This is a genomic window from Citrobacter sp. Cf072, assembly GCF_030334485.1.
Taxonomy (GTDB): domain Bacteria; phylum Pseudomonadota; class Gammaproteobacteria; order Enterobacterales; family Enterobacteriaceae; genus Citrobacter; species Citrobacter freundii.
On the sequence record NZ_JAOWDX010000013.1, the window covers coordinates 1 to 113,909 of the forward strand.

A 113,909-nucleotide genomic window follows, 5' to 3' on the forward strand; every position below is an offset into this window, starting at 1 on the left:
CTGTCGCGAGGTCCCGTATATTACGTTTTCCTCATTCAGAGTCAAGCATTTATTTTTGCTTTTCTCTACGAGATTCTCAGTGGAACCCCGCTGACCCGGCGGCTTGTAATCCGTTATTCCGTGTCAGTGGAGGCGCATTATAGGGAGTTATTTCGGGCTGACAAGGGGAAATTTAAAATAATCTTCCGAGTGCGTATTTTTTCATCAAAACAACTTAAACTGACAGTTTTTCGAGCGTTTTAAAGCCATAGCGCTGTAGCACGGGCAATAGTTGTTCGGCTTCTGTCGTCATTGCCATACAAAATGCAACGTTCTCATCTGTTGATTTCGCATCTGGCGCTTCATGTTCTAATAACCAGGCCGTGCGGCGCGCAATCGCGGCACCAGAATCCACCAGCCGCGTCCCCTCGGGCAGGACCTGTAAAAGCTCTTCCTGTAATAGAGGGAAATGAGTGCACCCGAGCACTACCGTGTCGGGTGGTTCCGACATCCGCAGCCACGGACGCAGAATACGCCGCAGCTCTTCCAGAGAAACTGTTTCACCGTGCAGCTTCGCTTCCGCCAGTTCCACCAGCTCAGCAGAACCCAACATTGCAATTTGGCATTCGTTAGCAAACCGCGCAATCAGCTCATGGGTATACGAGCGCTTCACCGTTGCACGCGTAGCCAGCAGCCCCACTACGCCATTCGCCGTGAGTCGCGCCGCCGGTTTAATCGCAGGCACCACGCCCACAACCGGGAAGGCAAACTTCTCACGTAACGCAGGAAGCGACACCGTGCTTGCTGTATTACATGCGATGACCGCAAGAGAGAGGGGATAACGCTGCTGGACAGCAGTCACAATCTCAACAACACGCTCGACGATAAACTCCTCGCTCTTCTCTCCATAAGGAAAGGCGACGTTGTCGAAAGCGTAGATATAGTGGAGATCCGGCAGAAGACGCCGGATCTCGTCATAGACCGACAACCCACCGACACCGGAATCAAACACCAGCACGGTGGGACGGGGATCAGAAGGTGTAGCTGCCAGACAAGGTGTATTCCCGTCCTGCAGTTGCGTAGCCATAAACTGTCTCGTAATCTTTATCGAACAGGTTGGCGATTTTACCACGAACTGTCAGCTGTGAGGTGATTGGATATGATAATCCGATATCCCATAAGCTGACGCCGCCCAATTTAACATCACGATTATTGTCGTAATCATTATCGTAACGTTCACCTATATATTGATACGCAACGTTCCAGCCCAGATCCTGGACCTGTCCGGTTAACTCATACTTAACCTGCTGTTTTGCACGGCGATAGAGCACCTTGTTTGTGTCATCATCGCGCGGATCAACGTATTGTAGCGTTAGATGATGTTCTACAGGGCCAGTCGTAATGTTTCCGGTCCATTCCAGCCCCTTAATCGTGGCTGATTTAACGTTGACGTACTGGTTATTCTTGTAGTCGATCAGGTTTTGAATTTCATAGTGGTATGCGGAAAGACGCCAATCAAGCGGCCCTGTCAATCCATCAATTCCTGCTTCCCACTGTTTGGATTCTTCCGGTTTCAGGTTCGGGTTGGCGGCAATACCCGGCCCATAGGATGAGGCAAAGCGCGTCGCCCCGTACTGCTGACCCAGCGAGGGTGCCAGGAAACCAGTACCGTAAGAGAGCGTTGCGCGATAACCATCAACAAACTCCCAGCCGGCTGCGGTCTGCCAGGTGCCATGCCAGCCGAATTGTTCGTCATGATCTTCACGCCCCGAAGCTTCCAGCGTGACGCTGTCAATTTGTTGCTGTCCGGTCAGATAAAGCCCGGTCGTATCACGTTTATAGCTGTCGGATAACGTCGTGCTACTGGAGGTCAGTTTTTCCTGTTTCCAGTCAACACCGCCGTTGATCGCCCCATGTCCAACCTCAATGCTATTCCCCCACTGGATATAACGCTGTTCCATATCATCCAGCGTGGCATCTCCTGCGTAGCGGCCAAGCTCGTTACTGTAGTTGTAATCCTTCAGGCGCTGGTAGTTAGCAATTAACTGAGAAGAGTAAATGCCAGAGTTGTACCGTAAACCCGTATCCCAGGACTGGTTGTAATTCTGGGCTTCGTCATTACCGCCCGGATAACCCCACGCCCCTTGGTCATAATCGCTATTCGCGGTGTAGCCGTAGCCACGGAAAAAACCGGAGAAATTATTGTCGAACTTATGCTGTACCGCGCCCCAGAACAACTTGTTACGGTAACCATCCCGGTCGCTGTCACCGCTGTAGGGTGAATCGGGCTGAATGTTAAAGCCTTTCGTCGTCTGATATGCGCCGGCAGCGGTCACCACCGTGTCGCCGAAACGCTTGTTGATAGCGCCATCGTAAGTCTGATAACCGTTACTACCCATGCCTGCGTTGATCTGCGATTTCTCTTCATCACTCATCGTAATGATGTTAACCACACCACCGATCGCACCAGATCCATACACCGCTGAACGCGGTCCGCGAATGTATTCAACCCGCTGCACCAGCGATACCGGAATCTGGCCAATATCAACACCATTGGAAATGCCTGGCCGTGCCATTGGAACACCGTCAATCAGTACCAGCACATGACGCGCTTCAGTCCCACGCACATATAGAGAAGAGCTGCTCCCCATCCCACCGGTCTGCGAGATATCTACCCCCGGCAATCGACGCATGACATCATTCAGATCTTTTGACTGCCAGCGCTGAATATCTTCACGCGTGACCACATCGGTGGGGGCAAGAACAGTATTAACAGGCTGCTGAAAACGGTTGGCAGTGACGACGAGAGTATCCGGGCGAGTGTCCTGTGCCCAACCAGAAAATGCCGTGACGGACAGCGCCGTGCACAGCAATGATTTTTTGATCATTGTAAAGCATCCACAATTTAAGAAGGATGCCGCAGGTCCCACCGATAGTACGCGATGATGAAAACCAGATGCGACGTTAGCCGGCAGGTCTTCGGGCTTGGAGGCGACTTAAAGAGACGATGACTTCCCGCGGCAATCCGCAGTGTCTGCACCAGGTGCGCTCATCTCTTACCTTCCTTACCGCTGCGCGTCAGCTCCAGATTTACACTGGATTCCCTTTTAACTCACAGGACCGGAAAACGGATGCTACAGTTTGTTACAACCTGGTGTCCAGACCGCGTATCACATTATCGGAAATCATCAATGACTGGACATCTGTTGAGCAATCCCTACAATCCCCGCGTACTTTTATTTTTCAGGACGCATCATGACCCCCGAACACCTTCCGACAGAACAGTACGACGCCCAGTTAGCTGAGAAAGTAGTGCGTCTGCAGAGCTTAATGACGCCATTTTATGCACAGGCTCCGGAAGTGTTTCGCTCACCGGTCAGCCATTACCGTATGCGCGCCGAATTCCGCCTGTGGCATGACGGTGATGACCTGTACCACATCATGTTCGACAGCCAGACCAAAAACCGTATTCGCGTCGACAGCTTCCCGGCTGCCAGCGAGCTCATCAACACGCTAATGACGGCAATGATCGACGGCGTTCGCAACAACCACGTCCTGCGCCACAAACTGTTTCAGATTGATTACCTCACAACCCTGAGCGATCAGGCGGTGGTTTCGATGCTGTACCATAAAAAGCTGGATGATGAATGGCGTAAGGAAGCCGAAGCGCTGCGAGATGCGCTGCGGGCGCAAAACCTGAACGTGCATTTGATTGGTCGGGCTACCAAAACCAAAATTGAGCTGGACCAGGACTACATTGACGAACGCTTGCCGGTTGCAGGTAAAGAGATTATCTACCGCCAGGTTGAGAACAGCTTCACCCAGCCAAACGCCGCCATGAATATTCAGATGTTAGAGTGGGCGATTGATGTCACCAGGGGCTCAAAAGGCGACCTGCTGGAGCTGTATTGCGGCAATGGCAATTTCTCGTTAGCCCTGGCGCAAAACTTCAACCGCGTACTGGCCACTGAAATCGCCAAACCGTCCGTGGCTGCTGCACAGTACAACATCGCGGCTAACCATATTGATAACGTACAAATTATCCGCATGGCGGCCGAAGAGTTTACACAGGCGATGAACGGCATTCGCGAGTTCAACCGTTTGCAGGGAATCGATCTGAAGAGTTACCAGTGTGAAACTATCTTCGTTGACCCACCGCGCAGCGGTCTGGACAGCGAAACGGAGAAAATGGTGCAGGCGTATCCGCGCATTCTGTACATCTCCTGCAATCCGGAGACGCTGTGTAAGAACCTGGAAACGTTAAGCCAGACGCACAATGTTTCACGTCTGGCGCTATTCGATCAGTTCCCATATACGCACCATATGGAGTGCGGAGTACTGTTAACGAAGAAGTAAGACTGAACGGAGGCCGGATAAGCACTACCGGTTCAGATTGCCGGATAGCGGCTTTGCCTTATCCGGCCTACAGCGACAACTATTACTCCACAATTTCCTGTTTACGGTTACGCACTTTAAAGCCGATCCAGAACACCAGAATCACCGACAGCACCGCCGGGAAGAAGTTAGAGCCAATATCCGGATATTCAGCGCGTACCACGGTGCTGTACAGCAGAACACCGAGAATAAAACAGGCGGCGGCCAGGCCCGGCAATCCCACAGGCATGGTGCGGTTCTGATAGCGTTGATGCAGACAATAAACCGTCAGCACCAGCGAAATAATCGGGAATACGGAGAATGGCACAATGGAGCTAAACAGCGCCGCAAATGTACCATTGATCGATAAGCCAGCAACCAGCGCCAGCAGCAGCGTACCTTTATCTTGACCTGACTGTTTCATTGCTTGTCCTTCTCGTTACTCGGAGTGGTGCGTCATCTTCTCTTGTTCACGGCGGTACCAATAAAATGCGCCTTTCGCGATCATGCGCAGTTGCAATACCAGCCGCTCTTCTAGCTGTCGACGCTGTTCAGCGCCAACATCCAGTGCTTCTGCCCCGGCGCTGAAAACAATGGTTACCATGGCTTCGGCTTGCGCTTCAGTAAACGCACGAGGCATATGGTTTTCGAGTTCCAGATAGTCCGCAAGTTCCGCAATGAAGTGCTGAATTTCACGTGCGACCGCTGCACGAAACGCTGCGGATGTCCCCGAACGCTCGCGCAATAATAAACGGAAGGCGTTGGGATTGTTGCCGATGAACTCCATAAATGTTGAGACCGAGGTGCGGATCACACTCCCGCCCTTCGCGATACGCTGGCGCGCCTGGCGCATCAATTGACGCAGCATCAGACCGCTTTCGTCCACCATCGTCAGGCCGAGTTCATCCACATCGCGGAAATGGCGATAAAACGAGGTTGGCGCAATGCCCGCTTCACGAGCAACTTCGCGTAAACTGAGGCTGGCAAAACTACGCTCAGCGCTCAGTTGACTAAATGCGGCTTCTACCAGCGAACGCCGGGTTTTTTCTTTTTGTTGCGCTCTAACGCCCATCACGATGTCTGAATCCTTCCACATACCTTGCTGGCACTATACCAGAGATTAGGCGGTTGGCATGGCTTTGTGAATGATTGTTTACGCGCAGTTTGTGCTTCGACTTCGCAAAAAAGCACAACGATAATTGGGTTATCCTGACAACGATGTTACTATTCTGTTGCTTTTATGTATAAGAACAGGTAAGCCTGACCATGTCACATTCCTACGATTACGATGCAATAGTAATAGGTTCCGGTCCCGGCGGCGAAGGCGCTGCAATGGGTCTGGTTAAGCAAGGAGCGCGCGTCGCGGTGATTGAGCGCTATCATAACGTCGGCGGAGGCTGTACCCACTGGGGCACCATCCCGTCGAAAGCCCTCCGCCACGCCGTCAGCCGCATTATTGAATTCAATCAGAACCCACTGTACAGCGACCACTCCCGACTCCTTCGTTCTTCTTTTGCCGATATTCTCAACCACGCTGATAACGTTATTAATCAGCAAACGCGTATGCGGCAAGGATTTTACGAGCGCAATCACTGCGAAATTTTGCAGGGGAATGCCCGTTTTGTTGATGAACACACGATCGCCCTGGAATGTCACGACGGTACGGTGGAAACGCTGACTGCGGATAAGTTTGTTATTGCCTGCGGTTCGCGTCCTTATCGCCCTGTTGATGTCGACTTTTCGCATCCCCGGGTTTACGACAGCGACTCTATCCTGAGCCTGCACCACGAACCCCGCCATGTACTGATTTATGGCGCGGGGGTCATTGGCTGTGAATATGCGTCGATCTTCCGTGGAATGGACGTCAAAGTTGATTTAATCAACACCCGCGATCGTCTGCTGGCATTCCTCGATCAAGAGATGTCCGACTCGCTCTCTTACCACTTCTGGAACAGCGGTGTGGTCATTCGCCACAACGAAGAGTATGAGAAGATTGAAGGCTGCGATGACGGCGTCATCATGCACCTGAAATCCGGTAAGAAACTGAAGGCAGACTGCCTGTTGTACGCCAATGGCCGTACCGGTAATACCGATTCGCTGGCGCTGGAAAACATTGGTCTGAAAACCGACAGCCGTGGGCAGCTCAAAGTGAATAGCATGTACCAGACGGCGCTGCCGCATGTGTATGCCGTAGGGGATGTGATCGGTTATCCGAGCCTGGCATCGGCGGCCTACGACCAGGGACGCATTGCCGCCCAGGCGTTGGTAAAAGGCGAAGCGACCGCGCATCTGATTGAAGATATTCCGACCGGAATTTATACCATTCCAGAAATCAGCTCCGTTGGTAAAACCGAACAGCAACTCACGGCAATGAAAGTTCCATACGAGGTTGGCCGCGCCCAGTTTAAGCATCTGGCACGTGCGCAAATCGTGGGTATGAGTGTCGGAACGCTGAAGATCCTGTTCCATCGCGAAACCAAAGAGATTCTGGGGATCCACTGCTTTGGGGAGCGCGCGGCCGAAATTATTCACATCGGACAAGCGATAATGGAGCAAAAAGGTGGTGGTAACACTATCGAGTACTTCGTTAACACCACCTTTAACTACCCAACCATGGCAGAAGCCTATCGGGTAGCAGCGCTAAATGGCTTAAACCGCCTGTTTTAACGCACTGTCGAAATGGCCATCCATTGATCCACGGATGGCCTCTGCCAACTGTTCATAACGGCTGCGCAGCGGCGAACCAGGACGGTACACCAGACCAATCGTACGACGCGGTTCGGGTTTAATGCATGGCAGATAAACGACACCATCACGCTTACGCTCCGGCGGAACAGCCAGCGCAGGCAGTAAGGTAATACCGCTTCCTGCCGCCACCATGTTACGCAGCGTTTCCAGACTGGTTGCCCGAAAATGGGTATCTTCATCAGCACCCGCTTCAAAGCAGAAGCCCATTGCCTGATCGCGCAGGCAGTGGCCATCTTCCAGCATCAGCAGTTTTTCACCCGCCAGATCGGACATCGGTACACAGTCACGGTTTGCCCACGGATGATCTTCATAGATCGCCAGCAGCATAGGCTCATCAAATAGCGGTACTTCGATGAACGCCTCACTCTCTTTCACCAGCGCCAGAATGACGCAGTCGAGCTTGCCGCTATCCAGTTGCGCTAACAGCTGATGTGTCTGCGCTTCATGGAGATACATTTCCAGTTTTGGGAAGGTCTGGTGCAACATCGGAATAATATGCGGCAGCAGGTATGGCCCCACCGTTGGGATCAAACCAATATGCAGCGGGCCAGACATTGTCTCGCCTTGTTGGCTTGCCATCTCCTTGAGCACTTTGACCTCGCGCAGCACGGTGCGCGCCTGATCCACCAGCAGCAAACCAGCCTGGGTGAACAGCACCTTGCGACTCGTACGCTCCAACAACATGACGCCAAGCTCATCTTCCAGCTTGCGGATCTGCCCGCTCAGCGTTGGTTGGCTAACGTGACAGGAGTCTGCCGCTCGTCGGAAGTGACGATGTTCGGCTAGCGCTACCAGGTATTCAAGATCACGAATATTCATTATTCATCCTCCATCGCCACGATAGTTCGTAGCGATAGGTAGCATAGCAACGAACGATTATCCCTATCAAGCTTTCTGTTTAATAATGCACCACAGAAACGGAACGGTACCCCTTTAACCCTTGAAGCTACTGTCCGTTTTGAGAGTTTCTCTCATACTCGAAATAACTAAAGCCAACGTGAACTTTTGCGGACCTTGTGTCCGCATTTTTTTTGCATAAAAAAGCCCGGCGTGACGCCAGGCTCGAATGATTACCCATCAATTTATGCCAGACGCGCCTTCGCGTAGTCGATCGCCTGCGCAACCTGCTGGGGTGACACGCCACCTTTCGCCGCACGCTTGTCCAGGCACGATTGCAACGAGAGGATCGGGTAAACATCATCGCCAATCACCTGGCTAAACTTTTGTAAGTCAGCAAGCGACAGCGCCTCCAGCGGTTTGCCCTGTCGAATCGCCTCGACCACCGTTTCACCTACGATATGGTGCGCTTCGCGGAACGGGACACCTTTCGCCACCAGATAATCCGCCAGTTCAGTGGCGTTAGCATAGCCCTGCTGCGCCGCTTCCTGACAACGCGGACGTTTCACCTGGATACCATCCAGCACCAGCGCGGCCATATGCAGACAGTCCAGCCAGGTGTCGAGCGCGTCGAACAGCCCTTCTTTGTCTTCCTGCATATCTTTGTTGTATGCCAGCGGGAGGCCTTTTAACGTCATCATCATGCCGGTCAACGCACCCTGCACGCGACCGCATTTGCCACGGATCAGCTCCAGCGCATCCGGATTTTTCTTCTGCGGCATCAGAGATGAACCCGAAGTCACACGATCAGACAGCTCGACAAAGCCCGCTTCGCCGGTGTTAAAGAAAATCAGGTCTTCAGCAAAACGCGACAGGTGTACCATGCCGATAGAGGCGTCTGAGAGTAACTCCAGCACGTGGTCACGGTCAGAAACGCTGTCCAGACTGTTGCGCGTAGCCGAGGCAAAGCCCAACCAACCCGCCAGCTGCTCGCGATCGATTTCATACGCCGTACCCGCCAGCGCGCCGCAGCCTAACGGACTGACGTCCAGGCGTTTGAGCGCATCCTGCAGGCGGCTCTCGTCACGCGCCAACATTTCAACATAGGCCAGACACCAGTGAGCAAACGTCACCGGCTGCGCACGTTGCAGGTGGGTGTAACCCGGCATGACGGCGTCCTGGTTATTCTCCGCCGTCACCACCAGCGCAGTTTGCAACTGACGATTGGCCGATAGTAATTCGATAACCGTGTCTTTGCACCACAGCTTGAGATCGGTCGCGACCTGGTCGTTACGGCTACGTCCGGTATGCAGTTTTTTACCAAGCTGGCCGACTTTATCAATCAGCTTACCTTCCACCCAACTGTGAATATCTTCGGCATCGCTTTGCAGAATCTGCTGAGGATTCGCGCGAACCTCTTCCAGCAGATTATTCAGCGCTTCTTCCAACCGCAGCTGTTCATCAGCAGTCAGTACACCGACCGTTACCAACGCTTTGGACCAGGCCACAGAGCCAACAATATCCTGTTCTGCCAGGCGGTAGTCAAAACGCAACGAGTCGTTGAACTGTTTGAACCGCTGATCTGCTGCCTGTGTAAAACGCCCACCCCAAAGTGCCATAACGAATTTCCTTAATATGATATTTTTGCCCGGTGGCGCTGCGCTTACCGGGCCTACAAAACCCACGTAGGCCGGATAAGGCGAAGCCGCCATCCGGCACATTAGTAGTTAAGCCAGAATACGCGTACCAATTGGCGTGCCGTTAAACAGCGCCGGGAGTTGCTCTGCATGACGCCAGGAGGCGATATCCACCGGACGACCCAGCGTACGCGCGGCATCCAGCGCCGCATTCACCTTCACGATCATGCCATCGGTAATAATGCCCTGTTCAATCAGCTGTTCCGCTTTCGCTGCTGTCATTTCGGCAATACGCTGGCCTTTGCCATCCAGAATACCGCTCACATCAGAGAGCAGGATCAGATCCGCACCCAGCGTTGCCGCCAGCGCCGTTGCCGCCTGATCGGCATTCACGTTCATCAGCAGCCCATCATCAGTGACGCCAATAGAGCTCACTACCGGCAGAAAACCGCTTTCCAGCAGCGTGTTAATCAGCTTAGGCGAACCCGGCTGCGCCAGTCCAACATGACCCAGTTCTTTATCGAGCGGCGTCACTTTTACGCTGTCGCCATCGCCAAGATACAGACCCACAGACGCGATGTGATGCTTTTTCGCCCAAGCCAGCAAGGTTTTATTCGCCGTTCCCGCCAGGGCACCGGTAATAATGTCAATTTGATCGGCAGGCGTGACGCGTAGACCATTTTTCTTTTTCACCGGCAGATTCAGCTGCTTCATCAGCTCGTCGACCACGCAGCCGCCACCGTGCACAATGACCAGCGGACGCTGGTGCGACTCACGATAATTCACCAGTGCGGTAAACAAGCGCTCCAGCGCCTCTTCGCTATCCAGTAAAACGCCGCCCAACTTGATAATTAATGGATTCATTGTTGCACCCTAAATAAGAGACTGCGTTTGGGCAAAGCCAAAACGAATATTTGCGCACTGCATCGCCTGTGCCGCCGCGCCTTTCAATAAGTTGTCTTCCGTCGCCACGACGATCAGGTGTTCACCCTGTACGGCAAACCCGATATCGCAGAACGGTAATCCAACCACATTCTTCAGTGCCGGAACCCCTTTGTCATACAGACGCACCAGCGGTTTATCGCCATACGCCTGTTGCAGCGTCTGAGCCACCTGTGCATGGGTTACGCCCGCCTTAAGGCGGCAAGTGATAGTTTCCAGAATTCCGCGCGGGAAGTTACCCAGATGCGGGGTGAAAATCACTTCTGTCCCCAGATGAGTGGCGATTTCCGGCTGATGACGATGGGTAAACACGCCATACGGCTGCAGGCTCACCTCACAAAAGCTGTTGGAGATAGCCGCTTTACGCCCCGCACCGCTCACGCCGCTGGTCGCATTAATTACCGGCCACTGGCTGAGATCCAGCAGCCCGGCATCAATCAACGGTTTCAGCGAAAGCTGCGCCGCCGTCGGGTAACAACCTGGCACAGCAATCAGATTCGCTTCTTTCAGTTTGTCCGCGTTCCACTCCGCCAGCCCATAAACGGCCTGCTCCAGCAGCTCAGGATGCTGATGCGTAAAGCCATAATATTTTTCATAGAACGTGCCGTCGTTTACGCGAAACGCGCCCGAAAGGTCAAACACCACGCAACCGGCCTGCAAAAACTGCGGAGCCAGGTCATGACTCACCTCATGAGCCGTTGCGAGGAACACAACATCCACCCCTGCGCTAAACTCGCTGATATCTGACATTGGCTGCAACGGTAAATCGACAATGCCTTTCAACTGCGGATGCAAATCGGAGATTAATTTTCCTGCATCATTGCTTTGCGCTGAGACGGTCAAAGCGGTTATGGTCATCTCAGGATGGCGATTTACATAGGTCACAAGCTCTGCGCCGGCATAGCCACTGGCGCCCACAATCAGCGTATTCAACATCGGGGCAGCTCACCTTCTTAGATTCTGTTGCCAGGTATAAGCCTTTATCACCTCACCTTACACTTGGTGGGTTTTATTACGCTCAACGTTAATGTATTTTTATTCACAAATACTGCATGAATATTGATACTATCATGACCCGAGGTGTGTCAACAATGAAAAACAATTTACCGCCATTTATCGAGATTTACCGCGCTCTGATTGCCACGCCATCGATCAGCGCCACCGAAGAAGCGCTCGATCAAAGCAATGCAGGTTTAATCACTCTGCTGGCGGGCTGGTTTAAAGATTTAGGCTTCAATGTGGAGGTCCAACCGGTTCCCGATACGCGAAATAAATTCAATATGCTGGCGAGCATTGGACAGGGCGCTGGCGGCCTGTTGTTGGCGGGCCATACCGATACCGTACCCTTTGACGACGGACGCTGGACCCGCGATCCGTTCACTCTAACCGAGCATGACAATAAGCTGTATGGTTTGGGTACGGCGGATATGAAAGGCTTCTTCGCCTTTATCCTCGACGCGTTGCGTGATGTCGACGTCACGAAACTGAAAAAACCCCTGTACATTCTGGCCACTGCTGACGAAGAGACCAGCATGGCGGGAGCTCGCTACTTCTCTGAAACTACCGCTCTGCGCCCGGACTGCGCGATCATTGGCGAACCCACATCCCTGCAACCGGTGCGCGCGCACAAAGGCCATATCTCTAATGCGATACGCATTCTGGGACAGTCGGGTCATTCAAGCGATCCGGCGCGTGGCGTTAATGCGATTGAACTGATGCATGATGCCATCGGCCATATCATGCATCTGCGCGATGACCTGAAAGCGCGCTATCACCATGATGCCTTTACCGTCCCGTATCCAACGTTAAATTTGGGCCACATCCACGGCGGTGACGCCGCCAACCGAATCTGCGCCTGCTGCGAACTGCATATGGATATTCGCCCGCTACCGGGTATGACGCTAAACGATCTCAATGGGTTACTTAACGAAGCGCTGGCCCCTGTCAGCGAACGTTGGCCGGGTCGCCTGACCGTATCGGAACTGCATCCGCCGATTCCCGGCTATGAGTGCCCACCTGACCATCAACTGGTAGAGGTGGTTGAGAAACTGCTGGGCGCACAGACTGAAGTGGTGAACTATTGCACCGAAGCGCCGTTTATCCAGACGCTTTGCCCAACGCTGGTGTTGGGTCCAGGCTCCATTAATCAGGCGCATCAGCCGGATGAGTATCTGGAAACGCGCTTTATTAAGCCAACCCGCGAATTAATCACTCAGGTTGTGCACCATTTCTGCTGGCATTAACTGCTTGTCACCCCGCTAATCCCTTAGTGGTAAGCGGGGCGATTTTTTAACATTTCCATAAGCAACGCTTATTTGATTGGATGTGAATTAAATAACGTAAATTCACGGCATTTATTCGTTTGCTGAACCGATTTCGCAGCAATTGACGTCACGTGTTTTACGTGGCTTTATAAAAGACGGCTAAAAAGTTAAGTCCGCAAGATTTTGCGTGATAGTCAGGCGCGAAAGATACAGGACATATTCAAAATAGATGGGGTGTCTGGGTTAATATGAACGAACAATATTCCGCGTTGCGTAGTAATGTCAGTATGCTCGGCAAAGTGCTGGGAGAGACCATCAAGGATGCGTTGGGAGAGAACATTCTTGATCGCGTAGAAACAATTCGAAAGCTGTCCAAATCATCTCGCGCTGGCAATGAAATTAATCGCCAGGAATTGCTCACCACACTGCAAAATCTGTCTAACGACGAGCTGCTGCCGGTTGCCCGCGCATTTAGCCAGTTCCTGAACCTGGCCAACACCGCCGAGCAGCACCACAGCATTTCGCCAAAAGGCGAAGCAGCCAGCAACCCGGAAGTGATTGCTCGCACTCTGCGTAAACTGAAAGAGCAGCCCAACCTCAATGACGCCACCATCAAGAAAGCCGTAGAATCACTCTCTCTGGAGCTGGTACTCACCGCCCACCCGACCGAGATCACTCGTCGTACGCTGATCCATAAAATGGGTGAAGTGAACGCCTGCCTCAAGCAGCTTGATAACAAAGACCTCGTCGATTATGAACGCAACCAACTGATGCGCCGTCTGCGTCAGCTCATTGCTCAGTCCTGGCATACGGATGAAATCCGCAAACTGCGCCCAAGCCCGGTTGATGAAGCCAAATGGGGATTCGCGGTTGTTGAAAACAGCCTGTGGGAAGGTGTGCCGAACTACCTGCGCGAGCTGAATGAACAACTGGAAGAGCATCTTGGATATAAGCTGCCAGTTGATTTTGTCCCGGTTCGATTTACCTCCTGGATGGGCGGCGACCGTGACGGCAACCCGAACGTAACGGCGGATATCACCCGTCACGTGCTATTGCTCAGCCGCTGGAAAGCGACAGACCTGTTCCTGAAAGACATCCAGTTTCTGATTTCTGAGCTGTCGATGGTGGATGCTACACCGGAGCTGATGGCACTGGTAGGTGAAGAAGGCGCAGCGGAACCATACCGCTATCTGATGAAAACCCTGCGTTCTCGTCTGATGGCGACCCAGGCCTGGCTTGAAGCCCGTCTGAAAGGCGAGAAATTGCCGAAACCTGCGGGACTTCTCACCCAAAACGAACAGCTCTGGGACCCGCTTTACGCGTGCTACCAGTCTCTACAGGCCTGTGGTATGGGCATCATCGCCAATGGCGAATTGCTCGACACCCTGCGCCGCGTGAAGTGTTTCGGCGTACCGCTGGTGCGTATTGATATTCGTCAGGAAAGCACCCGTCATACTGAAGCCTTGGGCGAACTGACTCGTTATCTGGGCATTGGCGACTACGAAAACTGGTCGGAAGCAGATAAACAGGCTTTCCTGATCCGCGAACTGAATTCCAAGCGTCCGCTCCTGCCGCGTAACTGGGAGCCGAGCAATGACACCCGTGAAGTGCTCGACACCTGTCAGGTCATTGCCGAAGCCCCGTATGGCTCCATTGCCGCCTATGTTATCTCGATGGCGAAAACGCCGTCGGATGTGCTGGCCGTGCATCTGCTGCTGAAAGAAGCCGGAATTGGTTTTGCTATGCCGGTCGCTCCGCTATTTGAAACGCTGGACGACCTCAACAATGCCGATGACGTCATGTCCCAGCTTCTGAATATCGACTGGTACCGCGGCTTTATCCAGGGCAAACAGATGGTCATGATTGGCTACTCTGATTCCGCAAAAGACGCGGGCGTGATGGCAGCGTCCTGGGCGCAATACCAGGCTCAGGACGCGCTGATCAAAACCTGCGAAAAAGCCGGTATCGAACTGACGCTGTTCCACGGTCGCGGCGGATCCATTGGTCGCGGCGGCGCGCCTGCGCATGCGGCGCTGCTCTCTCAACCACCAGGCAGCCTGAAAGGCGGTCTGCGCGTGACAGAACAAGGGGAGATGATCCGCTTTAAGTACGGCCTGCCGGAAGTGACCATCAGCAGCCTGTCGCTGTATACCGGAGCAATTCTGGAGGCCAACCTGTTACCACCGCCAGAACCGAAGGATAACTGGCGTCATATCATGGATGAGCTTTCCGATATTTCCTGCGAGCTATACCGTGGATATGTGCGTGAAAACAAAGACTTTGTCCCTTATTTCCGCTCAGCTACACCGGAGCAGGAACTGGGTAAATTGCCGCTCGGTTCACGTCCGGCAAAACGCCGTCCGACCGGCGGCGTTGAGTCTCTGCGTGCTATACCGTGGATCTTTGCCTGGACGCAGAACCGTCTGATGCTCCCGGCCTGGCTTGGTGCTGGTACCGCGCTGCAAAAAGTGGTTGAAGATGGTAAGCAAAGCGAACTCGAAGCGATGTGCCGCGACTGGCCATTCTTCTCCACACGCCTTGGCATGCTGGAAATGGTTTTCGCGAAAGCAGACCTGTGGCTGGCAGAGTATTACGATCAGCGCCTGGTCAAAAAAGAGCTGTGGCCGCTGGGTGAAGAGCTACGCCAACGCCTGGCAGCAGATATCGATGTCGTACTGGCGATTGCCAACGACTCACATTTGATGGCCGACCTGCCGTGGATTGCCGAGTCCATTCAGTTAAGGAATGTTTATACTGACCCGCTGAACGTCTTACAGGCAGAATTGTTACACCGCTCACGCCAGGCCGAAGAGCAAGGCCATGAACCGGATCCACGCGTTGAACAAGCGCTGATGGTGACTATCGCTGGTGTTGCAGCCGGTATGCGCAATACAGGCTAACGCCCCCTCCCGCTGTCGCCTTCGTGCTATTGTACGAAGGCGACAGTAAAAACAGCTGTTACAACCACTTCATTTTCAATATATTCCCGCCTGAACATATTCACTACGTGAATATTACAACAGCAAAACACGATCCTGAGATCGTGATGCTTCAGTTCCTCTTAATGTTTAGTCGCTACTCTTGGCGCTACGATTAAAGACAGGCTCACATTATGCAATCCTTACAACTCCAGTCTAAACCCGCCTTTAGCTGGAAAGCCCTGGGTTGGGCGCTCCTCTATTTTTGGTTTTTTTCCTCATTACTGCAGGCCGTTATCTATTTTAGCGGCTATAGCGGATCTACCGGCCTACGCGACTCCCTGCTGTTCAGCTCGCTGTGGTTGATCCCGGTATTCTTATTTCCAAACCGTATCCGCATTATTGCTGCCGTCATTGGCGTAATTCTATGGGCGGCCTCGCTGGCAGCTCTGAGCTATTACGTCATTTACGGGCAAGAGTTCTCGCAAAGCGTTCTGTACGTAATGTTTGAAACCAATGCGAACGAAGCCAGCGAGTACCTGAGTCAATACTTCAGCCTGAAGATCGTCTTAATTGCGCTGGCATATACAGCAATGGCAATTCTGCTATGGACACGTCTGCGTCCGGTACATATTCCATCACCCTGGCGCTATCTGGTGTCGTTTGCACTGTTATACGGATTGATTCTGCATCCGATGACAGTGAACACATTTATCAAACATAAGCCGTTTGAAAAAACGTTGGATGGGCTCGCTTCACGTATGGAGCCCGCCGCGCCGTGGCAATTCATCTCCGGGTATTATCAATATCGTCAGCAGTTGACCTCGCTCAATAGCCTGCTGAATGAGAACAATGCCCTGCCGCCGCTGGCTAACTTTAAAGACAGCTCAGGTGACGCACCGCGTACATTGGTGCTGGTGATTGGCGAATCAACGCAACGTGGCCGCATGAGCCTGTATGGCTACCCGCGTGAAACGACGCCAGAACTGGATGCGCTGCATAAATCCGATCCTAACTTCACCGTATTCAATAATGTCGTGACTTCCCGTCCGTACACCATTGAAATCCTGCAGCAGGCGCTGACCTTCGCTAACGAGAAGAACCCGGATCTGTATCTGACTCAGCCGTCCCTGATGAACATGATGAAACAGGCGGGTTATAAAACCTTCTGGATCACTAATCAGCAGACGATGACCGCCCGCAACACCATGCTAACGGTGTTCTCTAAGCAGACGGATAAACAGTTCTATATGAACCAGCAGCGTACGCAAAGTGCGCGCGAATATGACAGCAACGTGCTGGCGCCATTTAAAGAAGTCCTGGCCGACCCGGCACCGAAAAAGTTCATCATCGTGCATCTGCTGGGTACGCATATTAAGTACAAATTCCGCTATCCGGATGGCCAGGGTAAGTTCGACAATAATATCGACCATGTTCCCGCAGGTCTGAGTAACGATGAGTTGGAAGCCTACAACGATTACGACAGCGCGAATGTTTACAACGATCATATTATTGCCAGCCTGATCAAAGACTATAAAGCTACCGATCCGAACGGCTTCCTGCTGTACTTCTCCGATCATGGCGAAGAGGTTTACGATACGCCACCGCACAAAACGCAGGGTCGTAATGAAGACAACCCAACGCGCCATATGTACACGGTGCCGTTCCTGTTGTGGACTTCGGAAAAATGGCAGGCCGCGCACCCGCGCGACTTCTCACAGGATGTGAATCGTAAATACAGCAGCTCAGAGCTTATCCACACATGGTCTGACTTAGCGGGCTTCACCTACGATGGCTTCGATCCAACTCGCGCCATTACCAGTCCGCAGTTCAAAGAGACAACCCGCTGGATTGGCAATCCGTACAAGAAAAATGCCCTGATAGATTACGATTCCCTGCCTTACGGCGATCAAATCGGTAATCAATAACCGTCTGCCGGATGCGCTACGCTTATCCGGCCTACAGCTCGCAAAGACTTGTAGGCCGGATATGGCATTAGCCGCCATCCGGCAATAATCACTTGAGGGCGATTGTTTTCAACGTTACTGTTTCCCTGTCTGCTGCCTGCAAGGGATTAACATGTATCACGACGTCAGCCATCTTCTCTCCCGCCTGATTAACGGCCCCACGCCGCTGCGGCAGATTTATTTCGCCAGCACCAATAGCACAACGCCGGAACTGGCGTATCAGGTCGATTTTCCCCGGCTGGAAATTGTGCTGGAAGGTGAATTTGCGGATTCTGGCATCGATAAGGTGCTTACCCCCGGCGATGTCTTGTTTGTTCCGGCTGGCGGCTGGAATATTCCGCAGTGGGTCACACCGGTCACGACACTCAGCATTCTGTTCGGCAAACAGCAACTGGGTTTCAGCGTTGTCCAATGGGACGGCAAGCAATATCAAAACCTTACCCACCAGCACGTCGCCCGGCGCGGACCGCGTATCGGCTCTTTTCTGCTGCAAACGCTCCATGAGATGCAAATGCAGCCGCAGGAGCAGCAAACGGCCAGGCTAATCGTTGCGAGCTTGCTGAGCCACTGTCGCGATCTGCTCGGCAGCCAGATCCAAACCGCATCACGTAGTCAGGCGCTTTTCGACGCCATTCGCGGCTATATTGACGAACGCTACGCTTCACCACTCACCCGTGAATCCGTCGCACAGGCGTTTTACATTTCACCTAATTACCTCTCCCACCTGTTTCAAAAAACGGGCGCTATCGGTTTTAACGAATACCTGAACCACACGCGACTGGAACACGCAAAAACGCTGTTAAAGGGTTACGAGCTGAAGATCAAAGACGTGGCGCACACCTGTGGATTTATTGACAGCAACTACTTCTGCCGTCTGTTTCGCAAGAATACTGAACGTTCGCCGTCAGAGTATCGTCGGCAGTATCACAGCCAGTTGACGGAGAAAAAAACTGACCAGTAATAATCGCATACTGGGACAGAAAACGGAGACAAAGGTAACATTTACTGGATTTTTGTATTATCAAAAAACATATACCAGCTCATATCACTTACATGTGAAGTATCTCTCACTTTTATAGACATATTACATTTATCCAGCTTTTGACAGATTTGTCAGATAGCACCGCGTGACGAAACACTCTTATCCTGTGCATAGCAAAGCAACCCGGCAACGGGCAGCTAACGGAAAACGTAGAGGGTGTTTTTGTATGGAACTTTATCTTGATACCGCCAACGTCGCGGAAGTCGAACGTCTGGCCCGCATCTTCCCTATCGCGGGCGTCACCACCAACCCAAGCATTGTGGCAGCAAGCAAAGAATCCATCTGGGATGTGCTGCCACGCCTGCAGAACGCCATTGGCAAAGAGGGCATTCTGTTTGCCCAGACCATGAGTCGCGACGCACAGGGCATGGTGGAAGAAGCTAAACGCCTGAGCAATGCGGTGCCCGGTCTGGTAGTGAAAATCCCGGTGACATCCGAAGGTCTGGCCGCGATCAAGATGCTAAAAAAAGAGGGTATCACCACGCTGGGAACCGCCGTTTACAGTGCTTCTCAGGGGCTACTGGCTGCGCTGGCAGGAGCGAAATATATCGCGCCTTACGTTAACCGTATCGACGCGCAGGGCGGCGACGGGATTCGCGCAGTACGGGAACTGCAAACATTGCTGGAACTGCATGCACCGAACAGCATGGTACTGGCGGCCAGCTTTAAAACTCCACGTCAGGCGCTGGATTGCTTGCTGACAGGATGTGAAGCAATCACCCTACCATTAGACGTAGCGCAACAAATGCTCAATACCCCTGCGGTAGAGTCAGCAATAGAGAAGTTTGAGCAGGACTGGAACAACGCATTTGGTCACATCAACCTGTGAGGGAAATAAAGTATGGATCGCATTATTCAATCACCTGGTAAGTACATCCAGGGTGCCGATGTTATTACCCGTCTTGGCAGCTACCTCAAACCATTGGCAGAACGCTGGCTGATCGTTGGGGACAAGTTTGTCTTAGGCTTTGCCCAGGGTGCACTGGAAAAAAGCTTCCAGGATGCCGGACTGGCGCTGGAAATTGCACCGTTTGGCGGCGAATGTTCACAAAACGAAATCGACCGTCTGCGCGTCGTAGCGGAAAAAGCGCAGTGTGCCGCAGTACTTGGTATTGGCGGCGGTAAAACGCTGGATACCGCCAAAGCGCTCGCGCACTTTATGGGCGTGCCTGTCGCCATTGCGCCAACCATCGCTTCTACCGATGCGCCGTGCAGCGCGCTGTCCGTCATTTACACCGATGCCGGTGAATTCGATCGCTATCTGCTGCTGCCCAATAACCCGGACAGGGTCATTGTTGATACCAAAATTGTCGCGGGCGCACCGGCGCGTCTGTTAGCTGCGGGTATTGGCGATGCGCTGGCGACCTGGTTCGAAGCGCGTGCCTGTTCACGCAGCGGCGCAACCACCATGGCGGGCGGTCAGTGTACTCAGGCGGCGCTGGCGCTGGCAGAGCTGTGCTTTAATACGCTGATCGAAGAGGGTGAAAAAGCGATGCTGGCTGCAGAGCAGCACGTGGTTACACCAGCACTGGAGCGCATTATTGAAGCCAACACCTATCTGAGTGGCGTCGGTTTTGAAAGCGGTGGTCTGGCAGCGGCTCACGCTATTCATAACGGTCTGACCGCAATCCCGGATGCACATCATTATTACCACGGCGAGAAAGTGGCTTTCGGTACGCTGACACAGTTGGTGCTGGAAAACGCGCCGGTCGATGAAATTGAAACCGTTGCCGCGCTGTGCCATTCCGTTGGCTTGCCGATTACCCTGGCGCAACTGGATATCAAACAGGATATTCAGGCGAAAATGCGCATTGTGGCTGAGGCAGCCTGTGCCGAAGGCGAAACCATCCACAACATGCCTGGCGGCGCAACGCCGGACCAGGTGTATGCCGCCCTGCTTGTGGCTGACCAGTACGGTCAACGTTACCTGCAAGAGTGGGAATAACCTGCAAATAAAAAATCCCCGCAAATGCGGGGATTTTTTATTCCTACCATGCCGGACCCGCGCAAGCGGCATCCGGCATCGTCTGTTACAGCAGATCGAAACGATCCAGGTTCATCACTTTCACCCATGCGGCCACGAAATCTCTCACGAACTTCTCGTGGGCATCGCTGCAGGCATAAACTTCAGCCACTGCGCGCAGTACAGAGTTAGAACCAAATACCAGATCGGCGCGGGTTGCGGTGTATTTTACTTCGCCGCTCAGACGGTCACGACCTTCAAACAGCTCTTTTGACTCATCAACCGCCTTCCACTCATGGCGCATATCCAGCAGATTGACGAAGAAGTCAGTGCTGAGTACGCCTGGACGATCGGTAAAGACGCCGTGCTGGCTACCATCAAAGTTGGTGCCCAGTACGCGCATACCACCCACCAGCACGGTCATTTCCGGTGCGGTCAGCGTCAGCTGTTGCGCTTTATCGATCAGCAGCGACTCGGTGGTCGATACGTCAGGACGGGCGCGATAGTTACGGAAACCGTCAGCAATCGGCTCAAGCAGCTCAAACATCTCAATATCCGTTTGATCCTGGCGCGCATCCACGCGGCCCGGCGCAAAAGGTACCTTAATGCTGACACCCGCAGCACTTGCCGCCTGCTCGATGCCGACAACACCTGCCAGCACGATAATATCGGCCAACGAGGCGGTATGGGCAGACTTATAAATCCCTTCCAGCACAGGCAGAACGCGTGCTGCGGTGGCATTCACATCCCAGCCGCGCTGTGGATCCAGCGCCAGACGCGCACCGTTAGCGCCGCCACGTTTATCCCCACCGCGGAAAGTCGATGCCGACGCCCACGCTACCGATACCAGTTCGCCCACGGACAGCCCGGAAGCGGCAATGGTCGCTTTCAGTTTCAGGATATCTTCTTCGCTTGGGTTGAAGAACGCATGCGGCAGCGGGTCTTGCCAAATCAAATCTTCTTTTGGCACTTCCGGTCCGATGTAACGCGCTTTTGGCCCCATATCACGGTGCGTCAGTTTGAACCACGCACGAGCAAATGCTTCGTTGAACGCCTGCGGATCGTTCAGGAAACGGCGGGAGATTTTCTCGAACTCAGGATCGAAACGCAGTGTCAGGTCGGTAACCAGCATCGTCGGCTTACGTTTTTTCGATGGATCAAACGGATCAGGAATAATTTCTGGCGCGTCAACCGCTTCAAACTGAATAGCGCCTGCCGGACTGCGAGTTTGTACCCACTCGTATTTGAACAGGTTCTCGAAGAAATAGTTGCTCCATTGGGTTGGCGTCTGCGTCCAGACCACTTCCAGACCGGATGTAATGGCATCCGCGCCCGCGCCGCTGCCGTAGCTGCTCGCCCAGCCCAGGCCCTGTGCTTCAATCGGTGCGGATTCAGGATCGGCGCCTACGTGCGAAGCCGGTGCAGCGCCGTGGGTTTTGCCCAACGTATGACCACCGCCAATCAGCGCCACGGTTTCTTCGTCGTTCATACCCATATTACCGAAGGTCGCGCGAATAGCCGCTGCCGCTGAAAGCGGTTCGCCGCTATGGTCCGGTCCTTCCGGGTTCACATAGATAAGGCCCATTTCGGTTGCGCCCAACGGCGCTTTGGCCAGTTCTTCCGGGTGACGGTGAGTCAGCCAGGCTTTTTCATCACCCCAGTTTACGTCGAGATCCGGTTCCCAGACATCTTCACGACCAGCACCAAAGCCGAAGGTGCGGAAGCCGGAGTTTTCCAGCGCCACGTTACCCGCGAGGATAAACAGGTCGGCCCAGGAAATTTTCTGGCCATATTTCTGCTTGATTGGCCACAGCAGACGACGCGCTTTATCAAGGCTTACGTTGTCCGGCCAGGAGTTCAGTGGTGCAAAACGCTGCTGTCCGCGACCCGCGCCACCGCGTCCATCGATGGAGCGATAGGTCCCTGCACCGTGCCATGCCATGCGGATAAACAATCCAGCATAGGTTCCCCAGTCAGCGGGCCACCACGGTTGAGATTCGGACAGAAGGGCTCTGAGATCCCCTTTCAGGGCAGAGTAGTCGAGTTTGCTAAACTCTTTGCGGTAGTCGAAGTCCTCACCCAGCGGGTTAGAACGGTTGGAATGTTGGTTTAAAAGATCAACGCGCAGTTGATTTGGCCACCAGTCGCGGTTGTTCGTTCCTGCTCCCGCGCTCTGGTCGTGACCGCCCTGATGAAAAGGACACTTACCGGCAGTTGATGTGTTCTGGCTATCGTCGGACATGCTCATCTATATGCTCCCTTTACAGTGTTCTGACTACGATATACACCACCAGAGATAAGATATAGTCGAAAAAACCCACAGATTCGATAGCTAATTCCTTTTATATTTTACGTTACAGAGATGTAGATCAAAATGATCAACAAAAAGCCCTCCGTAGAGGGCTGGGGCATCTGTTTAGTTCGGTCTTACACCCAGTGTGTGACAAATAGCGTAGCTCATCTCGGCACGATTAAGGGTATAGAAGTGAAAATCTTTCACCCCTTCGCGGCTGAGAATCTTCACCATGTCCATGGCGATATTAGCGCCCACCAGCTTGCGGGTTTCCGCGTCATCATCCAGACCATCAAACATGGTCGACATCCACGCCGGAATGCGGACGTTGGTCATGTCGGCAAATTTTTTCGCCTGCTTAAAGTTGGAGACTGGCAGGATACCCGGAATAATTTCCACATCGATACCCGCAGACACGCAGCGATCGCGAAAACGCAGATAGCTTTCTACATCGAAGAAGAACTGGGTAATCGCACGGTTCGCACCGGCATCAACCTTACGCTTCAGGTTCAGCAAATCGGCCTGAGCGCTCTTCGCTTCCGGGTGCACTTCCGGGTAAGCCGCAACGGAGATATCAAAGTCTGCAACGTCTTTCAGTAGCGTCACCAGGTCAGAAGCATACATATCCGGTTTACCGCTTCCCGGCGGCAAGTCACCGCGCAGGGCAACAATATGACGAATACCGTTGTTCCAGTAGTCCTGAGCAATGGTACGCAGCTCATCACGGGTCGCATCAATACAGGTCAGGTGCGGCGCTGCTTCAAGGCCAGTGCGATCCTTAATGCCTTTAATAATGCTGTGCGTACGGTCGCGCTCACCAGAGTTTGCACCGTAAGTGACTGAAACAAACTTCGGCTTCAGGCTGCTCAGGCGATCGATGGAGTTCCACAGGGTTTGCTCCATTTCACTGGTGCGCGGCGGGAAAAACTCAAATGAAACATTAATCTGACCGGCAACTTCTGCCAGGCTCTGATTCAGGGCTTCCCGCTGGTTGGCGTGAAAAAAGCTCATACCTTACCTCATCAATCTTTTGTCGTTATATGTTGTGTTGTGAACTGCTATACGTTTAGACGTCTAGATGTAAAAATGACGGAAAAGCATGCTGGCGTCAACACAAAAATCATCGCTAAAGGTGAGGAATACTCAGCCAACGTGAAAAAAATTCACATCAGTCTGAATTGATGAGGGATTGCGCCATGACCGTCTGCAGCCATGCTAATTTTTTTACGTTTTCAGGCAGCATCAGCAACCCCGTGCTAATACGCAATTCGGTATCGGTAAGCGGCAGGAATATCACCCCTCGACGTTGGATAGCGGAAAAGGAGGCCGGAAGCAGGCTCAGACCTTCACCCTGCGCGATCCGCGCCAACAACACGTCATGTTCCAGCGGTTCTTCAATACAGGCAGGAGAGTAACCAGCATGACTAAAAATATGTCGGGTGTAATCAAAAAAGGCGGGGTTACGTTCACGTTTGAACCAGAACAGCGGTCGGTTGCTCAGCGACATTAACGAGAGCGAAGGCAGCGCTGCCTCTGGCCAGAGCGCGGGTAAGGCGACGATCAACGATTCTTGCCAGCCGAGCGGCGTGACGCTAAGCCCCGAAGTCTCAAGCGGTAACGCCACCAGCGCGGCATCCAGCTTTCCACGACGCACCAGACGCGCGAGTTCAGGCGAACCATGACGGACAATATGTCGCTTCTGCACATGCGTAGTCAGCTGTGACTCAAGCGCCGCAAAAACGCCCTGTTCAAACGCCGTGCTTAACCCTAAGCGCAGAGATGGCTCCCTGATTTGCGTTAATTGACTCAACGCAGCGTAGGTTTTGTCCTGGAGATCAAGCAGCGGGCGTACCATTTCAAGTACGCGCTGGCCGTCCTCCGTCAGCGTTAATCCACGGGTATGACGGACAAACAGCGTGACCCCCAGGCGATCTTCAAGCTGGCGAATGTGGCGACTCAACGGCGGTTGCGACATAAACAAGCGCTGCGCAGCCCGGCTCATATTGTTCTCTTCCGCTACTACGGAAAAGTAGCGCAGCAGATGAATATCCAGAGAGTGTAATGGCGATGTTGTCATACCGAAAAGGTATCACGGAAACGGTATTATCCAAATCATTCTACGCCCTCTATTCTCTCGGCATACGCCACACCTACGAGGGAAAAATCATGGAATCAGAACGTTTTATTACCGGCCAGAAAATGCTGCAACAGGTAGATGGCAAAGGGGGAGAGGCCGTCGTTGAGAGCCTGAAGGATATCGCGCCGGATTTTGCCCGCTACCTGCTGGAATTTCCGTTTGGCGACATCTATGCACGTCCAGGTCTGGACCTGCGCAGCCGAGAAATTGCCACTGTCGCCGCTTTAACGGCAATGGGCAATGCCGCCCCGCAGTTGAAAGTGCATATTGGCGCGGCATTACACGTTGGTTTAACGCAGGATGAGATCGTTGAAGTGATTATACAGATGGCCGTATATGCCGGCTTCCCTGCCGCACTCAATGGTTTGTTCGCCGCGAAAGAGGTGTTTGCCTCTCACAGAGGCTAAAACAACAGGCCAGCGGATTGTCTGCTGGCCTGAGCTCACTATGGTTTCACATCTGCCACACGCATGCCTTTAAGCTGCTCATCCGTCAGCGTATTTCCCGCCTTGAAATAGTCAACGACAGCATTAGAGACATAGTAACCTCCGGAGGTATTTCGCGCTTTTCCTTCGGTAAATGCCGTAAAACCATCACCGCCGTCTGCCAGGAAGCTATTGGTGGCAATGTGATAAACCGTGGCATCCTCAATCGGTTTACCGTTTAACGTTAGTACGGTGACGCGCTGACCGACTGGTTTACTGCTGTCATACTTCATCTCCAGTCCTTTGGACACCTGCAATACACCGTTGCTTAAACCCGCGCCGTGCTCCATCAGGCTACGCAACTGTTTACCGGTGAGATCCATTGTTGCCAGCTCGTTGGGGAACGGGAAGGTGCTAATGACTGCACCCATCGTGATAGCACCTGCTGGGATTTCATTACGGATACCGCCCGAATTAGTGAGCGCTAACTGAGTATCTTTACCTGCCGCCACCAGCAACGCATCCGCCGCCAGATTGCCCAACGAAGAAGATTCACCGTAAGCACGCGTCAGCTCAACCGGAGAGTTTGCAACCGTCTGTTGTACCACCTTATCAAGTTTTTTATTCCAGCCATCAATGACCTGTTTCGTCTGCGGGTCTGGCTGCCACTCATCAGCATAAATGGTCTTCAGCTCGAAGTTCTTCACGGTAAATTGATGCGGTTTCTGCTGATAATCCAGCACCAGTTTACCCACATCAATACCGCCGCTGTCGGTAGAAAGAATCAGAGTGTTACCGACTTTAATCGGCTCCGGCGTGCCCACATGCGCATGGCCGGTAATCAGGATATCCAGCCCCTTTACCTGACCTGCGGTCTGGATGTCTTTATCCAATGCACGGCGCACATCTGTACTTCCCTGACTAGACTGACGCGCTGGCGTACCTTCATGGATCAGCGCCACAGTGAGATCGACTTTACCTTTAAGCTCATCGATATAGCGTTGCAACCACTTCACTTCATCCCGCGCTTCAATACCGACACGTGTCGCAGCAGAAACCGTATCATCAAAAGCAAACACGCCGTGCAGGCCAATCACACCAATCTTCACGCCATCTTTTTCAATAATGGTGTAAGGCTTATCCCAGAACATTTTGCTGCTGTTCTGATAAAAGATATTACCCTGCACGATGGGGAATTTCGCCTGACTCAGTTGTAGTAGCGTGTTATCCCAACCGTGATCGAATTCATGATTACCCATGGTGACAGCATCAAAATTCATGGTGTTCATGATATCGATAATCGCCTTACCCTTGGTCAGGCTGCTGATATACGGCCCGGTAAAATAATCACCGGCATCAAAAAACCAGGTGGCGCTATTTTTCGTTTTTTCCTGCTTCACCATCGTCGTGATATTAGCCCAACCACCAATATCACGCGTGCCATTAGCAATCCATGGGACTTTATAAGGTTCAACGTGGGCGTGAAGATCGTTGGTATAGATAATCGTGACATCTTTGGCACTCGCCCAAAGCGGCAACGATACCAGAACACCAACAGCAAGCATTTTTAACTTCATAATCAATCCCTTTCAGTCATATAAAGAATCGCTACGTTACGTTCTGAAAGGTTTTTTTATGTGAGAAAACTCACATCCACTGGTGATAGTCGCGGGTCAAAATCAACGACCATTAAAAATCGTTGGTAATACGATGACGTCACTGTTCACCATCAATTGCTGTAAGTCCTTCGGCTGTAAAAATCTGGGGCTGGCGAGCTCACCAGATTACAGCTGGCCCGAGTATCGGTTGGGTTATGCTGCGCTGCATTGCCGGGCATGCGGCAGCTATCCCCCGCTGTTTAATGAGGAACAGTTTGGTGGGTGGTTGTCAGCATATTTAACGGATTTTGCCGCCCAAAGCGGTCATTTTTGCCCACGATGTTATCAGCGGGAAACCATCCTCTATGGGCATAATCCTCAGGGCAGCCAACGCGTTCAGTGCCGGAGCTGCAAACATGTCTGGACACCAAAGCAGCAGCCGCTCACCACCATTGTTCCACCAGAACAAATAGCGACGGTTCCCTTAATCGTCCCTTTTCAGGGAGCCTGCACCGACCAGAAACTTTATGTATTACTCAGTTTTGACGCTATTCGCGGCAATATTTTGCATATTTCCAGTAATTTCACGCCCCATCTCGTAGGGGATACATTACGATACCGCTGGCGTAACAACGTTGAACCCGCGGTCATTCATGACAATATCGTTGAACGAGTAAGACAGAGGGAAACCCTGTTTTTACGCCGCAGCCAGTTTGATGAAATCCAGTACGGCAGTGCCATGCTCAAACGAAATGCCAATGGCGCAGTTTTACGCCCGGTCATTACCGCGCACGGACATTTCCGCATACTGAGCCATCTCTGGCCTGAGGTAAAAACGCACATTATTGCCCACGAATGTTTTCTGCGCGGCGCGGCGATTACCGCATGGGCGCAGCAATATCGCGATCATCACGCTTCGCTTTGGTTTATTGATGAAGAGATCACTAGCGATAAGTGCACACTGCCCTGGCGATTGCTGGGTAAAACCTGGCAGGGGTGGTGGCAAAACCAGTGGCAAATTTGGCAACAAGGAGACACACGCAAAATGGTGTGTCTGTTAACGGAGGGTCAGGTTGAAAAAGGGGCGTCAATCACACTGGCGGCAGGCCACCATTTTCTCGCCTGGTTACAGCAGCAGGCGGAGTTTCGGGATAGCGCCCGTTACTCGGCTCATTCGGTGTTTCAGACGATAAGGACGCTGGCGGAGCAATACAACACCCTGATCACCCAGCGCGATTTGCCCGGTGGCGCTGCCGCTTACCCGGCCTACGGTTCATGCCATATGTAGGCCGGATAAGCGTAAGCGCCATCCGGCAACACAAACTACAGCAACTGCGCCAAACGGTTGATGTCAGACTGAATCGCCCCAGCGGTGACGTCACGGCCCGCGCCCGGTCCACGGATCACCAGCGGGTTATCGCGATACCAGCGGCTCTCTATGGCGAATACGTTATCGCACGGCAACAGCGCCGCCAGCGGGTGTTCAGGGCGAACCGCTTCAACCCCAACGCGTGCTTTACCGTTAGCGTCAAAACGCGCCACGTAGCGCAGCACCAGCCCCATTTCACGCGCCGCTTCCAGACGCTGCACCATCTGCTCGTTCAGTTCATCGCCATTCTCAAAGAAATGGTCAATAGAGCCTTCTTCACAATGCGCAGGCACCAGCGATTCCACGCGAACCTGGTCCGGTTCGATGTCGTAACCCGCTTCACGCGCCAGAATCACCAGCTTACGCATCACATCTTTGCCGGAAAGATCTACGCGCGGATCGGGTTCAGTCAGACCCTGTTGCCATGCCTGATCCACCAGATCGGTGAATGGGACCGTGCCATCAAATTGCAGGAACAACCACGACAACGTGCCGGAGAAGATCCCGCTGATCGACAAAATAGTATCCCCGCTATCAATCAGATCGCGCACGGTATGGTTGATCGGCAAACCTGCACCCACGGTGGCGTTATATAACCAGTGGCGACCCGTTTTTTCGAAAGCGTCATGAATCTGGCGGTAATTATTACTGCTGCTCGCCCCGGCCAGTTTGTTGGCGCTGATAACGTGGAAACCATGGCTGGCAAAATCCAGATACTGACCCGCCAGTTGCTCGCTCGCTGTCACATCCAGCACCACTAAATCATCATACGGGTGAGCACGCATCCACAGGAATAGAGACTCTTCATCCTGCTCTACCGCCTCGTCATCAAAGAAAGCTAACGCGCGGCTGGCATCCAGCCCTTCGTAATTCAGCAGGCTACGACGGCTATCAACCACACCCGCCAGCACAAACTCTAATCCGGTACGCGCCGAGAGCGTGCTCTGCTCGCGAGCGAACAGCTCCAGCCAGCGCGACCCAATGTTGCCTTTGCCGAACAACACCAGACCAATGCGTTTTTCAGCACGGAAGATTGACTGATGCAGACCCTGAATCAGGCTCTCCGTTGGCCCAGTACGCAGTACCGCGACCAGGCTGATGCCCTCTTCCGACTGCCAGGTGAATTCAACCGGCTGACCTTTCAACTGTTGCCAGAAACGGTGGCAGTGCAGCGGATTACGGGTGACGCCCGCCCCGACCATCGCCACCAGCGCCAGCCCCTGGCGCAGACGCAGCTCGCCTGGCAGGCCAGCTTCATCCAGAATTTTCAGCGCGCTGTCAGCGACTTCGGAGGTGTAGCAAAATTGCAATAGCTGGCGGTCAGGATGCACGCCCACTGCCAGCGGACGCACCTGGCTACGTTTTAAAACCTGGTCAATCTCTTTATAAGCCAGCTTAAAATCCTGGCCAGTCGGAACCAGAAACTCGATCAGGCAGACGTCATCATGACTGGTCACAATACGCGCCCCGGTACCGGAGGCCAGTACTCGCTCAATACGCGTTGAACCCTGCTCTGGGGTATAGCTACAACGCAACTGGAGATCGATATCGCTACCGGAAACCGGCTGTAAGGTACGGGCATGGAGAACCGGTGCCGCCAGACGCGCCAGCTCGCTGGCTTCATCCAGACGCAGCAGCGGCAGCAAACAGGCGTCTTTTACTTTACGCGGATCCGCACTGTAAACCCCAGCGACATCGCTCCAGATAGTTACTCGGGAAACGCCCGCCAGCGCACCAACCTGCGTCGCCGAGTAGTCAGAACCGTTACGCCCCAGTAGCACTGTTTCACCGGCATTGCTGCGGCTAATAAAGCCGGTAACCACCAGGCGTTTACCCGGATGCTGCGCCAACAGTTGCTGCAGTAATGGGTAAGAAAGACCTTCATCTACCTGCGGCTGGGCACCGCGTTCAGCACGTAAAAAATCGCGCGCATCCAGCCAGGCCGACTCCAGACCCTGTTGATTAAGGACGGCAGACATCAAACGCGCGGACCATACCTCGCCATGCCCAACAACCTCAGCATAGACGGCATCGTTCACGCCGCTGTCGAGTAACCCGGCCAGACGCTCCAGATCGTGAATAAACGCGCCAATCAGTCCATCCGCCACCTCGGGAGGTAACAAACCGCTGATAAGCTCACTTTGATAGCGACGTAACGCCTGTTGAACCTGATGCGCAGAAAGGCGATCGGTCTGGCTTAATTTCAGCCAGCTAATCAACTGGTTAGTGGTACTGCCTGCGGCTGAAACAACCATCATGTCATCAGGCTGCGAGTAATCCGCCATAATGCCTGCGACACGCAGATAACATTTCACGTCTGCCAGACTACTACCACCAAATTTGTGCAGTTGACGACCCTTCGCCCCTGCCTGCGCAATCACACTCATGTTTACCCCTTGTTTGCAGCCCGGAAGCCATTTTCCAGGTCGGCAATTAAATCTTCGCCATCTTCAATACCGGTGGAGATACGCAGCAGCGTTTCGGAAATTCCGGCAGCAGCACGCGCTTCTGGTGCCATGCCCGCGTGTGTCATGGTTGCGGCGTGGGAGATCAGACTTTCAACGCCCCCTAACGATTCCGCCAGCGTAAACAATGACAACCCGCCGAGGAAACGGCGCAGCGTTTGCTCATCGCCATCCAGTTCAAAACTTAACATCGCGCCAAAGCCTTTTTGCTGACGCGCAGCAATCTCATGGCCCTGATTATCCGGCAATGACGGGTGATACAATTTTTTCACCAGCGGCTGAGTTTGCAGATAATCGACTATCGCCTGAGCATTACGTTGCGCCACCTCCATACGAGGAGACAAAGTACGCAGGCCGCGCAACAGCAGATAACTATCAAACGCGCCGCCGGTCACACCAATATTATTCGCCCACCATGCCAGTTCAGTGACCGTTTCCGGATCTTTGGCTATAACCACACCAGCCACCACGTCTGAGTGACCGTTTAAATATTTCGTGCATGAATGCAACACCAGATCGGCGCCTAATGCCAGTGGATTTTGCAGTGCCGGGCTTAAAAAAGTGTTGTCCACCACGCTGACCGCGCCAGCGTCGCGCGCCAGCCGGCAGATTTTCGCAATATCCACCACGCGCAGCAGCGGGTTGCTTGGGCTTTCTACCAGCACCAGCTTCGGTTTTTCCGTCAATGCGGCCTGCAATGCCTGCTCATCTCCTTGATCAACAAACAGGACGCGGTAACAGCCACGCTTTGCCAGACTGTCAAACAGTCGATAGCTCCCGCCGTAGCAGTCGTGCGGTGCAACCAGCAGATCGCCAGGCTTAAGGAAGACAGTGGTCACCAAATGAATCGCCGACATGCCAGTATTGGTCAGTACAGCACCTGCACCACCTTCCAGTTCCGCCAGCGCACGTTGAACGACATCACGCGTTGGGTTGCCGCGACGCGAATAGTCATGAGCACGGGGTTCATTAAATCCGGTAAAGTTATAGGTGCTGGAGAGGTGAATCGGCGGGACAACGCAACCGTACTGTTCGTCGTCATTTAACCCGCTACGCACTGCGATGGTGGCCTGTTTACGCGTCATATTGAGAAGATCCTGGCTGAGTCGGTGAAAAGTCAGGCACCAGAGTAATCATTGTTACTATAGCCGTCAATACATCTGGACATCTAAACTTCTTTGCGTATAGATTGAGCAAACTGGAAATAGCCGTTAAAATTATATGCATTAGCGTACATCTGCGTCGGCTACTTCGTGTCAGGGCCGCGCCACTACGATAAACTACGCACAATTATGGTCCGGGCTCAGGTTCTGGCCTCAATATTAATGACAAAGAGGATTAGGTATCTCATGGCTGAATGGAGCGGCGAATATATCAGCCCATACGCTGAGCACGGTAAGAAGAGTGAGCAAGTCAAAAAAATTACGGTTTCCATTCCTCTGAAGGTGTTAAAAATCCTTACCGATGAACGCACGCGTCGTCAGGTGAACAACCTGCGCCACGCCACCAACAGCGAACTGCTGTGTGAAGCGTTTCTGCATGCTTTTACCGGGCAACCATTACCCAACGATGAAGACCTGCGTAAAGAGCGCAGTGATGAAATCCCGGAAGAAGCAAAGGTAATCATGCGTGAACTGGGTATCAACCCGGAAACGTGGGAATACTGATTGTTAGAACAGATGAGAAAAGGCGGGATTGCTCCCGCCGATTCTCGCTATGTTACTTACTGATACCATTAAGTTTATTCAATGTTTCTTCCATTTTGAGCGTTTCCGTACGGTTTAATGGATAGAAATAAATCAGAATGACCGCCGCCAAAAACAGGCATAGTGCCGGCAAGAGATTCGCCATCGTATAAATATTTTCCTGCACAATGCTGGTTTGCACAGCGCCACCTGTTGACGATGATTGATAACCAATGATGGCCAACATAAAGCCGCCAATGGCCCCTGCACACGCCTGACCAACCTTGCGGGCAAAGAAGTTCACACCATAGACGGTACCATCCTCGCGATCGCCGGTGACATACTGGTGATAATCACAAACATCGGTCATAAACGCCCAAATCATCAGGTTGAATAGTCCGGCCCCCAACGTCGCCAGGAACAGGAAAACCAAATAGACTTTCGCGTCGGTAATGTGGATGAAGTACATAATCAAATACATCGCTACTGCAAAGAGTAGCGCGCCGACGCTGGCCTCTTTTTTACCAAACCGCTTTGTGAGCCAGGATGCCGATGGTGCCAGCAAAACCAGGGAACCAAAGGTAAACAGCAACGCGACTGACATCGCCTCTTTATTGTGGAAATAGTCATTAAACAGGTAAGTCATATTGGTACCGGACAATCCCTGATTAATCACAATCAGCAAATCCACAACCACTAAAACAATCAGCGCCTTATTGCGTACCAGTCCCTTCAGCAACACCGAAACGGGCATGCTCTCTTTTCTCTCCACGCGCACGCGTTCGGTCGTTAACTGACAGGTCAAGGATAAAAAGATAAAGCCCAGCACTGCGCAACCAATGGAAATCCAGAAGAAGTGTTGCCCGGAAATCACCTGGCTTCCGTCCACCAGGGTGGTGTACATCAGGATCGGAATGAAAAAGCCGGTTGCCCCACCGCCGATAGCTGACCCAACGCTGCGCCAGGTTGACAGCGAGACACGATCATCCGGATTCGAGCTAATCGCCGCAGACATAGCACCGTACGGAATACTCACGGTCGATAACAGCGAACCGTAAATGAAATAGGAGCAACAGATGTAGATAATTTTCGCCGTATAAGAAAAATCATTCACAAACGGCAGGAACAGGACAACTGCAATGATGCAAAATGGATACTTCATGCGACGCACCCACGGGTTAAAACGTCCATGTACCGTCAATTTAGAGGTATCGCATAAGCGCCCTACACCAACATCAACGAACGCATCAAAGAGTTTGGTCACAAAATAGAGTGAGCCAACGATAACGCCGGAAATACCGAGGACGTTAGTGTAATAAATCATTAAAAAACTATTAACTAAGCCAAGAATAAAACAGGTTCCGAGGTCACCACATAAATAACCAATTTTATCTCGAATTCCGAAAGGTCTGACGGCAGTGGGTTCATTATTTCCGATAATAGTTCCATCATTAGACATGATGTCAACTCCTTAGACATATTATTCACACAAACTATGCTTATCGATGTAATCAGTCGATATGAAAGCTATTACCGGTTAGAAGTTATAACCAAGACCGACACGATAACGGGTCTGACGATCGTCAGTCGTTGTTGTGTTATAACCCGAGGAAACGTTACCAACCTCAACAAATGGAACCCAGGAGCCTAGTTTATACGCCACGCGGAAGTTATATTCATAATCATCTTTCCGGTTGTTATATAAATCTTCGCTATCGGCAATTTTATAAATACTATTTAGCTCAAACATCCAGTCATTGACGTTATAACCAAGCCAGGCTTCCGGACGATAGACCATGCGGTCATCTTTGCCGTCAGTGTTTCTGCGCATGTACTCCTGACGATAGCGGAACGCGGTCCACCAGCTGTCGTTAATGTTGTACTGCACGCGGATGTAAGGTTTATAAATCGTGATGTTATCGCCCGTTTCGATCGCAATACCTGGCTGCCAGATAAGCTCCCGCCAGGTAAACTGGTAGCTTGCAGTATACTCGTTGCCATTACTTTCCATATTATTCCACGCATCATTAGATTGCGTATCTTCGGAACGTGAAATGGCTTCGACTGCGACACCAAAACCAGTCGCAAAACGGTGAGACATATAAACACGATCGTAATTACGCCCATCGTCATAATATTCATGCCGGTAATCAACATAACCCGCTTGTGCGGCCGCAGAGAATAATGGAATCAGTAATAACGCAGATTTAAATTTCATGACAATCCCTCTTCACACTCAACAACGGAAATTACCCATCTCGTCCCGTCCATTAATGGGAAACGATGAAGGATTCAGAATAATTTTATATTTCCACGAAAGTGTATTTTAGAAAGAAAGCAGAAACCTTTGGTATTTTGCCAACAATTGGCATGAGTGGCAGAAATCAGAAGATAAAAATGACGCAGATCACCAGTAGAAACATTTTACCTAAAAAACAAAAACGATGTTTCATTTATTAAACAAAAAAACACTATTCAACACATCAATATAAATTTTAGTCTTCAAGCGCAGATACAAAAAAAGCGCCATAAGGCGCTTTTTTCTGACAGCTGAACTTACTTGCTGCCTGGGATGCTGAAACGCTTGTTGAAGCGATCAACACGGCCACCGGTAGCAACATCACGCTGCTTGCCAGTATAGAACGGGTGGCACTTGCTGCACACGTCGAGGTTCAGATCGTGACCGACAGTAGAGCGGATTTTAATGACGTTACCGCAAGAGCAGTTTGCAGTAATTTCTTCGTATTTCGGGTGAATATCTTTTTTCATGGGAAAACCTCGGTTTAAGGCCGCGTCGCTCTTCCAGCCCTAACGCCAGACACCACGCGATGTTAATAGTATAGGTCAGTGATACAAATTTGTATCAAAGGCGGCGAATCATACAGAAATTAACCTGCTCATGCAAACTGATCCGCATTCTACCCTCCACTAATGTGTATACTAACCCGCCAGATTTCAAGTCAGGATGATTCAATGCCCGTTGCGCACGTTGCCTTACCTGTTCCGCTACCTCGCACCTTTGACTACCTCCTGCCGGAAGGCTTGAGCGCCAAAGCCGGGTGTCGTGTACGCGTGCCTTTTGGCAAGCAGCAGGAGCGCGTGGGTATCGTCCTGTCCGTCAGCGAGCACAGTGAACTACCGCGGAGCGAATTGAAAGCCGTTCTCGAAGTGCTGGACAGCGAACCGGTCTACTCGACCTCTGTCTGGCGTCTGCTGTTGTGGGCGGCGGATTATTATCATCATCCTATCGGTGACGTACTGTTTCACGCTCTGCCAATTTTACTGCGCCAGGGACGTCCGGCGACAAACGCGCCCATGTGGTACTGGTTTGCCACTGAAGAAGGCCAGGTTATTGACCTCAACAGCCTGAAGCGTTCTCCCAAGCAGCAACAGGCGCTGGCTGCGCTACGCCAGGGAAAAATCTGGCGCGACCAGGTGGCTGAACTGGAATTTAATGACGCCGCATTACAGGCACTGCGGAAAAAAGGGCTGTGCTCCCTGGCGAGTGAAACGCCAGGCTTTAGCGACTGGCGTACGCACTACGCGGTTTCCGGTGAGCGTCTGCGGTTGAATACCGAACAGGCCACCGCCGTCGGGGCGATCCACAGCGCTTCTGACAGTTTTAGCGCCTGGCTATTAGCGGGCGTGACGGGATCGGGTAAAACAGAGGTCTATTTAAGCGTACTGGAAAATGTGCTCGCCCAGGGCAAACAGGCGCTGGTAATGGTGCCGGAGATTGGCCTGACGCCGCAAACTATTGCCCGTTTTCGCGAACGCTTCAATGCGCCGGTCGAAGTTCTGCACTCGGGTTTAAATGACAGTGAACGTCTTTCGGCATGGCTGAAGGCGAAAAATGGTGAAGCGGCAATTGTTATCGGCACGCGCTCGTCGCTGTTTACGCCGTTTAAAAATCTGGGCGTGATTGTCATCGATGAAGAGCACGACAGCTCTTATAAACAGCAGGAAGGCTGGCGTTATCATGCGCGCGACCTCGCGGTTTATCGCGCCCATAGCGAACAAATTCCCATCATTCTCGGCTCAGCCACCCCTGCGCTGGAAACGCTGTGCAACGTGCGGCAGAAAAAATACCGCATGTTGCGCCTGACGCGCCGTGCCGGGAATGCACGCCCAGCCACTCAGCATGTGCTGGATCTCAAAGGTCAGCAGGTACAGGCCGGGCTCGCCCCTGCGCTTATCGCCCGTATGCGTCAGCATCTGCAAGCGGATAACCAGGTGATCCTGTTTTTAAACCGCCGGGGTTTTGCGCCTGCCCTGCTGTGCCACGACTGTGGCTGGATTGCTGAATGCCCGCGCTGCGATCACTACTACACGCTGCATCAGGCGCAACACCATCTGCGCTGCCATCACTGCGACAGTCAGCGTCCGATACCGCGTCAATGCCCTTCCTGCGGCTCAACGCACATGGTTCCGGTAGGACTCGGCACCGAACAGCTTGAGCAGGCTCTGGCACCTTTTTTCCCCGGCGTGCCAATCTCACGCATCGATCGCGACACTACCAGCCGCAAAGGCTCGCTGGAGCAGCATCTGGCGGAAGTGCATCGCGGCGGCGCGCGGATCCTGATCGGCACGCAAATGCTGGCGAAAGGCCACCATTTCCCGGACGTCACCCTGGTGGCGCTGCTGGACGTTGACGGCGCGCTGTTCTCCGCAGATTTCCGGTCGGCAGAACGCTTCGCCCAGCTCTACACGCAGGTTTCCGGGCGTGCCGGCCGCGCCGGGAAGCAGGGCGAAGTGGTACTGCAAACGCACCACCCTGAACATCCGCTGCTGCAAACCTTGCTGTATAAAGGGTATGACGCCTTTGCCGAGCAGGCGCTGGCAGAGCGACAAACGCTCCAGCTTCCCCCATGGACCAGCCATGTGATCGTGCGGGCAGAAGATCACAACAACCAGCATGCGCCGATGTTCTTACAGCAGTTACGAAATCTGATTCAGGCCAGTCCGCTGGCCGATGAAAAACTGTGGGTGTTAGGCCCAGTTCCCGCCCTGGCGCCCAAACGTGGCGGTCGCTATCGCTGGCAAATTTTGTTGCAGCACCCGTCGCGAATTCGCCTGCAGCATATCGTCAGCGGAACGCTGGCGCTGATTAATACGTTACCCGATGCACGTAAGGTTAAATGGGTGCTGGATGTCGATCCCATCGAGGGATAATCCCTCACGATGCGAGGCGGATCGTAAAATTAAATATCCATCACACTTTTTATGAAAATTCTGTAACCGCTTCCATTCACTATCTGATAAAAATGTTTCAGATGAAGGCTATTCAAGGACGAGTCTGTGCCAGCAGCTCTCTGGCGAGGAGAAAGAGTGAAACCGAATAAGCAGGTTGCCGCCGCTACGATGAAAGATGTTGCTCTGAAGGCGAAAGTCTCAACGGCAACCGTATCCCGCGCATTAATGAACCCAGACAAAGTCTCGCAGTCAACCCGTAACAAGGTTGAGCAGGCAGCGCTTGAAGTGGGATATTTACCCCAATCAATGGGGCGTAACGTTAAGCGTAATGAATCGCGTACCATTCTGGTGATTGTGCCGGATATCTGCGATCCATTTTTTAGCGAAGTGATTCGTGGCATCGAAGTCACCGCCGCAGAACAGGGATATCTGGTGCTTATCGGCGATTGCGCGCACCAGAACCAGCAGGAAAAGACCTTCCTCAACCTCATAATTACCAAGCAGATCGATGGCATGGTGCTGCTCAGCTCGCGCCTGCCGTTTGATGCCAGCGTGGAAGAGCAACGCAACTTGCCACCGATGGTTATGTCCAACGAGTTCGCGCCAGAGCTGGAACTGCCCACCGTGCACATTGATAACCTCACCGCCGCCTTCAACGCGATGAACTATCTGCTGGAACTGGGGCATAAACGCATTGGCTGTATCGCCGGGCCCGAAGATATGCCGCTGTGCCATTATCGTCTGCAAGGTTACGTTCAGGCACTACGTCGCAGCGGAATTACTGTCGATCCGCATTTCATCGCGCGCGGTGACTTTACCTATGAAGCGGGAGCCAATGCGCTTAAACAGCTCCTGGCGCTACCACAGCCGCCTACCGCGGTCTTTTGTCACAGCGATGTCATGGCGCTTGGCGCCCTCTCTTACGCCAAACGTCAGGGTCTGAAGGTGCCCGACGATTTATCGATTATCGGCTTCGATAACATTTCGCTCGCGGAATTTTGTGATCCACCCCTGACAACCGTCGCACAGCCGCGTTTCGATATCGGACGTGAAGCTATGCTGTTACTGCTCGATCAATTACAAGGACAGAACGTCAGCAGTGGCTCACGATTACTGGACTGCGAGCTTATTATTCGGGGCACTACCCGGGCACTGACGTAAAGTAAAGTGCTTTCGGACTCCCCTGTCTGGTCAAAGGCCCGCCGCTTAAGTAACATGGCGGGCTGACGAACGAATAAATACAGCGAAACGATAGTGGCACAACGAGATTATGTACGTCGCGGCCAACCGGCACCTTCGCGGCGCAAGAAGAGCACATCACGGAAAAAACAACGCAATACGCCTGCGGTATCGCCCGCAATGGTTGCTATTGCTGCAGCCGTACTCGTGACCTTTATCGGTGGTCTGTACTTCATTACGCATCACAAGAAAGAAGAGTCCGAAACGCTGCAAAACCAGAAAGTCACCGGTAATGGCATCCCGCCAAAACCGGAAGAGCGCTGGCGATACATTAAAGAGCTGGAAAGCCGTCAGCCTGGCGTACGTGCGCCTACCGAACCGTCTGCCGGCGGCGAGGTGCTGAACGCCGACCAATTAACCAATGAGCAGCGCCAGTTGTTGGCGCAGATGCAGGCTGATATGCGTCAACAGCCAACGCAGCTCAACGAAGTACCGTGGAACGAACAAACGCCTGAGCAACGCCAGCAAACGCTGCAGCGTCAACGTCAGGTGCAACAGCAGCAGTGGAACACTACGCAGCAGCAGGCTCAACAGCCACGCCCACGGGCAACGGAACAGCCGTACCAGCAGCCGCAAACGCGTACGGCGCAAACCGCGCCGGTACAGCAGCCGAAAGCACAGCCAAAACCGGCGGCGCAACAGCCGTATCAGGATTTGCTGCAAACGCCTGCGCATACCACCGCCGCTCAGCCGAAAACGCAACCGGCCGCGCCAATAACGAATGAAACGCAGCCGCCAAAACAGACGGCGGAGAAAAAAGATGAACGCCGCTGGATGGTTCAGTGCGGGTCATTTAAAGGCGCTGAGCAGGCAGAAACCGTGCGCGCGCAGCTGGCCTTTGAAGGGTTCAACTCGCGTATTACCACCAATAACGGCTGGAATCGCGTGGTCATTGGTCCGGTCAAAGGCAAAGAGAATGCCGACAACACCATCAGCCGCCTGAAGGTTGCTGGTCACACAAACTGCATTCGACTCGCCACTGGGGGTTGAAACCCCCAAAATCCCCCCCATCTATACTTGCATTACGCCCCGCACACTGTGCGGGGCCTGTACATTGCATTTGTAACCAAGGGGTCTGCTCGTGACAACAATAGTAAGCGTACGCCGTAACGGCCATGTGGTAATCGCCGGTGATGGTCAGGCCACACTGGGTAACACCGTAATGAAAGGCAACGTGAAGAAAGTCCGCCGTCTGTACAACGACAAAGTCATCGCGGGCTTTGCGGGCGGTACTGCGGATGCATTCACGCTGTTTGAACTGTTTGAACGCAAGCTGGAAATGCACCAGGGCCACCTGGTGAAGGCTGCCGTTGAACTGGCAAAAGACTGGCGTACAGACCGTATGCTGCGCAAACTCGAAGCGCTGCTGGCCGTCGCAGATGAAACGGCATCGCTCATCATCACCGGTAACGGCGACGTCATCCAGCCAGAAAACGATCTGATTGCCATCGGCTCCGGCGGTCCCTACGCCCAGGCTGCTGCACGCGCTCTGCTGGAAAACACCGAGCTTGGCGCACGCGAGATTGCTGAGAAAGCGTTGGATATTGCAGGGGATATCTGCATTTATACCAACCACTTCCATACCATCGAAGAATTGAACTCCAAAGCGTAAGGATCCCCCATGTCTGAAATGACCCCACGCGAAATTGTCAGCGAACTGAACAAACACATCATCGGCCAGGATAACGCTAAGCGTTCCGTGGCGATTGCCCTGCGTAACCGCTGGCGTCGTATGCAGCTCAACGAAGAGTTGCGCCATGAAGTCACGCCGAAAAACATTCTGATGATTGGCCCGACCGGCGTCGGTAAAACCGAAATCGCCCGTCGCCTGGCAAAACTGGCCAACGCGCCGTTCATCAAAGTTGAAGCAACCAAATTCACCGAAGTTGGCTATGTTGGTAAAGAAGTTGACTCGATCATCCGCGATCTGACCGATGCTGCCATTAAGATGGTTCGCGTTCAGGCAATCGAGAAAAACCGCTTCCGTGCTGAAGAGATGGCGGAAGAGCGCATTCTCGACGTACTGATCCCACCGGCTAAAAATAACTGGGGACAGTCTGAACAGCCGCAGGAACCTTCTGCAGCGCGTCAGGCGTTCCGTAAAAAACTGCGTGAAGGCCAGCTGGATGATAAAGAGATCGAAATCGATCTCGCGGCCGCACCGATGGGCGTTGAAATTATGGCGCCTCCGGGAATGGAAGAGATGACCAGCCAGCTGCAGTCCATGTTCCAGAACCTGGGCGGTCAGAAGCAAAAACCGCGTAAGCTGAAAATCAAAGACGCGATGAAACTGCTGATTGAAGAAGAAGCGGCCAAACTGGTGAACCCGGAAGAGCTGAAACAAGAAGCTATCGACGCCGTTGAGCAGCACGGGATCGTGTTTATCGACGAAATCGACAAAATCTGTAAGCGCGGTGAATCCTCCGGCCCGGACGTGTCCCGCGAAGGCGTACAGCGCGACCTGCTGCCGCTGGTTGAAGGCTGCACGGTCTCCACCAAGCACGGTATGGTGAAAACAGATCATATTCTGTTTATCGCCTCTGGCGCATTCCAGGTGGCGAAACCGTCTGACCTGATCCCAGAACTGCAGGGTCGTCTGCCGATTCGTGTCGAGCTGCAGGCGCTGACCACCAGCGATTTTGAGCGTATCCTTACTGAACCGAATGCCTCCATCACCGTGCAGTACAAAGCTCTGATGGCGACTGAAGGTGTGGACATCAACTTCACTGAATCCGGTATTAAACGCATTGCCGAAGCGGCCTGGCAGGTTAACGAAACCACCGAAAACATTGGTGCACGTCGTCTGCATACCGTTCTGGAACGTCTGATGGAAGATATTTCCTATGATGCGAGCGATTTGAACGGCCAAAGCATCACAATTGATGCCGAATATGTGAGCAAACATCTGGATGCGCTGGTCGCAGATGAAGATCTGAGCCGTTTTATCCTATAATCGCGTTCAATGCATTTTCATCACTGTTGATGGGGCTGATAAAGCCCCATTTTTATTGGCGCTAAATATGACTGAACAACAACAAATTAGCCGCTCACAAGCCTGGCTGGAAAGTTTACGACCTAAGACCTTACCGCTCGCCTTCGCGGCGATCATCGTCGGTACGGCATTAGCATGGTGGCAAGGATACTTCAATCCGCTGGTTGCTCTGCTGGCATTGATTACGGCGGGATTACTGCAAATTCTGTCCAATCTCGCTAACGACTATGGCGATGCCGTCAAAGGCAGCGACAAGCCCGACCGCATAGGACCGCTGCGCGGTATGCAAAAAGGGGTCATCACCCAACAGCAGATGAAGCGGGCGCTGATCGTCACCGTGGTCTTGATCTGCCTGTCCGGTCTGGCCCTGGTTGCTGTGGCCTGCCACACGCTGGCAGATTTTGTCGGCTTCCTGGTGCTCGGCGGCCTGTCGATCATCGCCGCAATCACCTATACCGTAGGCAATCGCCCTTACGGATATATCGGTCTGGGCGATATTTCCGTGCTGGTGTTCTTCGGCTGGCTGAGCGTTATGGGAAGCTGGTATCTGCAGGCGCATACGTTGATTCCGGCGCTCATTCTGCCTGCTACCGCCTGCGGCCTGCTGGCAACTGCCGTGCTCAACGTCAACAATCTGCGCGATATCAACAGCGACAGAGAGAACGGCAAGAACACACTGGTCGTGCGTTTAGGCGCTGTCAATGCCCGCCGCTACCACGCCTGTCTGCTGATGGGCACGCTGGTCTGCCTGGCCCTGTTTAACCTGTTCTCACTGCAAAGCCTGTGGGGATGGCTGTTTATCCTCGCCGCTCCGCTGCTGATTAAACAGGCGCGATACGTGATGCGTGAGATGGATCCTGCGGCAATGCGCCCAATGCTGGAACGCACCGTAAAAGCGGCATTGTTAACTAACCTGCTGTTTGTCGTTGGAATTTTCTTAAGTCAGTGGTCTCTTTAACTGACAAATATCAATTAACAATTGATGATTTTGCCAACAGTACACATAGCGCGATATACTAAAAATTCTCGCAGCAACTGAACGTTGAGCCTATGAAATACGATACATCCGAGCTTTGTGACATCTATCAGGAAGATGTCAACGTCGTGGAACCACTGTTCTCTAACTTTGGAGGACGGTCGTCGTTTGGCGGACAAATCATCACGGTAAAATGTTTCGAGGACAACGGGTTGCTGTACGATCTGCTCGAACAAAACGGCCGTGGTCGCATTCTGCTGGTCGATGGCGGTGGTTCTGTCCGTCGTGCGCTGGTCGATGCCGAACTGGCTCGACTGGCCGTACAGAATGAATGGGAAGGTCTGGTCATCTACGGCTCAGTCCGTCAGGTAGACGATCTGGAAGAACTGGATATCGGCATTCAGGCGATTGCCGCAATTCCGGTCGGTGCCGCAGGGGAAGGTATTGGAGAAAGCGATGTACGCGTCAACTTTGGCGGTGTAACGTTCTTCTCTGGAGACCACCTGTACGCCGACAACACCGGGATAATCCTCTCCGAAGACCCGCTCGATATCGAGTAAAGAAAACACCGCAATTCGGTGTGATGCCAGTCGGTTAAACAACTGACTGGCTTTTTTTGCCACACCACCCTTCCGATTCCCCCATCCTGCGCATTGACGAAGAAAAAACTCTCTCTATACCTAATGATGAATCTCATCACTCTCATCACGAGGTCATCATGCATATCGATCTGACAGGTAAAAAAGCGCTGGTCACCGGAGCCAGTCGTGGATTAGGGCGCGCCATTGCACTGTCGCTGGCGAAAGCCGGTGCTGATGTTGTTATAACCTATGAAAAATCTGCGGAGAAAGCCCAGGCCGTTGCCGATGAAATTACAGCACTTGGCCGCCATGGTGAGGCGATTCAGGCAAACAGTGCAGACGCTCAGGCGATTCAGAATGCCGTAAACCGCACGGTACAGTCACTCGGAGGACTGGATATCCTGGTCAACAACGCAGGGATCGCACGCGGCGGCCCGCTGGAGTCGCTGTCACTGGAGGACATCGACGCATTGATTAACGTGAACATCCGTGGCGTGGTAGTTGCCATACAGGCCGCGCTACCGCATCTCCCTGAAGGTGGGCGAATCATCAATATTGGCAGTTGTCTTGCCAACCGCGTCGCCCAGCCGGGGATTGCCGTCTACGCGATGACTAAATCAGCGCTCAACTCGCTAACCCGTGGCCTGGCTCGTGATCTCGGCCCACGAGGCATTACCGTTAATCTTGTCCATCCCGGCCCAACGGACAGTGATATGAACCCGGCAGATGGCGAGCAGGCAGAATCCCAACGACAGCTTATTGCGACAGGGCATTACGGAACACCGGAGGATGTTGCAGCGGCGGTGACGTTTCTGGTAAGCCCAGCGGCTGGGCAGATTTCCGGCACCGGTCTGGACGTAGATGGGGGTTTGAATGCCTGAAATTAACGTTGTGTTGCGGTAAAACGATTGTATTGCCGGATGACGGCTTACGCCTTATCCGGCCTACACAGGAACGATTACGCAAGAGGTTTCGTGTTGTAGCAAAGCGGCAAACGAAGGTATCCCCAGGAGCGTAGTAAACTACGTGACTGGGGTAACTGAGCGCAGCCAACACAGCTACGGCACGAAAGATGAAGCGTAATTAGACTTCTTCCATACGACCCAGCAGGGCATGCAGACGATCCTGCCAGCCATTCTGCTGTTCTTTCAGGTTGTTGTTCTCACGCTCCAGCTCTTCACGCTGCTGCTGTGCAGTCTGAACTTCCTGCGACAGTGAGTTGTTCTTTTCTTTCAGCTCTTCGATTTCCATCTGTAACAGCGTGATGGTATCAATCGCCTGCTGTACTTTTGCTTCCAGTTTCTCAAACACTTCTAATGACATCGTCATACCTCTCCTGAATTGCAAGGCGTTGATGGATAAAAATCCTCGTCCCGATAACCGGCGACGCCTTAATAAAAACGAGCGCACTCTACTTAACACCGATTGTATGAAGCCGCGTCATCGCTGTCCAGCGGCATCCCGCGCAGATTGCGGTTTGCAACACTTTTAGTCTTTCTCCTGGTGACATGACTGTCATAACTCTTAAGTGTTAACAGATTGATCAGTGAAATGATTCAGCTCACACTATTTTTGTATAACAAATGCCGCACAATGGCGCGAAAACGCTCATTTTGTTGATGCAGTACACACATTTTAATTTCGATATTTCTCGTTTTTGAGCGTTAACGATAAATTAACAGTGTGCCTACCGGCTCCGAGGATGTCAGTGACCTTCTCGCACACAATAAACATTAAACTCTCTTCAGGATCCGATTATGAGTCAAACCTCAACCTTAAAAGGCCAGTGCATTGCTGAATTCCTCGGTACCGGGTTGTTGATTTTCTTCGGTGTGGGCTGTGTCGCTGCACTCAAAGTAGCTGGTGCTACTTTTGGTCAGTGGGAAATCAGTATCATCTGGGGTCTGGGGGTAGCGATGGCTATCTATCTGACCGCAGGTGTTTCTGGTGCACACCTGAATCCCGCGGTAACCATCGCACTCTGGCTGTTCGCCTGTTTTGATAAACGCAAAGTTGTCCCTTTTATTATTTCGCAAATTGCCGGCGCCTTTTGCGCAGCGGCATTGGTTTACGGGCTTTATTACAATCTTTTCATCGATTTTGAACAAACCAACCATATCGTGCGTGGCACTACCGAAAGCCTGGGTCTGGCGGGTACTTTCTCCACCTATCCGAATCCGCATATCAATTTTGTGCAGGCCTTCGCGGTTGAAATGGTCATTACCGCTATTCTAATGGGGCTGATTCTGGCTCTGACCGACGATGGTAACGGTGTACCTCGTGGTCCGCTGGCACCACTGCTGATTGGCTTATTAATTGCCGTTATTGGTGCTTCCATGGGTCCGCTGACAGGTTTTGCGATGAACCCGGCACGTGACTTCGGACCGAAACTCTTCGCCTGGATGGCCGGATGGGGTGAGATTGCCTTCACAGGTGGTCGCGATATCCCTTACTTCCTGGTTCCGGTGTTTGGCCCGATTACCGGCGCGATTTTGGGCGCATGGGCATATCGCAAACTGATTGGTCGCCATTTACCGTGCGATGTCTGCGTGATTGAAGAAAAAGACGCGGCGGCCAACACTCAACAAAAAGCTTCGCTGTAATGTGACTACGGGACAAAAATTATGACTGAAAAAAAATATATCGTTGCGCTCGACCAGGGCACCACCAGCTCCCGCGCGGTCGTAATGGACCACGATGCGAATATCGTTGCCGTTTCACAGCGCGAATTCGAGCAAATCTACCCGAAAGCAGGTTGGGTAGAACACGACCCAATGGAAATTTGGGCAACCCAAAGCTCTACGCTGGTTGAAGTTCTGGCGAAAGCCGATATCAGTTCCGATGAAATTGCAGCGATCGGTATTACCAACCAGCGTGAAACCACCATCGTTTGGGAGCGTGAGACCGGTAAACCAATCTACAACGCCATTGTGTGGCAGTGTCGTCGTACCGCAGATATCTGCGAAAAGCTTAAGCGCGATGGCATGGAAGAATACATCCGTAACAACACCGGCCTGGTGATTGACCCGTACTTCTCTGGCACCAAGGTGAAATGGATCCTCGACCACGTTGAAGGCTCGCGTGAGCGCGCTCGTCGCGGCGAACTGCTGTTTGGTACCGTGGACACCTGGCTTATCTGGAAAATGACGCAGGGACGCGTACACGTCACGGATTACACCAACGCTTCACGTACCATGCTGTTCAACATCCACTCCCTGGACTGGGATGACACGATGCTGGATGCGCTGGATATTCCGCGCGCCATGCTGCCAGAAGTGCGTCGCTCTTCTGAAGTGTACGGTCAGACCAACATTGGTGGTAAAGGCGGCATTCGTATTCCTATCTCCGGTATCGCCGGTGACCAGCAGGCAGCTCTGTTTGGCCAGCTGTGCGTAAAGGAAGGGATGGCGAAAAACACTTACGGTACCGGCTGCTTCATGCTGATGAATACCGGTGAGAAAGCCGTTAAGTCCGAAAACGGACTACTGACCACCATCGCCTGCGGACCGACCGGGGAAGTGAACTACGCGCTGGAAGGTGCGGTATTTATGGCTGGCGCATCCATTCAGTGGCTGCGCGATGAAATGAAACTCATCAGCGATGCATTCGACTCTGAATATTTCGCCACCAAAGTGAAAGACACCAACGGCGTGTACGTCGTTCCGGCATTTACTGGCCTGGGTGCACCGTACTGGGACCCGTATGCACGTGGCGCCATCTTCGGCCTGACCCGTGGCGTAAACTCCAACCACATCATCCGCGCAACGCTTGAGTCTATCGCTTATCAGACGCGTGATGTTCTGGAAGCGATGCAGGCTGACTCCGGTATTCGTCTGCACGCCCTGCGCGTTGACGGCGGTGCGGTCGCCAACAACTTCCTGATGCAGTTCCAGTCTGACATTCTGGGCACCCGCGTAGAGCGTCCGGAAGTTCGCGAAGTCACCGCATTAGGTGCAGCGTACCTGGCTGGCCTGGCAGTAGGCTTCTGGCAGAATCTGGATGAGTTGCAGGAGAAAGCGGTCATCGAGCGTGAATTCCGTCCAGGCATCGAAACCACCGAGCGTAACTTCCGTTACAGTGGCTGGAAAAAAGCGGTCAAACGCGCCATGGCATGGGAAGATCACGACGAGTAATACGTCATTGCCGGATGGCTACTTTGGCTTATCCGGCAAAATCTTCGTGCGGGGGCAACCCCGCACACACATCAATAATCTCGCCCCCTCCCCTGTGCTACACTTCGCGCCATTCCTTTCAGCTACGAGTTTGCAATGAGACGAGAACTTGCCATTGAATTTTCACGCGTGACCGAAGCGGCCGCGCTGGCTGGCTATAAATGGTTGGGCCGCGGCGATAAAAATACCGCTGACGGCGCGGCAGTGAACGCCATGCGTATTATGCTCAACCAGGTCAACATCGACGGCACCATCGTGATTGGCGAGGGTGAGATTGATGAAGCGCCGATGCTGTTTATCGGTGAAAAAGTCGGGACCGGTCTTGGTGATGCGGTCGACATCGCCGTCGATCCTATTGAAGGCACACGCATGACGGCAATGGGTCAGGCAAACGCGCTGGCCGTACTGGCTGTGGGCGATAAAGGCTGCTTCCTGAATGCGCCAGATATGTACATGGAAAAGCTGATTGTCGGCCCAGGCGCAAAAGGGTCTATCGACCTGAACCTGTCGCTGGAAGCCAACCTGCATAACGTTGCCGCTGCACTCAATAAACCGCTGAGTGAGCTGACCGTAACCATTCTGGCCAAACCACGCCATGATGAAACGATCGCCGAAATGCAAAAACTGGGCGTGCGCGTCTTCGCTATTCCAGACGGCGACGTTGCGGCCTCCATTCTGACCTGCATGCCAGACAGTGAAGTTGACGTGCTGTACGGCATTGGCGGCGCACCTGAAGGTGTGGTTTCCGCAGCTGTGATCCGCGCGCTGGACGGCGACATGCAGGGCCGTTTGCTGGCGCGTCATGACGTCAAAGGCGACAGCGAAGAAAACCGTCGCATTGGCGAACAAGAACTGGCTCGTTGCACCGCCATGGGCATTGAAGCGGGCAAAGCGCTGCGCCTCGATGAAATGGCACGTAGCGACAACGTCATTTTCTCCGCCACCGGCATTACCAAAGGCGATTTGCTGGAAGGGATTAGCCGCAAAGGTAATATCGCCACCACCGAAACGCTGCTGATCCGCGGCAAATCACGTACGATCCGTCGCATTCAGTCGATTCACTACCTCGATCGTAAAGATCCCGATGTGCAGGCGCACATCCTGTAATTGATTTGATCAATAGAGCCTTCCAGCCCATATGGGCTGGAAATCTTTCGTCCAACGAACGAAGATAAGGCAATCAAAACAGACAGGAGAAAACCATGGCAGATTGGGTAACAGGCAAAGTCACAAAGGTGCAAAACTGGACCGATGCCCTGTTTAGTTTGACCGTGCGAGCTCCAGTTCTTCCTTTCACTGCAGGTCAGTTCACTAAACTTGGCCTTGAGATCGACGGCGAACGCGTCCAGCGCGCCTATTCTTACGTAAATGCCCCTGATAACCCCGATTTAGAGTTTTATCTGGTGACGGTTCCCGACGGCAAACTGAGCCCTCGTCTGGCAGCACTGAAGCCTGGCGATGAAGTCCAAGTGGTGAGTGAAGCTGCTGGTTTCTTCGTGCTGGATGAAGTCCCCGATTGCGAAACGCTATGGATGCTGGCGACCGGCACGGCTATCGGCCCATATTTGTCGATTCTGCAGTTAGGCAAGGACCTGGATCGCTTTAAAAATCTGGTGCTGGTCCACGCCGCGCGCTATGCCGCCGATTTGAGCTATCTACCGCTGATGCAGGCGTTGGAAAAACGCTACGAAGGTAAATTACGCATCCAGACGGTTGTCAGCCGTGAAACAGCCGCAGATTCGCTGACCGGACGTGTACCGGCGTTGATTGAAAGCGGTGAGCTAGAAAAAGCAGTCGGGTTGCCAATGGATAAAGAAACCAGCCATGTGATGCTGTGCGGAAACCCGCAAATGGTACGCGACACGCAGCAGTTGCTGAAAGAGACCCGGCAAATGACCAAACACCTGCGCCGTCGACCGGGCCATATGACCGCAGAGCACTACTGGTAAGAACGTTTCAATGCCCGGTAAACACCCGGGCATTTTGCCGGATGGCGCTTACGCTTATCCGGCCTACGAGTCAGCTCTGTACTTTACGTCCTGCGTATCCTTACCATATTTATTCGCGTCCTGGGTGCCAATGAACGCCCCCAGATCGATAAGCATACCAACCAGAATCAACGTTGGAACAAAGCGGCCTACCGCCCATTGCCAGACGCCGGGTAAAATTGCCCAATTTCCGGCCAGCAGCATCCACGCCAGGATCATCAACAGCGCCCACGCTCCGGAGCGCCCCCGGTCATGCAGACGTTTTACCGTCACTGCCGCCGTTGGCCATAGCAGACACACCAGACAAAAAGCCGCGGTCTGAATATCGAGTAATTGTTTGCTCGCCAGCGAAAACAGAACCAGCATGCTGACGATCCAGAGGCCAATCCAAATCCAGAAATCACGGCGCCCGATGCGCCCTTTAAATGAGAATAACCACTGCTGTATGGTCATGTAAGTTCCTTTATTATTACCTTCCAGAACAGTTTACCCTTTTGACAAGCTCGACGGTTACCGTTTTAATCGTGAGCAATGAGAATGAAAGGTACGATTGATGAAGCAAGGATTTACACTGTTTTTATTATTGTTTTCAGCCTTAACCGCGAGCACTGCGGTACTGGCGGAAGAGCCGTCGACGGCAACCACGGCCCCCTATTTACTGGCGGGCGCGCCGACCTTTGACCTGTCGATTAGCCAGTTTCGTGAAAACTTTAATACGCAGAATCCGAAGCTTATTCTGAATGAGTTCCGTGCCATCGACAGCAGTCGCGATCGAGCAAATCTCACCCGCGCAGCCAGTAAAATCAATGAAAACCTGTATGCGTCTTCCGCTCTTGAACGCGGCACCCTTAAAATCAAAAGCATGCAGATAACCTGGTTACCCATTCAGGGGCCAGAACAAAAGGCAGCCAAAGCGAAAGCGCTGGAATACATGACCGCCGTCATCCGCACCGTCGCACCGCTACTGACGAAGGAACAGAGCCAGAAAAAGCTGCAAAAACTGCTCGCCGCAGGCAAAGGTAAGCGCTATTACGCTGAAACAGAAGGCGCAATTCGCTATGTTGTTGCTGACAACGGTGAAAAAGGACTGACCTTCGCTGTTGAACCGATTAAGCTGGTACTATCAGAAAGTCTTGAGAAGGCGAATTGATGACAAAAAGCAAAGCCTTTCAGGGGATGAATCTCTATACTGTTTCACAGACCATGCTGCCCTCACGGGCGGCCATATTCCTTAATTCGCTGACAAGCGTGGAGAAATGAAATGCGACATCCTTTAGTGATGGGTAACTGGAAACTGAACGGCAGCCGCCACATGGTAAACGAACTGGTTGCTAACCTGCGTAAAGAACTGGCTGGCGTTGCTGGCTGTGCAGTAGCGATTGCTCCGCCGGAAATGTATATCGACCTGGCGAAACACGCCGCTGCCGGTAGCCACATCATTCTGGGCGCGCAGAACGTTGACCTGAACCTGTCTGGCGCATTCACTGGTGAAACAAGTGCTGAAATGCTGAAAGACATCGGCGCGCAGTACATCATTATCGGTCACTCTGAGCGTCGTACTTACCACAAAGAATCTGACGAGCTGATCGCTAAAAAATTCGCCGTGCTGAAAGAGCAGGGTCTGACTCCAGTTCTGTGCATCGGCGAAACCGAAGCAGAAAACGAAGCGGGCAAAACTGAAGAAGTTTGTGCACGTCAGATCGACGCGGTTCTGAAAACTCAGGGCGCGGCAGCATTCGAAGGCGTCGTTATCGCTTACGAACCAGTATGGGCTATCGGTACCGGCAAATCTGCAACTCCTGCTCAGGCTCAGGCTGTTCACAAATTTATTCGTGACCACATTGCTAAAGCTGACGCGAAAATCGCTGAGCAAGTTATCATCCAGTACGGCGGTTCTGTAAACGCAGCTAACGCGGCAGAACTGTTCGCTCAGCCGGACATCGACGGTGCGCTGGTTGGTGGTGCTTCTCTGAAAGCAGACGCCTTCGCAGTCATCGTTAAAGCAGCAGAAGCCGCTAAACAGGCTTAAGTTGTTAAGGCGGGAGGAGCCCTCCTCCCGCTGTATTAACTACCAGTATCCCAACCAGTGCCACCAGAAGGCGCCGGTCACACCCCAAATGGTCAGGTTGACCACACTCATCACCAGCCCCGTTTTCCACCACTCCGCCAACGTGACATAGCCCGAACCAAAGATAATAGGCGCAGTACCCGTGCCATAGTGCGTGAGCGACATCATCAAGGAGGAGGAGAAACCGAGCATTAAACCAAGCAGCGCTGGCGGCGCGCCGAGGCCTAAGCCTGCGGCAAAGAACGCAGCGAACATAGCCGTAATATGCGCAGTTGTGCTGGCGAAAAAGTAGTGCGAGTAGACGTAAAGCAGGATCAACAACAGCGTCGCAACACTCCAGTGCACGCCAAGATGGTCGATTGCGCTACCCACGCTGGTTGCCAGCCATCCTACCAATCCCAGTTTGCTGAGAAAATCCGCCATCATCACCAGCGCGGCAAACCAGACTATCGTATCCCATGCCCCGCGGCATTTAAGAATGTCATCCCAGCTCAATACACCCGCCATCAATAGAATCGACAATCCAATTAACGCGGCGCTAGTGGGGTTTACGCTCCAGGCACTGCCCATCAGCATTGCTGGAACACCCGCCCATAGACAGAGCAGCAAAATGAACACCCCCAGGGTGATTTTCTCTGCCAAAGAAAGTGGACCCAGCGCATCCAGTTTTTGCCGCGCAAACTGCGGTGCATTTGGTGTGCGCGTGATAGCTGGCGGATAGAGCCACCAGATTACAATCGGCATGACAACCAGTGATACCAGTGCGGGAAGAAGCGCCGCAATAGCCCACATTCCCCAGGTCATGTTCAGCACGCCATCCGTCCCCTTTGTCAAAAAACTGACGATTAACGGATTAGGTGCAGTCGCGGTGATGAACATAGCCGAGCTGATCGGGTTAATGTTGTAGTTCACCAGCGCGAGATAACGGCCCGTGGAGCCATTCTCGGCATGGCCTGGCTGCGAGCCGAGGCTCTCCGCAATCGCCCGCATTACCGGGTGGATAATGCCACCACCACGCGCGGTATTGCTTGGCGTTACGGGTGCAATTAGCGTTTCCGCAAGGGTTAATGCCCACGCAATACCCAGCGTTCTTTTACCAAATAGCGCAATAAACCCGTAGCCAATACGCGCGCCCAGGCCGGTCTTTAACAGACTTTGCGACAGCATAATGGATAAACCAATCAGCCAGATTAGCTGGTTAGAAAAACCACTCAATGCATCGTTCAATGCCGCCGAGGGTTTGCCTGGGTTAGTAACGCCTGTCATCGCCACCAGCATAATCGCCACAATCGCAATTGCGCCAATGGGCATAGCTTTACCGATAATCGCGGCGATCGTACCAATAAACAGTGCCAGCAGGTGCCACGCTTGCGGGGTTACGTCAGGAGGACACGGGATAACAAACCAGATGGTCAGCGTAATCACAAGCGAGATGATGGCAGGCCAGCGGCGGATGGGGGTCAAACTGTCCATGAATCAATCCTTGAGTTTCCAGTGCGCAAATCTGCGCTCAGGCATTAACCGATATTGCCGCGCATAATACAATTCACTCACTCACAAAACATAAAATTAACATTTTGATACAGCTACAGTTTTCCCAACACCGTAAACCAGGCGTAATCCAGCGGCAGAAGAATCAAATACGTTGCCGCCGCCAGTGCGATACACAGCAGCATCCCTGCCCTTGCAGGTACTTTCCCGAGCGCCATCGCCACCACGATCGGTGAAGCCTGATACGGCAACAGTGGTGTGGAATAACCCAGCACCTGGATCATAATCACCGACAGCAGCGGGAATCCCGTCGCATCGGCAAAGCTTTGCGCCAACGTGGTATACAGCGCCGGAACACCGTTCGCCGTCATAATAAAATTAAGCGCCGTGGTAATACCGGTCAGCGCGAGGAAACTGGTAAACGGCTTTTCCGCATCCAGCGGCATCACCTGTAACAGCGCTTCACCAACGGCGCTACCAATACCTGTTTGCGTGACGGTGATCGCCAGCCCCAGAATACCCGCCACATAAATACAGGTACGAATGTTGACCCCAGTGGAAAACTCGTCGCCATTGATAAAGCCAACCCGTGGGAGCAATGTGATAACTGCCGCCGCCAGCCCAGTCCACGCGGGGCCAATGCCGTGCCAGCTTTCGCTTACCCAAAGAAGCAACACCACCGCTAACATCCAGGCCAGACGTTTTTCATCTCCGCTCATCGGTTCCGACGGCGTGAGATCGCGCGGCGCATGGGGCTTGCCAGGGAACAGCCAGCAGATAAGCACGATGAGAACCGCGCCTTTAAGCCAACCCAGAACCGGCGTATGCAGCAGCAAATAGGGAAGATAATTGAGGTGGATGCCGTAAGAGCCTTCCGCAGCGCCGCTCATCACCAGATTCGGTACGTTTGCGGGTAAAATCGTCGCAGAAAGCTGGAATGTCCCAAACCCAACGGCCAGTGCCAGACCATACCAGGCGCGCGTACCATCGTTAATTCCAGCTCGTTTCGCCATCGCTGCGACAATCGGCATCAGCAGCGCAATGCGGCCCATGTTGGATGGCATTACAAACGCCAGCGCGTAACTCAACAGCACCACACTCGCCACCATTAACGGCCAGGAGTCGGTCAACCGTGATGACAGCGCCCTCGCCGCCCTGTCCGCCAGCCCCGTTTTACGAATCGCGATACCCAGCACAAAGCCGCTAAACACCAACCAGAATGCGGAGGACGCAAAGCCGCCAAAGATCACATCCGGTGGCGCGATTTTGGCGACCATCGCCACGGCAAAGAACAGCAGCGCCGTTATAAACTCCGGCAGCAGCGACGTAGCCCAGAGCAGAATGGTGATGCCAACCACCAGAGAGGGGATAAACAGAGGGTGTGTAAGCCAGAGCGACATGCCTGTCTCCTGTTGTTTTTTTCAACAAGAATACGGGGACAGGCATGCGGAGTAAACGCCAGATTAGGTGGGGTTAACGCAGAATATCACATTGATGATCCTGAATTTCCTCAGCGGAGGCGAGATTCAGCGCCAGCAGATTGCGCTGAGTAGCCAGCAGAACAAAGGATTCATCGCTCTGACGCACCATCGCCAACGCATAGCTGCCCATATGCTCACGTGCATCCGGCACCTCTTCTGCCAGCATCATAAATGGGCTGCGTTGTGCCAGTTCATTTTCCGTGACGCGACGCGCCAGATATTCATGACCGCGCAGCCCACCTGGTAGAGGTAGCCAGCGGGTGCTGATTTTCGCCAGGTTGTCATCCAGCTGTTTTCTGACATCGGTTCGCAGGCAGGAGATATGAATATGCAGGTGATTTTGAGTACGCCCGCTACGTGAGTTAATGGTCAGAGAGACTGCTTTGTCAGGGATTTCCTGGCCGTATTTTTGGCTCATAAAGCTACGCGCCTGCCAGGCCAGCCAGAAAAAGTTCGGCGTGCCTGATTTCAACAGCAGTGGGCTTTCCGTACCGTTAATGCGATAAGTGGGCATCAACAAATATTGCAAAGGGCCGTTACGGTCTTTGAACACCACATATCCGGCATCCGTCTTCACTTCTGCGCATGGTGCAGGATCCTGCTGCTGCAACTGGTGCGGTAAGCATTGTTGAAGGACGATCTGGCGTAATGCGTCCGGGTTGCCGGTGAATTTCCAGTACCCGATGCCTGCAGCGGCGGCGACCACAATCACCGCCAGTAAAAGATAGCCTGCTTTTTTCATTACGCGTTTCCTGTATCCCATTGAAGGGCAAGAGTAACGCAAAACCATGACAAATAAAAAACCCGGTCGCGTTAGGCCACCGGGTCGGTAAATCACAGACTTATTTAGCGTTTGCTGATCTGGTCGAACGTACCGCCATTAGAGAAGTGCTCTTTCTGCGCTTTCGTCCAGCCGCCAAACTCTTCATCGATGGTGAACAGCTTCAGCTTCGGAAATGCATTTTCGTATTTCTTCGCAACGTCTGTATCACGTGGACGATAGTAGTTTTTCGCTGCAATTTCCTGGCCTTCCGGAGAGTAGAGATACTTCAGATAAGCTTCCGCCACCGCTTTGGTGTCTTTCTTTTCCACCACTTTATCGACCACGGAAACGGTCGGCTCCGCGAGAATAGATTCACTCGGCGTCACTATCTCGAATTTGTCTTTACCCAGCTCGTTCGTTGCCAGCAGCGCTTCGTTTTCCCAGGCGATCAGCACATCACCGATACCACGCTCAACGAAAGTATTGGTTGAACCACGCGCACCGGAATCCAGCACTTCAACGTTTTTATACAGGGCCTTGACGAAGTCCTGCGCTTTGGCCTGATCGTTGTTGTTGTGGTGCAGGGCATAGCCCCATGCCGCCAGATAGTTCCAGCGTGCGCCGCCTGAGCTTTTCGGGTTTGGTGTAATCACTGACACGCCGGGTTTGATCAAATCGTTCCAGTCATGAATTTGTTTGGGGTTGCCTTTGCGGACCAGGAACACGATGGTGGAGGTGTAAGGCGCAGAGTTATCCGGCAAGCGCTTAATCCAGTTTTTATCAATTCGACCACGTTCAGCAATGGCATCCACGTCATATGCCAGTGCCAACGTCACCACATCGGCTTCAATACCGTTGATGACAGAGGTCGCCTGTTTACCAGAGCCGCCGTGCGACTGGCGGATCACGACGTTATCGCCCGTTTCCTGCTTCCAGTGCGCGCTGAAGGCTTTATTGTACTGCTCGTACAGTTCACGTGTTGGATCGTACGATACGTTAAGTAACTGAATATCCTTTGCCAGAACGCTGGTTGATGCCAGCAATAATGTTAACCCTACGCCCCATTTGTTCATCGCCCAGCTCTCTTATGTGATGTTGTGATGAGCAAAGCGTGCCAGAAAGGCATCCAAACATTAAAGAATAAAAAAAGATTTGCTATAACTTCGGGGAATAAATGAGGAAGGTTGTGCCGGATGACGACTTACGCCTTATCCGGCCTACAAGAGTACACTCTGTAGGCCCGGTAAGCGAAGCGCCACCGGGCAACAAAAAACAATCAGTACAGTTTTTTCGCGCAGTCCAGCCAGTCACCTTTGAATGGACGCTTCATGTTCTCGATAGCATCGATGATATCGTGGTGAACCAGTTGCTCGTTCTGAATACCGACACAGCGACCGCCATGACCTGCCAGCAGCAGTTCAATAGCATATGCGCCCATACGGGATGCCAGGATACGATCGTAAGGAACCGGGGAACCACCACGCTGAATGTGACCCAGTACGGTCGAACGCGTTTCGCGGCCCGTTTCCTTCTCGATGTAATGCGCCAGTTCGTCAACGTCACACATGTGTTCAGTGATCGCTACAATTGCGTGTTTTTTACCTTTCGCGATGCCCGCTTTGATTTCAGCAACCAAATCGTCGCGACTGAATTCCACTTCCGGAACCACTACGAACTCACAACCACCGGCAATTGCAGCCGCCAGGGTCAGATCGCCACAGTAGCGGCCCATCACTTCAACGATGGAAATACGCTGGTGAGAAGAAGAGGTATCACGCAGACGGTCAATCGCTTCTACTACAGTACCCAGAGCGGTGAAGTAACCGATGGTGTAGTCGGTGCCCTTGATATCGTTGTCGATAGTGCCCGGCAGACCGATGCATGGGAAGCCCATTTCAGTCAGGCGTTTCGCACCCATGTAAGAACCGTCACCGCCGATAACAACCAGCGCATCAATGCCACGCTTTTTCAGGTTTTCGATAGCCACCGCACGCACGTTTTCGTCGCGGAATTCCGGGAAGCGAGCTGAACCGAGGAAAGTACCGCCACGGTTGATCATGTCGGACACGCTGTAGCGGTCAAGCTGGACCATACGGTCTTCATACAAACCCAGGTAGCCATCATGGATCCCCATGACTTCCAGCCCTTCCGTCAACGCTGCACGTACAACACCACGGATTGCTGCGTTCATGCCCGGCGCATCACCGCCGCTTGTCAACACACCGATTTTCTTAATCATGACTACCTCTGAACTTTGGAATGCAAAATGAAATCTGCTGCCGGAAGTCGATTCCGCATATCGAAACGATCCAACGAATATGCAGATAGTATAACAATCACTTCCTGCTGAATTGATTCAGGTCAGGCCAAATGGTGGTAATTTATACACAAAATGCTGGCCCGGTTCACTTTTTACAACGAATTATGAAAGCTCAAACACCTTGCCTTCCTTGGGTACGACTGAACAGGGATCCTGATGAATGATGACATCCGATCCCGGGAAACGCCGTAAAATTGCCTGCTCAACCTGTTCAGCCACTAAATGCGCCTGAACGAGCGGCAGATTATCTTCCATTTCCAAATGAATCTGAATAAAGCGGGTCGGCCCTGACTGCCGCGTGCGAAGATCGTGAGCGCCGCTGACCCCAGGCCATGACGTCACGATATCAATAATTTCCTGACGTTCCTCATCGGGTAAAGCGCGATCCAGCAAAGATTGCACTGCCTCATACCCCATGCGTAATGCGCTATATAAAATATAGATGCCAATCCCGAGCGCAAACAAGGCATCCGCACGATGCCAGCCGTACCATGCCAGCCCGAGCGCAATGAGAATCGCACCGTTCATCATAACATCAGACTGATAATGAAGCATATCTGCCCGAACGGCCTGACTTTGCGTACGCTTCACTACCCAGCGCTGAAACGAGACCAGAATGATTGTACACACTAACGCAATGATGGTGACAACCACCCCAACGCCGGGATCTTTCATCGGCGTCGGTTGGATGAGATGCTGAATCCCGGTCAGGAATAAAAACAGCGCCGAACCGGAAATAAACATGCTTTGCGCCAGCGCCGCCAGTGATTCCGCTTTTCCGTGTCCGAACGTATGTTCATCATCGGCCGGTTGCAGCGAATAGCGCACCACCAACAGGTTGGTTAACGACGCCGCGATGTCCACCAGAGAATCCACCAGTGCAGCCAGAATACTGACCGATCCGGTGTACCACCACGCGAAAATTTTGATCAAAAGTAACAGTGATGCCATCACGGTCGCCGCGATTGCCGCCCGGCTCACCAGCCGCCCATAGGTATGATTCATAAACACTCCAGCCAGAATATGCCGCTAGTATAACGGATGAAGTAAAACAGTCAGGCAATAACCGAGCGACAAATTTTGGGCAAAAAAAACCCCCACATCATGTGGGGGAAGACAGGGATGGTGTCTATGGCAAGGAAAACAGGGTTACTACTGGGAACGCGAGTTGCTACTACTCAATAAATTCAACGATGAGCTTTTTTTCCAGTGCGCTACGTCGCGCAATTGCTCCATTCGTTGTTCATGTTTCTCATTTAAAACCGCTTGCTGCTCGGGCGTTAACAGGCGATACATCTGGTTGCGGATCCTGGCTATTTCAACCTGGCGGGCAACCTGTTCTTGCGCCATTCTTTCTGCCTGAGCGCGCACTGCGCTTTCATCAAATTTCTCTGCGGTGACAAGGCGATGCATTGTCTCCATTTCGCTAACATTAACAGGAGGCTGTTCGTGTCTTGCCTGCTGCATTAAATCTCGCATCTGTTGACGTTGATGTTCGGTTAAACTGATACCGTCAAACATGTGGCTCTGAACGCTACGTTGCGATGAGCCTTCACCCAGGTGCCAGTGATCGCCTGTGACGACTTCAGCTGCATGGCTAAATGTACTGAGTGCCAGCGTTGAGGCCATGACGGCAGCGCTAACTTTGCCCATCACTTGCTCCCAAAATCTTTTCTGTCGCGATTCAACGAGAGACAGTTTACGATTCGGGCTGCAAACATGCGTCAGGGGGTGTAAAACAACGTAAAGTCATAGATTAGCGACGCCTGATGACGTAATTTCTGCCTCGGAGGTACGTAAACAATGAATAAAATCCTGTTAGTTGATGATGACCGAGAGCTGACTTCCCTGTTAAAGGAGTTGCTCGAAATGGAAGGTTTCGATGTGCTGGTTGCCTATGATGGGGAACAGGCGCTTGAGCTTCTGGATGACAGCATCGATTTACTTTTGCTCGACGTCATGATGCCGAAGAAAAACGGCATTGATACGCTGAAAGCACTTCGTCAGACACACCAGACACCCGTAATCATGCTGACCGCTCGCGGCAGCGAATTGGATCGCGTACTTGGCCTTGAGCTGGGCGCGGACGACTATTTACCCAAACCGTTTAACGACCGTGAACTGGTCGCGCGCATCCGCGCTATTCTGCGTCGCTCACACTGGAGCGAACAGCAGCAGAACAGCGATAACGGCTCGCCGACTCTGGAAGTAGATGCGTTAAGCCTTAATCCGGGCCGCCAGGAAGCCAGCTTTGACGGGCAAATCCTGGAGTTAACCGGCACCGAATTCACCCTGCTTTATTTGCTGGCACAGCATCTCGGTCAGGTGGTTTCGCGTGAGCACCTGAGCCAGGAAGTGCTGGGTAAACGCCTGACACCTTTCGATCGCGCTATCGATATGCATATCTCGAACCTGCGTCGTAAGCTGCCAGAGCGTAAAGACGGACACCCGTGGTTTAAAACCCTGCGTGGTCGCGGCTACCTGATGGTTTCCGCTTCATGATAGGGAGCTTAACCGCGCGCATCTTTGCCATCTTCTGGTTGACGCTGGCACTGGTGTTGATGTTGGTACTGATGTTACCCAAGCTCGACTCACGCCAGATGACCGAGCTACTGGACAGCGAGCAGCGCCAGGGGTTAATGATTGAGCAACACGTTGAAGCTGAACTGGCGAACGATCCACCCAACGATTTGATGTGGTGGCGTCGCTTGTTTCGGGCGATAGACAAGTGGGCGCCACCAGGACAGCGGTTATTACTTGTTACGACGGAAGGACGCGTGATCGGCGCAGAACGCAATGAAATGCAGATCATTCGTAACTTTATTGGTCAGGCCGATAACGCCGACCATCCGCAAAAGAAAAAATACGGTCGCGTTGAGATGGTCGGGCCTTTCTCCGTCAGAGACGGTGAAGATAACTACCAGCTGTATCTCATTCGACCAGCCAGCAGCTCACAATCTGACTTTATCAACCTGCTGTTTGACCGACCGCTGTTATTGCTGATCGTCACCATGTTAGTCAGCTCTCCGCTATTGCTCTGGCTTGCCTGGAGTCTGGCGAAACCAGCGCGTAAGTTGAAAAACGCTGCGGATGAAGTGGCCCAGGGCAACCTGCGTCAACATCCGGAGCTGGAAGCCGGTCCGCAGGAGTTTCTGGCGGCAGGTGCCAGCTTTAACCAGATGGTGACGGCGCTGGAACGGATGATGACCACGCAGCAACGTCTGCTGTCGGACATCTCTCACGAGCTGAGAACACCGCTAACGCGTCTGCAACTGGGTACCGCTCTGCTGCGCCGTCGTAGCGGTGAGAGCAAAGAGCTGGAGCGCATTGAAACAGAAGCACACCGACTAGACAGCATGATCAACGACCTGCTGGTGATGTCACGTAATCAGCAGAAAAACGCGCTGGTCAGTGAAACGGTGAAAGCTAATCAGCTGTGGGGCGAAGTGCTGGATAACGCCGCCTTTGAAGCTGAGCAGATGGGTAAATCGCTCACGGTGAATTTCCCGCCGGGCCCGTGGCCGCTGTACGGTAACCCAAATGCGTTGGAAAGTGCGCTGGAAAACATTGTGCGCAATGCCCTGCGCTATTCACATACGAAGATTGAAGTTGGCTTCGCTGTGGATATCGACGGGATTACCATCACCGTGGACGACGATGGCCCAGGTGTAAGCCCTGAAGACAGAGAACAGATTTTCCGTCCGTTCTATCGTACCGATGAGGCGCGCGATCGCGAGTCTGGCGGAACAGGTCTGGGTCTGGCGATTGTTGAAACTGCAATCCAGCAGCATCGTGGCTGGGTGAAGGCCGAAGACAGCCCGCTGGGTGGTTTACGGCTGGTAATTTGGTTACCGTTGTATAAGCGTTCCTGAGTCTCTCTGTGTTGCCGGATGGCGGCGTAATGCCTCATCCGGCCTCCACGGACAGGGGGAATTATTTCCCCCACAAACGGCGGGAATTGTCTTCGATCTTGCCGCTTAAACGACGCTTTTGCATCGTTCTGGTCCAACTTTTTGATAACCCGGCAGCCGACAGTAAACGGTGATATTGCGAATCATCAAACGGCATATGCCAGGCGATAGCAATTGCCTCCCGCACGCTGACGTCGCTCACGCGTGACGCCAGGATCAACGGCGCGTCTGCAGATACCAGCCCTGCCGCGATGACGCTGCACAGCCAGCCCGTCTTACCTGCATCCTGCATCTGGCAGGCCATATCGCTGATGCCAAAATGGAAATTCAACTTAAAGCACGGCGAGCGCGGCTGCGTGACCTGAATCAACGCCTCTCCCCACTGGAAAATATCGCCAATATACACATTCTCTTCAGTCAGCCCCTCAGTAGAGAGGTTCTCACCAAACGCGGGCGCGACAAATAGCTCCGCCTGCTCCGGAAACGCTTGTCTCCAGTGCTGATAGTGTTCACGCGGATAGTGACACAGCGCGCGATCCGGCCCGCCATGAATTTTCGCTTCCGCCTGTTCATCTCCCGTCAGCCCCAGTTCGGTCAGCATCAGCTCACCGTCAATCTGGACTTTAGCAATCGCGCTGGGACGGCTTCCCGTGTAGTCCCGAACTTTGCCCGTAAAAACATCGACCGGATATCGCATCTGTTCCCTCTCCCGATAAATTTCCCCCATTACACCACATTTATTTTACCCCAGTCGCTCAAAATGAGAGCACGGTTCACATGAAACTTAGGGACACATGCTATCAATGTAAGCTGGTTTTGAAACATCATTTCAAATAAGGAGTCGACAACGTGACTGGTCAATCGCAATTTGCTGGCGTCTGGTGTCCTTCCATTACGCCAATGGACAATGACGGTAAGATCGATCTCAACGGTCTAAGCCAGCATCTCAAACGCCTTACCGAGGCCAAAATCGATGTGATTTTGCTGATGGGTAGCATCGGGGAATTTGCTTCCTTTACGCTCGAAGAAAGGCTATTGCTGATCCGCGAGGCCCGCGCCATGAGCTCGCTGAAGATGGTCGCCAACGTCTCATCCACCTGCCAGAATGATGTATTGTTGATGGCGCAGGAAGCGTATCGCTCAGGTTACGATGCCGTGATGATCCTGCCGCCCTACTACTACGGACAAACGGCGAAACAGCTGCTGAGCTACTTCCGTCAGTTGGGGCAGAAACTCAGCGGCAAATGGTTTGCCTATAACTTCCCGGCACGCACCGGCTGCGATTTAACCCCCGAGCTGGTTGCCTCCCTCGCCGCTGAGTTCCCGAATTTCGCTGGTATCAAAGACACCGTCGACTGCCAGTCTCATACTCGCAGTATGATTCAGACTACCCGCGCCGTGCGGGAGGATTTTGCCGTGCTGTCCGGCTACGACGAATACTATATTCCCAACCTGTTGGCAGGTGGCGCAGGGATTATTTCAGGGTTGAACAACGTCATGCCGGAACTGTTTGTCAGCGCGCGGGAAGCGTTTAAGCAGGGCGACCTGGCAGCGCTTCGCGATATTCAGGACCAGATTGGCACCTACATGTCCATCTATGCCATCGGCGAAGATTTTGTCACCACCATCAAAACCGTGGTATCGCGTAAGTTTGGCTATTGCTCCGGCGTGTCACGTAATGCCGGTGGAGAGTTGAACGAGAGTGAGTGTAGAACAATCGATGAGGTGTTTGTCGTCAAAGGGTAAATAATTAAGCCGGATGGTGCAGACCATCCGGCTTAAGAGACTTACTTCACGGTGCCACGAAGATCAATTTCTGCCGCCTTTGCTTTGGCCCTTTTCGACCAGATAGACGTGATAATCGGCACCAGAATGGAGGTCACAATCACCGACGTGGCGACCAGGGAAGTTGCTGCCGGTGCCATCGGTTTAAATGCCGGAACCATTTCAGCAATCAGCACAGGCGTAGCAACCGCCGCCCCCGCAGAACTGGAAGCCGCAATCCCCGCCGTACCATCGCCACCACCAATCAGTTTATCGGCGATAATCAATGGAATACCAGTGATGATAATCACTGCCACGCCCAGCAGAATACCCAGCACGCCGGTCTGAGCAATCACGCTCAAATCAATGGTGTTACCTAATGCGAAGGCAAAGAACGGGATCAGCGTCTGCACGGCCTTACTGAAGAATTCCCGCAGCTCAGGATCCAGATTACCCAGCGCAAAACCAATCAGGAACGGCAATACTGCGCCAACAAATACGTGCGGTTCAAACGACGCGATCCCGGCAGTTCCCAGAATCACCATGGTCATCAGCGGGCCAGACTCCAGCGACATCAGGACAAACGCCCCAGCCTCTTCTTTGGTGCCGTACTGCTGCATAATCGAGGCATACAACCCGCCGTTGGTCATATCCATCGCGGCCACCAGCGCCAGCGTAGACAACCCAGCGAAGAATCCGACCTCTACGCCATGTTCCGGCAGAATGCGTGAGGCAATCGCTGCAACCACCCACGCCACCAGAATCTTGGTTATGACTAACGTACCTGATTTACGCAGCACGGTGCCGGTGGCGCTTAGCTTGATCGACGCCCCCATGCAAAAGAACCAGACCGCCAGGATAGGTACCGTACCGGTGATCATACCGTTGGTAAAGGAGCCGAAGTATTTCCCGGCGCTGGGGGAAAAGGTGTGACACAACGCGCCCAGGAAAAGCGGCACCAGCATCATACCGCCTGGGATTTTCTCTATCGTACGTTTGATCTGCATTTCCATCACCTGTAGACATAAAAATGGGGCAATTTTTATGGGCGATTGCATCTTGCTTTGAGATGCGCCCGTCTTGATGAAAAGAAGATAGACATTCATAGAGACTATAAAAGTGATCCCACTCGCATAATAAAACCTTGTTTCAATTTAAGTGGATCATTGTTTTTATATTGAGTTTGATCACAAAAAAACCCCACAAGCATCGCTTGCAGGGCTTCGTTAAAGCGTAGAACTTATTTTTTTGCTGCGAAACGTGCGGCAGATTCGTCCCAGTTCACGACGTTCCAGAACTCTTTGATGTAGTCCGGGCGACGGTTCTGGAATTTCAGGTAGTAAGCGTGTTCCCAAACATCCAGGCCCACGATTGGGAAACCGGAAGCGCCAGAGATAGCTTCACCCATCAGCGGGGAATCCTGGTTGGCGGTGGAAACAACAGCCAGTTTGTCACCTTTCAGCACCAGCCACGCCCAGCCGGAGCCAAAGCGGGTTGCCGCTGCTTTTTCAAATTCAGCTTTGAAGTTGTCAACGGAGCCAAAGTCACGTTCGATAGCCGCTTTCAGGTCACCCTGCAGCGTAGTACCGGTTTTCAGGCCTTTCCAGAACAGGCTGTGGTTAGCGTGACCGCCCGCGTTGTTACGCAGTACGGTTTTCTTGTCTGCTGGCAGTTGATCCAGTTTGGTGATCAGCTCTTCAGCGGACAGGCTGGCGAATTCTGGCAGGCTTTCCAGCGCAGCGTTCGCGTTGTTTACGTAAGCCTGGTGGTGTTTGGTATGGTGGATTTCCATCGTCTGCTTATCGAAGTGCGGTTCAAGGGCATCATAAGCGTACGGCAGGGATGGCAGTGTATAACTCATAATCATCTCCAGTATTGTCGGGCGGCCTGTGTTAACGCCGCGTAAGCAGTTGGGTCATTATAGTTAATTAAATGATATTGAAAATGATTATCAATGCCGTACTTTTTACAAGGTTTTAATAGCGCATGTTGATTGCTAAAGATGTGAACCGAATCACCCAGTTAACGTGATGATTGCCAACATGCGCAAAATGGCGGCAATCGTTAAAAGGTTAACACCCTGCGTAATTTTTAAACTCGTTTGGTCGGAGGGGTCATTACCGACGATAAAAAATAACGAGGATTAAGTCATGAGTAACGCGATTACGATGGGTATCTTTTGGCATTTGATAGGCGCAGCCAGTGCCGCCTGTTTCTATGCCCCGTTCAAACAAGTCAAACATTGGTCATGGGAAACGATGTGGTCGGTTGGCGGGATCGTCTCTTGGCTTATCCTGCCATGGACCATTAGCGCCATGTTGCTTCCCAATTTCTGGGCCTACTTCAGTTCTTTCAGCCTCTCTACGCTGGCGCCAGTGTTTCTGTTCGGCGCGATGTGGGGGATTGGCAATATCAACTATGGTCTGACCATGCGCTATCTCGGTATGTCGATGGGGATCGGCATTGCAATTGGGATTACGTTGATTGTAGGCACGCTGATGACCCCAATTATCAACGGCAACTTTGATGTGCTGATCAATACTTCCGGCGGACGCATGACGCTGCTTGGCGTACTGGTCGCGCTGATTGGCGTCGGTATTGTGACTCGGGCCGGTCAGTTAAAAGAACGCAAAATGGGCATCAAAGCGGAAGAGTTCAACCTGAAAAAAGGGCTGGTTCTGGCAGTCATGTGCGGCATTTTCTCCGCCGGGATGTCATTTGCGATGAACGCCGCTAAACCAATGCACGATGCCGCCGCCGCGCTGGGTGTCGATCCATTGTATGTCGCCCTGCCCAGCTACGTGGTTATCATGGGCGGCGGCGCGTTAGTCAACCTGGGCTTTTGCTTCATTCGTCTGGCAAAAGTGAAAAACTTGTCGATAAAAGCCGACTTCTCGTTAGCCAAGCCACTGATTATCACCAACGTGCTGCTGTCTGCGCTTGGTGGCCTGATGTGGTATTTGCAATTCTTCTTCTACGCCTGGGGCCACGCGCGTATTCCGGCTCAATATGATTATGTAAGCTGGATGCTGCACATGAGCTTCTATGTTCTGTGCGGCGGGATTGTCGGGCTGGTGCTGAAAGAGTGGAAAAACGCGGGTCGCCGTCCGGTAAGTGTGCTAAGCCTTGGCTGCGTGGTGATCATTGTCGCGGCAAACATTGTTGGTCTGGGAATGGCCAGTTAATCATGTTGGTTGCTGAGATGACGCCACTGGCTGGGCGTCATCCCGGTTTCGCGCGTGAACACCACCGAAAAGTAGTTACTGTCCTCAAAGCCGCAGCGCATGGAAATCTCACTAATCATCAACCGACTATGTTTGAGCAGATACTGCGCATGGCAAACCCGCACCTGGCGGAGATACTGGTTGATGGTCATGCCGGTCTGGCTGCGAAACTGCTGGCGCAAAACGCGCTCGCTGCACCGTTCGCGCTCGCAAAACTTATTCAGTTCGAACGCATGCTCATGGCTACCGGCTAACGCGGTGATCAGTTTATCCAGCAGCGTTTCGCTCGACGTCGCCGGGAGCGTATCCGTGGCATAACGATGCCGCTTAAGGTGGGTCACCAGTTGCCCGAACAGCAGCTCAGCCATGGTAAAAGCCTGCGCATCCCGTTGATTACTTTCATGCTCAAGCTGGCTTATCACCTGTCTGACCTGGCTCATGCCAACGCTACCGAGTCGCCAGTGCGGGTGCCTCGGCGCACCATCAAATCCGGGGATCGCCCCTTGCCAGTCAACATTCAGCGTCAACCGCTCCGGGCAGTAGATGATATTTTGTAGCACAAGGTCGTTAACGGAAGTGTAGGAGTGTTTATCTTCGGCGCGAATGTAAAACAGATCGCCACGGGTTATCCGGTACGGGCGATCGTTAAGGACATGCAGGCCATTACCGCGCCAGACCAGAACCAGCTCGCAAAACTCATGGGTATGCTCAGCAAAGACATCCTGCGGATAACGATCGGCTACGGCGACAGCCTGCTGCTCATGCGCAAAAAAGTCTGATTTCAGAAGGACCAGATGGTTCGCCATCACAATATTCCCTGCCGGGTGGCGGCTACGTGTCACGTAATCTGTAGGCCGGATAAGGCGTAGCCGCCATCCGGCGTTAAGGGACATGATTATCTGAGATTCGGCGATAAAAAACGTTGATAGCTTTCGCGTTACTGGAGGCTGCTTGCCACAACGAGATCGCGCCCCTGACGAATATCGCGTGGCGACCACTTGAACTCACGGCGAAAAAGCGTCGAAAAGTGGTTACTGTCGCCGAATCCGCAGAGATAAGCGATGTCTGTCACGCTATCATCACTGTGACGAAGCAGATGCCGAGCCTTGATCAGCCGCAAGCGGTTAAGGTAGCGCTGCGGCGTCAATCCAGTTTGCTGTTTGAGCTGGCGATGCAGAGTACGCAAAGAGAGGGAAAACTTCTCGGCCAGCGCCTCCCAACATACCTCGTCGGCAAAGTTATCTTCCAGCCACGCCATCAGGAGGTTAAGCCGCGCGTCGTTATCGGTCGCTGCTTCCATCAGGCTGCTTTTACGCAGCAGCACCAGCAACTGCATAAACAGGATCTCGCGATTTGCCGCCGTTGGTGTATCCATCCCCTCACCGAGCGCTTCCATCTGCCCCACCAGTTGTCGAACCTGCTGCAACACACCCTGATTCACCCGCCAGTGCGAAGGATACTGCCCATTCTGTTCCTGAGGTAAAAGCTGATTCAGCCCAGCCAGAAATTGAAACGCATCCGGGGAGCGATACAACACATTGGTCAGGCACAGATTGTCAGTATGTTCATATAAATGCCGGTCATGATCGCGAACGAAACACACCGTACCGCCGCTGATGGTGTAAGGCTGTCCGTTGAACACATGGATCCCCGTTCCATGTTCGACCACCACAATTTCATGAAAATCATGATGATGTTCTGGAAACGCAGGTTGAGGAAGCCGCGGTTCAATAGCCACTGGCGCTTTACCTGTCGGAAAAAAATCCACGCAATGCAATATCGTCATGATGACATCCTTCCCGATCAAATGAACATGGCTGAATAGTAATTAAGGGTTATCACCCTCACCTTAAATTTTTGACGCCAAAGTGCGTAAACACGGTCAATTCTTCAAGAAATAGCGGGAAAGATCGGGAATTGCGGAAGACGTCACATCCGCTAAAACCGACCCTATTAATAGAAATTGTGAACAGCATCACGTTCACCTTTGCCATGTTGCCAGCCGCTAATTGTGGCTGTCACTGTCAAGAAGGTACGCGTTATCTGGGGTTCTTAGACTGAGTGCAATAAAACTCAGAAGGACCTCGCTATGACTTTTCGCCATTGTGTCGCAGTCGATCTCGGCGCATCCAGTGGGCGCGTAATGCTGGCGCGTTACGACAGTGAACACCGCACCCTGACGCTGCGTGAAATCCACCGCTTCGTGAACTGCCTGCAAAAAACAGACGGTTTTGACACCTGGGACATCGACAGCCTGGAAAACGATATTCGTCTTGGCCTGAAAAAAGTCTGCGATGAAGGCATTCGGATAGACAGCATCGGAATTGATACCTGGGGCGTGGATTACGTGCTGATCGATAACGTCGGTCGACGTGTCGGTCTGCCGGTCTCTTACCGTGACAGCCGCACGACCGGCATTATGGCGCAAGCGATGGCGCAGCCGGGTAAAGGTGAAATTTACTGCCGTAGCGGCATTCAGTTTCTGCCCTTTAATACCCTGTATCAGTTGCGTGCGCTGGTTGAACAACAGCCAGAACTGCTCCCGCAGGTGGCCCATGCCCTACTGATCCCCGACTACTTCAGCTTTCGCCTGACCGGCAAAATGAACTGGGAATACACCAATGCCACCACCACCCAGTTAGTCAATATCAATACCGACGACTGGGATGACACTCTGCTGGCGTGGACCGGAGCAGACAAAGCCTGGTTTGGTCGTCCGACGCATCCGGGGAACGTAATTGGTCACTGGATTTGCCCGCAGAAAAATCAAATTCCGGTCGTAGCCGTCGCCAGTCACGACACGGCCAGCGCGGTCATTGCTTCTCCGCTGGCCGACAAAAACAGCGCCTATCTCTCTTCCGGGACCTGGTCGCTGATGGGCTTTGAGAGCAGAACGCCGTATACCAACGATGCGGCACTGGCGGCGAATATCACCAACGAAGGCGGCGCGGAAGGGCGCTACCGTGTCCTGAAAAATATTATGGGGCTGTGGCTGCTCCAGCGCGTATTAAAAGAGCGCCAGATTTCCGATCTGCCAACGCTTATCAGCCAAACGCAAGCGCTGCCGGCCTGTCAATTCCTGATTAACCCGAACGACGATCGCTTTATCAACCCCGACGATATGAGTGCAGAAATTCAGGCAGCATGCCGTGAATCAGGCCAACCCGTACCCCTGCAAAACGCCGAACTGGCGCGCTGTATCTTCGACAGCCTGGCGTTGCTGTACGCCGACATCCTGCAAGAGCTGGCACAACTGCGTGGTGCAGCATTTAGCCAACTGCACATTGTCGGTGGCGGTTGCCAGAACGCCTTGCTGAACCAGCTGTGCGCGGATGCCTGCGGTATTCGCGTGATGTCCGGGCCAATTGAGGCATCCACGCTCGGCAATATTGGCATCCAGCTGATGACGCTGGACGAGCTGAACAACGTTGATGATTTCCGTCAGGTGGTGCGCGCCAACTACGAATTGACCACCTTCATTCCCAATCCTGAAAGTGAAATTGCCCGCTACCAGGCGCAGTTTCAATCACTACGACAGACAAAGGAGCTTTGCGCATGACCACTCAACTTGAACAAGCCTGGGAACTGGCAAAACTGCGTTTCGCCGCAGTAGGCATTGATGTCGAGGCGGCCTTACGCCAGCTCGATCGTCTGCCGGTCTCCATGCACTGCTGGCAGGGCGATGATGTCGCCGGTTTCGAAAATCCGGAAGGTTCGCTCACTGGCGGTATTCAGGCTACCGGTAACTATCCGGGTAAAGCGCGTAACGCCACCGAACTGCGGGCCGATCTGGAGCAGGCGCTGAGCCTGATTCCGGGTCCAAAACGTCTGAATTTGCACGCGATCTATCTGGAATCTGATACGCCGGTTGCCCGCGATCAAATCAAACCTGAGCACTTTAAAAACTGGGTGGAGTGGGCGAAAACGAACCAGTTAGGACTGGATTTCAACCCATCCTGCTTCTCACACCCGCTGAGCGCCGACGGTTTCACGCTGGCCCACGCCGATGACACCATTCGCCAGTTCTGGATCGATCACTGCAAAGCCAGCCGTCGCGTCTCAGCGTATTTTGGCGAGCAGTTGGGTACGCCATCAGTGATGAACATCTGGATCCCGGATGGCATGAAAGACATCACCGTTGATCGTTTAGCACCGCGCCAGCGTCTGCTGGACGCGCTGGACGAAGTGATCAGCGAGAAACTCGACCCGGCGCACCATATCGATGCCGTCGAAAGCAAGCTGTTTGGCATCGGTGCGGAAAGCTACACCGTGGGCTCTAACGAGTTCTACATGGGTTACGCCACCAGTCGCCAGACGGCGCTGTGTCTGGATGCGGGTCACTTCCATCCGACCGAAGTGATTTCCGACAAAATCTCCGCCGCCATGCTGTACGTGCCGCGCCTGCTGCTGCATGTCAGCCGTCCAGTGCGTTGGGACAGCGATCACGTGGTGCTGCTGGATGATGAAACGCAGGCGATTGCCAGCGAGATCGTGCGCCACAACCTGTTTGACCGCGTACACATCGGCCTCGACTTCTTCGACGCCTCCATTAACCGTATCGCCGCGTGGGTGATCGGTACCCGCAATATGAAAAAAGCCCTGCTGCGCGCGCTGTTAGAACCGACCGAGCAACTGCGCCAGCTCGAAGCCAGCGGCGACTACACCGCACGCCTGGCCCTGCTGGAAGAGCAAAAATCGCTGCCGTGGCAGGCCGTCTGGGAGATGTATTGCCAGCGTCACGACACGCCTGCGGGCAGCCAGTGGCTGGACAGCGTGCGCACTTATGAAAAAGAGATTTTGAGCAAACGTAGCTAACCGTGACGCCAGGCTTGTAGGCCGGATAAGACGCCCCGCGTCGCCATCCGGCAATGAATGAAACACGATTGCCGGATGGTGCTTCGCTTATCCGGCCTACGTAAGACCCGATAACGTTCGGGCAATAAACAGGAACACCGAACATGCAAAACATTACTACTTCCTGGTTCGTCCAGGGGATGATCAAAGCCACTTCTGATGCGTGGCTGAAAGGCTGGGACGAGCGTAACGGCGGTAACCTGACGCTGCGTCTTGATGAAGCAGATATCGCGCCATTTAGCGCCGATTTCCACGAAAAACCACGCTATATCGCGCTGAGTCAGCCGATGCCGCTGCTGGCGAATACGCCGTTTATCGTCACCGGTTCGGGGAAATTTTTCCGCAACGTCCAGCTCGATCCAGCAGCCAATTTGGGCGTGGTAAAAATCGACAGCGACGGTGCGGGCTACCACATCCTCTGGGGCCTGACTCACGAGGCCGTACCGACCTCTGAACTGCCGGCTCACTTCCTCTCTCACTGCGAACGCATTAAAGCGACGAACGGTAAAGACCGCGTGATCATGCACTGCCATGCCACCAACCTGATCGCTCTGACCTACGTGCTGGAAAACAACACCGCGCTGATTACCCGCAAGCTGTGGGAAGGCAGCACCGAGTGCCTGGTGGTGTTCCCGGATGGCGTTGGCATTCTGCCGTGGATGGTGCCAGGTACAGATGAAATTGGTCAGGCGACCGCCGAGAAAATGCAGAAACACTCGCTGGTACTGTGGCCATTCCACGGCGTGTTCGGCAGTGGACCCACCCTCGACGAAGCGTTCGGTTTGATCGATACCGCAGAGAAATCCGCTGAAGTTTTAGTCAAAATCTATTCGATGGGCGGTATGAAGCAGACCATTACGCGTGAAGAGCTGATCGCACTTGGCAAACGCTTCGGCGTGACGCCGCTGGCAAGCGCACTGGCATTGTAAGGAGAATAATGATGAGCTTTATGTTGGCACTGCCAAAAATTAGCCTGCATGGCGCCGGCGCGATTGCCGATATGGCGAACCTCGTGGCGAATAAACAATGGGGCAAAGCGCTGATCGTCACCGATGGTCAACTGGTAAAGCTGGGCCTGCTGGATAGCCTGTTTGCTGCGCTGGATGAACATCAGATGTCTTACCACCTGTTTGATGAGGTGTTTCCAAACCCGACGGAAGAGCTGGTGCAGAAAGGTTTCGCGGCGTATCAGAACGCAGAATGTGACTACATTATTGCCTTCGGTGGCGGTAGCCCGATCGATACCGCTAAAGCGGTGAAGATCCTGACCGCCAACCCCGGCCCTTCTACTGCTTACTCCGGCGTAGGCAAAGTTAAAAATGCGGGTGTACCGCTGGTCGCCATCAATACCACCGCCGGTACGGCAGCAGAGATGACCAGCAACGCGGTCATTATCGACTCTGCTCGTAAGGTCAAAGAGGTGATCATCGACCCGAATATCATCCCGGATATCGCCGTGGATGACGCCAGCGTCATGCTGGACATCCCGGCATCCGTCACCGCCGCAACCGGTATGGACGCCTTAACCCACGCGGTGGAAGCCTATGTTTCCGTTGGTGCGCATCCGCTCACCGACGCTAACGCGCTGGAAGCGATTCGCCTGATCAACCTGTGGCTACCAAAAGCGGTCGACGACGGTCATAATCTCGACGCTCGTGAGCAAATGGCGTTTGGTCAGTATCTGGCGGGGATGGCCTTTAACAGCGCTGGTCTCGGTCTGGTGCATGCGCTGGCGCACCAGCCGGGCGCAACCCATAATCTGCCACACGGCGTCTGCAACGCCATCCTGCTGCCGGTAATCGAAAACTTTAACCGTCCAAACGCCGTGGCGCGCTTTGCCCGCGTAGCGCAGGCGATGGGCGTCGATACCCGTGACATGAGCGATGAAGCGGCAAGTATGGAGGCCATCAACGCGATTCGTGCACTCAGCAAGCGTGTCGGTATTCCTGCGGGCTTTAGTTCACTTGGCGTGACGAAAGAGGATATTGAGGGCTGGCTGGATAAAGCGTTGGCCGATCCGTGTGCGCCGTGCAACCCGCGCACCGCCAGCCGCGACGAGGTCCGCGAGCTGTATCTGGAGGCGTTATGATTCGCAAGGCCTTTATAATGCAGGTGAATGCCGACGCGCACGTTGAGTACCAGCGTCGTCATAACCCCATCTGGCCAGAACTGGAAACAGTGCTGAAAGAACACGGCGCCCATCACTACGCGATTTATCTCGATCAGGCGCGCAATCTGCTGTTCGCCACCGTTGAGATTGAGTCCGAAGAACGCTGGAATGCCGTTGCCAGCACCGACGTTTGCCAACGTTGGTGGAAGCATATGCGCGACGTAATGCTGGCCAACCCAGACAACAGTCCGGTCAGCGCAGAGCTAAAAGAAGTGTTTTATTTGCAGTAGTCTTGTAGGCCGGATAAGGCGCTAACGCGCCGCATCCGGCACAACGCAACATAACAGTTAGTTCTGCTCAGAAACCAGAATCGCCTGGGTGTCAGGCTCCAGCGCTTTAAAGATATGCGCCTGGTCAGCGGGGTAACAAATATAGTCGCCCTCGCCTAACTCCTCCGGTGCTTCCGTCAATCCCACTATCGCCTTACCCTGCGTCACGATGATGTGTTCAACCGATCCCGGCGGATGCGGCTGTGAAATCCGATCCGCGCCCGGCTGCGTCAGCAGCAGATAGATATCCCGCCGTGCCCCCGGTGGGCAGGCGGCCAGTAAAATGGCCTGATAGTGGGCCTGCTCAGCCACGACTTTTGTTCCTTCGCCGCGGCGAATCACCTGCGTTTTTTGTTCCTGCGGCTCCAGCAGGCGCGCAAAGGGAATATCCAACGCCACACACAGCGACCAGAGCGTTTCCAGGCTAGGATTGCCATTGCCCGCTTCCAATTGCGAGAGTGTCGATTTTGCAATCCCTGCGCGACGGGCAATCTCTGCCAATGACAAACCGGTGCGCTGACGTTCACGCACCAGGCTTTTCGCGATCATACTGATGGGCTGGGTCATTCACGACTCCATGTTCTTTATATCGAACGAATCGTTCGACTTGTAATATTAACTGGTCGCGTTCATTATAATGGAAATTCGTTCGATATGGCTAAAATGGTATGAAACATTATTTTTCCAGTCTCAAAGGCGACACAATAAAAGCAATATTTTTAGTCTGTCTGGCCGTCGGCGTAGTCGGCATGTCATACGGCTCGCTGGCAATGGCCTACGGCTTCCCGCTGTGGGTACCGTTTGTGCTCTCAATTACCGTGCTGGCGGGTGCATCCGAGTTTATGTTTATCGGCATCGTCGCCAGCGGCGGTAACCCACTGGCGGCTGCGGCTGCCGGTTTACTGGTCAACGCCCGACACATCCCGTTTGGCGTCACGGTGCGCGATCTTGTGGGCTCCCGGGCTGCGAGTTTCCTCGGCTGTCATATCATGAACGACGAAAGCGTAGTATTCGGCCTGTCGCAAAAAACACCCGAACAACGTAAAGCAGCCTATTGGCTGTGCGGTCTGGGCGTCGCTATTTTCTGGCCTGTTGGCACACTGATCGGCGCGGGCGTCGGCAAACTGCTCCCCGCCCCGGAAACCATCGGTCTGGATGCCGTCTTCCCTGCAATTTTATTGGCCTTAGTGGTCCCGGCCTTTAAAAACCGCACCACACTGATTCGCGCCTGTAGCGGTGCCGGGTTGTCGCTTGCCGCCATCCCCTTTGCGCCGGTCGGTTTACCGGTTTTGCTCTCACTGTTTGGCTTACTGACGAGGAAAAAATAATGGGCAACATGACGCTGTTTATCGTCGGTATCGCCATCTTATCTCTGGGAACCTATTTAATGCGTTTAGGCGGAGCGAAGCTTGGGAGTCGTTTAGCGTTCTCGGAACGCTCGCAGGCGCTGCTTTCCGACGCCGCAACGGTATTACTGTTCTCCGTTGCGCTGGCGACCACCTTTTACGAAGGCGAACACTTTGCCGGTATGGCGCGGGTTCTTGGGGTTGGCTTCGCGGTATTTCTCGCCTGGCGCAAGCTGCCGCTAATCGTGGTGATCGTTGCCGCCGCGGTGGTGACCGCATTGCTGCGTATAGCGGGCATAAACTAAAAAAGCGCCTCAAGGGCGCTCTTTCGACAGTACTGAGGTATCTTATTTCAGCAGTTCAGCAGTCATGTGCACGCGGTTGCCGGTGTAAGCCTGAGTGATTTTATAATCGCTGGCGCCTGCACGTTCAGCCTGGGCGGCAATTTTTGCTTCAGCACTTTCCAGCGTAGAACCGGTTGCGGTAACTGTCTGAGCAGCGAAAGAACCGAAAGAAGTAGCCAGAGCGATAACTGCGACAAAAGTTTTGATGCTTTTCATGATATAAACTCTTTAACTTAGTTGTTTGAGTAAGGCACCGTGCCTTGATGTGATAAATAATAGCCCTCACATCGCACAACTAAAAGCGGAAGGATTTGCCAGTCTAATTCAAAATAATTGAATAACTTTTATTCAGCTATCAGACGCTCGGGGTGTGTATAAATCGTCGCCCTGCCCGGTTTGCAAAAACCCACCAGCGTCAGGTTACAGCGCTCGGCAACTTCTACCGCCAGCGTTGTCGCGGCAGACACAGCAAACAGAATCTCCACGCCGCACATCGCCGACTTCTGCACCATCTCGTAGCTGGCGCGGCTGGAGACTAATACCGCGCCCTGTTGCCAGGTTTCCCCTTCGATTGCGCGTCGCCCCAGCAGTTTATCCAGCGCAACATGACGCCCAACATCTTCATGCCCGCCCGCCAGATGACCTGACGGCTGTACCCAGGCAGCCGCGTGTGTGCAGCCTGTCAGTTGCCCCACGGGTTGAAAATTATTGAGATGGCGTAAAGCGTGATCGAGATTCGCCAGATCGAATGTCTGGGTAAACGGCAGCGGCTGGACTGGCTTGCCAATGTCATTGAGCTGCTCCACGCCACAAACGCCGCAACCGGTGCGACCGGCCAGCGCGCGACGACGTTCCTTCAGCCCCATAAATCGGCGACTGGACAGCTCAACCTGCACTTCTAATCCGTTACAGGAAGGAACCACTTCCATTGCGTAGATATCCTGCGGGCGCTCAATAATGCCTTCAGAAAGTGAAAAGCCCATCGCAAAGTGCTCAAGATCTTTCGGTGACGCCATCATCACCACGTGCGAAATCCCGTTGTAAACCAGCGCAACCGGTACTTCCTCAGCGACGACATCCGGCTGAGGATGTTGCAAATCCTCGCGTTTCCAGAGGGTCAACTGGCGCGTTCCTGTCAAAGTCGTCACATTTTTGATGTTTTCTCGAATAATCTTATTCACTTTCTTTTAACCATATTGGAACACGCATACCAACATTGTGGTATTCTTTACAAACCCCTCCTGGAGGGAGGGAAATTCACCCAATTCTGGACCTTTGCGGTCCCGTCCGCAAAGAAAAATAACAACCACTTCCCTCACGCTCGAGTAACGGAAAAGTGAAGGGAACGTGACAATGTCGAAAAAGGAGCAAACCATGCAGGTCAGCAGAAGGCAGTTCTTTAAGATCTGCGCTGGCGGTATGGCAGGCACCACGGCAGCGGCACTGGGTTTTGCACCCGGCGTAGCGCTCGCGGAAACACGGCAATATAAACTGCTGCGTACCCGCGAAACCCGTAACACCTGCACTTACTGTTCCGTTGGCTGTGGACTGTTAATGTACAGTCTCGGTGACGGAGCAAAAAACGCCAAAGCATCCATCTTCCATATCGAAGGGGACCCGGATCACCCGGTGAACCGTGGCGCGTTGTGCCCGAAAGGGGCAGGACTTGTGGACTTCATCCACTCCGAAAGTCGCCTGAAATTCCCGGAATACCGCGCACCAGGCTCTGATAAGTGGCAACAGATTAGCTGGGATGAGGCATTTGACCGCATCGCTAAGCTGATGAAAGAAGACCGCGACGCAAACTACGTTGCACAAAACGCCGAAGGCGTAACCGTTAACCGCTGGCTTTCCACTGGGATGCTGTGTGCTTCCGCTTCCAGTAACGAAACCGGCTATTTAACGCAAAAATTCTCCCGCGCGCTCGGTATGCTCGCGGTCGACAACCAGGCACGCGTCTGACACGGACCAACGGTAGCAAGTCTTGCTCCAACATTTGGTCGCGGTGCGATGACCAACCACTGGGTCGACATTAAAAACGCCAACCTCGTTGTGGTGATGGGCGGTAACGCCGCTGAAGCCCACCCGGTCGGATTCCGCTGGGCGATGGAAGCTAAAATTCACAACGGCGCGAAGCTGATTGTGATCGATCCGCGCTTTACGCGAACCGCAGCGGTGGCTGATTTCTATGCGCCGATTCGTTCCGGTACTGACATTGCTTTCCTGTCAGGCGTCTTGCTGTACCTGCTGAACAACGAAAAATTCAACCGCGAATACACTGAAGCCTATACCAACGCCAGCCTTATCGTGCGTGAGGATTACGGTTTCGAAGATGGCCTGTTCACTGGCTACGACGCGGACAAACGCAAGTATGACAAAACCAGCTGGAACTACGAGCTGGATGAAAAAGGCTTCGCCAAACGCGATGTCACCCTGCAACACCCGCGCTGCGTGTGGAACCTGCTGAAACAGCACGTCTCCCGCTACACGCCGGACGTTGTAGAAAATATCTGCGGTACGCCAAAGGCTGACTTCCTGAAGGTCTGTGAGTACATCGCAGAAACCAGTGCCAAAGATAAAACCGCGTCGTTCCTGTACGCCCTTGGCTGGACACAACACTCCGTAGGTGCGCAGAACATCCGTACCATGGCGATGATCCAGTTGCTGCTTGGCAACATGGGGATGGCCGGCGGCGGTGTTAACGCCCTGCGCGGTCACTCCAACATTCAGGGTCTGACCGACTTAGGCCTGCTGTCACAAAGCCTGCCTGGCTATATGACGCTGCCGAGCGAAAAACAGACTGACCTGCAAACCTACCTTGCCGCCAACACGCCAAAACCGTTGCTGGAAGGTCAGGTGAACTACTGGGGTAACTACCCGAAATTCTTCGTCTCAATGATGAAAGCCTTCTTTGGCGATAAAGCGACAGCGGAAAACAGCTGGGGCTTCGACTTGCTGCCGAAGTGGGATAAAGGGTACGACGTGCTGCAGTACTTCGAGATGATGAACCAGGGCAAAGTGAATGGCTATATCTGCCAGGGCTTTAACCCGGTCGCGTCATTCCCGAATAAAAACAAGGTCGTGGCTTCACTGTCCAAACTGAAATTCCTGGTCACCATTGACCCACTCAACACCGAAACGTCTACCTTCTGGCAGAACCACGGTGAGTCGAACGATGTGGATCCGTCGAAAATCCAGACCGAAGTATTCCGTCTGCCGTCCACCTGCTTCGCCGAAGAGAACGGTTCTATCGTTAACTCCGGTCGCTGGCTGCAGTGGCACTGGAAAGGCGCGGATGCCCCGGGGATTGCCGTTACCGATGGTGAAATCCTCGCCGGTATCTTCCTGCGCATGCGCAAGATGTATGCCGAGCAGGGTGGCGCGAACCCGGAACAGGTGCTGAGCATGACCTGGAACTACTCCACACCACACGAACCGGCTTCGGAAGAAGTGGCGATGGAGAGCAACGGTAAAGCGCTGGCCGACATTACCGACCCGGCAACAGGTGCAGTCATCGTCAAGAAAGGCCAACAGCTTAGCTCGTTCGCCCAACTGCGAGACGACGGCACCACTTCCAGCGGCTGTTGGATTTTTGCCGGTAGCTGGACGCCGGAAGGCAACCAGATGGCACGTCGCGATAACGCCGACCCATCAGGCCTTGGCAACACGCTGGGCTGGGCATGGGCGTGGCCGCTCAACCGACGCATTCTGTATAACCGCGCGTCTGCTGACCCGCAGGGGAATCCGTGGGATCCAAAACGTCAGATCCTGAAATGGGATGGGGCGAAATGGAGCGGGATGGATATTCCGGACTACAGCGCCGCCGCACCTGGCAGCAACGTTGGGCCGTTCATCATGCAGCCGGAAGGGATGGGACGCCTGTTTGCTATCGATAAGATGGCGGAAGGTCCGTTCCCGGAACACTACGAGCCGTTTGAAACGCCGCTGGGAACTAACCCGCTGCACCCGAACGTTATCTCTAACCCTGCCGCGCGCATCTTTAAAGGTGACGCGGAAGCACTGGGTAAAGCAGATAAATTCCCGTACGTCGGTACGACCTATCGTCTGACCGAGCACTTCCACTACTGGACCAAGCATGCGCTGCTCAATGCCATCGCACAGCCGGAACAGTTTGTGGAAATTGGCGAGAAGCTGGCGAATAAGCTCGGTATCTCTCATGGCGATACCGTCAAAGTCTCCTCTAACCGCGGCTACATTAAAGCCAAAGCAGTAGTGACTAAACGTATTCGCACGCTGAAGGCCAACGGTCAGGATATCGACACCATCGGTATTCCGATTCACTGGGGCTACGAAGGTGTGGCGAAAAAAGGCTTTATCGCTAACACGTTAACGCCATTCGTCGGTGATGCGAACACGCAGACGCCGGAATTTAAGTCCTTCCTCGTGAACGTGGAAAAGGTGTAACGGAGACGACCTATGGCTTATCAATCGCAAGACATCATTCGTCGTTCCGCCACTAACGGTTTCACCCCCGCGCCTCAGGCGCGGGACCATCAGGAAGAGGTGGCGAAGCTTATCGACGTCACCACCTGTATCGGCTGTAAAGCGTGTCAGGTGGCGTGTTCTGAATGGAACGACATCCGTGATGAAGTGGGCAACAACGTTGGGGTGTACGACAACCCAGCTGATTTGACTGCTAAATCCTGGACGGTAATGCGCTTCTCGGAAGTGGAACAAAACGACAAACTGGAGTGGCTTATCCGCAAGGATGGCTGTATGCACTGTGCCGATCCGGGCTGCCTGAAGGCGTGTCCGGCTGAAGGTGCAATCATTCAGTATGCCAACGGTATCGTCGACTTCCAGTCCGAGCAGTGTATCGGCTGTGGCTACTGTATCGCAGGCTGTCCGTTCGACGTGCCGCGCCTCAACCCGGAAGACAACCGCGTCTACAAATGTACGCTGTGCGTTGACCGTGTCGTGGTCGGGCAAGAACCGGCCTGCGTGAAAACCTGCCCAACCGGCGCGATTCATTTCGGTACTAAAGAGTCGATGAAAACGCTGGCAGGCGAGCGTGTGGCGGAGCTGAAAACCCGTGGTTACGAAAACGCGGGTCTGTACGATCCGGCAGGCGTTGGTGGTACGCACGTCATGTACGTATTGCACCATGCTGACAAGCCGAGTCTGTATCACGGCCTGCCGGAGAACCCGGAAATCAGCGCCACCGTGAAATTCTGGAAAGGCATCTGGAAACCTCTCGCAGCCGTCGGCTTCGCAGCGACATTTGCGGCCAGTATCTTCCACTACGTCGGTGTAGGCCCAAACCGCGCGGAAGAGGAAGAAGACAACCTGCATGAAGAAAAAGACGAGGTGCGCAAATGAAACGACGTGACACCATCGTGCGCTACACGGCGCCGGAACGCATCAACCACTGGATCACCGCCTTCTGCTTCATTCTGGCGGCAGTGAGCGGGATGGGCTTTCTCTTCCCGTCTTTTAACTGGCTGATGCACATCATGGGCACACCGCAACTGGCGCGAATTGTGCACCCGTTTGTCGGCGTGATCATGTTTGCCTCGTTTATCATCATGTTTTTCCGTTACTGGCACCACAATCTAATCAATCGGGATGATATCTTTTGGGCGAAGAATATTCGTAAGATTGTCGTCAACGAGGAAGTAGGTGACACGGGACGTTATAACTTCGGCCAGAAATGCGTATTCTGGGCGGCGATTATCTTCCTGGTCCTGTTGCTGGTGAGCGGAGTGGTCATCTGGCGTCCGTATTTTGCACCTGCTTTCTCAATCCCGGTGATCCGATTCGCGTTAATGCTGCATTCATTTGCCGCAGTAGCGCTAATTGTGGTTATCATGGTGCACATTTACGCCGCCCTTTGGGTGAAAGGCACCATTACCGCGATGGTGGAAGGATGGGTTACCAGCTCATGGGCGAAGAAACATCACCCGCGCTGGTACCGTGAAGTCCGCCAGAAACAGGAAAAGTCATCTGAATGAGTATTCGCATAATCCCGCAAGATGAGCTGGAGAAGAGCGAGAAACGCACGGCGGATATGATTCCGCCGTTATTATTCCCCAGACTCAAAAATTTGTATAACCGCCGCGCTGAGCGCCTGCGCGAGCTGGCCGAGAGCAACCCGCTGGGCGACTACCTGCGCTTTGCCGCGCTGATCGCCCACGCGCAGGAAGTGGTGCTGTACGACCATCCGCTGCAGATGGATCTGACCGCGCGCATCAAAGAAGCGAACGATCAGGGCAAACCGCCGCTGGATATCCACGTCCTGCCACGCGACAAGCACTGGCAAAAGCTGCTGCAGTCGTTGATTGCTGAGCTGAAGCCAGAGATGAGCGGTCCCGCGTTAGCGGTGATCGAGAATCTGGAAAAAGCCTCAGAGCAAGAACTGGAGCTGATGGCCAGCGCGCTGTTTGCCTCTGATTTCGCCTCCGTCAGCAGCGACAAAGCACCGTTCATTTGGGCTGCCCTGTCGCTCTACTGGGCGCAGATGGCAAGCCTGATCCCCGGCAAAGCCCGTGCGGAATACGGTGAACAGCGTCAGTACTGCCCGGTGTGTGGTTCAATGCCGGTTTCCAGCATGGTGCAAATCGGTACCACCCAGGGTCTGCGTTATCTGCACTGCAACCTGTGCGAAACCGAGTGGCACGTGGTGCGCGTGAAGTGCAGCAACTGCGAACAGAGCCGTGATTTGAACTACTGGTCACTGGATAACGAACAGGCGGCAATCAAAGCTGAAAGCTGCGGCGACTGCGGGACTTACCTGAAGATTCTCTATCAGGAAAAAGACCCGAAAGTCGAAGCCGTGGCCGACGATCTCGCCTCACTGATGCTGGACGCGCATATGGAGCAAGAGGGCTTTGCCCGCAGTTCCATCAACCCGTTCCTGTTCCCGGGTGAAGGGGAGTAAGTTCTTCGCACTGCCGGGCGGCGTAAGTCGCCCGGGTTATAATGTATACGGTGTGACCACACCGGATAGGCCTGCAAAATCCTTAGTATTTCGCGTAACCAGCGTAAGACGATGAATCTGTGCTGTTGCCAAAATAATGGCATCCGGCAATTTCATCCCATATTCCTGTCTGATACTCACGCTTCGTTCAGCAATATCCTGTGAAACGCCGATCACGTTAAAAGCACCTAGCGCAACACGAGTACGGGCTTCCTGATGGTATTTTTTTGCACCCACCATCACCTCCATCCATGTAATGAGGCTGATTGCATTCTGCGGCGGCCATGTTTCTATCGCTAGTTTTGCTTCATTTCTCCCACTAAACAGATCGATGAGGATGTTGGTATCAAAAAGCGCGGATCCTTTGACCATTACCATTCCTCACGGAGTTTACGCTGGTATTCAACACCATCTTCCTCACAGCCTTGCCACAGCCCAAGAGCACGTGAAATTGTGGTTTTAGCCTGATCCTGCCTCTCAAGATACTGTTCAACGGCCTCCCGTAAAAGTTCTGCTCGCGGCAGGTTGCGCTGCACCTTGAGATCATCAAGACGTTTAATCACTTCATCTGATAAATCGAGTAAAATTCTGCCCATATCCATCCCAGCCATCATACTCATATATACCTCCAGTATATCATCAGCGATTAATTTCCACACAACATACACCTGAAAAAAGCAAGAAAATAGCCTCCACGCGAACGATTTTTACTTTTGCGAGCCGCTTTCCAAAATCATACCCATCCCTATTTTTCCCATTTTCATTCTTAGTAATCCAGGTTATAAACCTGTATATCCATACAGATAAGAGTATTTAAAAATGGCACTGGAAAGCGGGATTGCGCAGTTAGTTGAGGCATTTATCGCGGCGGGACGCCCTTCTTCCCGTGAGCAGAATATTGATGACCGGAGAGCGGCCTATATTGCCAGTACGGCGCTGGCCGGAGAAACTGAAACCCGCGTACAGGTTGAAGATATTGAACTCGACGCCATGGCATTTCGCGTTATTTCGCCGCGGGGCAGCACGGGAAATCTCCCCTGCGTTATCTATTATCACGGCGGTTGCTTTGTCAGCGGTGGATTTGCCACACATGATAACCAGCTAAGGCAACTCGCCTGGTACAGCGGCTGTCGGGTCATTGCGGTGCAGTATCGCCTCGCACCAGAGCATACCTTCCCGGCAGCACATAACGATGCTGAAACCGGGGCCAATATCATCTGGAAGTATGCCCAGAAACTGGGAGTAGACCGGGACAACATTACGCTTGCTGGCGACAGCGCAGGTGGACACCTGGCGCTGGTCACCGCACTACGCCTGAAAGCTGCCAGGCAATGGCAACCTGCACAGCTTATGCTGATCTACCCGATGCTGGACGCAACTGCCAACTTTGCGAGCTATGACCATAATGGACGGGATTACATTATCACCCGCGATACACTGCTTTCGGGCTACGAAATGTATATGCCGAAAACCGATTCATTACATCCCGAAGTCAGCCCACTCTGGCGCAAAGACTTCAACGGTTTACCGCCCACGCACATCATTACTGCCGAATTCGACCCACTGCGAGATGAGGGTGAAGCCCTGTATCAACGGTTCCTGGAGCAAGGCGTGGAGTGCTCTTGCCAACGCTATCTCGGCGTTATCCACGGTTTTTTCCAGTTGGCAGGGGTGAGCCCGGCGGCACGAAATGTGATGCGAGATGTGGCCTGGCGGCTTGGCCAATAAGGATGTTCATGAGTTCTGAAATTAAGGAAGGTACCCGTCAATACAATCATCGACAGCATGCGATTTTTATCAAAATACGGATTATGGCATTTTCATAATCCGCATTTTACATCAGCAAATGAACCCAACATTACATTTTAGCCAGAGGACCTACTCTTCCTCGTTACCGCCTTCTTCATATGCGCCAAACGGTTTCGCAGGTAGCACAATGTAAGTACCTTCAAACACGACGCCCGGTGTGTCATCGCCAAACACCCCGACCTGCATCTGAACGCGCGCCTTGCGACCTCTTGCCAGGCGGTCGAGGTCACCGCTCAACGACCCCAGATCGGCAATAGCAGTTGGTTTCCCGGTGATCGGCCTGCTGTATCGGATATGCGCGTCGGCCAGGATTATTGTCCCACCCAGATGACGCTCGCGCAGCATCAGCCAGATAAGTCCCCAGCCCGTTAGCGTAGCCAGTGAAAACAGGCTACCGGCAAACAGGGTATGGTGCGGATTCTGATTGCCTGTCTCGGGCATCGTGGTGATAAATTTCTGCCCAGTGTACTGCTGAATGCGTACGCCCATTTTCTCACTCAATGGAATATGTTCGTACCAGGCTTGTTGTAGCTGTCCGCACCAGTCCCCGCGATGGAGAATATCGTCCAGCGTCGCAATGGGCTTAATCATCAAAAAGTGGCGCACCGGCGTGGTTTGCGGCGTGGTGATTTCTCCCTGGCTCACAAAACCGAGCTTGGCGAAAAATTCGACCGCATCTTCACGGGCACTACAGGTTACGCGTTTGACCCCTTCCTGACGCGCCACAGACTCCAGAGTCATCGCCATCAGCGTGCCCAACCCTTTCTCTTGCACGGAAGGGTCTACTGCCATAAAGCGTATGGAAGCTTCGTTATCCGCATTGATATACAGACGCCCTACCGCAACCAGATTCCCCTCTTCGTCCACCACCATCTGGTGATGCGCCATCGCGTCCCAGGCATCCCGTTCGGAGCCTTTTGGCTGGTGCAATGGTTTACGCAGCATCTCCCAGCGAAACTGGTAGTAGCGCTCCAATTCTTCTTCTGTTTGCGGTACTCGAAGGTGATACATAGTCGTATTCTCTCTTGTTGTCCGCGGCCATACCGGTAGCTGGTTCATACTTGTAACCAGAACGTCACCGGGCCATCATTAACCAGTGAAACCTGCATATCCGCAGCGAATCGACCAGTTTGCGTATTCATTTCCTGTTGGCGGCAACGCTCAACAAAGTACTCATATAGCGCTTCTGCACGCTCGGGCGCTGCGCCTTTCGAAAACCCCGGGCGCATGCCACGCTCGGTATCTGCCGCCAGCGTAAACTGTGAAACCACCAGTACACTCCCCCCTGATTGCTGCACATTAAGGTTCATTTTGCCTTCGGTATCGCTAAAGATTCGATAACCGAGTACACGCTCGCACAGGCGATTCGCTTTCTGTTCGTCATCATCCCTTTCGACACCTAACAGGACCAAAAGTCCTGGGCCAATTTCACCCGTCACCTCGCCCTCCACGGTGACGCTGGCACGGGTTACGCGCTGAATTAATGCAATCATGGTTGCTCTGCTTCTTCTTCTTTTGCGGCTTGTTTAAGTTTGCGGTATTCCCCGAGAGTGACAGTTATTTCCGCGCCTAGCAAGACGATACACCAGGTCCAGTATACCCAGACAAATAAAATGGGGATCACCGCCAGAACACCGTAAATGAGCTGATAAGACGGGAACATCGTGATATAGAGCGCAAATCCTTTCTTTCCGGCTTCGAACAACACAGCAGCCACAAAGGCACCAATAACCGCATCACGGTTGGGTACACGCGTAGTCGGTACAATGCTGTAAAGCAGCCAGAACGAGAGCCAGGAAAGTACCAGCGGGAAAATACGCAGGACGTTATCAATCACCGTGTTGAGATCGCTGGCCCAGCGCAATGACAACAGATAAGAGCTGATCGCCAGACTGGCCCCCGCCAACAGCGGCCCCAGCGTTAAAATCATCCAGTAGACGGCGAAAGAGTAAACTTTAGGGCGAGTACGCTTACTGCGCCAGATAGTATTCAACGCATTATCAATGGCGTACATCAACAATAACGCTGTGACAATCAGCCCGCATGCCCCGACTGCCGTCATTTTGTTCGAGTTGGCGACAAACTGTTCGATATAACGTTGAATGACGTCTCCCGTCGCCGGGATAAAGTTTGCGAAAATAAAATGACGTAACTGGACACTGACGTCGGAAAACATCGGAAATGCGGCGAAAAGCGCAAATACGACGGCAATAAGCGGCACTAATGAGAGCAATGAAACGTAGGCAAGATTCCCTGCCAGCGTCGTCATGTTGTCCTCATCAATCCGCTGCCATAATAGCTTCAGCCAGTCTCGTACGGGACGCGTATGATGCCTGGCTTGCTGCTGAACATTTTTTAGCATAACAACGTCGCGAAATAGTCAGGAATGGTCTTTTTATCGACGACCTGGATACTGGTGATCCCTAACCGGTTAGCCCCTTCAATATTATCGGCGTTATCGTCAAAAAAGACCGCATCGTGCGCAGAAAAACCTTCAGACTGCAGGACGTGCTGGTAAATCCGCGCTTCCGGTTTACGCATGCCCAGGTCCTGGGAAAGGTAAATATGGTCAGCAGCCTGACGGATCTCGGGATATTCATCCGGCCAAAACGTGGTGTGCAGGCGGTTAGTATTCGACAAGACGACCACCCGATGCCCCTGCTCACGCAGCTTTTGCATGATGTCGATGACCTCAGGGCGCAAGGCGACAAAAACGGCCTGCCAGCCGTGAGAGAACTGCTCGTAACTTAGCGGCAGCGCCATCTCATGACATAGCGCCTCGGCAAAGGCTTCATCCGTTATTTCACCTCGCTCGTGCTGGTGAAAAGCCTCCCCCATGGTGAAACTTTGCTTTAGCGAAGCCAACGGTACACGACTTAGATCGCTCCATGTGCCCAACACGCGGTTGAAGTCGATATCGACAATCACATTACCCAAATCAAAGATATAGAGCATGCCCTTCTCCTTATTCGCCGTGGATGAATAACTGTAGCGGGAAAGGAGAAGTTTGACTATGCGTCCCTGTCGGGATTATTGGCTAAGCCATCAGAATTCCTGTGTAAATTGCCAGCGCGACTCAATCACCAACGGAAGACCTGCACTGACAAACTGCGGTGTCCTATTTATCGCATTTGGCGCCTGAGTAAGCGGATTGACACATGTTGCGTCGGGCTGTTTGTCAAAGATAACCAGACTTTGCGCACTCGATGTCATCGTCATACTCAGCTTACCTGGCCACTGTAATCTGACATTGAGACCGTCATTAAAACCAAAGCAGTCATCCCACGGACCTGATTGCGGAGGGATTTTATTACCTGTTGGTAACTCATTATTCCCGGCTTCTTCCTGCCAGTTGGCCTTAAAACATACCAGTAATTCATCTTCTTCATTCTGCTGGCCCAGTTGTTTTACAAACCAGGGGTGCCATCCAGCAGATGCCGGAAAAGTTTCAGACATGGTGTGAATTTCAAGTCGCAGAATTAACGCATCGTCTTCAAGAGTCAACGTCTGCAGGACCTCTCCTTGCCAGGGCCAAGGAGCGCCAAGTGGCATGCGCAGTTTCAAGGTATCCGCTTTATGTTCGACACTTTCCCATGATGAATAACAGGCCATACCATGTAGAGCATGGGGCGGTTTGTTAGCAGGTAATGCGTACTGTTTCTCCCCCACTGTTAACGTTGCATCGCCAAGGCGGCCTGCCCAAGGAACCATAGGAAAGCAGCCATACTGAAATGCTTTACGCTGTGGCTCCCATTGACGTAACACTTCAAAACCAAATGCCTGTAGCGAGGTGATTCTGGCACCATCACGCGGAAAAACTTGCAGACGTAAATGTCCTTTTTCCAGCAAAATAGGTTGGCCGATCGGTCCCGGCCAGGCGGTATCAAAAGCACGCCGTAATGCTTGATAATGCTTAGTATTCAATTCATTGTTCATGTTATTGCTCTCTGATATTTCGGTAAGAAGTTAAATGTTATTAGCGTCATTTTTATTGTCTGAATGTGGCTCTATAAGCCAGACGCAAATGAATGAAAGTATTGAGATAACAAACAGAAACAGTGCTACATACCACGGTTTCCCGCCTCCCAGTGCCAACAAGCTGGAAGCAATTAGCGGGCTTAACCCACCCAGAATTGCTGAGAACTGATAGGCAAATGAAAGACCCGTATAACGCACTCGTGTTCCGAACATACGGGTAAATAAGGTGGGCTGCACTGCAAACATCATCGTTGGCCCCAGGTTATAGCCAAGAATCATGCAGCACCAAATAATGAGTGTGCTTTTTGTATCCAGGAGCATGAAGAATGGAAATGCGAAAAGGATGCAAAAACCAGCGCCAAACAAATACATCCGCCGTTGCCCAACGCGGTCGGAAATCCAACCAATTAATGGACAACATACAATGCCAATTGCCGAAGCGATCAACATACCGTTGAGTGGAATATCCCTGGATAACGCCAGCTGACTAGAAATATAGACAATCCCAAACGCATTAATAATATTCGACGAAACGCTCTCTGCCAGTCTCGCGCCAAGCGCCAATAAAATATTACGTGGATGTTTACGGAAAAGTTCAATCAACGGCGGCGCTGATTTTTTCTTCGATACCGCCGTTTTTTGTTTCTTAAAGTCCAGAGTCTCTTCAGTATGCAGTCGTATGAACATCCCAACAATTAACATGATGGCAGACAGCCAAAAAGGGATACGCCAACCCCAATCCAGAAACTCTTCTTGGGTTAGAAAGTGATTACATATTGCAAACACCCCTGTCGCCAGCATAATCCCAACCGAGGCTGCCGTTTGTGGAAGCGAACCTAAAAATCCTCGTTTTGCTTCAGGCGCAGATTCAATAGTCATTAATGCGGCTCCGCCATATTCCCCACCCAGACCGAATCCCTGCACCAGACGCAAAACCATCAAAATAATCGGAGCCCAGATACCAATGTCCTTATATGTTGGTATGAAGCCGATTAAAAACGTTGATGAACCAACAATCGCTAATGTCCAAATCAACGTTATTTTGCGACCAACTTTATCGCCAAAGTGGCCAAAAACAATGCCCCCTAACGGACGTGATAAGAAACCAACACCAAAAGTCGCGAATGCGGCGATCAGACCAATAAAAGGATCGCTATCAGGGAAAAATAGAGGAGCGAAGATAAGCCCCGCTGCCGTTCCGAAAATGAAAAAATCGTACCATTCCATCAGCGCGCCAGCGAAACTTCCCATGACAACGCGCCTCATGGCTTTGCCGGATAGTTCTTTCCCTTGTGCCTGTACTATTTCAGCCATAATTTTCCTCTCCGGGTCGGCGAGAAATCTGCGCAATAAAATCACTAAAAAAGCGGCGGATTTATACGAAAAAGCGCGTCGACATTTTGCGACGCGCTTGCTTGTTATTTATCCAGCTCAGCCAGTACCTCAGCGTCTTCAGCGTCAACGTTTGCACCAAGTGGTTCCCACTTGATCAATACGCATGTCAGGAAACCAAGGAAAGGAACAACTGCCAGCCAATAGAATGCATCTGTCTTTAGCGCTCCCCATAACATAGGCCAGAAAATAAGTCCGGCAATTGCCCCTGTACGCATAATGGCACGAGCAAATCCTACGCCGGTCGGGCGAATAGATGGCGGATAAGAAAGTGTGGCAATGGTCATTCCCAGGCCGCCCGGGCCCGCTGAATGGAAGAAAATGATTGCGCCCAACAAACCTAAAGAAAGCCATGGGTTGGTGGTTGCTAATGCACCTAAAGCAAGTAATGCAATCGTTACGACGGCGAAACCATACATCGACTGAAGGCGAGTACCCAAACGCTGGAGGATAAGTGAACCAATCAATCCACCTGTAATGCCACACAGGGCATTCACTACCGCAGAACCGCTAAGAGCCCCAGTTAATCCACCGCTCAGTATTCCCGCCAAAGTCAGAGGTAAATAAACACCCACGGCGTTATATTGCCAGGCTTGCATCGTCGCCACAACGCAGCCGAGAATAGTACGTTTGCGATAACGTGAGTTAAATAAAATCCCATAACCACCATGAAACTTACTTTCTGTTTTTTCAGCAGAAAAATCATCGCTTTTTGGTTTGGCAGCAACGCGAGCATGAACACCATAGCGTTTAGCCAGAATATCGCAGGCTTTATCATAACGTCCGACTCGTGCGGCCCACATTGCAGACTCACCGATGACGAAATAACGCAGGATCATGATAATGACGGCAAAAATAGCACCAATGAAAATACCATAGCGCCATAATTGCTCTTCTGCGATACCCGACAACAACAGTGGAAGCAGCACAAGATAGACGACCGTAGTTGATACATACCAGGCCATTTGCCAGAGATTAACTGACGAACCGGTTTTCTTAGATGTTGAGCCGCGTAGTTCTGCCACCGCATTTGTTGCCAGCGGGAAATCAATACCCAAGCCAAATCCCATGATTACGCGACACACCAGCACCCACCAGATGTTCGGGGCTATCGCGACAGCTGCGGCACCTATTGTGCACAGGCCCATTCCGATGATAAAAGCACGCTTTTGACCAAAGCGGTTAATCACACGGTTCGCCAGTAATCCACCAATCAGGGCGGCGACTAAAACAGAGGCGTTAACCGTCGCCGCCAGCCCCGGTGAAATACCAAATTGCAATGCAATATATTTATTACCAAACCCCACCATCGCCGCCTGATAGGCATCAATTAGAATGCCGCCAAGAGCGATAAAAATGACGCCGACACTGGTGTTTACTGCTGAATGTTTGTTAACAATATCAATCACGTCCTGGGGACGGCCGATCGAGTAAGGTGTAGGACTGGTGATGTGACTCATCGCAGCATCCTTTTTCATTGTTGTAGGATGGCGCTACCCTTAAGCAGCGCCAGACAGAGGGTTACAGCATCAAACCTCAGCAAATTGCAGCATGACTTTTATAGAGTCATTTTGCTGCGCACGTTCAAACGCCTTATCCGCATCTTCGACAGGGAAGAGATCGGTCACCAGTTCGCTGGTGTCAAACCGCCCATCCGCAAGCCATTCAATCACGGCATCGAAGTCTTCCGGGATATACATGCCGGAATTCAACAAATCGCGTTCGAAGCGCTGCATCATCGGAAGAGGAATTTCACGTGGGCCACTCGGTACCCCCATGCACACTACCGTTCCGCCAGCATAAACGTGGGTAAATGCATCATTCAGCGTGGTCTGGGCAGCAACAACATCAATTGCCCCCGTAAAACGGACCTGTGCATCCAATTCCCCCGGAGCCCAGACTTCCGTGGCACCTAGCTTTAACGACAACGCGCGCTTGGCGGCATCAGGTTCGATGACGGTGATCTTTCCCGCGCCCATGATGCGCAATGCTTGAACGATGGATAAGCCTATTGTCCCTGCACCTATCACTAGTACACTTTCCAATGACGCTTTCGGCATACGGCTCACGCAATGACGCGCGCAGGCTGCGGGCTCAGCGAAAGCCAGTGCTTTTAGTGGTAACGAAGCAGGTGCAACATGGCAATTTCGTGCAGGTACAATGTGCTGCGAGCGGGCAAAACCCGGTGCCCGGAAGCCTGCAACCTGTGGCGGCTCACACAGATTAAAGCGGCCCGCTTCACAAGCACGGCACTCCATGCAGGCCATTATCGGGTCGACTACGACATGATCGCCCGGCTTAACATTCGTTACTTCACAGCCCACTTCAGTTACGCGTGCCGCAATTTCATGTCCAGGCACAACCGGAGGTTTTGCAAATGGGTGTCCTCCTTTCAGTACATGCAGATCAGAGCCACATATTCCGTAAAACACCGGAGCAATACGGACTTCTTGCGGTTTAAGTTCCTGGTGCGGCAGCTCAACATATTGGGTGGTCACCTTCCCAATATCAGAAAATAGAACTTGGGTAATCTTATCCATGGTTCTTCTCCAGATTCGTTAAAATGGGTGATTAACGCTGAGAAATCCCCTCATCGACGATTTCTGCCAGACGTTGTAAGCGTGGAACCGACACATCACGCAACATTGTTTGCGGATCTTGAGCACCAACAACCGATGCCCAAACGGCACGCCCTGCCAGGAATCCGGAAGCTCCACCCTTCATGGCGATACGGACCGCGCGGCCAAAAATATCCGCATCAACACCAGAAGAGAGAATGACCCACGGCATTTTCATTTGTTCATGCAACTTTTGACACGCAGCAAGTAGGGTCTGTTCATCACCTTTGCCGCCTAATGGCATTTCAGCTTTATAGAGGTCAGCATCGGTGCAACCGAGTTCAGCCGCTGCGGCAACGATGGCGCTTTCCCGGTCAAATTCCCAACCACGACGAGGAGGTCGGACGACCGGTTCAATGATGCTGACCAACCCTGCGCTACGGCAGCGTTGAACAAACTCAGCCACCATAGCCAAACGTTCTTCTGCAGGTTCATCTTCACGCCACAGCACCAACAACTTCATGGCTTTCGCACCCATTTCGCGGGCTTTATGCGGATCAATCGCTCTGTCAATTTCGACACTATCAACTGGAATACCATTACCCGGAACAAAATGGTCAGCCGCCACAATCAGTCCACATGAATCAGCCACTGCACCTTGAGAGACAATCTGATCGAGACAAAATTGTTTATCTGCCAGAACCGCTGAAGCGTAAGGAGACAGAATTTGTGTTGCTGCAACTTTAAAATCAGTCAATACACTGTCGGCAACCGGTTTAGGGTGTCCAGACGCTGCAAACATCAGGCGCATTGCTTCACGCTGATCAACGGCCAGCATGGCAAATCCACCACCAGGGCGAGAAATATCTTTCAGTGTGTATGGGGTATTGTGGGAAGACATAATAACTCCTGTAACTGTTTAAAATTTAGAGTGAATCTGGTCGGCCAGCCTGCTGACGAACCTGAGATAACAGTGCACTCCAGTCCTGACGGCCTCGACCGTTCTCGCTGGCACGGGTGTAATAGGTTTCTGCTGCAATGCCCATATTGAGCGGCGCGCCGGTCTGACTAGCGACATCGACGGCAATGCGCAGGTCTTTCAACGCGAGGTCCACCATGAATGCCGGAGAAAGGTCTCCTTTAAGTACCTTGCCAGGCCAGGTTGTCGTAAAGTGCCCCTTGCCTGCGGCAGTGCCGCTCATGACTTTAATGGCCACATCAAGGCTCAAACCCAATGATTCACAAAGAACAGCGGCTTCCGCTGACAAGGCGTTCAGCGCAATACTCATATAGTTATTGATGAGCTTTACGCGGATCCCCATACCGGGACCGCCAGCTTCCACCAGCTCATTCCCCATACTCATCAGCACAGGGCGAGCACGTTCAACCTGTTCAGGCGTTCCGCCAGCAAGAATCAGCAGCGTGCCGTCAATCGCGTTAACTGACGTCCTGCCCACAGGGGCATCCATCATGCTGATGCCTTTCTCTTTCATCTCATGGATCAATGCATCGGTCTGCAATGGATGAATCGTGGACATGTCAATAACCAATGCCTTGGGGGACAGGCCTTCGCTTACGCCATCTTTACCCAGCAGAACTTGCCGAACGATGTCGCCATTTGGCAGCATAGTGATAATGAATTCGGCACCTTTAGCGGCTTCAGCAGGTGTTTGAGCAGCAGTCGCACCTTTTTGTACTAATTCATTGACTGCCTGTTGGTTTACGTCGAACACACGCAAAGCATGTCCCTTTTGCAACAGATTATTAGCCATTGGGCTGCCCATCTGGCCCAAGCCCAAAAATGCAACGGTTGTCATGAATGCTCTCCTGTCTCAGGTTGACAAAATAATTACAATTAAAAACTCGTTTTCGTCTGTTTTTGAGCATATTTGTAATTTATGACTAAAAACAAGACACGCGTCACTAATTTGATCATTTATGTCATTAAAATGAACAAAAGAAGACAAGATCACACAGGACTAACCAAATATGACCAGAATTGCATGTGTTGGAATCACCGTTCAGGACCGTATTTATTCTCTGAACAGCCTGCCCGATGGCGGGGGGAAATATCAGTCAAATCAATATCTGGAGACAGGTGGCGGCCCGGCAGCAACGGCAGCTGTCGCCATTGCCCGGCTTGGTATTGAAGTTGATTTTATAGGCCGTGTAGGCGATGACAGTTGTGGGAATACCTTGCTTAACGAGCTTCAGAGCTGGGGGGTCAATACGGCGTTCTGCCGGCAATACCCGAACTCCCGTTCATCCCAGTCCGCAATTTTGGTCGACCAGCATGGCGAACGCATCATCGTGAACTATCCAAGCCCAGATCTCGATATGGATGCAGGGTGGCTGGAGTCGATTGATTTTTCCCGTTATGACATCGTTCTGGCCGATGTACGTTGGCATGAAGGAACGTTGAAATCCTTCGAACTGGCACGTGCTGCTGGAGTTCCAACGCTGTTGGATGCCGATATGACACCACAAGATATAACCCCATTGGTGGCGCTGGCCGATCATGCCGTTTTTTCAACTCCAGGTCTGAAGAGAATGACCGGGCAAGATGATGCACAACAGGCACTTAAACTGGCCGCTGAGCAAACCAATGGTAAAGTGTACGTTACGCTTGGTGGCGAAGGGTCACTATGGATCGAAAATGGGCATATGTGTCAACAGACTGCATTTTCTGTCAATGTTGTGGATACAACCGGTGCAGGCGATGTTTTCCATGGTGCAATGGCAGCAGCTCTTGCAGAGCAAATGCCGACTGACCAGGCGATTCGCTTCGCAAGTGCGGTGGCGGCGATGAAATGCACTCAGGCGGGTGGACGAGCCGGAATTCCTAATCGTGCGCAAACCGAATCATTTTTGTCACTTTATGCGTAAAATAGCCAACAATTACGGGGAAGAAGTCCAGGAGTATTCATGAGCATCATTGAAGTCACCGGTAATCCGCGACACGATCAACTTGTTCATTACATTACAGAACGCGGCTATATGAATATCGAAGAGCTCGCACAATTGCTGGACGTGTCCACGCAAACCGTGCGCCGGGATATTCGTAAATTAAGCGAACAGGGCTTGATCACTAGACATCATGGTGGAGCCGGACGTGTATCCAGCGTCATGAATACCGCCTTTGAACAGCGAGAGTTGTCCCTTACCCAGGAAAAAGAAGCGATTGCGGAAGCGGTTGCTGATTATCTTCCTGAACGCTGTACGGTATTTATTACCATTGGTACAACGGTGGAAGCCGTCGCACGAGCTTTGCTGAACCGCCGGGATCTCCGCATCATTACTAACAGTCTTCGTGTTGCACAGATCTTATATAAGAATCAAGATCTTGAGGTCATGGTGCCCGGTGGAACGCTACGTGCTCATAATGGCGGTATTGTTGGTCCAGGAGCAGTGAACTTTATTGAAGGATTCAGAGCCGACTATTTGATTACTAGTATTGGTGCCATTGAGGAAGACGGCACCCTATTGGAATTTGACGTTAACGAAGCGCTTGTCGCCAAAACGATGATTAAGCATGCACGTAATACGCTGTTAGTTGCTGATCATACTAAGTTTACTGCCTCAGCCGCTGTATCCATCGGTAATATGCGTAAAATTCGGGCATTTTTTACCGATTCCCAACCACCAAATTCATTCAAGCAATTGCTTGATTTAGAAAATATTGAGCTAGTCATTGCAGAACAGGAAACGACCTGATCTTTTAGATAAAAAAAGCCGCTGATAATCAGCGGCTTTTTTATGCTTACCTGAGAAAGAGCGTTAATTACTCTTCTTTCGCGCCACGCATTGCACGGCGACGATCGTTTTCAGTCAGGTGACGCTTACGAATACGGATAGAGGTTGGAGTAACTTCTACCAGTTCGTCGTCATCGATGAATTCCAGAGCCTGCTCCAGAGTCATCTTAACCGGCGGAACCAGAACCGTTGCTTCGTCAGTACCGGACGCATGCATGTTGGTCAGTTTCTTACCGGTCAGGCAGTTTACAGTCAGGTCGTTAGAGCGGCTGTGAATACCGATGATCTGGCCTTCGTAAACTTCAGCACCGTGACCCAGGAACAGCTTACCGCGGTCCTGCAGGCTGAACAGTGCGAACGCAACTGCTTTGCCCTGGCCGTTAGAGATCAGTACGCCGTTCTGACGCTGACCCACATCACCCGCACGAACATCGTCGTAGTGGCTGAATGTGGAGTACAGCAGACCGGTACCGGAAGTCATGGTCATGAATTCTGAACGGAAGCCGATCAGACCACGGCTTGGGATCACGTAGTCAAGACGTACGCGGCCTTTGCCATCTGGATTCATGTTTTTCAGGTCGCCTTTACGCTCACCCAGAGCCTGCATGACAGAACCCTGATGCTGCTCTTCGACGTCCAACGTTACGTTTTCGAACGGCTCTTGTTTACGGCCATCGATTTCGCGGAAGATAACTTTCGGACGGGAAACCGCCATTTCGAAACCTTCACGACGCATGTTTTCAATCAGAACAGACAGGTGCAGCTCACCACGACCGGATACGCGGAACGCATCCGCATCTTCGGTTTCTTCAACGCGCAGCGCAACGTTGTGCACCAGCTCTTTGTTCAGGCGGTCAAGGATCTGACGAGAGGTAACATATTTACCTTCTTTACCACAGAACGGAGAGGTGTTTACGCAGAAGAACATGGTTACGGTCGGTTCATCAACGGACAGAGCCGGCAGCGCTTCGACGTTCTGCGGATCGCAGATGGTGTCGGAGATGTTCAGTTCGCCCAGACCGGTGATCGCGATGATATCGCCGGCTTCGGCAATATCGCTCTCGATACGTTCCAGACCCAGATGAGTCAGAACTTTACCGACTTTACCGTTACGGGTTTTGCCTTCGCTATCAATGATAGTGATCTGCTGGTTCGGTTTAACTTTACCGCGTTTAATGCGGCCGATACCGATTACGCCAACGTAGTTGTTGTAGTCCAGCTGAGAGATTTGCATCTGCAGCGGGCCATCAAGATCTACGTTCGGAGCCGGTACACGATCAACGATAGTCTGATACAGCGGAGTCATGTCTTCAGCCATATCTTCGTGATCCAGACCTGCGATACCGTTCAGCGCGGAAGCGTAAACGATCGGGAAGTCCAGCTGTTCGTCGGTAGCGTCGAGGTTAACGAACAGGTCGAATACCTGATCAACAACCCAGTCAGGACGCGCGCCAGGACGGTCAACTTTGTTGATAACAACAATTGGCTTAAGGCCATGGGCAAAGGCTTTTTTGGTCACGAAGCGCGTCTGCGGCATCGGACCATCCATTGCATCCACCACCAGCAGCACGGAGTCGACCATGGACATTACACGTTCAACTTCACCACCGAAGTCGGCGTGCCCCGGGGTATCAACGATGTTGATGCGGTAGTCATTCCATTTGATAGCGGTGTTTTTAGCGAGGATGGTAATCCCACGCTCTTTCTCCAAATCGTTGGAGTCCATCACGCGCTCTTGGGTTTCAGCACGTGCATCGAACGTACCGGATTGTTGGAGCAGCTTGTCTACCAGGGTCGTTTTACCATGGTCTACGTGCGCGATGATGGCGATGTTACGCAAATTTTCGATCACAACTTTGCCTCAGGCATTTTAGAAATAGCGCGTTATTGTACACGGATTAATCGCAGTACAAAACAGGATCACAAACATCCTCCGCAAACAAGTATTGCAGAGTTTCTTTGTGATCACATTCACGGAGCGTTAAAAGGGGTAATCTGACATGCTTTGCACCAATATGGTGCTTAATGTTCACATTAAAGCACTATAATGGTGCAATACAACCTTCATGGTGCAGCCCCTTTGCACGATAGTGCGCATGATAACGCCTTTTAGGGGCAATTTAAAAGTTGGCACAGATTTCGCTTTATATTTTTTACGGCGACACGGCCAATTTTTTGCAGAATTGAAGACTTCGTTACCACGACGACCATGACCAATCCGGGAGAGTAAGTATGTCCGCTGAACACGTTTTGACGATGCTGAACGAACACGAAGTGAAGTTTGTTGATTTGCGCTTCACTGATACCAAAGGTAAAGAACAGCACGTCACTATTCCTGCTCATCAGGTAAATGCCGAATTCTTTGAAGAAGGCAAAATGTTTGACGGCTCCTCAATCGGTGGCTGGAAAGGCATTAACGAATCAGACATGGTTCTGATGCCAGATGCGTCTACTGCACTCATCGACCCGTTCTATGAAGAGTCTACCCTGATCATCCGTTGCGATATCCTGGAACCGGGTACGCTGCAGGGCTATGACCGCGACCCGCGCTCCATCGCAAAACGCGCTGAAGAGTATCTGCGTTCTACCGGCATCGCAGACACCGTTCTGTTCGGGCCAGAGCCAGAATTCTTCCTGTTTGACGACATCCGTTTCGGCGCGTCTATTTCCGGTTCCCACGTGGCAATCGATGACATCGAAGGCGCATGGAACTCCTCCACCAAATACGAAGGTGGTAACAAAGGTCACCGTCCTGGTGTGAAAGGCGGTTACTTCCCGGTTCCTCCGGTAGATTCTTCTCAGGACATCCGTTCTACCATGTGTCTGATCATGGAAGAGATGGGCCTGGTTGTTGAAGCGCATCACCACGAAGTGGCGACCGCTGGCCAGAACGAAATCGCGACCCGCTTTAACACCATGACCAAAAAAGCGGACGAAATTCAGATCTACAAATACGTCGTGCACAACGTTGCGCACCGTTTCGGTAAAACCGCGACCTTTATGCCAAAACCGATGTTCGGTGATAACGGTTCCGGTATGCACTGCCACATGTCCCTGTCCAAGAACGGCGTAAACCTGTTCTCTGGCGACAAATATGCGGGTCTGTCTGAGCAGGCGCTGTTCTACATCGGCGGTGTAATCAAGCACGCTAAAGCGATCAACGCCCTGGCTAACCCGACCACCAACTCCTATAAGCGTCTGGTCCCAGGCTACGAAGCGCCGGTAATGCTGGCTTACTCTGCCCGTAACCGTTCTGCTTCTATCCGTATTCCGGTTGTTGCTTCTCCGAAAGCGCGTCGTATTGAAGTGCGTTTCCCGGACCCGGCTGCTAACCCGTACCTGTGCTTCGCAGCACTGCTGATGGCTGGTCTTGACGGTATCAAGAACAAGATCCACCCGGGCGAAGCCATGGACAAAAACCTGTACGACCTGCCGCCGGAAGAAGCGAAAGAGATCCCACAGGTTGCTGGTTCTCTGGAAGAAGCACTGAAAGAACTGGATCTGGACCGTGAGTTCCTGACTGCAGGCGGCGTGTTCACCAATGAAGCGATCGATGCGTATATTACGCTGCGTCGCGAAGAAGATGACCGTGTGCGTATGACTCCGCACCCGGTAGAGTTTGAGCTGTACTACAGCGTTTAATCGTTTGAGTTGCCGTGGAAATTTTAGCCTGCTCAGGCAGGCTTGAGATCGATGGCGAATGATAAGACGCCTGATGGCGCAAGCTTATCAGGCCTACCGGTAACATCACCTTGTAGGCCGGATAAAGCAAAGCCGCCATCCGGCATCTGCGTTTGCCAGTCATCTGTAGCCCATCCCAGGATGGGCTTTTTTCTCCACTAACAACCTGCTTTCTCGCGCTTTTTTGATGTAAAAAGCTATAATGCACTAAATTGGTGCAACACTTTTCAGGAGACTGCTGAATGGCAACCGGCACGCTGCCCGATGCTGGGCAGATCCTCAATTCTTTAATCAACAGCATCTTACTCGTCGACGATGAGCTGGCGGTACATTACGCCAACCCGGCGGCACAACAGCTGCTCGCCCAAAGCTCCCGCAAACTGTTTGGTACACCGCTTCCCGATCTGTTGAGTTATTTCTCCTTAAACATCGGACTGATGCGGGAGAGCCTGGAAGCAGGCCAGGGCTTTACGGATAACGAAGTGACGCTGGTGATAGACAGCCACTCACATATCCTCTCAGTGACCGCTCAGAGGCTGCCTGATGGCCTTATCCTGCTGGAGATGGCGCCAATGGATAACCAGCGCCGTCTGAGTCAGGAGCAGCTTCAGCACGCCCAGCAGATTGCCGCCCGCGATCTGGTGCGCGGTCTGGCGCACGAAATCAAGAACCCTTTAGGTGGATTACGCGGCGCAGCGCAGCTACTCAGCAAAGCGCTTCCGGACCCGGCGCTGACCGAATATACCAAAGTCATTATTGAGCAGGCCGACCGCCTGCGTAATCTGGTCGACCGTCTGCTGGGACCACAACAGCCTGGCATGCATGTCACGGAAAGTATTCACAAGGTGGCGGAGCGCGTGGTGGCGCTGGTCTCAATGGAGCTCCCGGAAAACGTCACGCTGATTCGTGATTACGACCCGAGTCTGCCCGAACTACTGCACGATCCGGACCAGATCGAGCAGGTTCTATTAAACATCGTGCGCAATGCTTTGCAGGCGCTGGGAGCGGAAGGCGGTGAGATCATTCTACGTACCCGCACCGCGTTTCAGCTCACGCTGCACGGCGTACGTTATCGCCTGGCGGCACGGATTGATGTTGAGGACAACGGTCCGGGTATTCCCTCGCATTTGCAGGACACGCTGTTCTACCCAATGGTCAGCGGTCGCGAAGGCGGTACTGGGCTTGGATTATCCATCGCCCGCAATTTAATTGATCAACATTCCGGCAAAATTGAATTTACCAGTTGGCCGGGTCATACCGAGTTCTCGGTTTACCTGCCTATCAGGAAATAAGGTGACGTTTATGCAACGAGGAATAGTCTGGGTCGTTGATGACGATAGTTCCATCCGTTGGGTGCTTGAACGTGCGCTCGCAGGGGCAGGGCTAAGCTGTACCACATTTGAAAGTGGTAAAGAGGTGCTGGACGCGCTGGCCAGCAAAACGCCTGACGTACTGTTGTCGGATATTCGCATGCCGGGCATGGACGGTCTGACGCTGTTAAAACAGATTAAACAGCGGCATCCGATGCTTCCGGTCATCATAATGACCGCGCACTCCGATCTGGATGCTGCCGTCAGCGCCTATCAGCAAGGGGCGTTTGATTATCTGCCCAAACCTTTTGATATTGATGAAGCCGTGGCGCTGGTCGAACGTGCCATCAGCCATTATCAGGAACAGCAGCAGCCGCGCAATGTTCAGATCAACGGCCCCACAACCGACATCATCGGCGAAGCGCCGGCAATGCAGGACGTCTTTCGCATTATTGGCCGCCTGTCCCGATCGTCAATCAGCGTATTGATTAACGGGGAGTCCGGGACCGGTAAAGAGCTGGTCGCCCATGCGCTGCACCGTCATAGCCCACGCGTCAAAGCGCCGTTTATCGCCCTGAACATGGCGGCAATCCCAAAAGATTTGATCGAATCTGAGCTGTTTGGTCACGAGAAAGGCGCGTTTACCGGGGCGAATACCATTCGTCAGGGGCGCTTTGAACAGGCTGACGGCGGTACGCTGTTCCTCGATGAAATTGGCGATATGCCGCTGGACGTGCAAACGCGTTTATTGCGCGTATTAGCCGATGGACAGTTTTACCGCGTTGGCGGCTATGCGCCCGTGAAGGTGGACGTACGTATTATCGCCGCCACGCACCAGAATCTGGAACTACGCGTACAGGAAGGCAAATTCCGCGAAGACTTATTCCATCGTCTGAACGTCATCCGCGTGCATTTGCCGCCGCTGCGTGAACGTCGGGAAGATATCCCACGTCTGGCGCGCCATTTCCTGCAGGAGGCCGCGCACGAACTGGGGGTTGAAGCCAAACAATTACACCCGGAGACCGAGGCGGCGCTGACCCGTCTGGCCTGGCCGGGTAACGTGCGTCAGCTTGAGAACACCTGCCGCTGGTTAACCGTCATGGCCGCCGGCCAGGAAGTACTGATTCAGGACTTACCAGCCGAGCTGTTTGAAACCACCGTGCCTGACGCACCGTCCCATATGCAGCCAGACAGCTGGGCAACCCTGTTGGCACAGTGGGCAGACCGGGCCTTGCGTTCCGGTCATCAAAACCTGCTTTCTGAGGCTCAACCTGAAATGGAGCGCACGCTGTTGACCACCGCGCTACGTCATACCCAGGGGCACAAACAGGAAGCCGCACGCCTGCTTGGCTGGGGCCGTAATACCTTGACGCGTAAGTTAAAAGAACTCGGAATGGAGTGACGATTCGTCACTGTGTAAAGATTGATAATTGAGCGCAAATTGCTGCTATTTTGCGCTTTACTGTTCCGATGAGTTAAGTATGATCGTGCCCGGCAAACGGGGGAAGTCATCATGCTGGAATCAATGATTAATCTACTGTCGAGCGGTGCGGTCGAAAGCCATACGCCACAAACTGCGGTTGCCGCAGTGCTGTGTGCGGCGCTGGTTGGGCTGTTCAGCTGAAGGCGCGCCGGATGGCGCTAACGCTTATCCGGCCTACAGATTATTGCGACGTGTAGGCCCGGTAAGCGTAGCGCCACCGGGCAACCCGGTTAAATGACGCGGGAGAACTGCTGCATGCGTGCTTTCTGCCGCAGATAGGCATCAAAGCACATGCAAATATTACGGATCAACAGGCGCCCCTTCGGCGTAACCTGAATCCCCTTCTCATCCACATCCACCAGCCCATCTTTCGCCAGTGGTGCCAGCAGTTTCAGGTCTTCGGCAAAATAGTCAGCGAAGTTCAGATCCCATTGCTGTTCCACAGCGGCATAGTCGAGGCGGAAGTTACAGATCAGGAGCTTAATAACATCACGACGAATGCAGTCATCGCGGGTCAGGGCAATTCCGCGCCACAGTGCGTTCCCCTGCTCGTCAACCTGCTGATAATAGCGCTTCAGCTCTTTCTGGTTCTGCGCGTAGTTGTCACCAATCATACTAATGGCTGACACGCCCATTCCCAGCAGATCGGTATCACCCTGGGTGGTATAACCCTGGAAATTACGATGCAGCACACCCTTGCGTTGAGCAATCGCCAGCTCATCATCCGGCCGAGCAAAGTGATCCATACCAATGAACTGATAACCGGTTTCGGTCAGTGAAGAAATGGTTTCCTGCAGGATATCCAGCTTCTGCTGCGCGCTGGGCAGGTCGGCGTCTTTAATCTTGCGCTGAGCGGCAAACAGCGTCGGCAGGTGCGCGTAGTTGAAGACGCTCAGTCGGTCTGGATTCAGCTCAGCAACGCGTTTCAGGGTAAAGGCGAAACTTTCCGGCGTCTGTTTTGGCAAACCATAAATCAGATCGATATTCGTTGAGGTAAAGCCAATCTCACGCGCATGATTCAGCAGCGCAAAGATAAACTCCTCATCCTGCTCACGGTTCACCAGGCGCTGAACTTCTTTATTGAAGTCCTGCACCCCCATGCTCAGGCGGTTAAAACCTTCAGCGCGTAAATGATCGAGCACATCCAGCTCAATTTCACGCGGATCCACTTCGATCGAGATTTCGGCGTCGTCGTTAAAGTTAAAGTTGCCACGCAGCAGCGACATCAAACGGCTGATTTGCGCTTTATTCAGATACGTTGGCGTGCCGCCGCCCCAGTGCAACTGACTGACATGACGTCCGGCAAACAGCGGTGCGCGATGAATAATTTCTTGTTCTAAGACATCGAGGTATTGATCGGCTTTATGCTGCTGGCGAGTCACGACCTTGTTACAGCCGCAGAAATAACACAGCTTGTGGCAGAACGGGATGTGAACGTACAGCGAGAGAGGACGCTCAGGATAACGCGCCACGGCCTTTAGAAATGCTTCAGTGCCGTAGTCTTCAGAAAACTCCAGCGCGGTCGGGTACGAGGTATATCGTGGCCCGGAATAGTTATATTTCTGGATCAGGGCCAGGTCCCAGTCTATTAACTGCTCTGACATGCTCACTCCTTCCGATGGCGTCTCTGGCGGGTACGGCGTACCGACTTAACCCCAGTACGGGTGATAAGTCGGTTGCGCAGCCACTTCTGTCGCCGCGACAACCGCTGTAGTTTAACGAATAACCACACCAGATAACATATAACCGGAAGGGTTATAAGCAGGACGGGAAGACCCACGGTGTAAAACCGTTAGTTGCCGCCTTTCAGCAGGCGCATCATGTCTTCCTGCTTTTCTTCTTCTTCCTCTTCTTCCTCGTCATCGTAAGAAAGACCCAGCTTTTGCATCAGCTCATCAATGCGGTCCAGCTTAGCATCAACCCAGGACTGATCTTCCGCGCTCAGGGTCTCTCCTGCTTCAAGACGCTCCAGCAGCGCATCCAGGCGCTCATCCGTTTCCAGTAAATCCAACTCAGCCTGTGGTGAAAGCATAGGTTTCTCACTCTTCGGTTTGTGCTGTTTGGTGACTTTTTCGGTCACGCCCAATGGAATGGGGGTTTTGCTGCCAATACGAGGATCTTTTTGCTTATTTTGGTTTCCGCCACCAGATGCGCCTTCGCTACCGGACGCACGGCTACCTGCCGCATGACCACGGTGTTTTTTCTGGCGCTTACGGTCGCGAGCTTCCTGGTTAATTTCTTCGCGTGTTTTACGACGCGCTTTTGCAGGACCTTTACCGCGTGGTGTAGAAGTTGGTTTCATCATGATTCGTCTTTGGCTGTTTTATTCAGTATATAATTGCGCCGGAATCTAGCAGAAATAAAGAAAAAAGGCGACAGAGTAATCTGTCGCCTTTTTTCCTGACTCTCAACCCTTACGGGCTCTACAATCCCTGTTGGCTATCAACACACCCTGTTTTTCCCTTAGCCTCTAACATTCCGTGTTGTTTCCATTTCCTTTTACTAACGTCTCCGGACGTTTGTCTTCCTGACAATCCTGTGTCTTCGCCTCCTGGCGCTCCTGACCCTCATCCTGAGTCGTCTATCCTGTCAGCTTCCTCGCTATGGACGCTACTTTACCGTTTTGGTTTAAACGTACAAGTAACCTGGGTAACAATTTCTGATTTTAAGAATAGCGCCCAAATGTAACTCTATGATTTATTTTAGTTCTGTCATTTTTTACTCTGTCATCTCGTATAGAAACTGTCGGCAATGTCTCACAAAGCGCGTGGTTTTTACTCACACTGCCCACTCGTCGAAAAACCAGCCTTTTGCTGGGGTTCAGGTATAATCGCTGCAAAGCCCTGATTGATGGAGAGGACTGCTTTGACTAACTTGAATTATCAACAGACGCACTTTGTGATGAGTGCGCCTGATATTCGCCACTTACCTTCCGACACGGGTATAGAAGTGGCTTTTGCTGGCCGTTCCAACGCAGGCAAATCCAGTGCGCTAAATACCCTGACGAATCAAAAGGGTCTGGCGCGTACATCTAAAACGCCAGGTCGTACTCAGCTCATCAACCTGTTTGAAGTCGTTGACGGCAAACGCCTGGTCGATTTGCCAGGATACGGTTATGCCGAAGTTCCAGAAGAGATGAAGCGCAAATGGCAGCGCGCGCTGGCTGAATATCTGGAAAAACGTCAGAGCCTGCAAGGTCTGGTGGTACTGATGGATATTCGTCATCCGTTAAAAGATCTCGATCAACAGATGATCATGTGGGCGGTTGAGAGCAACGTTCAGGTTCTGGTACTGCTGACTAAAGCAGATAAGCTGGCCAGCGGTGCACGCAAAGCGCAGTTGAATATGGTACGTGAAGCCGTACTGGCATTTAACGGTGATGTGCAGGTAGAAGCATTCTCATCGCTGAAAAAGCTGGGTGTGGACAAACTGCGGCAAAAACTGGATAGCTGGTTTAGTGAACTGGCACCGGTTGAAGAGATGCAGGACGGGGAATAACCCACCGTATTGCCGGATGGCGCCGCTACGCGTCTTATCCGGCCTACAGCATGTACAAAACTTTTCTTTCGCACAATAAAAAACGCCCCAGTCATTACTGACTGGGGCGGCTAAAATATTCAGCCAAATCCGATTACGTGAAGTAAAAGGTCTGAAAGATAGAACATCTTACCTCTGTACCCTACGAGAATAACTTTACTCTTTTTTGAGCAGCTCAGAAAGCACTTTTTGTAATTTTTTTTCATTCCTTACATAGGGAATTCTAATGGACATCACAAAAAGTTCTCTCTTATGTTGCTTAGTTACGAAAAAGAGCCGTTATTCAGTAAACCCTTAGTGCGCCTGATCCCAGTTTTCGCCACTACCGACTTCCACCAGCAACGGCACGTCAATCTGGGTCTCGTTTTCCATCAGTTGGTGGATCTTTTTAGAGACGCTTTCGAGGTCATCTTTATGCACTTCAAACACCAGTTCATCGTGTACCTGCATGATCATACGCACACGCGGTTGCTCGGTTTGCAGCCATCTGTCCACCGCAATCATCGCTCGTTTGATAATGTCTGCGGCAGTACCCTGCATCGGGGCGTTAATTGCCGCGCGTTCTGCACCTGCACGACGAGCACCATTACTGGATTTAATATCCGGTAAATAGAGACGGCGACCTTCCAGCGTTTCTACATAACCCTGCTCTTTCGCCTGCGCGCGGGTGCGTTCCATATATTCCAACACGCCTGGGTAGCGTTCGAAGTAGAGATCCATGTACTTCTGTGCTTCTTTACGCGGAATATTCAACTGGCGCGCCAGACCAAAAGCGCTCATCCCGTAGATCAAACCGAAGTTGATGGCTTTCGCGCTGCGGCGTTGCTCGCTGGTCACAGAATCAAGCGGTAAACCAAAGACTTCTGCCGCCGTTGCGCGGTGAATATCTTTCCCTTCGGCAAACGCGGTAAGCAGACCTTTATCACGTGAAAGGTGCGCCATGATACGCAGTTCAATCTGTGAGTAGTCCGCAGAGACAATCACGTAATCTTCTGGCGCAATGAACGCCTGACGAATACGACGACCTTCGTCATTACGTACCGGGATGTTTTGCAGGTTCGGATCCGTTGAAGACAAGCGACCCGTTGCGGTAACTGCCTGATGATAGGAAGTGTGCACGCGCCCGGTCTTCTTGTTAATCATCAACGGAAGCTTATCCGTATAGGTCGACTTCAGTTTGGCTAACCCACGATATTCCAGGATAACTTTCGGCAACGGATAATCCAGCGCTAACTCTTCCAGCACCTCTTCCGACGTTGATGGTGCGCCGCCCGGCGTTTTCTTCAGCGGCTTAATACCCTGCTTTTCAAACAGGATGGTTTGCAGTTGCTTGGTGGAAGACAGGTTAAACGCTTCTCCGGCGATCTCGTGCGCTTTTTGCTCCAGCTCGTTCAAACGCAGCGTCAGTTCTTCTGAATGCTTGTGCAGAACAGCCGGATCGATTTTCACACCGTTGCGCTCAACACGAGACAAAACTGGCACCAGCGGCATATCGATATTTTCAAAGACGTTCAGTGGCCCTTTATGCTGCTGTAATTCTGGCCACATTTTCAGATGCAGCTGTAGCGTAACGTCGGCGTCTTCCGCAGCGTAACGCCCGGCTTCTTCCAATGCTATCTGGTTAAAAGTCAGCTGGTTTTTGCCTTTTCCAGCGATCTCTTCAAAGGTGATGGTTTTATGTTTAAGCCAGCGGTCCGACAGGCTGTCCATATCGTGTCGGCCAGCGACGCTGTTAAGAATGTAGGATTCAAGCATGGTGTCAAAGGTGATGCCGCGCAGCTCGATGCCATAGTTCGCCAGGATACCGCGATCGTACTTCAGGTTCTGCCCGACTTTATGCGCATTCTCATCTTCAAGCAGCGGCTTCAGCAGCTCCAGCGCGCGATCGCGAGCTATTTGATCGGGGGCATCCAGGTAATCGTGGGCAACAGGAACATATGCCGCCACACCCGGTTCAATGGCAAAAGACAGGCCAACCAGATTCGCGGAAATATTGTCCAGGCTGTCAGTTTCCGTATCGAAAGCAAAGACAGGTGCTTTTTTCAGCTTCGCGATCCACTCTTCCAGCGTCGCTTCGTCCAGAATCGTCACATAGTTATCATACGAAAGAACCGTAGCCGGCTCCTCAGGCGTTTCATCGACGACAATAGTTTCTTGCGGTTTTGCCGCCGGCTTCGTCCCTTTCGCCTGTAGCCATTTACCCGCTTCAACGTCAGTAACCCAACGTTTGAATTCATACTGTTTAAACAGGCCAAGCAGTTCTTCCGCTGCCGGTTGACGGACTTCCAGCTGCTCGCAGGTCAACTCCAGCTCAACATCCGTTTTGATAGTAGCCAATTGATAAGAGAGGTACGCCACCTCTTTATTCTGCTCAAGTTTGCCCGCCATGGTTTTCGCACCACGGAATGTCAGCCCTGCAATTTTGTCTGATTCAGCATAGAGAGTATCCAGCCCACCCAGCCCCTGCAGCAGAGCCTGCGCAGTTTTTTCACCTACGCCTGGAACGCCAGGGATGTTATCTGAGGAATCCCCCATCAGCGCCAGGAAATCGATGATCAGTTCCGGCGGGACACCGTATTTATTTACCACCTCATCCGGGCCGAGGATCGTATTGGTCATGGTGTTGATAAGGGTGATATTCGGCGTCACCAACTGAGCCATATCTTTATCACCAGTGCTAATCAGCACCGGACGACCCACCTTCTCTGCTTCCCGCGCCAGCGTACCGATGACATCATCCGCCTCCACGCCAGAAACCGCCAACAGTGGCAGCCCCATCGCTTTTACCATCGCATGCAGAGGTTCAATCTGCGCACGCAGATCGTCCGGCATGGGTGGGCGGTGCGACTTATAGTGTTCGAATAACTCATCACGGAAGGTTTTACCCTTGGCGTCGAATACCACCGCCGCGTGGGTCGGCTGATATTGCAAAATCAAGCTACGCAGCATGTTGAGGACACCGTACATCGCACCCGTAGGTTCTCCTGCACTGTTAGTCAGCGGTGGGAACGCGTGGTATGCGCGATACAGGTAAGATGAGCCATCTACAAGGATAAGTGGGTTTTCTGGGATCTGAACCATAATGTCCGTGCCTGTTTATCAGATTATGGGTAAAGGATGCCACAGACAGGATGAAAACATGAGTTTTTCGCCGCATTTGTCGAAAAACTTTTGTAGATCTTCTGCTTTGCTCGCAAAGACATCTGTGGATAACTTTGTGAATAAATAATTTACAGCTCTTTAAATATAACAAGGCAATTACTGCCCCATAATATTTTTATATGTATTTCAATAAATTAAATAAATACACAGCATTTTATTCCATTTTTACAGCTTATATCCTGATGTGGATAGATATTCCTCTTTTTTCTATTGAGGGAAGATCCATCATTTGGTTCGTTTTCTGATAAAATCAGCCCCTTGCGCCTCTTTCGCGCACTGTCTATGGCTAACCTTTTGAATAATTTAATTATGACGAGAATACTCGCTGCGATAACGCTGTTGCTGAGTATCGTATTGACCATATTGGTCACGATTTTTTGTTCTGTGCCGATCATCCTTGCCGGGGTTGTGAAACTCCTTTTGCCTATTCCTGTCGTCTGGCGCAAGGTTTCTGTCTTCTGTAATTTCATGATGTACTGCTGGTGTGAAGGTCTGGCGCTACTGCTGCACCTTAATCCACGGCTAAAGTGGGATGTTGAAGGACTGGAAGGTCTTAGCAAGAAAAACTGGTATCTGCTCATTTGTAATCATTACAGCTGGGCCGATATCGTTGTGCTTTGCGTTCTGTTCCGTAAGCACATCCCGATGAATAAATATTTTCTCAAGCAGCAGTTGGCCTGGGTACCCTTTATTGGCCTGGCCTGCTGGGCGCTGGATATGCCGTTTATGAAACGCTATTCACGTGGCTATCTGCTTCGCCATCCGGAACGCCGTGGTAAAGATGTCGAAACAACGCGTCGTTCCTGCGAGAAATTTCGCGTACACCCGACAACCATTGTGAATTTTGTCGAAGGTTCGCGCTTTACCAAAGATAAACGTGAGCAAACCCGCTCGCCCTATCAAAACCTGCTCCCTCCTAAGGCGGCCGGTATTGCAATGGCATTGAATGTACTGGGTTCACAGTTCGATAAAATGTTGAACGTCACGTTGTGCTATCCGGAAAACAGCAGTCGACCGTTCTACGATATGCTGAGCGGTAAGTTAACGCGGATTGTCGTGCGGGTGAATCTGGAGCCAATTCATGAAGAGTTGCACGGTGATTACGTGAACGATAAGGGATTCAAGCGTCGGTTTCAGCTCTGGCTAAATACGCTATGGAGTGAGAAAGACGCGCAGCTCGACGCGATTAAAGCCTCAAATAAAAAAGCCGGTCAGTGACCGGCTTTTGCTTTTATTTCTGACCAACCAGGTACTTCACGGTATCCGCATACTGTTGTACGAAGATATCCATGCTGCTGGTATCCATGCCCTGCGGGTTGACCTGATATTTGCCATTCACGAACATCGCCGGAACGCCCTGCAGCTGTAAATCAGCTGCCGCTTTTTCCTGCTGTGCCACGAGTGATTTCACCACGAAGCTGTTCCATGCCGCATCATAGTCTTCGCCTTTAATACCTGCGTCGACAAACACTTTACGGATATCAGCAACAGACTGAACGGTCTGGGTTTTCTGAACGCCTTCAAACAGCGGAACGGTGACCTGATCTTCAACACCCAGCGCCATTGCAACCGCCCATGCCTGCGTCAGATCTTTACCCAAAGGCCCGAGAAACTCGACGTGGTATTTGGTCATCTTGGTGCCTTCCGGCAGCTTTTTCTTCACATTATCAGATACGTGAAGCACTTCTTCAAACTGGTAGCAGTGCGGGCAGTAGAAGGAGAAGAACTCCAACACTTGCGGTTCACCCGCAACTGGCTTTTCCAGAGTGATGTATTGTTTGCCATCCTGGAACTGCGCTGCAGATGCGCTAAAAGCTAAGACCATACCAGCCAGCGCCAGCCATATTTTTTTCATGTTCAAGTTTCTCCGATTAATACATTGGCGTTAATTGTAAGGGGGGCTCTTGCAGAATTTTTGCCTGCTCAATAAAGGTCGCGGTCTGACGATGCCAGTAATCTTCCCCGGTTAACCACGGGAAGTTTTTTGGAAATGCAGGGTCAGCCCAACGTCGAATTAGCCAGGCAAGATAATAAACTAAACGCATAGCGCGTAAAGGTTCTATCAGTCCGATTTCAGAGATGTCGAACTCACTAAACTCTTCATAAGCCTCGATAATGGTTTCAAGCTGCATACGTTGTTCAGCTTTATCGCCATTGAGGAGCATCCATAAATCCTGAATAGCTGGACCGTTGCGGGCATCATCTAAATCGACAAACATCGGGCCATCGCGCCACAGAATATTACCGGCATGACAATCACCGTGCAGGCGTAACGTGGTTAAACGCGTATGCCAGCGTTCAGTAACGATCGCGATAAGCGTATCCGTTGCCTTCAGGAAGGCCGCTTTTTGCCCTGATGGGATTAGCTGTGCGTGTTCAAAAACTTTACGCGGCTCAGTCAGGTATTCTTCAAGGCCGATCGTTGGGCGGAAGGCAAAAGTACGCTTGCATCCGGTTTGGTGCATACGCCCGAGATAGCGCCCCACCGCCTCCATCTGATCGATGTTGTCGGCTTCAAACTGACGTCCACCGACGCTGGGAAAGATCGCATAATGGAAACCCTGATGGCTTAATAGCGTTTGACCGCTGAATTCCAGCGGAGCAGCTACCGGGACTTCATCGTTTACCAGTTCCAGAGCAAACTGGTGCTCTTCCTGGATCTGATCGACAGACCAACGTTCAGGGCGATAAAACTTAACGACAAAGCGTCGACGGTCTTCGTCCTGGAATTGATAGACACGGTTTTCATAGCTGTTAAGCGGGGTAAGCCCGGAGTCCACCCGGATCCCCTGCTCAAACAGTGCATCCATGATGGTATCCGGGTGTAGCGTCTGGAAATTAAAAGCGTTGTCGTTCATCCCATCATCCGGAAAATACTACGAATGATTCAGGATATCATTTCGCAGCGCTTTCGGTGGCGGCGATTACAAGCTTTTACTCTTTAATTACGCCACGTGCGCGGAGTAGTGCAGTTTTAAAATCTTCTTCATAATCTTTCTGAATACCTGGAATGACCGCATCTTTCGCCGAGTCACGCATTTTCAGGTGATAGATCAGAATGTCATCAGTTAAATCCGCCAGTTCGCCGTCAAAACCTGACTCTTGCGCCAGTTTCTGTAAAAATTGCATCAGGTTAAGATCGGGTTCCTTCTGCCAGGCAGGCTGGAGGAGTTCAATAACTTCATTCAGACGTTTACATTTCATGGTTGTGCTCCTTAGGCTCAATACAGATACGTTAGCAGGGTCAATCCCACATTAAAAGAGGCGATATCAGTGATTCTGGATAGTGCAATAACAGGGGTTGTGCTGGCTGGCGGTAAGGCCAGACGGATGGGCGGAACCGATAAAGGTCTGCTTGAGCTGGGCGGTAAACCTCTTTGGCGACATGTGGCCGACATTCTCGCTTTGCAGGTCGAAACCGTGGTGGTTAATGCCAATCGCCATAGGGATATATACCAGCAAAGCGGCCTGAAAGTTATTCCCGATTCATTGGCCGATTTCCCTGGCCCACTGGCCGGGATGCTATCGGTATTCCTGCAGCAAACGGGAGAATGGTTTTTGTTCTGCCCGTGCGATATGCCCTATATTCCTCACGATCTGGTCGCTCGTTTAAAAGAGCAGCGTAAAGCAGCACCGGTTGTCTGGGTGCATGATGGCGAAAGAGATCACCCAACCATTGCGCTGATGCACCGCTCTATGCAGCCTTTACTGCAGGATTATCTTCAGTCCGGTGAACGACGCGTTATGGTCTTTATGCGTTTGGCAGGCGGTCATGCTGTCGATTTCAGCGATCATAAAGATGCGTTCGTAAACGTGAACACCCCCGAAGAGCTCGCAAAATGGCAGGAAAAATCATGATCCCATTACTCGCCATTGCGGCATGGAGCGGCACGGGAAAAACCACGCTGCTCAAAAAGTTGATCCCGGAACTACGTGCCAGAGGTATACGTCCCGGATTGATTAAGCATACTCATCACAAGATGGATGTCGACAAGCCCGGTAAAGATAGCTATGAGTTACGCAAAGCTGGTGCAGCACAAACTCTGGTCGCCAGCCAGCAACGTTGGGCATTAATGGTAGAAACACCGGAAGAGCCCGAACTGGATTTAGCGTATCTGGTAAGCCGGATGGACGCTTCAACGTTGGATATGGTGTTGGTTGAGGGATTCAAGCATGAACCTGTCGCTAAGATCCTACTTTTCCGCGAAGGCTGCGGGCATAGTCCTGAGGAATTGGTGATGGACGACTATGTTATAGCGGTTGCCAGTGACGTTCCGCTGGCGGTGGATGTTCCATTGTTAGATATCAACAACATACAGCAAGTAGCTGATTTTGTTACGCAATGGGCCAGAAGATAACTGCGGTGTCGTGATCTGCCTGATGCGCTGCGCTTATCAGGCCTGCACAATACGTTCAGCCCGGCGGTTTTACCCCGCACATACGCAAAAAAGCCCATCCGTCAGGATGGGCTTCTTCACTTTATTTGATGCCTGGCAGTTCCCTACTCTCGCATGGGGAGA

The 113,909-nt window shown here is 52.5% G+C and carries 105 protein-coding genes, 1 pseudogene and 1 riboswitch; of the genes and pseudogenes, 51 read left to right on the forward strand and 55 right to left on the reverse strand.

Translation table 11 applies throughout. From position 1 onward, the window contains the following. Positions 1-214: 214 nt before the first annotated feature. Positions 215-1,066 (reverse strand): glutamate racemase, encoded by an 852-nt coding sequence (gene murI, locus OGX66_RS00380; protein ID WP_003847829.1) that lies wholly within the window; start codon positions 1,064-1,066, stop codon positions 215-217. Beyond that, positions 1,011-2,867: a TonB-dependent vitamin B12 receptor BtuB gene (btuB, locus tag OGX66_RS00385; RefSeq protein WP_003028868.1), complete on the reverse strand. Its 1,857-nt coding sequence runs from the start codon at positions 2,865-2,867 to the stop codon at positions 1,011-1,013. Before btuB ends, murI begins: the two co-directional genes overlap by 56 nt. Positions 2,868-2,932: 65 nt before the next feature. Next, positions 2,933-3,119, reverse strand: a riboswitch (cobalamin riboswitch). Between the two features lie 115 nt (positions 3,120-3,234). Between btuB and trmA the strand changes: the two genes are divergently transcribed. Beyond that, positions 3,235-4,335 carry a tRNA (uridine(54)-C5)-methyltransferase TrmA gene (gene trmA, locus OGX66_RS00390; protein WP_049002303.1) on the forward strand — a complete coding sequence of 367 codons (1,101 nt, stop codon included), beginning with the start codon at positions 3,235-3,237 and terminating at the stop codon, positions 4,333-4,335. Between the two features lie 82 nt (positions 4,336-4,417). Here trmA and OGX66_RS00395 read toward each other — a convergent pair whose 3' ends face one another. Further along, positions 4,418-4,777: a YijD family membrane protein gene (locus OGX66_RS00395; RefSeq protein ID WP_003028863.1), complete on the reverse strand. Its 360-nt coding sequence runs from the start codon at positions 4,775-4,777 to the stop codon at positions 4,418-4,420. A 15-nt stretch (positions 4,778-4,792) separates the two neighbouring features. Next, the gene (gene fabR, locus OGX66_RS00400; protein WP_003028862.1) at positions 4,793-5,428 is read right to left on the reverse strand and encodes an HTH-type transcriptional repressor FabR; all 636 of its coding nucleotides are present in this window, start codon (positions 5,426-5,428) and stop codon (positions 4,793-4,795) included. Between the two features lie 191 nt (positions 5,429-5,619). On the opposite strand from fabR, the gene sthA reads away from it, so the two are divergent. After that, a complete protein-coding gene (gene sthA, locus OGX66_RS00405; RefSeq protein WP_003028860.1) occupies positions 5,620-7,020 on the forward strand; it encodes a Si-specific NAD(P)(+) transhydrogenase in 1,401 nt (466 codons plus the stop codon). On the opposite strand, the gene oxyR is transcribed toward sthA, so the two are convergent. The 4 genes from oxyR to argC all read right to left on the reverse strand — a co-directional run bounded on the left by oxyR (position 7,003) and on the right by argC (position 11,453). After that, positions 7,003-7,920 carry a DNA-binding transcriptional regulator OxyR gene (oxyR, locus tag OGX66_RS00410; RefSeq protein ID WP_003028858.1) on the reverse strand — a complete coding sequence of 306 codons (918 nt, stop codon included), beginning with the start codon at positions 7,918-7,920 and terminating at the stop codon, positions 7,003-7,005. The genes sthA and oxyR overlap by 18 nt on opposite strands. Positions 7,921-8,183: 263 nt before the next feature. Next, on the reverse strand, positions 8,184-9,557 hold the full coding sequence (argH, locus tag OGX66_RS00415) for an argininosuccinate lyase (RefSeq protein WP_003028856.1): 1,374 nt from the start codon (positions 9,555-9,557) through the stop codon (positions 8,184-8,186). A gap of 108 nt (positions 9,558-9,665) precedes the next feature. Continuing rightward, positions 9,666-10,439 carry an acetylglutamate kinase gene (gene argB, locus OGX66_RS00420; RefSeq protein ID WP_003028854.1) on the reverse strand — a complete coding sequence of 258 codons (774 nt, stop codon included), beginning with the start codon at positions 10,437-10,439 and terminating at the stop codon, positions 9,666-9,668. A gap of 9 nt (positions 10,440-10,448) precedes the next feature. After that, positions 10,449-11,453: an N-acetyl-gamma-glutamyl-phosphate reductase gene (argC, locus tag OGX66_RS00425; RefSeq protein WP_088902860.1), complete on the reverse strand. Its 1,005-nt coding sequence runs from the start codon at positions 11,451-11,453 to the stop codon at positions 10,449-10,451. Between the two features lie 155 nt (positions 11,454-11,608). Here argC and argE point away from each other — a divergent pair, with 155 nt between their 5' ends. The 6 genes from argE (at position 11,609) to gldA (ending at position 20,653) form a co-directional block, all read left to right on the forward strand. Continuing rightward, entirely contained in the window at positions 11,609-12,760 is a 1,152-nt protein-coding gene (argE, locus tag OGX66_RS00430) for an acetylornithine deacetylase (protein ID WP_003028848.1), read from the forward strand. A gap of 269 nt (positions 12,761-13,029) precedes the next feature. Then, on the forward strand, positions 13,030-15,681 hold the full coding sequence (ppc, locus tag OGX66_RS00435; protein WP_003840542.1) for a phosphoenolpyruvate carboxylase: 2,652 nt from the start codon (positions 13,030-13,032) through the stop codon (positions 15,679-15,681). 212 nt (positions 15,682-15,893) lie between these two features. Next, positions 15,894-17,627, forward strand: coding sequence for a phosphoethanolamine transferase CptA (locus OGX66_RS00440; RefSeq protein WP_003840540.1), 1,734 nt, complete (start codon positions 15,894-15,896; stop codon positions 17,625-17,627). A gap of 151 nt (positions 17,628-17,778) precedes the next feature. Further along, complete coding sequence (locus OGX66_RS00445) at positions 17,779-18,627, forward strand: AraC family transcriptional regulator (protein ID WP_003847839.1); 849 nt, start codon at positions 17,779-17,781, stop codon at positions 18,625-18,627. Positions 18,628-18,874: 247 nt separating this feature from the next. After that, a complete protein-coding gene (gene fsa, locus OGX66_RS00450) occupies positions 18,875-19,537 on the forward strand; it encodes a fructose-6-phosphate aldolase (RefSeq protein WP_088902861.1) in 663 nt (220 codons plus the stop codon). Between the two features lie 12 nt (positions 19,538-19,549). Then, a complete protein-coding gene (gldA, locus tag OGX66_RS00455; RefSeq protein WP_032950726.1) occupies positions 19,550-20,653 on the forward strand; it encodes a bifunctional L-1,2-propanediol dehydrogenase/glycerol dehydrogenase in 1,104 nt (367 codons plus the stop codon). 85 nt (positions 20,654-20,738) lie between these two features. Here gldA and katG read toward each other — a convergent pair whose 3' ends face one another. The 3 genes from katG to OGX66_RS00470 all read right to left on the reverse strand — a co-directional run bounded on the left by katG (position 20,739) and on the right by OGX66_RS00470 (position 25,041). Continuing rightward, complete coding sequence (gene katG, locus OGX66_RS00460; protein WP_003840531.1) at positions 20,739-22,919, reverse strand: catalase/peroxidase HPI; 2,181 nt, start codon at positions 22,917-22,919, stop codon at positions 20,739-20,741. A gap of 168 nt (positions 22,920-23,087) precedes the next feature. Beyond that, positions 23,088-23,975, reverse strand: coding sequence for a methylenetetrahydrofolate reductase (metF, locus tag OGX66_RS00465; RefSeq protein WP_003028830.1), 888 nt, complete (start codon positions 23,973-23,975; stop codon positions 23,088-23,090). 157 nt (positions 23,976-24,132) lie between these two features. Next, positions 24,133-25,041 carry a LysR family transcriptional regulator gene (locus tag OGX66_RS00470; RefSeq protein WP_088902863.1) on the reverse strand — a complete coding sequence of 303 codons (909 nt, stop codon included), beginning with the start codon at positions 25,039-25,041 and terminating at the stop codon, positions 24,133-24,135. A gap of 89 nt (positions 25,042-25,130) precedes the next feature. Here OGX66_RS00470 and OGX66_RS00475 point away from each other — a divergent pair, with 89 nt between their 5' ends. Next, the gene (locus OGX66_RS00475) at positions 25,131-25,508 is read left to right on the forward strand and encodes a carboxymuconolactone decarboxylase family protein (RefSeq protein WP_057102216.1); all 378 of its coding nucleotides are present in this window, start codon (positions 25,131-25,133) and stop codon (positions 25,506-25,508) included. 38 nt (positions 25,509-25,546) lie between these two features. Here the strand turns inward: OGX66_RS00475 and OGX66_RS00480 are convergent, their stop codons facing one another. Next, positions 25,547-27,103 carry a bifunctional metallophosphatase/5'-nucleotidase gene (locus OGX66_RS00480; protein ID WP_032950720.1) on the reverse strand — a complete coding sequence of 519 codons (1,557 nt, stop codon included), beginning with the start codon at positions 27,101-27,103 and terminating at the stop codon, positions 25,547-25,549. 133 nt (positions 27,104-27,236) lie between these two features. On the opposite strand from OGX66_RS00480, the gene OGX66_RS00485 reads away from it, so the two are divergent. Next, the gene (locus OGX66_RS00485; RefSeq protein WP_088902864.1) at positions 27,237-28,412 is read left to right on the forward strand and encodes a cytoplasmic protein; all 1,176 of its coding nucleotides are present in this window, start codon (positions 27,237-27,239) and stop codon (positions 28,410-28,412) included. A 35-nt stretch (positions 28,413-28,447) separates the two neighbouring features. Here OGX66_RS00485 and metL read toward each other — a convergent pair whose 3' ends face one another. Together metL and metB are read right to left on the reverse strand one after the other, a co-directional pair. Beyond that, the gene (metL, locus tag OGX66_RS00490; protein ID WP_071697854.1) at positions 28,448-30,880 is read right to left on the reverse strand and encodes a bifunctional aspartate kinase/homoserine dehydrogenase II; all 2,433 of its coding nucleotides are present in this window, start codon (positions 30,878-30,880) and stop codon (positions 28,448-28,450) included. Between the two features lie 2 nt (positions 30,881-30,882). Beyond that, positions 30,883-32,043, reverse strand: a complete 1,161-nt coding sequence (gene metB, locus OGX66_RS00495) for a cystathionine gamma-synthase (RefSeq protein WP_044714689.1) — start codon at positions 32,041-32,043, stop codon at positions 30,883-30,885. Positions 32,044-32,307: 264 nt separating this feature from the next. On the opposite strand from metB, the gene metJ reads away from it, so the two are divergent. Continuing rightward, entirely contained in the window at positions 32,308-32,625 is a 318-nt protein-coding gene (metJ, locus tag OGX66_RS00500) for a met regulon transcriptional regulator MetJ (protein ID WP_003028816.1), read from the forward strand. Between the two features lie 52 nt (positions 32,626-32,677). On the opposite strand, the gene OGX66_RS00505 is transcribed toward metJ, so the two are convergent. From OGX66_RS00505 to rpmE, 3 genes are all read right to left on the reverse strand, one after another. After that, positions 32,678-34,102 (reverse strand): MFS transporter, encoded by a 1,425-nt coding sequence (locus OGX66_RS00505; RefSeq protein ID WP_088902865.1) that lies wholly within the window; start codon positions 34,100-34,102, stop codon positions 32,678-32,680. Between the two features lie 78 nt (positions 34,103-34,180). Then, positions 34,181-34,861 carry an oligogalacturonate-specific porin KdgM family protein gene (locus OGX66_RS00510; protein ID WP_088902866.1) on the reverse strand — a complete coding sequence of 227 codons (681 nt, stop codon included), beginning with the start codon at positions 34,859-34,861 and terminating at the stop codon, positions 34,181-34,183. A gap of 338 nt (positions 34,862-35,199) precedes the next feature. Continuing rightward, a complete protein-coding gene (gene rpmE / locus OGX66_RS00515; protein WP_003028810.1) occupies positions 35,200-35,412 on the reverse strand; it encodes a 50S ribosomal protein L31 in 213 nt (70 codons plus the stop codon). Positions 35,413-35,616: 204 nt separating this feature from the next. Here rpmE and priA point away from each other — a divergent pair, with 204 nt between their 5' ends. From priA to OGX66_RS00555, 8 genes are all read left to right on the forward strand, one after another. Then, positions 35,617-37,815, forward strand: a complete 2,199-nt coding sequence (gene priA, locus OGX66_RS00520) for a primosomal protein N' (RefSeq protein ID WP_003840515.1) — start codon at positions 35,617-35,619, stop codon at positions 37,813-37,815. Between the two features lie 156 nt (positions 37,816-37,971). Further along, positions 37,972-38,997, forward strand: a complete 1,026-nt coding sequence (gene cytR, locus OGX66_RS00525; protein WP_003028807.1) for a DNA-binding transcriptional regulator CytR — start codon at positions 37,972-37,974, stop codon at positions 38,995-38,997. Positions 38,998-39,090: 93 nt separating this feature from the next. Then, the gene (ftsN, locus tag OGX66_RS00530) at positions 39,091-40,065 is read left to right on the forward strand and encodes a cell division protein FtsN (protein WP_088902868.1); all 975 of its coding nucleotides are present in this window, start codon (positions 39,091-39,093) and stop codon (positions 40,063-40,065) included. Between the two features lie 91 nt (positions 40,066-40,156). Further along, positions 40,157-40,687, forward strand: coding sequence for an ATP-dependent protease subunit HslV (gene hslV, locus OGX66_RS00535; RefSeq protein ID WP_003028805.1), 531 nt, complete (start codon positions 40,157-40,159; stop codon positions 40,685-40,687). Positions 40,688-40,696: 9 nt separating this feature from the next. Further along, on the forward strand, positions 40,697-42,028 hold the full coding sequence (gene hslU, locus OGX66_RS00540; RefSeq protein ID WP_003028803.1) for an ATP-dependent protease ATPase subunit HslU: 1,332 nt from the start codon (positions 40,697-40,699) through the stop codon (positions 42,026-42,028). Between the two features lie 67 nt (positions 42,029-42,095). After that, positions 42,096-43,025 (forward strand): 1,4-dihydroxy-2-naphthoate polyprenyltransferase, encoded by a 930-nt coding sequence (gene menA / locus OGX66_RS00545; protein ID WP_003028801.1) that lies wholly within the window; start codon positions 42,096-42,098, stop codon positions 43,023-43,025. 92 nt (positions 43,026-43,117) lie between these two features. Next, positions 43,118-43,603, forward strand: a complete 486-nt coding sequence (gene rraA / locus OGX66_RS00550; protein ID WP_003028798.1) for a ribonuclease E activity regulator RraA — start codon at positions 43,118-43,120, stop codon at positions 43,601-43,603. A gap of 158 nt (positions 43,604-43,761) precedes the next feature. Further along, positions 43,762-44,505 carry an SDR family NAD(P)-dependent oxidoreductase gene (locus OGX66_RS00555; protein ID WP_044701846.1) on the forward strand — a complete coding sequence of 248 codons (744 nt, stop codon included), beginning with the start codon at positions 43,762-43,764 and terminating at the stop codon, positions 44,503-44,505. A 202-nt stretch (positions 44,506-44,707) separates the two neighbouring features. Here OGX66_RS00555 and zapB read toward each other — a convergent pair whose 3' ends face one another. After that, positions 44,708-44,953 (reverse strand): septal ring assembly protein ZapB, encoded by a 246-nt coding sequence (zapB, locus tag OGX66_RS00560; RefSeq protein WP_088732415.1) that lies wholly within the window; start codon positions 44,951-44,953, stop codon positions 44,708-44,710. Between the two features lie 428 nt (positions 44,954-45,381). Here zapB and OGX66_RS00565 point away from each other — a divergent pair, with 428 nt between their 5' ends. From OGX66_RS00565 to fpr, 4 genes are all read left to right on the forward strand, one after another. Further along, the gene (locus OGX66_RS00565) at positions 45,382-46,227 is read left to right on the forward strand and encodes an MIP/aquaporin family protein (RefSeq protein WP_003028793.1); all 846 of its coding nucleotides are present in this window, start codon (positions 45,382-45,384) and stop codon (positions 46,225-46,227) included. 21 nt (positions 46,228-46,248) lie between these two features. Beyond that, entirely contained in the window at positions 46,249-47,757 is a 1,509-nt protein-coding gene (gene glpK, locus OGX66_RS00570; RefSeq protein ID WP_003028792.1) for a glycerol kinase GlpK, read from the forward strand. 135 nt (positions 47,758-47,892) lie between these two features. Beyond that, positions 47,893-48,903, forward strand: coding sequence for a class II fructose-bisphosphatase (gene glpX, locus OGX66_RS00575; protein ID WP_003847859.1), 1,011 nt, complete (start codon positions 47,893-47,895; stop codon positions 48,901-48,903). Between the two features lie 95 nt (positions 48,904-48,998). Further along, positions 48,999-49,745 carry a ferredoxin--NADP(+) reductase gene (gene fpr / locus OGX66_RS00580; protein WP_003840504.1) on the forward strand — a complete coding sequence of 249 codons (747 nt, stop codon included), beginning with the start codon at positions 48,999-49,001 and terminating at the stop codon, positions 49,743-49,745. Between the two features lie 63 nt (positions 49,746-49,808). Here the strand turns inward: fpr and OGX66_RS00585 are convergent, their stop codons facing one another. Next, positions 49,809-50,237, reverse strand: coding sequence for a DUF805 domain-containing protein (locus tag OGX66_RS00585; protein ID WP_003840502.1), 429 nt, complete (start codon positions 50,235-50,237; stop codon positions 49,809-49,811). A gap of 100 nt (positions 50,238-50,337) precedes the next feature. On the opposite strand from OGX66_RS00585, the gene OGX66_RS00590 reads away from it, so the two are divergent. Together OGX66_RS00590 and tpiA are read left to right on the forward strand one after the other, a co-directional pair. Then, positions 50,338-50,934, forward strand: coding sequence for a YiiQ family protein (locus OGX66_RS00590; RefSeq protein WP_003028785.1), 597 nt, complete (start codon positions 50,338-50,340; stop codon positions 50,932-50,934). Positions 50,935-51,045: 111 nt separating this feature from the next. Beyond that, the gene (tpiA, locus tag OGX66_RS00595; protein WP_003028783.1) at positions 51,046-51,813 is read left to right on the forward strand and encodes a triose-phosphate isomerase; all 768 of its coding nucleotides are present in this window, start codon (positions 51,046-51,048) and stop codon (positions 51,811-51,813) included. Positions 51,814-51,852: 39 nt separating this feature from the next. On the opposite strand, the gene OGX66_RS00600 is transcribed toward tpiA, so the two are convergent. The 7 genes from OGX66_RS00600 to cpxP all read right to left on the reverse strand — a co-directional run bounded on the left by OGX66_RS00600 (position 51,853) and on the right by cpxP (position 59,560). Further along, positions 51,853-53,325, reverse strand: a complete 1,473-nt coding sequence (locus OGX66_RS00600) for a DASS family sodium-coupled anion symporter (protein ID WP_016151273.1) — start codon at positions 53,323-53,325, stop codon at positions 51,853-51,855. 113 nt (positions 53,326-53,438) lie between these two features. Beyond that, positions 53,439-54,743, reverse strand: coding sequence for an SLC13 family permease (locus OGX66_RS00605; RefSeq protein ID WP_003840496.1), 1,305 nt, complete (start codon positions 54,741-54,743; stop codon positions 53,439-53,441). A gap of 73 nt (positions 54,744-54,816) precedes the next feature. After that, positions 54,817-55,566, reverse strand: a complete 750-nt coding sequence (locus OGX66_RS00610; protein ID WP_016151272.1) for a CDP-diacylglycerol diphosphatase — start codon at positions 55,564-55,566, stop codon at positions 54,817-54,819. A 104-nt stretch (positions 55,567-55,670) separates the two neighbouring features. Continuing rightward, positions 55,671-56,660, reverse strand: coding sequence for a sulfate/thiosulfate ABC transporter substrate-binding protein Sbp (gene sbp, locus OGX66_RS00615; RefSeq protein ID WP_003840489.1), 990 nt, complete (start codon positions 56,658-56,660; stop codon positions 55,671-55,673). 203 nt (positions 56,661-56,863) lie between these two features. Next, on the reverse strand, positions 56,864-57,826 hold the full coding sequence (pfkA, locus tag OGX66_RS00620; RefSeq protein WP_003028778.1) for a 6-phosphofructokinase: 963 nt from the start codon (positions 57,824-57,826) through the stop codon (positions 56,864-56,866). A gap of 183 nt (positions 57,827-58,009) precedes the next feature. Next, positions 58,010-58,912: a CDF family cation-efflux transporter FieF gene (gene fieF / locus OGX66_RS00625; protein WP_003028775.1), complete on the reverse strand. Its 903-nt coding sequence runs from the start codon at positions 58,910-58,912 to the stop codon at positions 58,010-58,012. A gap of 147 nt (positions 58,913-59,059) precedes the next feature. Continuing rightward, positions 59,060-59,560: a cell-envelope stress modulator CpxP gene (cpxP, locus tag OGX66_RS00630; protein WP_003028767.1), complete on the reverse strand. Its 501-nt coding sequence runs from the start codon at positions 59,558-59,560 to the stop codon at positions 59,060-59,062. Positions 59,561-59,710: 150 nt separating this feature from the next. On the opposite strand from cpxP, the gene cpxR reads away from it, so the two are divergent. Together cpxR and cpxA are read left to right on the forward strand one after the other, a co-directional pair. Next, positions 59,711-60,409 (forward strand): envelope stress response regulator transcription factor CpxR, encoded by a 699-nt coding sequence (cpxR, locus tag OGX66_RS00635; protein ID WP_003028763.1) that lies wholly within the window; start codon positions 59,711-59,713, stop codon positions 60,407-60,409. After that, positions 60,406-61,779 (forward strand): envelope stress sensor histidine kinase CpxA, encoded by a 1,374-nt coding sequence (gene cpxA, locus OGX66_RS00640; RefSeq protein ID WP_003840485.1) that lies wholly within the window; start codon positions 60,406-60,408, stop codon positions 61,777-61,779. The genes cpxR and cpxA overlap by 4 nt, the downstream gene beginning before the upstream one ends. A gap of 61 nt (positions 61,780-61,840) precedes the next feature. On the opposite strand, the gene yiiM is transcribed toward cpxA, so the two are convergent. Continuing rightward, the gene (gene yiiM, locus OGX66_RS00645; protein ID WP_046671344.1) at positions 61,841-62,515 is read right to left on the reverse strand and encodes a 6-hydroxyaminopurine reductase; all 675 of its coding nucleotides are present in this window, start codon (positions 62,513-62,515) and stop codon (positions 61,841-61,843) included. A gap of 152 nt (positions 62,516-62,667) precedes the next feature. Here yiiM and OGX66_RS00650 point away from each other — a divergent pair, with 152 nt between their 5' ends. Continuing rightward, entirely contained in the window at positions 62,668-63,564 is an 897-nt protein-coding gene (locus OGX66_RS00650; RefSeq protein ID WP_048234205.1) for a dihydrodipicolinate synthase family protein, read from the forward strand. Between the two features lie 41 nt (positions 63,565-63,605). On the opposite strand, the gene kdgT is transcribed toward OGX66_RS00650, so the two are convergent. Continuing rightward, positions 63,606-64,589: a 2-keto-3-deoxygluconate transporter gene (kdgT, locus tag OGX66_RS00655; RefSeq protein ID WP_270936042.1), complete on the reverse strand. Its 984-nt coding sequence runs from the start codon at positions 64,587-64,589 to the stop codon at positions 63,606-63,608. Between the two features lie 233 nt (positions 64,590-64,822). Next, on the reverse strand, positions 64,823-65,443 hold the full coding sequence (gene sodA, locus OGX66_RS00660) for a superoxide dismutase [Mn] (protein WP_286510733.1): 621 nt from the start codon (positions 65,441-65,443) through the stop codon (positions 64,823-64,825). A gap of 289 nt (positions 65,444-65,732) precedes the next feature. Here sodA and rhaT point away from each other — a divergent pair, with 289 nt between their 5' ends. Next, positions 65,733-66,767, forward strand: coding sequence for an L-rhamnose/proton symporter RhaT (gene rhaT, locus OGX66_RS00665; RefSeq protein WP_003840477.1), 1,035 nt, complete (start codon positions 65,733-65,735; stop codon positions 66,765-66,767). Here the strand turns inward: rhaT and rhaR are convergent. Together rhaR and rhaS are read right to left on the reverse strand one after the other, a co-directional pair. Continuing rightward, on the reverse strand, positions 66,764-67,612 hold the full coding sequence (rhaR, locus tag OGX66_RS00670; protein WP_003847872.1) for an HTH-type transcriptional activator RhaR: 849 nt from the start codon (positions 67,610-67,612) through the stop codon (positions 66,764-66,766). The genes rhaT and rhaR overlap by 4 nt on opposite strands. Before the next feature lie 131 nt (positions 67,613-67,743). Further along, entirely contained in the window at positions 67,744-68,592 is an 849-nt protein-coding gene (gene rhaS / locus OGX66_RS00675; protein WP_003840473.1) for an HTH-type transcriptional activator RhaS, read from the reverse strand. A 303-nt stretch (positions 68,593-68,895) separates the two neighbouring features. Between rhaS and rhaB the strand changes: the two genes are divergently transcribed. The 5 genes from rhaB (at position 68,896) to rhaM (ending at position 74,060) form a co-directional block, all read left to right on the forward strand. Next, on the forward strand, positions 68,896-70,365 hold the full coding sequence (gene rhaB / locus OGX66_RS00680) for a rhamnulokinase (protein WP_088902889.1): 1,470 nt from the start codon (positions 68,896-68,898) through the stop codon (positions 70,363-70,365). Next, a complete protein-coding gene (rhaA, locus tag OGX66_RS00685; protein WP_049002116.1) occupies positions 70,362-71,621 on the forward strand; it encodes an L-rhamnose isomerase in 1,260 nt (419 codons plus the stop codon). The genes rhaB and rhaA overlap by 4 nt, the downstream gene beginning before the upstream one ends. A 143-nt stretch (positions 71,622-71,764) precedes the next feature. Further along, a complete protein-coding gene (gene rhaD / locus OGX66_RS00690; protein WP_049002115.1) occupies positions 71,765-72,589 on the forward strand; it encodes a rhamnulose-1-phosphate aldolase in 825 nt (274 codons plus the stop codon). Positions 72,590-72,600: 11 nt separating this feature from the next. Next, the gene (gene fucO / locus OGX66_RS00695) at positions 72,601-73,749 is read left to right on the forward strand and encodes a lactaldehyde reductase (protein ID WP_003840463.1); all 1,149 of its coding nucleotides are present in this window, start codon (positions 72,601-72,603) and stop codon (positions 73,747-73,749) included. Continuing rightward, the gene (gene rhaM, locus OGX66_RS00700; protein ID WP_049002114.1) at positions 73,746-74,060 is read left to right on the forward strand and encodes an L-rhamnose mutarotase; all 315 of its coding nucleotides are present in this window, start codon (positions 73,746-73,748) and stop codon (positions 74,058-74,060) included. The genes fucO and rhaM overlap by 4 nt, the downstream gene beginning before the upstream one ends. 57 nt (positions 74,061-74,117) lie before the next feature. Here rhaM and OGX66_RS00705 read toward each other — a convergent pair whose 3' ends face one another. Continuing rightward, positions 74,118-74,666: a helix-turn-helix domain-containing protein gene (locus tag OGX66_RS00705; RefSeq protein WP_049002113.1), complete on the reverse strand. Its 549-nt coding sequence runs from the start codon at positions 74,664-74,666 to the stop codon at positions 74,118-74,120. Between the two features lie 101 nt (positions 74,667-74,767). Between OGX66_RS00705 and OGX66_RS00710 the strand changes: the two genes are divergently transcribed. Both OGX66_RS00710 and OGX66_RS00715 read left to right on the forward strand, forming a co-directional pair. Next, entirely contained in the window at positions 74,768-75,427 is a 660-nt protein-coding gene (locus OGX66_RS00710; RefSeq protein ID WP_003028720.1) for an AzlC family ABC transporter permease, read from the forward strand. After that, positions 75,427-75,750 carry an AzlD domain-containing protein gene (locus OGX66_RS00715; protein ID WP_003840456.1) on the forward strand — a complete coding sequence of 108 codons (324 nt, stop codon included), beginning with the start codon at positions 75,427-75,429 and terminating at the stop codon, positions 75,748-75,750. Before OGX66_RS00710 ends, OGX66_RS00715 begins: the two co-directional genes overlap by 1 nt. A gap of 42 nt (positions 75,751-75,792) precedes the next feature. On the opposite strand, the gene OGX66_RS00720 is transcribed toward OGX66_RS00715, so the two are convergent. Both OGX66_RS00720 and fdhD read right to left on the reverse strand, forming a co-directional pair. Further along, positions 75,793-76,005, reverse strand: a complete 213-nt coding sequence (locus OGX66_RS00720) for a YdgH/BhsA/McbA family protein (RefSeq protein ID WP_003825262.1) — start codon at positions 76,003-76,005, stop codon at positions 75,793-75,795. A gap of 128 nt (positions 76,006-76,133) precedes the next feature. Beyond that, positions 76,134-76,970, reverse strand: coding sequence for a formate dehydrogenase accessory sulfurtransferase FdhD (fdhD, locus tag OGX66_RS00725; RefSeq protein WP_072058123.1), 837 nt, complete (start codon positions 76,968-76,970; stop codon positions 76,134-76,136). Between the two features lie 193 nt (positions 76,971-77,163). Between fdhD and fdnG the strand changes: the two genes are divergently transcribed. Genes fdnG through fdhE form a run of 4 tightly spaced genes read left to right on the forward strand, consistent with a single transcriptional unit; the run spans position 77,164 to position 82,687 of the window. Further along, entirely contained in the window at positions 77,164-80,214 is a 3,051-nt protein-coding gene (gene fdnG, locus OGX66_RS00730) for a formate dehydrogenase-N subunit alpha (protein ID WP_085951592.1), read from the forward strand. Between the two features lie 12 nt (positions 80,215-80,226). Further along, positions 80,227-81,129 carry a formate dehydrogenase O subunit beta gene (gene fdoH / locus OGX66_RS00735; RefSeq protein ID WP_016155183.1) on the forward strand — a complete coding sequence of 301 codons (903 nt, stop codon included), beginning with the start codon at positions 80,227-80,229 and terminating at the stop codon, positions 81,127-81,129. Then, entirely contained in the window at positions 81,126-81,761 is a 636-nt protein-coding gene (gene fdoI, locus OGX66_RS00740) for a formate dehydrogenase cytochrome b556 subunit (protein WP_003028686.1), read from the forward strand. Before fdoH ends, fdoI begins: the two co-directional genes overlap by 4 nt. After that, positions 81,758-82,687, forward strand: coding sequence for a formate dehydrogenase accessory protein FdhE (fdhE, locus tag OGX66_RS00745; protein WP_003840450.1), 930 nt, complete (start codon positions 81,758-81,760; stop codon positions 82,685-82,687). The genes fdoI and fdhE overlap by 4 nt, the downstream gene beginning before the upstream one ends. Positions 82,688-82,723: 36 nt before the next feature. Here the strand turns inward: fdhE and OGX66_RS00750 are convergent, their stop codons facing one another. Both OGX66_RS00750 and OGX66_RS00755 read right to left on the reverse strand, forming a co-directional pair. Then, a complete protein-coding gene (locus OGX66_RS00750) occupies positions 82,724-83,098 on the reverse strand; it encodes a type II toxin-antitoxin system VapC family toxin (protein WP_003028682.1) in 375 nt (124 codons plus the stop codon). After that, the gene (locus OGX66_RS00755; RefSeq protein ID WP_161800368.1) at positions 83,098-83,340 is read right to left on the reverse strand and encodes a ribbon-helix-helix domain-containing protein; all 243 of its coding nucleotides are present in this window, start codon (positions 83,338-83,340) and stop codon (positions 83,098-83,100) included. The genes OGX66_RS00750 and OGX66_RS00755 overlap by 1 nt, the downstream gene beginning before the upstream one ends. Positions 83,341-83,545: 205 nt before the next feature. Here OGX66_RS00755 and OGX66_RS00760 point away from each other — a divergent pair, with 205 nt between their 5' ends. Further along, positions 83,546-84,454, forward strand: a complete 909-nt coding sequence (locus OGX66_RS00760; RefSeq protein ID WP_088902891.1) for an alpha/beta hydrolase — start codon at positions 83,546-83,548, stop codon at positions 84,452-84,454. Between the two features lie 150 nt (positions 84,455-84,604). Here OGX66_RS00760 and fabY read toward each other — a convergent pair whose 3' ends face one another. From fabY to yihU, 10 genes are all read right to left on the reverse strand, one after another. After that, positions 84,605-85,546 carry a fatty acid biosynthesis protein FabY gene (gene fabY, locus OGX66_RS00765; RefSeq protein ID WP_003825286.1) on the reverse strand — a complete coding sequence of 314 codons (942 nt, stop codon included), beginning with the start codon at positions 85,544-85,546 and terminating at the stop codon, positions 84,605-84,607. Positions 85,547-85,590: 44 nt separating this feature from the next. Beyond that, complete coding sequence (dtd, locus tag OGX66_RS00770) at positions 85,591-86,028, reverse strand: D-aminoacyl-tRNA deacylase (protein WP_044714708.1); 438 nt, start codon at positions 86,026-86,028, stop codon at positions 85,591-85,593. Continuing rightward, a complete protein-coding gene (locus OGX66_RS00775) occupies positions 86,025-86,897 on the reverse strand; it encodes a virulence factor BrkB family protein (RefSeq protein WP_003028669.1) in 873 nt (290 codons plus the stop codon). Before OGX66_RS00775 ends, dtd begins: the two co-directional genes overlap by 4 nt. Next, on the reverse strand, positions 86,891-87,490 hold the full coding sequence (gene yihX, locus OGX66_RS00780) for a glucose-1-phosphatase (RefSeq protein ID WP_016151258.1): 600 nt from the start codon (positions 87,488-87,490) through the stop codon (positions 86,891-86,893). The genes OGX66_RS00775 and yihX overlap by 7 nt, the downstream gene beginning before the upstream one ends. Positions 87,491-87,580: 90 nt before the next feature. Then, on the reverse strand, positions 87,581-88,471 hold the full coding sequence (locus OGX66_RS00785) for an aldose epimerase family protein (protein WP_049003224.1): 891 nt from the start codon (positions 88,469-88,471) through the stop codon (positions 87,581-87,583). 30 nt (positions 88,472-88,501) lie between these two features. Continuing rightward, positions 88,502-89,827 (reverse strand): MFS transporter, encoded by a 1,326-nt coding sequence (locus tag OGX66_RS00790; protein WP_003840433.1) that lies wholly within the window; start codon positions 89,825-89,827, stop codon positions 88,502-88,504. A gap of 104 nt (positions 89,828-89,931) precedes the next feature. Beyond that, a complete protein-coding gene (locus tag OGX66_RS00795) occupies positions 89,932-91,365 on the reverse strand; it encodes an MFS transporter (protein ID WP_102191200.1) in 1,434 nt (477 codons plus the stop codon). A gap of 69 nt (positions 91,366-91,434) precedes the next feature. Next, positions 91,435-92,445 carry a zinc-dependent alcohol dehydrogenase gene (locus tag OGX66_RS00800; RefSeq protein WP_044714715.1) on the reverse strand — a complete coding sequence of 337 codons (1,011 nt, stop codon included), beginning with the start codon at positions 92,443-92,445 and terminating at the stop codon, positions 91,435-91,437. Between the two features lie 31 nt (positions 92,446-92,476). Next, on the reverse strand, positions 92,477-93,364 hold the full coding sequence (locus OGX66_RS00805) for an aldolase (protein ID WP_008786992.1): 888 nt from the start codon (positions 93,362-93,364) through the stop codon (positions 92,477-92,479). A gap of 25 nt (positions 93,365-93,389) precedes the next feature. Beyond that, a complete protein-coding gene (yihU, locus tag OGX66_RS00810; RefSeq protein ID WP_044714720.1) occupies positions 93,390-94,280 on the reverse strand; it encodes a sulfolactaldehyde 3-reductase in 891 nt (296 codons plus the stop codon). Positions 94,281-94,452: 172 nt separating this feature from the next. Between yihU and OGX66_RS00815 the strand changes: the two genes are divergently transcribed. Together OGX66_RS00815 and OGX66_RS00820 are read left to right on the forward strand one after the other, a co-directional pair. Continuing rightward, on the forward strand, positions 94,453-95,349 hold the full coding sequence (locus OGX66_RS00815) for a sugar kinase (protein WP_136346029.1): 897 nt from the start codon (positions 94,453-94,455) through the stop codon (positions 95,347-95,349). A 39-nt stretch (positions 95,350-95,388) separates the two neighbouring features. Next, positions 95,389-96,177 carry a DeoR/GlpR family DNA-binding transcription regulator gene (locus OGX66_RS00820; protein WP_008786989.1) on the forward strand — a complete coding sequence of 263 codons (789 nt, stop codon included), beginning with the start codon at positions 95,389-95,391 and terminating at the stop codon, positions 96,175-96,177. Positions 96,178-96,244: 67 nt separating this feature from the next. On the opposite strand, the gene typA is transcribed toward OGX66_RS00820, so the two are convergent. Next, entirely contained in the window at positions 96,245-98,068 is a 1,824-nt protein-coding gene (gene typA, locus OGX66_RS00825) for a ribosome-dependent GTPase TypA (RefSeq protein ID WP_286510743.1), read from the reverse strand. Positions 98,069-98,448: 380 nt separating this feature from the next. Here typA and glnA point away from each other — a divergent pair, with 380 nt between their 5' ends. The 4 genes from glnA (at position 98,449) to OGX66_RS00845 (ending at position 102,831) form a co-directional block, all read left to right on the forward strand. After that, positions 98,449-99,858, forward strand: coding sequence for a glutamate--ammonia ligase (gene glnA / locus OGX66_RS00830; RefSeq protein ID WP_003028638.1), 1,410 nt, complete (start codon positions 98,449-98,451; stop codon positions 99,856-99,858). Positions 99,859-100,139: 281 nt separating this feature from the next. Next, the gene (glnL, locus tag OGX66_RS00835) at positions 100,140-101,189 is read left to right on the forward strand and encodes a nitrogen regulation protein NR(II) (protein ID WP_003028636.1); all 1,050 of its coding nucleotides are present in this window, start codon (positions 100,140-100,142) and stop codon (positions 101,187-101,189) included. Between the two features lie 10 nt (positions 101,190-101,199). Then, the gene (glnG, locus tag OGX66_RS00840; RefSeq protein ID WP_003028633.1) at positions 101,200-102,609 is read left to right on the forward strand and encodes a nitrogen regulation protein NR(I); all 1,410 of its coding nucleotides are present in this window, start codon (positions 101,200-101,202) and stop codon (positions 102,607-102,609) included. A gap of 111 nt (positions 102,610-102,720) precedes the next feature. Then, positions 102,721-102,831, forward strand: coding sequence for a YshB family small membrane protein (locus OGX66_RS00845; RefSeq protein WP_003028631.1), 111 nt, complete (start codon positions 102,721-102,723; stop codon positions 102,829-102,831). An 89-nt stretch (positions 102,832-102,920) separates the two neighbouring features. Here the strand turns inward: OGX66_RS00845 and hemN are convergent, their stop codons facing one another. The 3 genes and pseudogenes from hemN to OGX66_RS00860 all read right to left on the reverse strand — a co-directional run bounded on the left by hemN (position 102,921) and on the right by OGX66_RS00860 (position 105,346). Continuing rightward, on the reverse strand, positions 102,921-104,294 hold the full coding sequence (hemN, locus tag OGX66_RS00850; protein ID WP_071667077.1) for an oxygen-independent coproporphyrinogen III oxidase: 1,374 nt from the start codon (positions 104,292-104,294) through the stop codon (positions 102,921-102,923). Between the two features lie 188 nt (positions 104,295-104,482). After that, positions 104,483-104,992, reverse strand: a complete 510-nt coding sequence (gene yihI, locus OGX66_RS00855) for a Der GTPase-activating protein YihI (protein ID WP_003028627.1) — start codon at positions 104,990-104,992, stop codon at positions 104,483-104,485. Positions 104,993-105,160: 168 nt separating this feature from the next. Beyond that, positions 105,161-105,346, reverse strand: a pseudogene (locus OGX66_RS00860) (hypothetical protein). Positions 105,347-105,555: 209 nt separating this feature from the next. On the opposite strand from OGX66_RS00860, the gene yihA reads away from it, so the two are divergent. Beyond that, entirely contained in the window at positions 105,556-106,188 is a 633-nt protein-coding gene (gene yihA, locus OGX66_RS00865; RefSeq protein WP_270936075.1) for a ribosome biogenesis GTP-binding protein YihA/YsxC, read from the forward strand. 119 nt (positions 106,189-106,307) lie between these two features. On the opposite strand, the gene spfP is transcribed toward yihA, so the two are convergent. Together spfP and polA are read right to left on the reverse strand one after the other, a co-directional pair. Next, positions 106,308-106,355 carry a small protein SpfP gene (spfP, locus tag OGX66_RS24570; protein WP_071892919.1) on the reverse strand — a complete coding sequence of 16 codons (48 nt, stop codon included), beginning with the start codon at positions 106,353-106,355 and terminating at the stop codon, positions 106,308-106,310. A 166-nt stretch (positions 106,356-106,521) separates the two neighbouring features. Next, positions 106,522-109,308 (reverse strand): DNA polymerase I, encoded by a 2,787-nt coding sequence (polA, locus tag OGX66_RS00870; RefSeq protein WP_003028623.1) that lies wholly within the window; start codon positions 109,306-109,308, stop codon positions 106,522-106,524. A gap of 363 nt (positions 109,309-109,671) precedes the next feature. On the opposite strand from polA, the gene yihG reads away from it, so the two are divergent. Beyond that, complete coding sequence (gene yihG / locus OGX66_RS00875) at positions 109,672-110,607, forward strand: 1-acylglycerol-3-phosphate O-acyltransferase, YihG family (protein ID WP_003028622.1); 936 nt, start codon at positions 109,672-109,674, stop codon at positions 110,605-110,607. Between the two features lie 13 nt (positions 110,608-110,620). On the opposite strand, the gene dsbA is transcribed toward yihG, so the two are convergent. From dsbA to OGX66_RS00890, 3 genes are all read right to left on the reverse strand, one after another. Continuing rightward, positions 110,621-111,244, reverse strand: coding sequence for a thiol:disulfide interchange protein DsbA (dsbA, locus tag OGX66_RS00880; RefSeq protein ID WP_003028621.1), 624 nt, complete (start codon positions 111,242-111,244; stop codon positions 110,621-110,623). A gap of 16 nt (positions 111,245-111,260) precedes the next feature. Further along, complete coding sequence (locus OGX66_RS00885) at positions 111,261-112,247, reverse strand: serine/threonine protein kinase (protein WP_088902892.1); 987 nt, start codon at positions 112,245-112,247, stop codon at positions 111,261-111,263. 76 nt (positions 112,248-112,323) lie between these two features. Beyond that, complete coding sequence (locus tag OGX66_RS00890; RefSeq protein WP_003028616.1) at positions 112,324-112,593, reverse strand: YihD family protein; 270 nt, start codon at positions 112,591-112,593, stop codon at positions 112,324-112,326. A gap of 69 nt (positions 112,594-112,662) precedes the next feature. Between OGX66_RS00890 and mobA the strand changes: the two genes are divergently transcribed. Beyond that, the gene (mobA, locus tag OGX66_RS00895; protein WP_048234242.1) at positions 112,663-113,247 is read left to right on the forward strand and encodes a molybdenum cofactor guanylyltransferase MobA; all 585 of its coding nucleotides are present in this window, start codon (positions 112,663-112,665) and stop codon (positions 113,245-113,247) included. Continuing rightward, entirely contained in the window at positions 113,244-113,747 is a 504-nt protein-coding gene (mobB, locus tag OGX66_RS00900; RefSeq protein ID WP_003028613.1) for a molybdopterin-guanine dinucleotide biosynthesis protein MobB, read from the forward strand. Before mobA ends, mobB begins: the two co-directional genes overlap by 4 nt. Positions 113,748-113,909 lie beyond the last annotated feature (162 nt).

What these genes read in the sequence shown, in the direction of transcription:
- murI (WP_003847829.1), bottom strand. Translation starts at nt 1,066, where the DNA reads ATGGCTACGCAACTGCAGGACGGGAATACACCTTGTCTGGCAGCTACA.
- btuB (WP_003028868.1), bottom strand. Translation starts at nt 2,867, where the DNA reads ATGATCAAAAAATCATTGCTGTGCACGGCGCTGTCCGTCACGGCATTT.
- trmA (WP_049002303.1), top strand. Translation starts at nt 3,235, where the DNA reads ATGACCCCCGAACACCTTCCGACAGAACAGTACGACGCCCAGTTAGCT.
- OGX66_RS00395 (WP_003028863.1), bottom strand. Translation starts at nt 4,777, where the DNA reads ATGAAACAGTCAGGTCAAGATAAAGGTACGCTGCTGCTGGCGCTGGTT.
- sthA (WP_003028860.1), top strand. Translation starts at nt 5,620, where the DNA reads ATGTCACATTCCTACGATTACGATGCAATAGTAATAGGTTCCGGTCCC.
- oxyR (WP_003028858.1), bottom strand. Translation starts at nt 7,920, where the DNA reads ATGAATATTCGTGATCTTGAATACCTGGTAGCGCTAGCCGAACATCGT.
- argH (WP_003028856.1), bottom strand. Translation starts at nt 9,557, where the DNA reads ATGGCACTTTGGGGTGGGCGTTTTACACAGGCAGCAGATCAGCGGTTC.
- argB (WP_003028854.1), bottom strand. Translation starts at nt 10,439, where the DNA reads ATGAATCCATTAATTATCAAGTTGGGCGGCGTTTTACTGGATAGCGAA.
- argC (WP_088902860.1), bottom strand. Translation starts at nt 11,453, where the DNA reads ATGTTGAATACGCTGATTGTGGGCGCCAGTGGCTATGCCGGCGCAGAG.
- argE (WP_003028848.1), top strand. Translation starts at nt 11,609, where the DNA reads ATGAAAAACAATTTACCGCCATTTATCGAGATTTACCGCGCTCTGATT.
- ppc (WP_003840542.1), top strand. Translation starts at nt 13,030, where the DNA reads ATGAACGAACAATATTCCGCGTTGCGTAGTAATGTCAGTATGCTCGGC.
- OGX66_RS00440 (WP_003840540.1), top strand. Translation starts at nt 15,894, where the DNA reads ATGCAATCCTTACAACTCCAGTCTAAACCCGCCTTTAGCTGGAAAGCC.
- OGX66_RS00445 (WP_003847839.1), top strand. Translation starts at nt 17,779, where the DNA reads ATGTATCACGACGTCAGCCATCTTCTCTCCCGCCTGATTAACGGCCCC.
- fsa (WP_088902861.1), top strand. Translation starts at nt 18,875, where the DNA reads ATGGAACTTTATCTTGATACCGCCAACGTCGCGGAAGTCGAACGTCTG.
- gldA (WP_032950726.1), top strand. Translation starts at nt 19,550, where the DNA reads ATGGATCGCATTATTCAATCACCTGGTAAGTACATCCAGGGTGCCGAT.
- katG (WP_003840531.1), bottom strand. Translation starts at nt 22,919, where the DNA reads ATGAGCATGTCCGACGATAGCCAGAACACATCAACTGCCGGTAAGTGT.
- metF (WP_003028830.1), bottom strand. Translation starts at nt 23,975, where the DNA reads ATGAGCTTTTTTCACGCCAACCAGCGGGAAGCCCTGAATCAGAGCCTG.
- OGX66_RS00470 (WP_088902863.1), bottom strand. Translation starts at nt 25,041, where the DNA reads ATGACAACATCGCCATTACACTCTCTGGATATTCATCTGCTGCGCTAC.
- OGX66_RS00475 (WP_057102216.1), top strand. Translation starts at nt 25,131, where the DNA reads ATGGAATCAGAACGTTTTATTACCGGCCAGAAAATGCTGCAACAGGTA.
- OGX66_RS00480 (WP_032950720.1), bottom strand. Translation starts at nt 27,103, where the DNA reads ATGAAGTTAAAAATGCTTGCTGTTGGTGTTCTGGTATCGTTGCCGCTT.
- OGX66_RS00485 (WP_088902864.1), top strand. Translation starts at nt 27,237, where the DNA reads ATGACGTCACTGTTCACCATCAATTGCTGTAAGTCCTTCGGCTGTAAA.
- metL (WP_071697854.1), bottom strand. Translation starts at nt 30,880, where the DNA reads ATGAGTGTGATTGCGCAGGCAGGGGCGAAGGGTCGTCAACTGCACAAA.
- metB (WP_044714689.1), bottom strand. Translation starts at nt 32,043, where the DNA reads ATGACGCGTAAACAGGCCACCATCGCAGTGCGTAGCGGGTTAAATGAC.
- metJ (WP_003028816.1), top strand. Translation starts at nt 32,308, where the DNA reads ATGGCTGAATGGAGCGGCGAATATATCAGCCCATACGCTGAGCACGGT.
- OGX66_RS00505 (WP_088902865.1), bottom strand. Translation starts at nt 34,102, where the DNA reads ATGTCTAATGATGGAACTATTATCGGAAATAATGAACCCACTGCCGTC.
- OGX66_RS00510 (WP_088902866.1), bottom strand. Translation starts at nt 34,861, where the DNA reads ATGAAATTTAAATCTGCGTTATTACTGATTCCATTATTCTCTGCGGCC.
- rpmE (WP_003028810.1), bottom strand. Translation starts at nt 35,412, where the DNA reads ATGAAAAAAGATATTCACCCGAAATACGAAGAAATTACTGCAAACTGC.
- priA (WP_003840515.1), top strand. Translation starts at nt 35,617, where the DNA reads ATGCCCGTTGCGCACGTTGCCTTACCTGTTCCGCTACCTCGCACCTTT.
- hslU (WP_003028803.1), top strand. Translation starts at nt 40,697, where the DNA reads ATGTCTGAAATGACCCCACGCGAAATTGTCAGCGAACTGAACAAACAC.
- menA (WP_003028801.1), top strand. Translation starts at nt 42,096, where the DNA reads ATGACTGAACAACAACAAATTAGCCGCTCACAAGCCTGGCTGGAAAGT.
- rraA (WP_003028798.1), top strand. Translation starts at nt 43,118, where the DNA reads ATGAAATACGATACATCCGAGCTTTGTGACATCTATCAGGAAGATGTC.
- OGX66_RS00555 (WP_044701846.1), top strand. Translation starts at nt 43,762, where the DNA reads ATGCATATCGATCTGACAGGTAAAAAAGCGCTGGTCACCGGAGCCAGT.
- zapB (WP_088732415.1), bottom strand. Translation starts at nt 44,953, where the DNA reads ATGACGATGTCATTAGAAGTGTTTGAGAAACTGGAAGCAAAAGTACAG.
- OGX66_RS00565 (WP_003028793.1), top strand. Translation starts at nt 45,382, where the DNA reads ATGAGTCAAACCTCAACCTTAAAAGGCCAGTGCATTGCTGAATTCCTC.
- glpK (WP_003028792.1), top strand. Translation starts at nt 46,249, where the DNA reads ATGACTGAAAAAAAATATATCGTTGCGCTCGACCAGGGCACCACCAGC.
- glpX (WP_003847859.1), top strand. Translation starts at nt 47,893, where the DNA reads ATGAGACGAGAACTTGCCATTGAATTTTCACGCGTGACCGAAGCGGCC.
- fpr (WP_003840504.1), top strand. Translation starts at nt 48,999, where the DNA reads ATGGCAGATTGGGTAACAGGCAAAGTCACAAAGGTGCAAAACTGGACC.
- OGX66_RS00585 (WP_003840502.1), bottom strand. Translation starts at nt 50,237, where the DNA reads ATGACCATACAGCAGTGGTTATTCTCATTTAAAGGGCGCATCGGGCGC.
- OGX66_RS00590 (WP_003028785.1), top strand. Translation starts at nt 50,338, where the DNA reads ATGAAGCAAGGATTTACACTGTTTTTATTATTGTTTTCAGCCTTAACC.
- tpiA (WP_003028783.1), top strand. Translation starts at nt 51,046, where the DNA reads ATGCGACATCCTTTAGTGATGGGTAACTGGAAACTGAACGGCAGCCGC.
- OGX66_RS00600 (WP_016151273.1), bottom strand. Translation starts at nt 53,325, where the DNA reads ATGGACAGTTTGACCCCCATCCGCCGCTGGCCTGCCATCATCTCGCTT.
- OGX66_RS00605 (WP_003840496.1), bottom strand. Translation starts at nt 54,743, where the DNA reads ATGTCGCTCTGGCTTACACACCCTCTGTTTATCCCCTCTCTGGTGGTT.
- OGX66_RS00610 (WP_016151272.1), bottom strand. Translation starts at nt 55,566, where the DNA reads ATGAAAAAAGCAGGCTATCTTTTACTGGCGGTGATTGTGGTCGCCGCC.
- sbp (WP_003840489.1), bottom strand. Translation starts at nt 56,660, where the DNA reads ATGAACAAATGGGGCGTAGGGTTAACATTATTGCTGGCATCAACCAGC.
- pfkA (WP_003028778.1), bottom strand. Translation starts at nt 57,826, where the DNA reads ATGATTAAGAAAATCGGTGTGTTGACAAGCGGCGGTGATGCGCCGGGC.
- fieF (WP_003028775.1), bottom strand. Translation starts at nt 58,912, where the DNA reads ATGAATCATACCTATGGGCGGCTGGTGAGCCGGGCGGCAATCGCGGCG.
- cpxP (WP_003028767.1), bottom strand. Translation starts at nt 59,560, where the DNA reads ATGGGCAAAGTTAGCGCTGCCGTCATGGCCTCAACGCTGGCACTCAGT.
- cpxR (WP_003028763.1), top strand. Translation starts at nt 59,711, where the DNA reads ATGAATAAAATCCTGTTAGTTGATGATGACCGAGAGCTGACTTCCCTG.
- cpxA (WP_003840485.1), top strand. Translation starts at nt 60,406, where the DNA reads ATGATAGGGAGCTTAACCGCGCGCATCTTTGCCATCTTCTGGTTGACG.
- yiiM (WP_046671344.1), bottom strand. Translation starts at nt 62,515, where the DNA reads ATGCGATATCCGGTCGATGTTTTTACGGGCAAAGTTCGGGACTACACG.
- kdgT (WP_270936042.1), bottom strand. Translation starts at nt 64,589, where the DNA reads ATGCAGATCAAACGTACGATAGAGAAAATCCCAGGCGGTATGATGCTG.
- sodA (WP_286510733.1), bottom strand. Translation starts at nt 65,443, where the DNA reads ATGAGTTATACACTGCCATCCCTGCCGTACGCTTATGATGCCCTTGAA.
- rhaT (WP_003840477.1), top strand. Translation starts at nt 65,733, where the DNA reads ATGAGTAACGCGATTACGATGGGTATCTTTTGGCATTTGATAGGCGCA.
- rhaR (WP_003847872.1), bottom strand. Translation starts at nt 67,612, where the DNA reads ATGGCGAACCATCTGGTCCTTCTGAAATCAGACTTTTTTGCGCATGAG.
- rhaS (WP_003840473.1), bottom strand. Translation starts at nt 68,592, where the DNA reads ATGACGATATTGCATTGCGTGGATTTTTTTCCGACAGGTAAAGCGCCA.
- rhaB (WP_088902889.1), top strand. Translation starts at nt 68,896, where the DNA reads ATGACTTTTCGCCATTGTGTCGCAGTCGATCTCGGCGCATCCAGTGGG.
- rhaA (WP_049002116.1), top strand. Translation starts at nt 70,362, where the DNA reads ATGACCACTCAACTTGAACAAGCCTGGGAACTGGCAAAACTGCGTTTC.
- rhaD (WP_049002115.1), top strand. Translation starts at nt 71,765, where the DNA reads ATGCAAAACATTACTACTTCCTGGTTCGTCCAGGGGATGATCAAAGCC.
- fucO (WP_003840463.1), top strand. Translation starts at nt 72,601, where the DNA reads ATGAGCTTTATGTTGGCACTGCCAAAAATTAGCCTGCATGGCGCCGGC.
- rhaM (WP_049002114.1), top strand. Translation starts at nt 73,746, where the DNA reads ATGATTCGCAAGGCCTTTATAATGCAGGTGAATGCCGACGCGCACGTT.
- OGX66_RS00705 (WP_049002113.1), bottom strand. Translation starts at nt 74,666, where the DNA reads ATGACCCAGCCCATCAGTATGATCGCGAAAAGCCTGGTGCGTGAACGT.
- OGX66_RS00710 (WP_003028720.1), top strand. Translation starts at nt 74,768, where the DNA reads ATGAAACATTATTTTTCCAGTCTCAAAGGCGACACAATAAAAGCAATA.
- OGX66_RS00715 (WP_003840456.1), top strand. Translation starts at nt 75,427, where the DNA reads ATGGGCAACATGACGCTGTTTATCGTCGGTATCGCCATCTTATCTCTG.
- OGX66_RS00720 (WP_003825262.1), bottom strand. Translation starts at nt 76,005, where the DNA reads ATGAAAAGCATCAAAACTTTTGTCGCAGTTATCGCTCTGGCTACTTCT.
- fdoH (WP_016155183.1), top strand. Translation starts at nt 80,227, where the DNA reads ATGGCTTATCAATCGCAAGACATCATTCGTCGTTCCGCCACTAACGGT.
- fdoI (WP_003028686.1), top strand. Translation starts at nt 81,126, where the DNA reads ATGAAACGACGTGACACCATCGTGCGCTACACGGCGCCGGAACGCATC.
- fdhE (WP_003840450.1), top strand. Translation starts at nt 81,758, where the DNA reads ATGAGTATTCGCATAATCCCGCAAGATGAGCTGGAGAAGAGCGAGAAA.
- OGX66_RS00750 (WP_003028682.1), bottom strand. Translation starts at nt 83,098, where the DNA reads ATGGTCAAAGGATCCGCGCTTTTTGATACCAACATCCTCATCGATCTG.
- OGX66_RS00755 (WP_161800368.1), bottom strand. Translation starts at nt 83,340, where the DNA reads ATGATGGCTGGGATGGATATGGGCAGAATTTTACTCGATTTATCAGAT.
- OGX66_RS00760 (WP_088902891.1), top strand. Translation starts at nt 83,546, where the DNA reads ATGGCACTGGAAAGCGGGATTGCGCAGTTAGTTGAGGCATTTATCGCG.
- fabY (WP_003825286.1), bottom strand. Translation starts at nt 85,546, where the DNA reads ATGTATCACCTTCGAGTACCGCAAACAGAAGAAGAATTGGAGCGCTAC.
- dtd (WP_044714708.1), bottom strand. Translation starts at nt 86,028, where the DNA reads ATGATTGCATTAATTCAGCGCGTAACCCGTGCCAGCGTCACCGTGGAG.
- OGX66_RS00775 (WP_003028669.1), bottom strand. Translation starts at nt 86,897, where the DNA reads ATGCTAAAAAATGTTCAGCAGCAAGCCAGGCATCATACGCGTCCCGTA.
- yihX (WP_016151258.1), bottom strand. Translation starts at nt 87,490, where the DNA reads ATGCTCTATATCTTTGATTTGGGTAATGTGATTGTCGATATCGACTTC.
- OGX66_RS00785 (WP_049003224.1), bottom strand. Translation starts at nt 88,471, where the DNA reads ATGAACAATGAATTGAATACTAAGCATTATCAAGCATTACGGCGTGCT.
- OGX66_RS00790 (WP_003840433.1), bottom strand. Translation starts at nt 89,827, where the DNA reads ATGGCTGAAATAGTACAGGCACAAGGGAAAGAACTATCCGGCAAAGCC.
- OGX66_RS00795 (WP_102191200.1), bottom strand. Translation starts at nt 91,365, where the DNA reads ATGAGTCACATCACCAGTCCTACACCTTACTCGATCGGCCGTCCCCAG.
- OGX66_RS00800 (WP_044714715.1), bottom strand. Translation starts at nt 92,445, where the DNA reads ATGGATAAGATTACCCAAGTTCTATTTTCTGATATTGGGAAGGTGACC.
- OGX66_RS00805 (WP_008786992.1), bottom strand. Translation starts at nt 93,364, where the DNA reads ATGTCTTCCCACAATACCCCATACACACTGAAAGATATTTCTCGCCCT.
- yihU (WP_044714720.1), bottom strand. Translation starts at nt 94,280, where the DNA reads ATGACAACCGTTGCATTTTTGGGCTTGGGCCAGATGGGCAGCCCAATG.
- OGX66_RS00815 (WP_136346029.1), top strand. Translation starts at nt 94,453, where the DNA reads ATGACCAGAATTGCATGTGTTGGAATCACCGTTCAGGACCGTATTTAT.
- OGX66_RS00820 (WP_008786989.1), top strand. Translation starts at nt 95,389, where the DNA reads ATGAGCATCATTGAAGTCACCGGTAATCCGCGACACGATCAACTTGTT.
- glnA (WP_003028638.1), top strand. Translation starts at nt 98,449, where the DNA reads ATGTCCGCTGAACACGTTTTGACGATGCTGAACGAACACGAAGTGAAG.
- glnL (WP_003028636.1), top strand. Translation starts at nt 100,140, where the DNA reads ATGGCAACCGGCACGCTGCCCGATGCTGGGCAGATCCTCAATTCTTTA.
- glnG (WP_003028633.1), top strand. Translation starts at nt 101,200, where the DNA reads ATGCAACGAGGAATAGTCTGGGTCGTTGATGACGATAGTTCCATCCGT.
- OGX66_RS00845 (WP_003028631.1), top strand. Translation starts at nt 102,721, where the DNA reads ATGCTGGAATCAATGATTAATCTACTGTCGAGCGGTGCGGTCGAAAGC.
- hemN (WP_071667077.1), bottom strand. Translation starts at nt 104,294, where the DNA reads ATGTCAGAGCAGTTAATAGACTGGGACCTGGCCCTGATCCAGAAATAT.
- yihI (WP_003028627.1), bottom strand. Translation starts at nt 104,992, where the DNA reads ATGAAACCAACTTCTACACCACGCGGTAAAGGTCCTGCAAAAGCGCGT.
- polA (WP_003028623.1), bottom strand. Translation starts at nt 109,308, where the DNA reads ATGGTTCAGATCCCAGAAAACCCACTTATCCTTGTAGATGGCTCATCT.
- yihG (WP_003028622.1), top strand. Translation starts at nt 109,672, where the DNA reads ATGGCTAACCTTTTGAATAATTTAATTATGACGAGAATACTCGCTGCG.
- dsbA (WP_003028621.1), bottom strand. Translation starts at nt 111,244, where the DNA reads ATGAAAAAAATATGGCTGGCGCTGGCTGGTATGGTCTTAGCTTTTAGC.
- OGX66_RS00885 (WP_088902892.1), bottom strand. Translation starts at nt 112,247, where the DNA reads ATGAACGACAACGCTTTTAATTTCCAGACGCTACACCCGGATACCATC.
- OGX66_RS00890 (WP_003028616.1), bottom strand. Translation starts at nt 112,593, where the DNA reads ATGAAATGTAAACGTCTGAATGAAGTTATTGAACTCCTCCAGCCTGCC.
- mobB (WP_003028613.1), top strand. Translation starts at nt 113,244, where the DNA reads ATGATCCCATTACTCGCCATTGCGGCATGGAGCGGCACGGGAAAAACC.